Here is a 109,116-nt window from a genome sequence, read left to right as displayed (position 1 = left end):
CAGATCGAGCCACTCTTCGACTGGTCCCTTTGGAAGCGGGACCATGAACCAGCGCTCGAAAATGAAGTAGGTGGCGATGGGCATACCGAACGCGACCGCCAAGACGACGATCCAGTTGTATTTGCCCAGCCATCGCATGAACCATGCGATGAAGACGATCGAGGCGACGTAGAGCCCGACGAACGGCATGGAGCCGACATAGATGGCCGTGGGAATAACGACGCTCAGAACCTGACGAAGCTGTCCCCATTCCGCGAACAGGCTGTCATTGTCTTCGCGCAGCCCGTGCCACAGATTGATTCCGCTCGAAACGAGGATGAAGATTCCGATGTAGAACGGAAAGAACCCGGCCCGGGGTCCTTCGGGACCCCAGTTGATTCCCGCCTTGACGCTGCCGAAGATCACGATCACTCCAAACAGAGCGATCGCTAGCGTGACGCCTGCTTCCACGAGTTTGTGGGTCGGGCCGGTATTGCTCGAACTTCCTGTTGTCATCGAAACTCCATGCGGAATCGAGCCTGCGGTACCAGAGCCCGCCGTCTGCGTTGCTATTCCAAATTCAGTCGGTCAGTGCGTCCCGGTCAGTTGCTCGGGGCGAGGAAGCCGGCGTCCTTCATCAGAGTCTGATGACGCTTCTCTTCGGCCTCGACCCACTTGGCGTAGTCGGCGCCGGTCAGGAACGTCGTGTTGAATGCACCGCTCTTCATGAATTCCTGCCACTCCGGCGTGGCGCGAACCTTCTTGAAGAGATCGATATAATACTCGACCTGGTCCTTGGTGGCCCTGGGCGACATGAAGATGCCGCGCAGCATCAGATATTCCATGTCGAGACCTTCCGACTTGCAGGTCGGAATGTCCTTCCAGGCCTTGCCGTCGGCGATCGGTTCGTCATAGGCCATGCGCTGTGCGTCGAACACGCAGAGCGGGCGCAGCTTGCCGCCACGCCATTGCGCGACCGCCTCGATCGGATTGTTGACGGTCGAATCGACGTGATTGCCGACGAGCTGAACGGCGACTTCTCCGCCGCCTTTGTACGGGATGTAGGTGAAGCGGGCGCCGGTGGCCTTTTCTACGGCAACCGTAATGATCTGGTCTTCCTGTTTCGAACCGGTGCCGCCCATCTTGATGGTGCCGGCGGGAGCGGCCTTCACCGCATCGACGTAATCCTTCACCGTCTTGTACGGTTTGTCGGCGTTCACCCAGAGCACGAATTCGTCGAGCGCCAGCATGGCGACCGGCGTGAGATCCTTCCAACTGAACGGAATTCCGGTGGCGAGCGGAGTCGTGAAGAGGTTGGAGAGCGTGATGATGATCTTGTGCGGATTGCCGCCCGATCCCTTGACGTCGAGGAAGCCTTCGCCGCCGGCGCCGCCCGACTTGTTGATGACGACCAGCGGCTGCTTCATCAGATTGTGCTTGGTGACAATGCCCTGGATGGTGCGCGCCATCTGATCGGCGCCGCCGCCGGTGCCGGCGGGAATGATGAATTCAACGGGGCGCACCGGCTCCCATGCGGCAGTCGCAGGAACTGCGATTCCGCTGGTGCACAATGCAGCAATCGTCCCGAACGCAAGATATGCAGAACGCTTCATTTGGTTCACTCCCGTCGAACTATGGTTACGCCGGTCTTTGCCGGCTTTCAATTTCATCCCGATCAACCTTGTCGGGTCTTCATGCACTCATAATCGCTTCATGCACTCATGATCGTCGTGCTGCAATGGTTTGCCATCGCAGTCAGTTCCAAGCTTGAATTGTACGAGGGTCCCGTTGGAGCGGCATCCGCTTCTTTCGGCCAATGGTAAATTGCGATGCGCAAGAAAAGGGAAGCATGCATGCACTGCCCGTCCTCCGCTACATCGCGTTTCGCTGTCCCTTGCGGACTGCACGGCCTATCCCCCAATGTGCGCCCACACTTCTTGGTGTGAGCGTTTTGAGTATTCTTGTATATGATATGCCACAGTGCAAATGGTTTTTGCTTCCGATTGCCGCACTGGCCAATTTGTCGCAGATACGCAGTTTCTCACAATCGGTTTGCGGCAACGAAAATGGCCCCGGAAACCGGGGCCATTAACCGAAAACATTGGTGGAAGGTCGCTCGCCAGCGTGCGCCGATCCGCGCCTCAGATGCTGCGAAATAAAGCGTCAGAGACCAAAATAGGGGAGGTCGCCGTTGCGGACGGCGATGCGGCTGCTGGCGGTCAGAAAGCGGTCGATCGAGGCCATCAGGCGGCCGAACAGGGTGCTGGAGGGAAGCAGGCCGATGGATGCAGTCTTGGACATGGATGTACCCCTTTTTCTGAAGTGGCGGAGCAGCCCCGCCTCGTGATCAAAGGGGATTTTTGTATACCAGATACCAATCAACAATGGGTTTGTTTGCATAGCAGCAATCGAAGGTTTGCAATGCAGCAAATTGCCGTTGGCATTCCAAATAAAAAGGCCGCCGGAACCCGACGGCCTTGTATTCCAGATTACAACGCGGCTTATTCGGCCGCCTGCTTCCGCGGCGGATCGAGCGCGCCGGAATCGTGGATCTCGGCGACCTGGTGGTCGGAGAAGCCGAGAACCTGGCGCAGGATCTCGTCGGTGTGCTCGCCGAGCAGCGGCGAGCGCGTTACCTCGCTCGGTGAGTCCGACAGCTTGATCGGATTGCCGACGGAGATGTACTTGCCGCGGGTCGGATGATCGACCTCGACCACGGTGCCGGTCGCGCGCAGCGACTGGTCTTCGGCGATCTCCTTCATCGACAGGATCGGGCCGCAGGGGATGTCGTCCTTGTTGAGGATTTCCATCGCCTCGAACTTGGTCTTGGTCATCGTCCACTGTTCGATGCGTGCGAAGATCTCGTTCAGCCGCGACAGGCGGGCAGGCGGCTTGGCGTAGTTCGCATCGGTCTTCCAGGTAGGCTCGCCGATCACGTCGCAGATCTTCTCCCACACCGGCGCCTGGGTGATGAAATAGATGTAGGCGTTGGGATCGGTCTCCCAGCCCTTGCACTTCAGGATGCGGCCGGGCTGACCGCCGCCGGAATCGTTGCCGGCGCGCGGCACGGCGTCGCCGAACGGAATGCCTTCGCCGTATTGGCTGTATTCCTTCAGCGGGCCATGGGCGAGGCGCTGCTGATCGCGAAGTTTGACGCGCGCGAGGTTGAGCACGCCGTCCTGCATCGCCGCCGTAACCTTCTGGCCCTGGCCGGTCATGGTGCGCTGATAGAGCGCGGTCACGATGCCGAGCGCGAGATGCAACCCGGTGCCGCTGTCGCCGATCTGCGCGCCGGTGACAAGCGGCAGCCCGTCGCGGAAGCCGGTGGTCGAAGCGGCGCCGCCGGTGCACTGGGCGACGTTCTCATACACCTTGCAGTCTTCGTAAGGCCCGGGACCAAAGCCCTTGATCGAGGCCACGATCATCTTCGGGTTGATGGCGTGGATCTTCTCCCAGGGGAAGCCCATGCGATCGAGCACGCCGGGGCCGAAATTTTCCACCAGCACGTCGCAGCTCTTGATCAGGGCGGTGAGGACTTCCTTGCCCTTCGGGTTCTTGGTGTCGAGCGTGATCGAGCGCTTGTTGTGGTTGAGCATGGTGAAATACAGGCTGTCCACATTCGGGATGTCCTGCAGCTGGCCGCGGGTGATGTCGCCAACGCCCGGGCGCTCGACCTTGATCACGTCGGCGCCGAACCAGGCCAGCAATTGCGTGCAGGTCGGGCCCGACTGAACGTGGGTGAAATCGAGAATACGAACGCCCTTGAGCGCCTTAGACATATGTTCTCTCCTGTTACTATCTGCTGCCGTCATGCCCGCGAAGGCGGGCATCCAGTAATCACCGTCGGTTCAGTCGGGCACAGCCTTCGTCACACGATAGTTCGGCGGTTACTGGATTTCCCGCGTGCGCGGGGAATGACGCCGATGGGTTTGATCTGTTCACTTCTTCTTCAAAACGCTTTGCGGGTTGAGGTTGCCGATGCGGCCGCTCTCGGAGCCGGCCGCCGGATCGATCACCGCGTTGATGAGCGTCGGCTTGCCGGAATCCATCGCGGCGTTGACGGCGCGCTTGAGTTCGTCGGGGGAGGTGGCATTGATGCCGACGCCGCCGAAGGCTTCCATCATCTTGTCGTAGCGCGAGCCCTTGACGAATACCGTCGTCGCCGGATCCGAACCACCCGCATTGACGTCGGTGCCGCGATAGATGCCGTCATTGTTGAAGATGACGATGCAGACCGGAAGCTGGTAGCGGCAGATGGTCTCGATCTCCATGCCGGAGAAACCGAAGGCCGAGTCGCCTTCGATCGCGAGCACCGGCTTGCCGGTTTCGACGGCGGCGGCGATCGAATAGCCCATGCCGATGCCCATGACGCCCCAGGTGCCGACGTCGAGCCGCTTGCGCGGCTTGTACATGTCGATGACGCCACGGGCGAGGTCTAGCGTATTGGCGCCTTCGTTGACGAGGATGGCGTCGGGCCGCTCCTTGATGATGGTGCGCAGTGCGCCGAGTGCGCCGTGATAATCCATCGGCGAGGCGTTGCTCATCAGCTTCGGCGCCATCTTGGCAACGTTGTCGTCACGCTTCTTGTTGACGGTGTTGACCCAGTCGGCCGGTGCGGCGGACCAGCTGCCGCCCATGCCCTCGAGCAGCGCGGAGACGCAGGAGCCGATATCGCCGACCACGGGGGCCACGATCTCGACGTTGGAATCCATTTCCTTGGGCTCGATGTCGATCTGGATGAATTTCTTCGGCGCATCGCCCCAGGTCTTGCCCTTGCCGTGCGACAGCAGCCAGTTGAGGCGGGCGCCGATCAGCATGACGACGTCGGCGTCCTTCAGCACGGTCGAGCGTGCCGCACCGGCCGACTGCACATGGGTGTCGGGCAGCAGGCCCTTGGCCATGCTCATCTGCAGGAACGGCGCGCCGGTCTTTTCGACGAAGGCGCGGATCTCGTCGTCGGCCTGCGCATAGGCGGCACCCTTGCCGAGAATGATGAGGGGGCGTTTCGCCCCCTTGAGCACGTCGAGCGCACGCTTGACGGCGGATGGGGCAGGGATCTGGGCCGGCGCAGCGTCGATCACTTTCACCAGCGACTTTGCGCCGGCAGCCGCGTCCATCACCTGACCGAAAAGTTTTGCGGGCAGGTCGAGATAGACACCGCCGGGACGGCCCGAGACCGCGGCACGGATCGCGCGCGCCAGGCCGATGCCGATGTCGGCCGCATGCAGCACGCGAAAGGCGGCCTTGCAGAGCGGCTTGGCAACCGCCAGCTGGTCCATCTCTTCATAGTCGCCCTGCTGCAGGTCGACGATCTCGCGCTCGGAGGAGCCCGAGATCAGGATCATCGGGAAGCAGTTGGTGGTGGCGTGGGCGAGCGCGGTGAGGCCGTTGAGGAAGCCGGGCGCCGAGACGGTGAGGCAGACGCCTGGTTTCTTGGTCAGGTAGCCGGCAATGGAAGCGGCGTAGCCGGCATTCTGCTCGTGGCGGAACGAGAGCACGCGAATACCCTCGGCCTGCATCATGCGGCCGAGGTCCGTGATCGGGATGCCCGGCACACCATAGATGGTGTTGATGCCGTTGAGCTTGAGCGCATCGATGACGAGATGAAAGCCATCTGTCAGTTCTTGCGTCAGCTCCTGCTCGGTGCCCGGTGCTTCGGACTTGGTCGCGGTATTCAGCATGGGCTTCATCTCCCTGATCGTTTTGGTTCGGACGATTTTTCGTCGTCTTCTGGTGCGAAGTTGCGTCTAGGTAAATAGTTCCTGGCCGTGCGCCTCGACGTAGGCGGCAAGGCCCAGCGTGTGGTCGCGTGCGCGTTTCTCGGCGAGTTCAGTGTCGCGTGCTTCCAGCGCTTCGATGATGCCGAGATGCTCGGGCAGGGAGGTCGCGGTGCGATCCTTCCGCCCGATGGTCAATTGCCGGTAGCCGCGCACATGCAGCAGGAGGTCGTTGGTCAAATCGACCAGCACCGGCGATTCCGAAAGCGAGATTAGCGCCTGATGGAACGCGATGTTGGCTTTGGAGTATTCCTCGACATGATCCTGCGGCAGGCGATCTTTGCCAAAATCCTTGAAGAAATCGCGCAGCGCCGTGATGTCCTTCTTGCGCGCGGTGGTCGTGATCAGGCGCGCGGCCATGCTCTCGAGCGCGGCCCAGGCGCGGATCATGTCAACGATCTCGGTCTTGGTGCGGCGAACCACGACGATGCCGCGACGTGGCACGGTTTTGACGAAGCCATCTTGTTCGAGCATCGCGATGGCTTCGCGAATAGGGGTGCGGCTGACGCCGAGGCGTTCGGACAGCGCGCGCTCGTCGAGCATCACCTGCTCGGGCGTCGCGTAGATGTCCATCTTGAGAATAGCTTCCTTCAAGGCCTCGTAGGCCTTGTTCTTGAAGCTCGTCTCGGGAGCAATCCGGACGATTGCAATATCTGCCTCAGCCATGACAGGCGGCGCCTTGGTTTGTTTTGGTGCGGGCACGACTCGTCTCCTCCCTGTGTTGGAGACGTCTTCTTAGCAGAAGAAACACTCGAATATTTTTGGCATACCAAATACCAGTATGTCAAGATGCCCGTGTTTTCGCTGTTTCTGCGCGATAGTTTGTCTTGACAATCGGATCTCTGGCATACCAAATGCCATAAAATTAGCCCCAGGAGGAAGCCAATGTCAAATTCTGCAGATGCGGCCCGCAAGATCGCCGAGCCCAGCGCCCACCAGGCTGTCCGCCGGGTGCTCGATGCGGTGAAAGCCGACAAGCGCACCAGCCTCACCGCGCCGGAAGGCAAGCTGGTGTGCGACGCCTACGGCATCCCGGTTCCGAAGGAAGGCGTGGCCAAGTCAGCCGCCGAGGCCGCCAATCTCGCGTCGGGCATGGGTTTCCCGGTGGTGATGAAGATCGTCTCGCCGGACATTCTCCACAAGACCGAAGCCGGCGGCGTCGTGGTCGGCGTCAAGACCGCGGCGGATGCGGAAAAGACCTACGAGACCATCCTCGCCAATGCCAAGAAGTATAAGGCTGACGCCAAGATCGAGGGCATCCAGGTCCAGCAGATGCTGGCCGGCGGCACCGAGGTCATCGTCGGCTCCATCACCGACGGCTCGTTCGGCAAGCTGGTGGCGTTCGGCCTCGGCGGCGTGCTGGTCGAGGTGTTGAAGGACATTACCTTCCGTCTCGCGCCCGCAACCAGGGACGATGCCCTGTCGATGCTCGACGGCATCCAGGCCCATGACATGCTCAAGGGCGTGCGCGGCGGCGATCCGGTCTCTCGCGACGCGCTGGCTGATGTCATTGTCAAAGTGTCGCAGCTAGTCAGCGACTTCCCCGAAATCGTCGAACTCGACCTCAATCCGGTGTTTGCCACCAAGAAGGACGCGATCGCCGCCGACGTGCGCATCGTCGTCGACTTCGACTACAAGCCGCGTCCGGCGCCGCGCCCGACCGAAGAAATCGTTACGGCGATGAACCGCATCATGCAGCCGAAGGGCGTTGCCGTGATCGGCGCGTCCGCCGAAGACGGCAAGATCGGCAACTCCGTGATGAAGAACCTGATCAATGGCGGCTACAAGGGCGAGATCTATCCGATCCATCCCAAGGCCGCCGAGATCCTGGGCTACAAGGCCTACAAGAGCGTCAAGGACGTGCCCGGCGTGATCGACACGGCGGTGTTTGCGATCCCCGCGAAGTTCGTCGCCGGTGCGCTGGCCGAATGCGGCGAGAAGAAAATTCCAGGCGCCGTTCTGATTCCCTCGGGCTTTGCCGAAGCGGGCGCGCCTGAATTGCAGGCCGAGATCGTCGAGGTCGGCAAGAAGTACAACATCCGCCTGATGGGGCCGAACATCTACGGCTTCTATTATACGCCTGCCAATCTCTGCGCCACGTTCTGCACCGCCTACGACGTCAAGGGTTCGGCGGCGCTGTCGTCGCAGTCCGGCGGCATCGGCATGGCGATCATCGGCTTCTCGCGCTCGGCCAAGATGGGCGTCTCCGCGATCGTCGGCCTCGGCAACAAGTCCGACATCGACGAGGACGATCTGCTCGCCTTCTTCGAGCAGGATCCGAACACCGCGATCATCGCGCAGCACTGCGAAGATTTGAAAGACGGCCGGGCCTTTGCGGAAGCCGCCAAGCGCGTCTCCAAGAAGAAGCCGGTGGTGGTGCTGAAGGCGGGCCGTACGTCGGCTGGCGCCAAGGCGGCCTCGTCGCACACCGGCGCGCTCGCCGGCAACGACAAGATCTACGAGGACGTGTTCGCCCAGTCGGGCGTGATCCGCGCCCGGTCTTTAAGGCAATTGCTCGAATTCGCGCGCGGCGTGCCGGTGCTGCCGACGCCGAAGGGCGAGAACATCCTGATCATCACCGGTGCCGGCGGCTCCGGCGTGCTGCTCTCGGACTCGGTGGTCGACAACGGCCTGTCGCTGATGACGATGCCGCCGGACCTCGACGCCGCGTTCCGCAAATTCATCCCGCCGTTCGGCGCGGCCGGAAATCCTGTGGATATCACCGGCGGCGAGCCGCCGATCACCTACGTCAACACCGTCAAGCTCGGCCTGTCGGATGAGCGGATTCATTCGCTCATCCTCGGCTACTGGCATACGATCGTCACGCCGCCGATGGTGTTCGCCCGCAACATGGTCGAGGTGAAGAAGGAGATGGAGGCCAAGGGCTTTGTGAAGCCGATCGTCGCCTCGCTCGCCGGCGACGTCGAGGTCGAGGAGGCCGCCGAATATCTCTACCAGAACGGCATCCCGGCCTATGCCTATTCGACCGAGCTGCCGGTCGAGGTGCTGGGCGCCAAGTACAAGTGGGCGCGCGGCGCGGGCCTGCTCTGAGTCTATCCACAACAAATGCCGCTTCGGAAAACTGTCCGAAGCGGTATTTTCATCTGACGATGCTTGCTTAACTCGCCCCGCAAGCGGGGAGAGTCCGTAGGATGGGTAGAGCGAAGCGAAACCCATCAATGCCGCTAGCGCTGGTCGTGTGATGATGGGTTTCGCTTCGCTCTACCCATCCTACGGCGCAGTACGGATGGATGCAGGTCGCGATGAAAAGAGACGTGATCCGGCGCAAGGCCATCGAGCCGAAGTCCAGCGCGGACAGCGAGCCTGATTCTCGCGATAGCGGCGTCCAGTCGGTCGATCGCGCGCTCTCGATCATTGAAACGCTCGCCGAAGACGACGAAGGCTATCGCCTGAGCGATCTTGCCATTCGCACCGGGCTTTCGACCTCGACGGTGCATCGCCTGCTGGGGACGCTGGAAAACCGCCGCTTCGTGCAGTTCGACCGCACCGAATCGAAATGGCATGTCGGCGCGCGGGCCTTCACAGTGGGCGCGACCTTCGCCCGCCGCCGCAATTTCTCGGCGCAGGCGGTGCCATATCTGCGCAGGCTGCGCGACCTGACGCGGGAGACCGCCAATCTCGCCGTCGTCGACGACGAATTCATTGTCGTGCTCACCCGCATGGAAAGCCGCGAGATCATGCGCTCGCTGACCAAGGTCGGCGGCCGCGTCGCGATGGTGGCGTCGGGCGTCGGCAAGGCGGTGCTCGCGACCTATTCGGATGCGGATGTCAGCGCCATCATCCATCATCACGGCATGCCGAGGCTCACGGAAAAATCGATCGTGCGGCCGGGCGACCTGTTCAAGGAACTCGAAAAGGTTCGCCGCCAGGGTTTTGCCCTCGACGACGAGGAGGCCTGCATGGGCCTGCGCTGCATCGCGGCCGTCGTCTACAATGATTGCGCGGAGCCCTTGGCCGCGATTTCCGTCTCGGGGATGACCAGCCGCCTGACGGACGAGCGCCTACCGATGCTCGGGCAGACGGTGCGCGCAGTGGCGGCGGAACTGACGGTTGCGCTGGGCGGCGTGATGCCGGAGATGAAATCTTCCTGAGGTGAGCCAGGAATTTTCTGTCGTCGCTGCGGGCGGATGTGCTGTCCGAGGGCGCGGACTCATGCTGCGCGTTTGGATGGGTCAGCTGTGGCGGGAGCCAACCGCAACGAAAAGCCGCCCGAAGGCGGCTCTAAAATTCAAACCGATAATCGCAGCTCAGGCGGCGATCAATGCTGACTTTGACTTCCGGCGATAAGCCATGAAGCCCACGCCGGCAAAGCCGAGGATCATCATTGCCCATGTGGAGGGTTCGGGGACGGCAGAAACGGTTGGATCTACGAAAGTCCGAAATGAAAAGTCGGCCAAAGCGGGATTGTTGCACGTCGTGTTGCAAAGGCTAAGGTCGCCCCAGGTGAGATGTTGGGGAACGGTTGAAGTACCCTCAGTATAAGCTCTGCCTCCGCTATAGGTGCCGGAAGGATATGAAAACTTCGGCCAAGAGAAATCTCCTCGCCATGCGTATTCACCCCCGGTCGTTGCTGAAGTCATAACCAATGCCAACTGCTGTCCTGCCGTGACCGCAAAGTCGGTGAAATTGAACGTAACCCAGCTAGGCGCTGTGCCAATGCTTGTGTACGATAGGGACGCCGAAGCGAGTACTGACGAACCTGTGCTCAGTTCGGAAGGAAGTCCAGATGTTAAAGTCCTGATTTGAAGCCTAATATCTGCGGTGGGCGTGCCGAAATAGCCTAGTTCGACGGCTGCGCTTGTCATCGTACCCGTGTTCAAAACCGTGAACGTTTCAGCAGACGAAAGCCTGGATCCCACGATAAGTGTGTTTGTTCCAGTGGGTGAATACGAAGCATCAAGTAAGGGTGCCGCATTCGCGCTCACCGCCGTTAAGAAAGAACCAAGCACTACACCAGCCGAGGTAATCGATCCCTTATGCATGTTACCCCTCATTGTATACATTAAATATAATTAAATGCTGCCGCGATTGGAATTTAGATTAGGAAGCGAGTGCCGCCGTCTGATTGCGACGACGATAGGCCATGAACCCGACGCCCGCGAAGCCGAGGATCATCATGGCCCATGTTGACGGTTCGGGGACCGCGCTCACATCGAACGTGACGTTGTCCAATCCCCAAGCATCACCTCCCGGTCTGTAGATCGTAACCGAAGTAAAGGCGTTCACATTGGTAAAACCGAAGTACACGTCGCCGCCGTTCACATTGATCGGAACGTTCAGCACTTGAGGGGCACCGTCATCGAAGCTGATTGTCAGAGTTGTGCCGAAAACCGTCTGCAATCCTGTGAAGTCTGCGCCGAATGAATGGGAAGGAGTTGTAAAGTTAAACGTGGCGGAGCCGCCTGGAAATCCAAGCCATTTGTGGCTAGCGTCGCCTGCGCCTACGTTGAAGCCAGCTAAACCTGAGCCATCAACGGTGTGATTGCTGATTCCCGAGAATCCATCACCTAAATTCGCTGCGCTGATCGAATAAGTTCCTGTACCGTCGAACCAAGTATAATTTGTTTGGTATCCGAGCGGCTGAGCAGCAAAGTTGTGAGTGCTTACCGTGCCAAAAGTAGCTGCGGCAGCTAAAAATTGCGCCCTTGCAGCGTTCGAATTGGGGAACGGACCCGGAAAGACCCCATCATCCTGTCCGCTATAAATGGTAACCGCTTGCGCGCTCGTCGCAGAAACAAAGGAAACTACCAAGGCAAAGATCAAATACTGAATACGCGACATATAAAGCCCCCTCCGGCTGTCCCAAACAGTTGCAATTAAACGCTGAACCGTTTGACGATGATGCCGTAGGCCAGGCGAGGGGGCATGACCCAAACGGGCTAATTGGCGATATTTAATCAGGCTGGCCGTTGGACGGTTAATCTGTGCGCTTAAGAATTGAGGCGAGCACCGCGACAAGCTCTGATTGCCGCTTCACACCGACCTTCAAGAAGATGCTCTTGAGCTGATTACGCCCGGTATCCTTGGCGATTCCAATTTGCTCCGTCGCGAATTCGAGCGATTCACCTGCCCCCATTCGCCCGGCCAAGCGCGCTTCGGCAGCGGTCATGCCAAATGTGCTTCGCAACACCATTTCGGGTAAACGCGCCTGTTGATCCAGGTCGATTAGAATGATGAGGGCCTGGCAGTCTGCGAACGCGTTCGCTGCCAAATTGGCAAGTTTGATGGGGTAGGCCAAAATTGGACGCTTTCCTCGTCTCGGCAAAGGGACCGGGGCGGAAAGCCCACCGCCAATACGCTGCCACATCAATGCCTGCAGAGATTTGTCCAGCACTGCGGTTGCGTTGAGGTCGTTTGCGACGAGTCTCTTTCTTTCGATCCTGACATCTCCCGTTAACAGCTGCTCCGCTGACGTGTTGACCCGAAACACCTCGCCGTGCCGATTGATAAGTACGACAGCCTTTCCGCTAGCTTCGAACGCTTGCAATGCGCCCTCAGTTGCCGCCGTTCCGAGCGCACGCGCGAGGACGGCGCTTGCTGAAAGGCGATCTGACAATTGTGCAAGCCGACGCTTCTCAGTTTCCGAGAAGGGCCCTTGGCTGATTGTGCGCTGGATCGAGAGGCACCACAGGTCTTCTCTGCACGCGACTCTGACGCCTACGAACCCTCGCAGGTTATGCGGATGTAGAAATTCCTGGTAGTAGGGATGCCGTTTTATTTTATCTACGTTGACTATATCCAAATCGTCGAAGACGCCGTGTCGTACCATCCTGGGGAGGCCCTTGTAGCGCTCGTCTCGAAGATGCCAGTTGTCTCGGAAATAAGCTTCAGTCGATTCACCAAGCCGTTCCGTGAAAGGGACATTCGGGATCGTCTTACCCGTGATGGGTAGCAGGAGCGCACCGTGGCTTTCGGTCAGTGACACGACAACGTCGAGCGCCTTGACCCACAAGCTCGAGTCGAGCGCGGCTTCGGCGAACGCCGCCTCGATCAACTCCGGTTTCCAGGTGCCCATCCGCCCCACAAGGAGGTTGCATACTCGTTGCAGCCCGGTGCCGAGTGTAGGGTAAAGTTCAAGCTGCCGCATAGCCCATTTGGGCTATCGGCCTCGATTTAGTCGGTCGATGACGGCTATTTACCGGGGAAATCTTGTCGCCAGAAGCCCCACCAATTGGGCCTGGCGGCTAGTGCCTGTCTTGGCAAAAACGGACTTGAGTTGATTGCGTATGGTCTCCCGCGAGAGCTGTAATTCAGCAGCTACATCATCGATGGTCTTTCCCGATATAATTCCCTGAGCCACTTTCACTTCGGCCGGACTGAGGTCGAATAGTCCATTCAACACGTCCTCGGTTGGCGCCGTCGGCGCATGCAACGGGGTAATGACGAGGATCGCGAAGGCGCGTGAAAAGATGTCGTGGGCGGCACCTTTGATGGGGATCAAATGTGCAACCAGCGCCGGTTGATCAAGTATTGCCGGAATGGGAATGGACTTTACTTCGGAATTATCCCGCGTCTCCGCAAGTCGGACGAGTGATTGTTTCATCAAAGCGTCGGAAGCGAGATTCTTGATGGATATTTCGTCGAATGCTCCGGTCGCGATTTGCTCGCTGAGCAACTGGAACAAATCGTTTGTTGCGAGCACCTGACCATTTTTCCGAAGCACGGCTGCGGGCAAGCCGATCTGTTTGAGCGTCTCGACCATTGCGCGTGCTCGCTCCATGCGCAATCGAGAGGACATCAGGCCAGCGCGAGCCAGATGGGGACGAAGCGGATCAAGCCGGCCGCAGAGTTCTTTCCCTATCGGGCCTTTAGCGTAGCGACGTTCCAGATTGAAGACCAGGAGATCACCGCTAGGTACCGGAATGATGGTTCCGATCGCCCAGCCTCCGCCATTGGGTCGCAGAAGCTCTGTATAGAAAGGGTGAGCGTCCATTTCTTCGACGGAGATCACATCGCAATCCGTGACAAAGCCCGGATACTTGATTTTTGCGAGCCGTTCCGCCCGGATGTTTTGCCTCGTCCAACCATCCCTTACGAAGATGTGCATCACATCTCTGTATTGCTCGGTCACGATGTGTCTGACTTCCTGCTGCGTATCCATCGAAAACAGGGTGCCGCCATAGCACCCCGCGATCGTTGAAATTCTCTCGAGAATGCTTGGCCAGTTTTCGGGAATGATGGCAGCTTCGTAGATCAGATCTATTAGCTCGTGGTCGTCCGCCATTTTCCCTCATGGAAGTTCGCTCGCCGGAGTGGTGATGTGAAACTCTTCGCTCGGATCGGGTCAAGCAGTTGAAATAGGAGGAGGTCGCTGCCGTTGATTCGAAATTTGAACTGGAGCCACCGGGGGCTCACTTAAATAAATGTCTGAAAGTCGCCGCCGTCGGTCACCGAAAGATTGCCGCTTCCCAAAATGCCGCCGTGACCATCGGTTGTAATTTGCCCTGTGACGATGCGCGTTCCGGAGTTGAGGTCGATATTGCAAGCATCTTCGCCGCCGCCGCCTGACGAGGCAATCGCTAGACCTGTGCAAATCAACTGTTTTTCGCCTATAAAATCATCATATTGATGCCCGCATCTAATTCTGAGTAGGACCGTAGGGCTATGCCATCGATAACGAGGAATCCTGCATGGGCCTGCGCTGCATCGCCGCCGTCGTCTACAACGACTGCGCCGAGCCCTTGGCGGCGATTTCCGTCTCGGGGATGACCAGCCGCCTGACGGACGAACGCCTGCCGATGTTCGGGCAGACGGTGCGGGAGGTGGCGGCGGAATTGACGGTGGCGCTGGGTGGCGTGATGCCTGAAATGAAGGCCGGCTGAGCCTCATCTCCGTCGTATAAAAGCTGTCCATGATTTCCGGCATGGCACGGGCCCGCTTTCAGATTGCGCCTGAACGGAAGCGGGCCGTAGTTTTTGCTCAACCCGTGCCTATTTCCCGAGCGCGGCCTGCGGCGTGTTCCGAAAACTGATTGCCATGCGGTTGTAGGCGTTCATCAAGCCAATCGCGATCGTGAGATCCACGAGCTCTCGCTCGTCGAACACGGCCCGGGCGGCCCGATACGCTTCATCCGGCACGTGCGTCTCTGCAACGCGCGTCACCGTTTCCGCCCATGCAAGGGCGGCGCGCTCGCGCTCGTCGAAGAGATTGCCGGCTTCTCTCCACGCCTGTACCAGCGCGAGCTTTTCGATCTTCTCGCCCTTCTTGAGCAGGTCGCGCGTGTGCATGTCTAGGCAGTAAGCGCAATTGTTGATCTGCGAGATCCGCAGGTAGACCAGCTCGACCAGCGCAGGCGAAAGCCCGCTCTGCATGACGTAGCCGTAGACGCCGCCCAGCGCTTTCACGCCGGCTGGTGCAATCTGGTTGTAGTCGAGACGTTTACTCATTTTTTGCTCCTTGATGACGAATCTTGTTCTGCGGAAGTCGTCAGTTCTTTCTCGCCGGTATCGACGACGAACACGGCGAGCAGCTTGGCGGGCCTGGTCTTGCTTGCATTGCGACTGACGGGGTGACGGGAGCCCGGCGTCTCGTAAAAACTTTCGCCCGCGCGGTGGACCTGCTTCGGTCCGTCATTCACCTGGGACTCGATTTCGCCCGACAGGACGTAGCCGAAGATGAAAGCCGACTTGGCATGGATGTGCGAAGGCGATGCGCCGCCCGGCGCATAGTCGACAATCAGGGCGACCAGCGACTTGCCGGGGATATTGGGTATTGTCTGCGAGAAGTGCGGCGTGACCGTTTCGCCGATGCCATGGGCGGCGGCAGGCGCCGCCGTGGCGATGGCAATGGCAGCAAAGGCCGTGCCGAAGATGGATCGTATTTTCATGATAGTGTTCTCCTTTGCTTGCATGGGGTGCTGATGCTCTAGTCCGGAAAAAGCCTGCTCACCTGCGAACCACAGTTTTCAGCGAGTCGACGAACACCCAGAAGGAGGCGGCGAACAGCCCGACGTCCTTCAGGAGGAACTGGCCCGGCGCGACCGTGATCGCGGGCGGCCCGAGCTCCGGCACGACGACGCCCGGCGTCGAGATCATGAAGCTGACGGTCGTGACGAAGAGTCCGGCCGAGAGAAAACCGCCGGCTGCGGAAAAGATTGGGTTCGCCAATCTGAGGGCGATCAGCAGCCCGATGTTGAGTTCGAGGAAGCCGAGGAAGGTGGAGAAGCCGCGGACGGAAAACAAAGCATAGAACCAGCTCACGAGCGGGCTGTTCTCCACCAGCGGCACCAGCCCGTTGGCCTCGTATTCGGTAAACTTCATCCCGCCGAACCAGGCGTAGATGATCGCGAGCGACACGTAGAGGCCTACTCGGCTAATCGGCTCGGCGTAGGCGAGCAGGCGTTCGGCATGATCGCGCCACCCGGAGACTGTGCGAAGTGCCAGGATCTGTGTCGGGACCTGGGTGGCGATGCGTGACAAGGCAACTTCCGTTTTCATGGTACTTCTCCTTTTCCACCGGACGTGAAGGACTGCCGTCGAGCATCAACTCGACGGTCTCGGCACGTCCGGGTGGATGCCGAGAATGCGCCAGCGGCCTTGGCGGCTGGGCGATAATGCGTTGGCGCCGCCTAGGCGGTCACGCTTTCATGCTTGTGCAAGTTGTAACGGGGCGCCGGGATGGCACTCGAGAGCTTGTCCGTCATGGCGAGGCGCGCTGCCTCATGACGATCCCACTCTGCCTTGTCAGGCAGCGATGGGATGGTCACGGTCTCGCCAAGGTCGAGACCGGCCAGGGCGGCATCGACCATGTCGTCGGCCGTCATCACGATCTGCGCCGGAAGCTGATGAACCGGCGTACCGGCGACGTCCCAGAATTCGGTTGCCGTGGCGCCCGGCAGGACCGCCTGCACGCGGATGCCCTTGCCGGCGAGTTCGTGAACGAGCGAGTGGCTGAACGCGAGCACGAACGCTTTCGTGCCGCCATAGACGCCGTTCAGCACCTCCGGCGCGATGGCGACAATCGACGAGATGTTGATGATCGTGCCGCTACCGCGGGCGACAAATCCGGGGACCGCTGCATAGGTCAGCCGCGTCAACGCGGTGACGTTCAGGCGGATCATGTCCACCATCTTGCCGAGGTCGGAGGCGAGCAGCGGGCCTGCAGCGCCGACGCCTGCATTATTGACCAGCAGGGAGATGCCGCCGTTGGTCCGAAGGATGCCTTCGACGCGTTGCAGGTCGCCTTCGGAAGTGAGATCGGCTTCGACCGTTTCCACTTTCCGGCCCGTCTCGCTGGCGAGCCGGCGCGCCAGTGATGCAAGCCGCTGCCGGTTGCGCGCAACAAGAATGAGATCGTGGCCGCGCTTGGCCAGACGATCGGCGTAGATCGCACCGATGCCGGTGGATGCACCGGTGATAAGGGCGGTGCCTTTGGCTTGGGTCATGTCCATCTCCATTGGTTGGCCGGGTTTGTTGCCTCGCGTTGATGGATAGCCCCTTCCGAAATTGATGGGTATCTGGCAAAATCGAGATGTATCCTTCCAAAAAATGGAAGTATCAAATGGACCGTCTCGAAGGCATGTCGATCGTGTTAGCCGTGGCCGAAGCCGGAAGCCTGTCGGCTGCGGCTCGCCGACAGAAAATGCCGCTAGCGACCGTGAGCCGAAAGGTGTCCGAACTCGAAGCGCACCTGCACACCAAGCTGTTCAACCGGTCGAGCCGCGCACTTGTCCCGACCGACGCGGGGCTCTCCTACATCGCCGCCGCAAAGCGAATCCTTGCCGATATCACCGAAGCCGAGCGCGCCGCTTCCGGCGAGTACACAACGCCACGCGGAGATCTGCGTGTTTCGACCCTTGTCGCGCTCGGCCGCTTGTGTTTGCAGCCGATTCTGGCGGAGTTCCTGGTGACGTTCCCGGAGGTGGACGTTGAGCTCAATTTGCAGGATCGGACCGTCAATCTCTTGGAGGAGCACATCGACGTCGCGCTTCGCGTCGGTGCTCTCGCCGACAGCAGTTCGATCGCGGTGCGTGTCGGGGAAATCCACCGCATGGCTTGCGCCAGCCCGGCCTATCTGAAATCTCGCGGAACGCCCAAATCGCCTGATGACCTCTCTGCGCACGACTGCATCAGCTATCCTCCGATCCAGTCGCCAGGCACGTGGAGGTTCAGGCGAGACCAGACTGAGTATGTGGTGCCCGTTCGGTCCCGCTTCGTTGCGAGCAATCTCGAGTCGGCCTGCGATGCTGCGCGCGCAGGCCTCGGGATTACCGTGGCCTTCTCTTATCTTCTCGCCGAATCGATAAAATCCAGACAGTTGATTGCGCTTCTGCAGGATTTTCAGCCGCCGCAGCAACCTGTCAGCCTTGTGTACTCGCCGAACCGCTTTATGCCGGCCAAATTGCGCGCATTTCTCGACTTCGCGGTGCCACGTCTCAGGGCGCAGCTCGCCGATCTGCCAAAAGGTGTGGCCCGCAATCGTGTTGTCCGTGAATAAAGTTGCACAACGTCCGGGCGGGTTCATAGTGGCGGTCCGTCATTGCGCGCCCGAGGGAAATTAGGTCTGGCGGCGAGAGCCCCGACATCGCTATATCCATCCATCGCTGTCCACGGCGCGGCTTCGAGGGACGATGTCCTCCGATTCAACGATGGGGAAATTCATGCCTTCTGAAACCCGCTCGCCTCGTCTCGCGGTTCTGATTGATGCAGACAATGCGTCCGCAAAGATTGCGGATGGTCTGTTTGAGGAGATCGCCAAGATCGGCGAGGCCAGCGTTCGCCGCATCTACGGCGACTTCTCCAATGCCCGGTCCAAGGGCTGGGCCGATATTCTATCGAAACACGCCATCATACCTCAGCAGCAGTTCGCCTATACGACCGGAAAGAATGCGTCCGACATAACCTTAGTCATCGACGCGATGGACCTGCTTCACAGCGGTCGGTTCGACGGATTCTGTCTGGTGTCATCAGACAGCGATTTTACGCGACTTGCCGCCCGCATCCGGGAGCATGGCGTCGATGTGTTCGGGTTCGGCGCGCAGAAGACGCCGGAAAGCTTCAGGCAGGCCTGCCGAAGATTCTTCTATACCGAGAACCTGCTTGGCAGCACGGTGAACACTCAGGATGCCGCCTCGAAGTCGCAGCCGCTCCAATCCCCTGATGAAGCCACCTCTATCATCAAGAAGGTCATCGCCCAGATGGAAAGCGAAGACGGGTGGGTCGATCTTGGGGAAGTCGGAAAACGGATTACCAACCTGGCCCCCGATTTCGATTCGAGGACCTTCGGCTCCCGCAAGCTGAGCGACCTCGTGCGAAAGACAAACTCTTTCGAGATCGAGCAGCCGAAAGCTGGCGGAACCACGCGAATTCGGATCAAGCCTGCTGCCGGACCGCCTGCGAAGACGCGAGCCGCCCGCAAACCTGCGGGGTGAGGGACGAGCCCAACCATAAGCAGTCCATCATTACCGGCATGGCAGCGGTCTGCTTTTGGTACAAGGCGACCGGTTGGCGGAAAACTCCGATCCGCTAGACTGTCCTGCAACGCATGAGCGGACGCGGTTGCGTCGTCTGCCGCATGAAGATGCAGGGGGAAATCATGGGCCGGAAGATCGCGATCGTCGGAGCGGGCGCCGTCGGCGGATATGCCGGTGCCCATATGGCGCAGGCGGGTGAGGATGTCACGTTCATCGATCCCTGGCCCGAGCATGTCGAGCACATGAGGAAGCACGGGCTGCGCGTCACCCACGCCATGGACGTCGCGGAATTCTCGGTGCCGGTGCGCGCGCTCCACGTCACCGACGCGCAGCAGCTCGCCAAGGAGAAGCCGGTCGAAATCGCCTTCGTCTGCATGAAATCCTACGACACTGCGTGGGCCACCATGCTGATCCGGCAATATCTGGCGCCGGACGGCTATGTCGTGTCGCTGCAGAACTGCATGAACGAGGAGACGATTGCCGGGATCGTCGGCTGGGGCAAGACGCTGGGCTGCATTGCCAGCAGCATCACCGTGAACCTGCCGGAGCCCGGTCATATCCACCGCGGCGCCGGCAAGGGCGGGGCGGCGCATACGGTGTTTCGCGCGGGCGAAGTGCATGGCCGTATCACGCCGCGGGCGCAAGAAATCTGCCGCCTGGTCGGCTACTCCGACAGCGCCAAGGTGACGGACAATCTCTGGGGCGAGCGCTGGTCGAAACTGGTCGCCAACGTCATGGGCAACGGGCTCTCCGCCTGCACCGGCCTGCCGGGCGGCGAAATTTTGCAAAGCGAGCCGCTACGCCGTTTCTCCACGCGGCTCGGCAGCGAAGCGATCCGCGTCGGCCAGGCGCAGGGCTACCAACTGGAAGAGATTTTGCACCTGCCGCCCGAGACGATCGCGCGCGCCGGCGAAGGCGACGAGGCGGCGATGCGCGCCTGCGACGAGCAGCGTTTCAAGGACGGCAAACGGACTTCCTCGCAGCAGCGCCCCTCGATGGGGCAGGACATGCAGAAGGGCCGGCGCACGGAGATCGAATTCCTCAACGGCCTTGTGGTGCGCGAGGGCGAGAAGATCGGCATTTCCTGCGCCGCCAATGCCGCGCTGACCGATATCGTCAAGCGCGTGGAGCGCGGTGAGCTGAGCCCGGATCCGCGGCACATCACGGAACTGCGGATGAACTAAGCGGCTTCGCGCCGTTGCGGGGCAACGATATTCCCAAAGCTTTCTGACCCGGGACCGGTCAGTGACGCTTCAGCGCTTGCCCACGCGCCATCCCATTTCCCAGAAGTCGGCTTCGAGCCTTGTGGCTTCCTTGAAGATCGCGATCAGCTCTGCCTCGCGGGCCGGCGTGGCGTAGAGATCGGCGAGACCTTCGAGGTGCGCCCGGGCTTTTGCCGCGACTTCCTGATAGGGGCCCCCGGCATACTCGGCGATCCAGACGCTATACGGGTTTGTCGCGGCGAGCGCATTGGGCCGCGCGGCAAGCCGCGTCGCGATCTCGGCGTAGCCGATCACGCAAGGAGCGAGCGTCACCTTCAGCGCCAGCAGATCGCCGCGCATTCCAGCGTCGAGCACGTAGCGGGTATAGGCCAGCATCTCGACGGCCGGAGGGGCTTGTTCAAGGTCGGTGGCCGACAGACCCCAGCCGGCGCAGAGTTTTACGTGCAGGTTCATCTCGACGTCGAGAATGGCCGAGAGGCCGGACGCCGCTTCACGCATGTCAGCGAGCGTGGGCGACTTGTAGACGGAGAGCGCGTAGGCGCGGGCAAACTCGATGAGGAACAGGTAATCCTGGACGAGGTAGTGACGAAACGCCGCCTCGGTAAGCGAACCGTCTGCCAGCCCCTCCGTGAAGGGGTGCTCGGTATAGGCCCGCCACTCGGCGGATGCTGCTGTCTTCAGTCGCTCGAAGAAACCCATGATCTTTCGCCGGCCTTTCGTTTCAAGGGAGTGCCTTCGTTTCAAGGATTGCCTTGGCGCACCCCGGAGGAAGGCTATCGCGTTTTCGGGCGAAGTGGATACCGTGCAGTCAGGAAAATGCCGGAAATGAACATTGGATCGGATCTGGAGCTTCGGCCTCGCCAAGCCGCGCGTTCGTTGTTTACGATCCAATGAGTCGTATCCGATGAAATTTGGGCATGGGAAATCGCCATGGGGATAAAAAGCCATACCGCTGCGCCCACGGCAGCGCTTGCTCTCGGACTCTGCACGGTCGTGTCGCTGGTCGCGGCCGTCATCGGCAATCTCGGCTTGACGTCGCCTGCAATGGGCGAGCCGGCCGCACTCACGAAAAAGCAATCGGAGGCGCTCGATAAATACAATAATTCACGAAGCCACTTTGAGGCGATCCTGGGCCAGCGGCGCGCGCAGATCAATTCCAGGCAACCGCTACCGAACCTGCCGGGACAGGCGCTCTACCTTGCACGCAACAACATGATGAGCGCGTACAAAGATCTCACCGACGCGCTTCCGTCCAAAATTGGCGGGCCCAATAAATACGGAATCCCTCCGGCGTACTTTAGCGCCGACAATGAACCGCTGCTCGACGAGTACAGGAGACTTTTCGACCTGATGCAGGCGCCGCCCGTCAACGCGCAAAAATCAGATACCCCATTCAAGGACGTCGTCGATCTGGGCACGGCCATTGCGCGAGCCAGGGGCCTTGATCCGGCCAATGCCGAAGCGGCAGGACGCATCAGCCTGGGGCTGTTCTTTGCCGAGACAAATGGCAATCAAAACATCGGGAATGCGCGCTCGAATAAATACAAGGGAAGTCTGCAAACAGGCGTACCCGAAGATCAAAATGGGCGAAAGAAATGGGCGGCGATAAAAAAGTCGATAGCAGCCCTTGATCCTGCACTCAGCCTTCGCGACGACAAGGAAGAGGCACGGGTCGGCAATCTGGATCACCGGTATAACCACTGGACCGCCGTGCGCGATGGCCTGATGAACGCGCACGCGGATATTTTCCCGCAAGTCCCGTCGATCGTGAAAACACTGCCAGATCCGATCGATCAGATGAAGCTGTTCGAACTGATCCAGATTATTCCGAGTCCAACGAAGTCCGCACTCAAGTCAAGCAACCTGCTCAACTATAGAATTTCTGACCCGACAATCATGGGATACCTGCGAAACAACAGCGTTTTCACCTTTGGACAGGCTGACAGGGCCAAAACATCTGCAACCTTCCGCGAAATCCTCGATGCGATGTGGCTCTTCAACGACAAGTTTGAACGGGCGCTTGCCGAATTCGACAAGATCAAGGCGCGGTCAAAGGGTTGAAGTCGGCAGGCCGGAGCGAATGCGAGGCGGGCCGCCACCCCGCCATCAGAGCGGACCGAGGATGCCCCATCGAGGCTCGCAGAACTCCTTCACCGCCGCTGTGACGCCGCTGCTGATGATGTCCCGGCGTTCAGGTGAACTCATCTTGAGCTCTTCGTCCCGGTTGATGATCGAGCCCGCCTCCAGCAGGGCGGCAGCCATCTGCGTCTTTCTCAGCACGATGAGCTCATCGTAGCGGTAGACGCCGGTTTCCTTGTTCAGCAGCGGACGCTGGTAGCGGCCCATGATGGCTTGCGTGTATTGCTTGGCATACTCAAGGCCCTGGGCCTTCATTTCCTTGCCGATAAGTTCGGCGAAGGCGAAGCTTGTCTTGAAGTCCGGATTCCTGCGGGAGACGAAGACGGAATATCCGCTGAAGCGATCGCTGAAACGGCTTTTCTTTCCCTCGAACTCCCAGTCCTCGAGGAACTTGTTGGGCACGGAGTCATGGTGGATCGACAGGAAGAGATCCGCGTGCAGATTATTGGCGGCGTCGACGCGTTTGACGAGGCTGCGCCTGGCCTTGCCTTCGGTCAGAAGCAATCTGGTCTCGGCAAAACCTTCGGCCTTCAACTTCTCCTCAATCTGCTTCGCAAGGCGCAGATTGAAGGCAAACTCGGAGACGTTGCGGGCGCTGATCGCGCCTTCCGATTCGGCGGTATGTCCCACGTCCAGAACGATCCGGAACTTTGCGGGATCGCAACGGGTCGCGACCGGTTTCAAAGCGGTAGGGGGCAAGCCGACCGGCCCCAGGGCGGCAAGCTTTACGTTGCGGGGCTTTGGCGAGACGGCACGCCTCGCCAAAGCGGCAGGCTTGCGCGAAGTGACGTACTTTGGCGATTTGGCTTGTTTTGTCGACTTGGCCTGCTTTGATTTGAAGAGATCCGACAGCCAGCCGGCATCGCTGACCTCGATCGGCAGAAGCACCATTGCGGCCATCGCGGCGATTATGGTGCGGCGGCGGGGCCAAAATCCCGAAGCGATACTGCCGAGAACACAAATGAACCCGCGGCGCTTCATGTTCGCCCCCCTCCCGAAGGGCCATTATAGCAGCTCAGGTCGCGATAGCGGAAGGGGTCATGTCAAGGTGCTGGCGTGGAGCAAGGTGGGGTTGGCGTGGACGAAAGCCGTCACTTGATGCCGTATTGCGCCATGTAGTCGGCCACGCCCGGGCGGATGGCCAGCGCTGTCGCGATATCGGCCTCGCTTCCCGCAATGTCACCCTTCCGTCGTTTGACGAGCCCGCGCCCATACAGCGAGACGGCTTTTCTCGCGTTGATACGAAGCACGGCATCATAGTCGGCGAGGGAGTCGTCGAGCGATCCTTTCCCGAGATAGGCGAGCGCGCGGCTATCGAGAAGGCTGGGATCGCGAGGTCGTATCAGTAATGCCTCATTGCAATCGGCGAGGGCGCTGTCGAATGCGCCGGCAAGTGCGCGGATGAAACAGCGGTTGTTCAGCGCGCGGGCATTTCTGGGCTCGAGTTTCAACGCTTGTCCAAGGTCCTGGATGGCGCGGTCATAATCACGTTTGGCCTGGAAGGCTGAGGCACGACGCACGAAAGCGAAGGCATTCCCGGGATCCGGATCAAGTTCAATCGCCCGGTCGTAGTCTGCCGTGGCGCGATCACGCTGGCCTTTCAGATCGTAGGCGAAGCCTCTGGCATTGAAGCCGGACGGGCAGAGCGGATCCAATTTGATCGACTGGTCGAAATCCTCGATAGCCCGGTCGTATTCGCGTTTGTCGAGGTAGACAATACCGCGGAGCAGGTAGCCACGGGCGTTGGCGGGAAAGAGCTTGATGGCTTCGTCGTAATCTTCAATGGCATGGCCGAATTCACTCATGCCCGCGTAGAGCACCCCTCGTTCGAGAAAGGCGACAGAGGAGCCGGGATCGAGGCTTATTGCATGATCGAGGTCCTCAACGGCTTCCCTGAACTGGTGGTTGGCCCCGCGGGCGATGCCTCGTTCACCATAGAAGCGCGGGTTTGCTGGATCGGCCTTGATGGCCTGATCAATCTGTTCGATGGCGCGGTCGTAATCGCCCGTGAACTTGAAGCGGGTTGCGGCCAGGATGAAAGGGTAGCCTTTCTTGGTTTCGGGCGATGGCTTCCGGATTTCGCCGTACGCTGCGCGCGGCGGAACGCGGCAGGCCGAAAGGATTTTGCCTGACAGCGGATCCTCCGCCCGGGCGAGCTCCCCCGTTCCAGCCAGGATGGTCAAGCATGCCGACAGTGCGAAGGCCAGTGGCCCGAGGGTGGCCGTTTGGTGGGAACGCCAGCGATGCGAACGCCACAACCTTTTGTCCGCGTATGAACGGACCACTGCACGACTTCCAAACCAAAACATTCGCAATTTCTTCAACCGACCCTGATGCAACGTTAGCATGTATTGTTGCGAAGCAAACCGGTTGGCTTGTCTGTACAGCGAAACTTTCGATGCGCGGCGTTTCCATCTCGTGATGGCAATAACCAATTGATTTATCGTAACTTTCGTCGATCCCTTCCACTCCGCGGGAAATAAAATCACCCGCGTTGAGATCGCGTGTCGCTGTCGCGAAGATCGCTGCCAGAGCCACACCCTTGAGCGAGGCGCAACATGGCGAAGATGCGAGCGATCGATGCGGCCGTACGGATCCTGGAAAAGGAAGGCGTGACCATCGCCTTCGGGGTTCCCGGAGCGGCGATCAATCCGTTGTATTCCGCGCTGAAGAAGCGCGGCTCGATCGGGCACATCCTGGCGCGCCATGTCGAGGGCGCCTCCCACATGGCCGAGGGCTATACCCGCGCCGGGGCGGGCAATATCGGCGTCTGCATCGGCACATCGGGGCCGGCCGGCACCGACATGATCACCGGACTCTATTCGGCGATCGCGGACTCCATTCCGATCCTCTGTATCACCGGGCAGGCGCCGCGCGCACGGCTTTACAAGGAAGACTTTCAGGCCATCGATATCGAATCCATCGCCAAGCCCGTGACGAAATGGGCGGTCACCGTGCGCGAACCGGCGCTGGTGCCGCGCGTGTTCAGCCAGGCGTTTCATATCATGCGCTCCGGGCGCCCGGGGCCGGTCCTGATCGACCTGCCGCTCGACGTGCAGCTTGCGGAAATCGAATTCGACGACGAGACTTATGAGCCGCTGCCGGTCTACAAGCCTGTAGCGACGCGCAAGCAGATCGAAAAGGCGCTCGAGATGCTCAACGCGGCGGAGCGGCCGCTGATCGTCGCGGGCGGTGGCGTCATCAATGCCGACGCATCGGAGTTGCTCGTGGCGTTCGCCGAGACCGTCAACGTTCCGGTGGTGCCGACGCTGATGGGGTGGGGCGCCATTCCCGATGATCACGTGCTGATGGCGGGCATGGTCGGCCTGCAGACCAGCCACCGCTACGGCAACGCGACCATGCTGCAATCCGACTTCGTGCTTGGGATCGGCAACCGTTGGGCCAACCGGCACACCGGTTCGATCGAGACCTACACCAAGGGTCGGACGTTCGTGCATGTCGATATCGAGCCGACGCAGATCGGGCGCGTCTTCAATCCCGATTTCGGCATCGTGTCCGACGCCAAGGCGGCGCTGGAATTGTTCGTCGCGGTGGCCAGGGAGTGGCGTAAGGCCGGCAAGCTGCGGGAGCGGCAGGCGTGGCCGGCGGCGTGCCAGGACCGCAAGCGCACGATGCTGCGCAAGAGTCATTTCGACGACATGCCGATCAAGCCGCAGCGCGTCTATGAAGAGATGAGCAAGGCGTTCGGGCGCGATACCTGCTACGTCAGCGTGATCGGCCTGTCGCAGATCGCCGGCGCGCAGTTTCTCGGCGTCTACGGCCCGCGCAACTGGATCAATGCAGGGCAAGCCGGTCCGCTCGGCTGGACACTGCCGGCGGCGCTTGGCGTGCGCGCGGCCGATCCAAGCCGCAACATCGTCGCGCTGTCGGGGGATTACGATTTCCAGTTCCTGATCGAGGAACTCGCGGTCGGCGCGCAGTTCAAGCTGCCCTACATCCACGTCGTCGTGAACAACTCCTATCTCGGACTGATCCGCCAGGCGCAGCGCGGCTTCGACATGGACTACCACGTCCAGCTTTCCTTCGAGAACATCAACGCCCCCGAGCTCGGGGTCTACGGCGTGGACCACGTCGCGGTGGCCGAGGGGCTGGGCTGCAAGGCGATCCGCGTCACCGACCCGAACCATGCGCAAGCGGCGTTCGCGACAGCTCGGGAATGGATGGCGGAGTTCAAGGTGCCTGTTGTGGTCGAGTTCATTCTCGAACGGGTGACCAACATCTCGATGGGCACCGAGATCGACAACATCGTCGAATTCGAGGAGGTGCTCGATCTACCGCTGGACGACACACCCGCCAAGTCGAGCGCGCCGCAATCCGGCAAGCTGCTGCCGGCATAAATCGAGGAGAGTAGATCGTGCCAAAATTTGCCGCCAATCTCACCATGCTGTTCGGCGAGTTGCCGTTCCTCGATCGCTTCGCCGCCGCCAAGTCGGCCGGCTTCAGCGGGGTGGAATATCTATTCCCGTATGATTTCGACAAGGCCGAGCTGCGCGAGCAATTGCACCAGCACGGGCTGACCCAGGTGCTGCATAATCTTCCCGCGGGCAACTGGGCGGCGGGTGAGCGGGGCATCGCGATCCTGCCCGACAGGGTCGAGGAGTTTCGCGACGGTGTCGCGCGCGCCATCGATTACGCCAAGGCGCTCGATTGCCGTCAGCTCAACTGCCTGGTCGGTATCGCGCCTGACGGTGTGGACAGGATCGATTTGAACGAGGTGCTGGTGGGGAATCTGCGTTTCGCAGCGGATGCGCTCGCGAGGGAAGGGATCAAGCTCCTGATCGAGCCGATCAACACGATCGACATCCCCGGCTTCTTTCTGAACCGGACCGAGCAGGCGCTTCAGCTCATTGCGGACGTACGTTCGAGCAACCTGTTCGTGCAGTACGACATCTACCACATGCAGGTGATGGAGGGCGACATTGCGCGCACCTTGCAAAAGCACTTGGCCCGCATCGCCCATGTCCAGCTCGCTGATAATCCCGGCCGCAATGAGCCGGGCACCGGCGAGATCAACTATCCCTTCCTGTTCCGCCATCTCGACGCTATTGGTTATCGCGGTTGGGTCGGGTGCGAATACAAGCCGAGGACGACGACAGTCGAGGGCCTCGGTTGGCACGCCGCGCTGACGGCCGACACTTGAACAAGAAACAAGAAAAGACAAAGGGGAGTTTGAAATGATCGATATCGGCTTTATCGGCCTCGGCACCATGGGGCGCCCGATGGCGGGCCATCTTCAGGCCGCTGACCACCGCCTGTTTCTGCACGATGTAGGGCCGATTGCGCCGGAGCTGGTCGCTGCCGGTGGTGTGGTCTGCAAGTCCGGCAAGGAAGTCGCCGAGAGGGCCGACGCCGTCATCATCATGGTGCCGGATACGCCGCATGTGGAAGCGGTGTTGTTTGGGCCGGACGGCGTCGCGGCCGGGCTCTCCAAGGGGCAGATCGTCGTCGACATGAGTTCGATCTCGCCGCTGGCGACCAAGGAGTTTGCAAAGAAAGTAGAGGCGCTCGGCGCCGATTATCTCGACGCGCCGGTTTCCGGTGGCGAGGTCGGCGCCAAGGCGGCGAGCCTGACCATCATGGTGGGCGGGCCGGAGCGCGCGTTCAACACCATGAAGCCGGTGTTCGACAAGATGGGCAAGAACGTCACCCTCGTCGGCGGCAATGGCGACGGGCAGACCACCAAGGTTGCCAACCAGATCATCGTGGCGCTGACGATCGAGGCGGTCGGCGAAGCGCTGTTGTTCGCGTCGAAGGCAGGCGCGGATCCGGCGCTGGTGCGGCAGGCGCTGATGGGCGGCTTTGCGTCGTCGCGAATTCTCGAAGTGCATGGCGAGCGCATGGTGAAGCGCAACTTCGAACCGGGCTTTCGCATCGAACTGCACCAGAAGGATCTCAACCTGGCGCTGGAGGGCGCGCGTGCGCTCGGCATTTCCTTACCCAGCACGGCGGTCGCTCAGCAATTGTTCAGTTCGTGTACCGCCCATGGCGGCAAGGCGTGGGACCATTCGGGCATGGTGCGTGCGCTGGAGATGATGGCGAACCATCAGGTCGCAAAAGGCTGAATTATCTGGAACTCCCCTGTGACTGGAACCGCGTCGAAATTTCGGCGCGGCCCTTTTTGCTGCCGCATTGGAACCGGAACATTCTCTCGCTTCCAGTGGTTGAGACGCATCATCAATTCACTGGAGGATGTGATGAATAATCGTTTGGCTGTTTCGTTGATTGCCGCCTCGCTGCTGGTCCCAGGCGCGGCATTTGCCCAGTCGACTACCGCCCAAGGTGCGGCGGAGGGCGCCGCGAGGGGCGGCGAAGTAGGTGGCCCGCTCGGCGCGATCGTCGGCGGCACCGTGGGTGCCGCGGTCGGCGCAGCCGTGGAAATTCCGAACGCCGTAATCACCTCGATCCCGCGTGACCGTTCTGTCGTGGTTCGTGAGCAGGTGGTGGTGGGCGAGCCGTTGCCCCCGACCGTCGCGTTGAGACCGGTACCGCGATACACGGAATACCGCTATGCGGTCGTCAACGATCGCCGTGTGATCGTGGAGCCGCGCACGCGCAGGGTCGTCAGGATCCTCGACTAACGAAGACCGCGTTTCCAGGATTAATCCTCGCGGGGCGTTGTCCCGCGAGGATTTTTTGTGCGAGGATTTTTTGCGACGGGGGCTAGGGCAACGATCGCTGGGTTCGCCTGATCGTCCAGTCGAGAGCCGCAGCAGCCACAAGGCCGAGCGATGCCGCCAGCGCGTCGACCAAAAAATCTTCCAGGCGTGCGTGCCGGCCGGGCGCCAGGAACTGCAGCACTTCGATCAGACCTGTGAAGGCGATGACGAGGGCGGCCGTGCGCGATGGAGCGCGCGTGTAGGCCAGTCCGAAAGCCAGTCCCAGCAGCACGAAGGCAAGCGCGTGCTCTCCGTTTTGTCCGAGGTTTGAATGGGGCCGCTGTTCCGCCGGCCCGAGGGTGGCGAACGCGATGGCTGCGGCAAGGCCCCAGGCGAATAATCGAAGGATGATCGTCATCGGGACCGCATAGCACGAATTATGTGCCGGATATTCCCGTGCATGCGAATTGGCGATGCCTGTGGTTAATTCGCCTCAGAGCGGCTCCCGTACGCCCATACCGTGCATGAAGCGTTCCCGGATCTGCACGGGATCGCGGCGGGTGGTGCCAAGGCCCGGCTTGTCGTCGATACGCACGCCGATCAGCGTCGGGCCTGCGGCCGACATGGATTGTTCGATCAGCCGCTCGAAATCGTCTTCATCCGCCGCCCAGCTGGAGTGGGTGAGCCCGCTCGCGATGGCGATGGCGACGACGTCGGCAACAGTGGCGCCTGGCGTCGGTTGCGCGCCGGTGATCTGATAGATGCCGTTGTCCATCACCACCATGGTGAGGTTTTTCGGCGCCAGCGTCGCAATGGTCGAGAGCGACCCGAGTTGCATCAACAGCGAGCCGTCGCCTTCGAGCGCAAACACCCGGCGGTCCGGTTGCGCCAGCGCTACGCCGAGCGCGATCGGGAAGGCAAGGCCCATGCTGCCGAGCATGTAGAAATTCTGCGGCCGGTGGCCGGCGGCCCACAGGTCGAAATTGGTATTGCCGATGCCGCCGATCACGGCTTCCTCGTGCTTCAATTTCGCGATCAGCCGCGAGGTGAGATCGAAGCGGTTCATGACCTTGGTATTGCGGGCAGAGGTGTCGCTGTTCATGGGATCGCTCACTTGTCGAAGACCTTGCCGCCGGTCAGAAGCGGCGAGAGGATCAGCGCGACCGGCGCCTGCGTGGTGATGGCCTGCTTGATGGAGCGGTCGACGATGAATTCGAACTCGTCGAGACGTGTGGCGGTGTGGTGCTCCATTGCGAGCGAATCCAGCACGGGGCGCATGGTGCGGCACACCAGCGACTGGCCGTAATTGAACTCGCCGAGCGTGCCGCGCTCGGACACGAACATGATCAGCGGGATCTGATAGGGGATCGCCAGCGACGCCAGCACGTTCGCGAGCGTGGCAAACCCGGACGTCTGCATCAGCACCGCGCCGCGCATGCCGCCCATCCAGGCGCCGGAGACGATGCCGACCGCTTCCTCCTCGCGCGCGGTGGGGAAGGTCGTGAAAAAGGGATCGGCGTGCAGATTCCTGATCAGCGTCGTCAGGACGCGGTCGGGCACGTAGGGGACCAGGCGGATATCGTTGCGCTTGAGGGTTTGCAGCACGATGCCGTGCCAGCTCTTCTCAGAGGTTTCGGGCGAGGTTTTTTCCTCCACAACCGCCATTTTGGTCTCCCTCATCCGCGCCGATTATTCGTCGGCTTTCATTCTTGGAGCGGCGAAACTTGACGCCATCGGCGAGATTGTCAACATGTTCCGATCGTATCCTGCTCTGCGCCGCGCGCCTCTACATCGGGTATGCGGCGATATGAGATAAGCAAGAAGAGATGCCGGGAGGGGCAATGGCTGGATATATCCGAAATGCTGCCAACGCGGCTGCCGCGCTGCGGGCGCTTCCACTGAGACTTGTTACTGACCATGGCCGCCAGCGGCCCTCCCGCCAAACCAGTCAAGCCCTACGCTCTTCGAACTGAAAGTTGCCAAGGAAAATGACCGTCAACAACAAGCGCGTGTTCTACGTCAAATATCTCGCTCACGAGATCTACATCGACATCCTGAAAGCGCGCGCCGACGTGCGGCTGGACCGGCTGGAAAACGAAAGCCCCGATACGATTGCAGCGCCAATTTTGGCGGCGGCGCATGCCTATCAGGTCGGAGCGGCGCGCGACGAGATCGCCAGGCATTTCCATGTTGACAAGGATTTGCTGAAGCGGGCGCCGAACCTCCTGATCGTGTCCTCGAACGGCGCGGGTTTTGATCCCGTTGATGTCGATGCCTGCACGGCGGCGGGGGTGCTCGTCGTCAATCAATCCGGCGGCAACGCCAACTCGGTCGCCGAGCATGCGCTCGGCATGCTGCTGACGCTGTCCAAGCGCATTCTCGAGTCCGACCGCGCGCTGCGCCGAGAGGCCAACGTCAATCGCAACGCGCTGATCGGCAACGAGGCGCAGGGCAAGACCATCGGCATCGTCGGCATCGGCAATGTCGGCCGCCGCATCGCGGAGCTGTGCAATGGCCTGCTGCATATGAAGGTGATCGCCTACGATCCCTTTCTGACCGCGGAAGAAATCGCCGCGCGGGGCGGCGAGAAGGTCGAGCTTCACGATCTGATGCGCCGCTCGGACTTCGTCTCGATTTCCTGTCCGCTGACCAAGGACAATCGCCGCATGATCGGCGCCCGCGAATTCGCGCTGATGCAGCCGCACGCCTTTTTCATCACCACGGCGCGCGGCTTCATTCACGATGAGGAAGCGCTGTACGAGGCGTTGCGCGACAAGCGGATTGCGGGCGCAGGTCTCGACGTCTGGGACAAGGAGCCGCCGCCGCCGGAGCATCCGCTGCTGCAGTTCGACAATGTGCTGGCGAGCCCGCACACGGCAGGCGTCACCAAGGAAGCGCGCATGAACATGGGCAAGATCGCTGCCGAGCAGATTCTCGATGCGCTGGATGGCAGGCTGCCGCCGCGCATCGTCAATCCCGAGGTGTGGCCCGATTACGTCAAGCGCTTCGAGCGCACGTTCGGATTTGCGCCGAAATAGGCCATCACGTCAGCGAGAGACGATTCCATGACGGCCGAACCGGCAGACCGCTTTTATGAGTCCCAGGGGCTGCGGCTGCACTATGTCGACTGGGGCAATGAAGCCGCGCCGCCCCTAATCCTGGTCCATGGCGGGCTCGATCATTGCCGCAACTGGGATGCGATCGCGCGCGAATTGCAACCGCATTTCCATATCATCGCCCCGGATCTGCGCGGCCACGGCGATTCCGATTGGGCAAAGGGAAGCAGCTATAGTCTGGTCGATCATGTCTATGACCTCAGCCGCTTGATCCACTTCACGGAGCTGCGGGATCCCGCCATCGTTGGTCATTCGCTGGGCGGAATGATCTCGCTCGCCTATGCCGGAACCTATCCGGATCGGGTATCGCGCCTTGCCGTGCTGGACGGAGCCTTTCTGTCAGGCTCCCGACGCACACCGATTCACGAGCAGATGTCGCGATGGATCGACCAACTCGATCGCATCTCCGAGCGCGAACCCAGCGCGTTCCGGACGATCGAGGAAGCGGCGACGCGGTTGTCGGCGCGCAACAAGCGGCTGACACCAACGCTGGCGCTTCATCTTGCCCGCCACGGCGTTCGGCAGGATGCCGACGGTCTCTATCGCTGGAGGTTCGACCATTATCAGCGGGCGAGGGCGCCGTATCGGCTGTCATCGGACGAATATGCCGCCTTGTGGTCGCGCATCACCTGTCCGACCCTGTTGATGTGGGGTGACGAAAGCTTTCTTCCCGACCCCGAGGCCGCCGGCCTGCTCGCGCATTTCAGGCAGGCCGAACTGCAGAAGCTCGCAGGCGCCGGACATTGGCTTCATCATGACCGGCTCGATGAAGTCCTCGCGTCGTTGCGGCGGTTTCTTGATGCGCCGCAGCCTGCTCAAGCACGGTGACCACCGGGCTATGAGCCAAAATCCGGGGGGAAGAATTTTGCCGCCGGCAGGTCGACCGGGGCAATAAATCCACTGCCGATCAGCCTCAGGACGAAGCGCGCATTGCTATTTTCCCCGACATCTCGACTAGTTGGCGGCTTAGGACCATTTTCGTGGTGCGCCTTGTTCCACCGGCGCCCATGGAAGATGTCAGATGCGACAGGTTCGTTCATTTCTCCGCAACGCCCCGTCCCGGATCGGACGCCGGCTGGCCCATATCGTCGCCATCGCCGCCGCCAGCCTGCCGGCCGCGGGCGCCTAGGCGTCTACCAACTGAAGATTGGATTCTCTTGAGCGAAGTGACGGTTCGCGGCTGCTCTGCGAACGCGCTCGCGCCCTTGGAAAAATCAACTAAGCGCCCGGTTGATTGTGAACTAGATTACTCGCCTTGAGTGACGTGATGACGTAATCTGCCCTCGTGCGGGAGTGAGGGGGCGCATGTTCGTCTGCGACATTCTGGCAGAGGTGCCCGGATCCGGTGCGCCAAGACCTGCAGTCCCGGAGAACGGGTGATGCTGCTGCGCGCCGCAATGACGGAATTCCTGACCGACTGGCGAGCCGACCTATCAGCGGCGTGGCGGTCGGTGTTGCAGGATATTGATCCGGCCTTCGCCGACATCCGCGCCGATCTCACGTTCACTGTAGAGCAACCGATCTACCCGTCGCGGCGTGTCTCCCCGCTGGCGGGAGCGCGGCCCGACGCCCATGTATTTCGCGCGTTCGACGCCACGATGCCGGAAGATATTCGCTGCGTCCTAGTGGGGCAGGATCCTTATCCGCTGATCTCGCGTGCAACCGGGCGGTCTTTCGAGCAGGGAGACCTGGCCGGCTGGGATCAGGCCGGTGTTGCAACCAGCCTGAAGCGGTTGCTGCAGATGATTGCGAATGAGAGGACCGCCAGCACGAGGTTTACCTTGGCAAACGGCTGGCACACGCTTCGTTCGGCGATCGCGAACGGCGAACTCTATTTCGGATCGCCGCGAGAACTGTTTGATCGCTTGCATGAACAGGAAGGGCTGTTGTTCCTGAATGCGAGCCTGACCATTACCCGCTACCTGCCCGGTGGGGCGCCTGAGCAATTATTCGGTCACATCCCGCTCTGGTCGCCGATCATCGGCAAGGTGTTGAGCACGCTCGCGCAGCGCACGACCGGGCACGTCGTATTCTTGCTGCTCGGCACGCCGGCGCAGCGCGTTGCCGACAAGGTGCGAATTCGGGAGATCGCCGAGCAGACGGGCGTCTGGCGCACGCGCGTGGACGAGGTGCGGCTTTCGCATCCCGCATCGAACGATTTCCTGAGCGGCCCGAATCCATTTCACGAGGTCAACGCGCGTCTTGCCAATATGGGAGCTGCGCCGATCCGGTGGTGATTGATGCTCGCGGTGCCATTCCGCACCAGGGCGGTGGAGGTTTGAACATGACCGACTTCACGGGAAAGACGACAGGAGAAGCGGCCAGCGTTGCCGCAGGACCGGACCCCGCCGCACGTTCCGACATTGTTCCGTTCGATGCTGCAGCTCCTTCTGCGTCTGCGATGGTCATGTTCGGCAAGATCGTGCCCATGCACGGCGAAGCAATCGACGATGGTGTGCTCTATCTAAACAAGGGCCTGATTGTCGCCGTGCGCAAGCGGGGTGATCCGTCGCCGGCAGGCTTCGAGGGCGCGCCGCGCATCGAAACCGGCGGGGTGATCTATCCCGGCTTGCTCGACCTCCACAATCATCTCGCCTACAACATCCTGCCGCTCTGGATTCCGCCGAGGGCATTCGGCAACCGCAACGACTGGCTGAAGCTTCCCGACTACCGGCGCTTCGTTAACACGCCGATGGGGACATTGACTCGGCGGCGGCCCGACCTGATTAAGTCGATCGTGCGATACGTCGAGACCAAGCTTCTTGTCGGTGGCGTTACGTCGGGCCAGGGAATGCATAGCACCTTTGGCGGCGTGCCGTATTTTCAGGGCATCGTGCGCAATTTCGAGGTTCCGGCCGATCGCGAGTTGCCGTCGGCCAAGCACAAGATCACCGACCTTGAAGACGAGCCTGCTGAAATCGACAAGTTCCGCCGAACGGTCCAGTCCGGAAAACCGTTCTTCTTCCACCTTGCGGAAGGAAGGGATTTGGTCGCTCGCGCGCAATTCGAACTGTTGAAGCGCGAGCAGCTCTTCGCCAACAATCTGGTCACCATCCATTGTGCTGGCCTGGAGCCTCCTGATTTTGCCAGGCTGGCGGAGGCGAACACCCGGGTCGTCTGGTCGCCGCTCAGCAATCTTCTGCTGTACGGAAAGACGCTTGAAGTAAAGAGTCTGCTGCAATCGGGAGCGCCGTTCTCGCTCGGAAGCGACTGGACGCCTTCGGGCAGCCGCAACCTGTTGTTGGAGATGAAAGTTGCAACGCTGGTCGGCCGCAACACGCCGAATGGCAACGTCAGTGCGCGGAAACTCGCGGAGGCCGTAACCATCGTCGCCGCCCGCTCGGCGGGCTGGGGCGACAAGCTCGGCAGTATCGAGGACGGCAAATATGCCGATCTTCTCGTTCTCGACGCCGACAAGCCCGACCCTTACGACAATCTCGTTGCTGCCACCGAGAGGGACATTCGCCTCGTTGTGATCGCTGGCCATGTCCGGTACGGCGACGAGGCCTTGGTCGGGACGGCCGGGCTGGCACAGGCCGAAACGGAACCGCTACGGGTCGACGGGCGGGCGAAGAGACTAAATCTCAATCACCCGACCTCGCCATTGAATGGCGTCACCCTGGCAAAGGCAACTGAGGCTCTTCGTGACGAGATGTCTGATTTGGAGCGGGCAGTGTCTCGCAGCCTGGCCCCTCCGTTAGGCGCTGTGCAAGATACGATTGAACTCGAACTTGACATTGAGCCAGAAAACGACGTGATCGCGCCTTTAGCCGCGCTGCCGCCGATCAAGTCGCTCGAACTTGACGCCCTCACGATCGTCGGAGACGCGCGCTATTTCGATACGCTCGACTCAATTCCGCATTTGCCGGCGTTCCTGAAGGGGGCAGCGGGGCTGAGATCATTCTACTAGCCACGCGATCCGCACCCTTACGTCATTTGCTCCGCTGACGTCCGCCTCAGTCTGACCAACGCCTGATCGAGGCTGTCGACGAGCAGGTCGGCATGATCCGTACCGAACACCAGTGGTGGCCGGATCTTGAGCACGTTGCCGTGCGGTCCGGCCGAACTGACCAGCACGCGTAGTTCACGCAGCAGGTTCACGACGCGGGTGGCTTCAGTTGTGGCGGGCGCTCTGGTAGCGCCGCCGCGCCGCAGTTCAACGCCCACGAACAGCCCCGCGCCCCGGATTTCGGTGATCAGGTCGTGTCTCGCCTGTAGCTGGCCCAGCGATTCGATCAGATACGCACCGGTGCGTTGCGCGTTCTGCATCAACCCTTCGGATTCGATCACGTCGAGCACCGCAATGCCGGCGGCGGCGGACACCGGGTTGCCACCGAAGGTGTTGAAGTAGCGCGACCGCCGGCCAAACTCTGCCAGCAGCTCAGGGCGTGCTGCCATCCCGGCAACCGGATGGCCGTTGCCCATGGGCTTGCCCATGGTGACGAGATCGGGGACGAGGCCGTGGCGGGCAAAGCCCCACATCTGCCCGCCGCAGCGGCCGAAGCCGGGCTGCACCTCGTCGGCGATGAACAGTGCGCCTTCCTTCCGCACGGCTTCGACCGCCGGTCGCAGAAAGCCGGGCGGGTCGGCGAACACGCCGTCACTGGAAAAAATGGTATCGACCAGAAGCGCGGCCGGACGGATGCCGCTCTTCTTCATGTCGTCCAATGCCGCTCGAACGTGATGCGCAAAGACATCACCGGCATCGGCGGCCGAGGAGGGCGCCGGCACGAGGCGCACGTGGCTTCCTTCCGGAAGCGGAAGTCCGAGCGAGGGAGATAGCTCAGCCAGCGCGCTGGTGACGCCGTGATAGGCGTTTGCGGTGACGATGAAGCCGGTGCCGCCGGTGCAGGTTCGTGCGACGCGCAAGGCGAGGTCGTTGGCCTCGCTGCCGGTGCAGGTGAACATGACGTGACCGATCTCGGCCGGAAAGGTGCTGAGCAGTTTTTCCGCGAAGTCGAGCACGGTCTCATGCAGGTAGCGCGTATGGGTGTTGAGCAGAGCAGCCTGCCGTGCGATCGCCTGCACGACATGCGGGTGACAGTGCCCGACGGATGCGACGTTGTTGTAGGCGTCCAGATAGCGATGTCCGGCAGCGTCATGGAGCCAGACGCCTTCGCCGCGGACGAACTGCACCGGCTGGTCGTAGAACAGCCGGTAAGCCGGACCGAGCAGCCGGTTTCGCCGCGCGATCAGGTCTTGTGCCGAAACGGCCTCATCGGCGGCGGACATCTCTCTACCCCACATGGCATGCGCGTTGGATCTGAAGTGTGGCCTGGTCTCGCGACAGTGTCGCCACGCGCCGCAGCCGCGCCCAGGCCGCGGCATTGTTGCGCAGAATGTAGTTCCGGTTAGCAGGATAACGGGCGGCTCGCCAACTGCTGATCACGATCGTCATGGCCATGCGCGTGGCGATCAGGTCGAACAGCACGCTGAACTCGGCCGGTTCGAGCGGCAGCACGGCATGGTAGGCCGCGATCATCTCGCAAGCCGGTGCAAGGGGATCGTCGTCATCGGCAACCTGATATGCCGCCGTGATCGCAAGGTCGTTGACCCGCGCCGTGCAGGTGAGGTCGCCGAAATCGATGATCCCGGCAACGACGGCATGGGTTTCGGGGTCGACGACGACGTTGTGCGGGTTGAGGTCGTTATGGACGGGCTGGTTCGGCAATTGCGGAAGCATCGGCAGCGCGCAGGTCTCGAAGCCGGCGAGAACGTCCTCGATCAGGCCGCGTCGCTCGCCCGGGACGGCGTCGATCAGCGGACGGAGTTCGGCGGCATGCTGAAGGTCCCAGAGCAGTTTGTGATTGGCGGCGCTGTGGCTGAAATCGGAAAGACCCCGTGCGAGCCTTGCGGCGCAGCGACCGAGATCGCGCCGCAGCACCGTCGACCCCGCGGCCGCATGCATCGGGGTTCCCGCCAGATACGACAACAGGCGCACGACCCGGCTCGAGCCGTCTTCGAAGGCAATATCAAGCTCCGTCATGCCGTTCCGCGCCGGAAAGATGCACGGGACCGGGAGGCCGGGGTCGGCGGCAGCGAGGTGGAGCAGCGCCTCCGTCTGCAGGTTGGTCACCGCGCGGTCTTCCGCAGGGTTCGCAATCTTCAGGACATACTCGCGGCCGCTCAGCGAGCGCAGCCGAAAGTTCTGGTCGCGCTCACTGTCGAGCCGGTGCACGGCGGCGATCAGGCCGTAGTGCTCGGCCGCCAGCCTTTGGGCCAGCGCTTCCGGGACGGCGGATGCGGCGCGGAGGGTATCGATCGGGTGAGCGGCAACAGTCGCAGGCGACGGGTCCGGTACGAAAATATCCATGGCTGTCGCTCAGTAGCCGCGTTCGCGGTCGATGGAGTGCGGTGGTCGCCGGCCGGCGCGTATCGCTTCCGCCGTTGCGCGAAACGTCGCCCCGATCGCTTCCATGCTGACTTCGCAGGCATCATGCGGCGTGACGACGATGTTGGGATGTCGCCAGAACGGATGCCGCGGGGCCAGCGGCTCTGTCGAGAACACATCGAGCGCGGCGCCGGCAAGCTGGCCGCTCTCCAGCGCAGCGACCAGATCGGCTTCGACCAGATGCTCGCCGCGGCCGACCTGGATCAGGTAGCCGCCGCGATACATTCGGGCAAATGTCCCCCGATTGAGGATGCCCTTTGTCTCCGGCGTCAGCGGCAGCAGGTTCACGAGAACCTCGGTCTGGCCGAGCATGGCATCAAGACCTGCGGCGCCGTCGAAGCCGGTGATGCCTTGCGGCGTCGGCTTTGCGGTCCGGCTCCACGTCATCACCGGGAAACCAAGTAACGCCAGATCGGCGGCGACCTTGCGGCCAATCTCGCCAAAGCCGAGAATCCCGACCGGCACATCCTGCGCCCGGCGCAGGGCGAGACGCTGCCAGCGTTCCTCGCGCTGCTGGGCCTGATAGGTCGCAAAGCGCCGCTGATGCCCGATGACGTGCCAGGCAACGAAGCCCGACATCATCTGCGCCTGCGCGGGGTCGACGACACGGATCACGTCGACATCGGGGCGCAGGCTGGGGCACGCCAAAATGTTGTCGACACCGGCGCCGATCGAGCAGACCGCCTGCAGATTGGGATAGTGCTCAAATGCGTCATCCGGCGGGTGCCAGGCCACCGCCAGCCGGACGTCCGTTGCCGGCCCCTCGTGCGGATGGCTGATGATTTCGATGCGGTCGGCGGCGCGCATGAATTGCGGGCCGAGATAGCCGCGAAGATCGAGGCTCTTGCTAACCAGGACGCAGCGCATCGTTCGTGGTCCCGTTATGCCGCCTTGGACGATGACGTCTGACCAGGCACCGCCGAGAGCAATTCGCGGGTGTAGGCGTGCTCGGGAGCGGCGAACAGCAGGGCCGCCGATTTGAGTTCAACGATCGCGCCGTGCTGCATCACGGCGATGCGGTCGCAAATCTGTGCGGCCACGCGCAAATCGTGGGTGATGAACAGCATAGACAGGCCGAGCCGGGCCTTCAAATCCTCCAGGAGATCCAGCACCTGTGCCTGCACCGACACGTCGAGCGCGGAGACCGCTTCGTCGGCGACCAGGATTTCCGGGTCGAGCGCCAGCGCGCGGGCTATCCCGATGCGCTGCCGCTGTCCGCCGGAGAATTCATGCGGAAAGCGTTCCATCGCGCCGGCATTGAGGCCGACGAGGCTAAGCAGCTCGCCGGCCCGCTTTCGCGCCGCCGCCGGATCGACGCCATGCGCAATCGGGCCATCCGTGATGATGTTGCCGACCTTCCGGCGCGGATTGAGCGAGGCGAACGGGTCCTGGAACACCATCTGAATGCGGCGGCGCTGTTCGCGCAGCGCCTTTCCCCTGATCCGGGTGAGATCGACGTCGCCGATACGGACGGTGCCGGCGTCAGGCTCGATCAGCCGCATGACGAGGCGTGCGACAGACGATTTCCCCGAACCGGATTCGCCGACCAGACCGAGCGTCTCGCCGCGAAAGATGTCGAAGCTGACTTCCCTGGCCGCCTGCACGCGCCGTTCGGCGCGAAACCATCCGCCGCCGCTGATGTAGGTCTTGCCGAGGCCGATCACTTCCACCGCCTTGCTGCGGTCGAGCAGCGGCGTCCGCTGCGGCGGCTGCAGGGTGGGGACGGCGGCAAGCAAGGCGCGGGTATAGGGATGCTGGGCGCGTAACAGCACGTCGTCGGCGGTACCCTGTTCGACCACCTTGCCGTGCTGAAGCACAACCACGCGATCGGCGATCTCGGCGACGACGCCGAAATCATGGGTGATGAACATGACGGCCATGTTGCGGCGGCGCTGCAGGTCGCGGATCAGCTTGAGGATCTGCGCCTGCGTCGTGACATCGAGCGCCGTCGTCGGTTCGTCGGCCACCAGCACGGCGGGTTCGAGCGCCAGCGCCATGGCGATCATGGCGCGCTGGCGCTGGCCGCCGGATAATTGATGGGGATAGGCGCGAACGATCCGCTCGGGGTCGGGCAGGCCGACTTCGCCGATCAAGGCGAGGGCCCTTTGACGACGCTCCTTCGACGTCAAAAGATCATGTGCCTCGAACATTTCGGCGATCTGGTCGCCGATCCGCATCAGCGGATTAAGCGCCGTCATCGGCTCCTGGAACACCATGGCGATGCGACGGCCGCGCAGCGCGAACCATTCCGTCGGGCTGAGCGTCAGCAGGTTCTTCCCGTCGAAGAGAATCTCGCCGGACTCTGACTTCACCGTTTCCGGCAGCAGGCCCATCAGTGCGTGGGCGCACATCGACTTGCCGGAGCCGGATTCGCCGACCACGCAGAGGATCTTGCCGGCGGCCAGATCGAACGAAACATCGTCCACCGCATGCGCGCGGTCGCCACCCGGGGGCAGTGCCAGCTTCAGGTTCCTGATGACGACGGTCATGTTCAGCGTCCCCCCTTGGCGAGGCGGGGGTTGAGCGCGTCGTTGAGGCCTTCACCGATCAGGTTCAGCGCCAGCACCGAAACAAGGATGGCGATGCCGGGGAATACCGTGATCCACCAGGCCTGTCGGATCACGGTGCGGCCCGCGCCGACCATGTAGCCCCACGACATCAGGTTGGGATCGCCGAGACCCAGGAAGGAGAGCGAGGATTCCAGCAGGATCGCGGTTGCGACCATCAGCGAGGCCAGCACGATGACCGGCGACAGCGCATTGGGCAGGATCTCGCGCCAGATGATCCACCAGTTGGTCTGGCCGGTCACGACGGCCGCCTGGACATATTCGCGCGTACGCAGCGACAGCACTTCGCCGCGCACCAGCCGCGCCACCGGCGGCCAGCTCACGATCGCAATGGCGGCCACGATCGAACCGATGGAGGGCTGCATGATGGCGACGAGCACGATCGCCAACGCAAAACTCGGGACGGTCTGGAAGAATTCAGTGAACCGCATCAGCGCATCGTCGATCTTGCCGCCGAAATATCCGGCCGCGGCGCCGAGCGGGATGCCGACCGCCAGCGAGGCCAGCGTCGAGATCAGGCCGACCAACAGAGAAACCCGCGCGCCGTAGATGATGCCCGCCATCACGTCGCGGCCGAGCGCATCGGTGCCGAGCGGCAGGTTGGCCATCGTGAACGGCGGCAGGAACGGCCGCTGCACCATGCGCCAGGGCGAGGTCGGAAACAGCAGCGGACCAAACAGCGCAACCGCGATCGCAATCGTCAGGATCGCGACGCCGATCATGCCGCCGGGATTGCGCAACAGCATTCGCCAGACCTGTCTCATGAGGCGAACTCGATGCGGGGATCGACGGAGCGGTAGACGAGGTCCGTGATCAGGTTGAAGGCCAGCACCATCGCCGAGCAGACGACGAAGACGCCGAGCAGCAGATTGTAGTCGCGCTGCAGCAGGGCCTCGTACATCAGGCGGCCGATGCCGGGCCATGCGAACACGGTCTCGGTGAGAACAGCGCCGCCGACCAGCGTGCCGGCCTGCAGTCCGGCGAGCGTCACTACCGGCAACAGGGCGTTGCGCAGCACGTGGCGGCGCTGGATCACAGAGTCGGACAAGCCCTTGGCGCGCGCGGTCTTGACGAAATCAAGTCTGCTGACCTCAAGCATCGAGGCGCGGGTCATGCGGGCATAGGTCGCCATGAAGAACAGGCCGATGGTCGTCGCCGGCAGGACCAGATGGGCGGCGACATCGAGCACGTGTGCGAGCCCGGTATAGTTTGCGCCGACCGTCTCGTAGCCGAAGCTCGGCAACCAATCCATCGTGACGGAAAACAAGAGGATCGCCATCAGCGCGACCCAGAACAGGGGCGTGGCATAGAAGATCAGCGCCAGCACCGTGATGGCGGTGTCGGCCCAGGTGCCGGCAAAGCGCGCCGCCAGCGCGCCGAACAGGATGCCGAACGCTAGCGAGATCGCAAACGCGGTCCCCGTCAGCAACAGCGTCGCCGGCAGGCGCTGCAGGATCAGGGTCGCGACCGGCATCTGCTGGCGAAACGAGAATCCGAGATCGAGGCTGAGAATGCCTTTGACGTACAGGAACAGCTGTACCGGCAGCGGCTGGTCGAGGCCGAACTTCTCGCGCAGTTGAGCTAGGAAAATCTGATCGCCCGCGCCCGCTTCACCCGCCATCACCAGCGCCGGGTCGCCCGGCGCCATCCGGATCAGGAAAAAGTTGAGAACGACGAGCGCAAGAAGGACGACGATGGCCTTCGCGATCCGCTGGGCGATGAAGGAAATCATGTTCTGTCGATTGCGTTGGAGGCGCGGTATCCGGACGTCAGACCTGAGGCCTGACGCCCGACGGGTCGGCGATTACTTCTCGATCCATGCGTCACGGAAACCGTCGTTCACGCCGATGCCGGTCGTGATCAGGTTCTTGACGCTGCAGCGGGTGATGGTCGGGAATTGCAACTCGAGCATCCACGCGACCGGCACGTCCTCGACGAGGATCTTCTGGGCCTTGGCGTAGATCTCCGCGCGCGCCGCATCGGGGAAGGCGACCGCGCCTTCGGCGAACAGCTTGTCGATCTCGGGATTCGAATAGCCTTCGGCATTGTTGAACGGCGAGCCCTTGGCGATCTGGCTGGAGATATAGTTGCGACCGACGCCGAGTGCGGGATCGCCGTACTGATAGAGATAGGTAAAGGCGATGTCGTAGTCCCACTCGCTGACTTTTTGATTCCAGCCGGGGACGTCGGTAGCGACCATCTCGACGTTGATCCCGACGTCCTGCAGGTTCTGGCGAACCATTTCGGCCCAGCGCTGCCACGTCTCGCCATAGGGCAAGGGCAGCAAGCGAAGCTTCTCGCCGGTGTAGCCGGCTTCCTTGAGCAGCGCCTTCGCCTTGGCCGGATCGTAATCGTATTTCGGCACCGCGCTTGTGTAGTACTTGATCGCGGAGCCCGACGGCCCGGTCGCGACCTTGCCGAGGCCGTTCCAGACCACGTCCTTGGCCATGTTGCGATCGATTGCAAACATCAGCGCCTGGCGGAACTTCTTGTTCGCGGTCGGCCCTGAGCGGTTGTTGAGCCAGAGCCAGGAATGCGGGCTGAAGAACTCCCAGCCCGCACCGGTGACGCAGGTGTTCTTGAGCTTGCTCAGGCGCGGCACGTCGAAATTTTCCACCGAGCCGCCGGGCAGCACGTCGACCTTGCCGGTTTCGTAGGCCACCGAACGCGCGGCCGCGTCGGGAATCACGTGCCAATAGATCTCGTCGATATTGGGCTTGCCCTTGATGTGGTAGTTCGGATTCTTGACCAGGCGGATGAACGAGCCTTTCTGCCATTCCTTGAACATGAAGGGGCCGGTGCCGACAGGCGTGTTGTTGGCCGGGTTGGTTTTGAAATCGGTGCCTTCATAGATGTGCTTCGGAATCATCGGCAGCGAGCCGACCTCGAAGATTCCGATGAAGGGGCCGAACGGCTGCTTCAGCGTGAAGACGACCGTCGATTCATCTGATGCCTCGACCTTGTCGAGCTGCACCAGATTGCCGCGGGCGCGCGCGTGGGTCTGCTTGAGGAATTCGATCGAGAACAGGACGTCTGCTGCCGTGAACGGCTTGCCGTCGTGCCAGGTCACGCCCTTTACGAGTTTGAACGTGTAGGTCTTGCCGTCCTCGCTGACGGTCCAGCTCTCGGCGAGGCCGGGCAGGGGATCCAGTTTGGAACTGTAGCGCAACAGGCCTTCATAGATGTTGCCGGCCACCATCTGCGTCGGGCCGTTCTGGACCAGGCCGACCATGAGGCTCGGCGGCTCCGGTTGAATCACGGCATTGACCACGCCGCCTGCCTTCGGTCCCTCGGCCACTGCTGCGGTGCTCAGCATGCAAAGGGCGGCAAAGCTCATCAATAATTTTCGCTTGGACATTACCTTACCTCGTTCAAAAAAAGGCTGGCCGGTGCGCTACCGGGTTGAGCGTTGCGTTTGTTGCGTTTGTCAGTTCGCAAAATCCGGATCGGTACGTTCAAGCATCCGCTTGAAGGCGGCCCATTCGCTGTCGGGCACGCCATTGGTTTCGATTGCGTCGTAGAAGCTGGCGTATTGGCCGGCCGTCTTGCGGGCCACTGCAGCTGATAGCTCGATGATCTCGGCGCCGGACGACTGCACGGCGAGCTGGGCGCGGCAGGAGCGTTCCAGATTGTGCATCAGCTTGAAGGCCTCGGCGACGGAGCGCCCGCAGGTCAGCATGCCGTGGTTGCGCAGCACCATCACGAACTTGTCGCCGAGATCCGCGACAAGGCGCGAACGCTCATCGAGATCGAGCGCGATGCCTTCGTAGTCGTGATAGGCGAGGCAGTCGGTAAACTGCAGCGACCATTGATTGAGCGGCAGCAGGCCCCGCTTCTGGCTGGCAACAGCGATGCCGGCCACTGTGTGCGTGTGCAGGACGCAGATCGCGTCATGCCGCGCGGCATGGATCGCACTGTGAATCGTGAAGCCAGCCGGGTTGATGCCGAGGCCCATGGGGTCATCGATGACGTTGCCGTCGAGGTCGACCGTCACCAGGTTGGACGCCGTGACTTCTTCGAAGCGCAGGCCGTAGGGGTTGATGAGGAAGCGGTCTTGCCGGCCCGGAAGCCGGGCGGAGATGTGGGTGTAGATGCTGTCGTCGAGACCAAGCCGGTGAATCAGCCGGTAGGCCGCCGCGAGGTCGATCCGGATTTGGAGGGTCTGGTCTTCCACCGCCGCCGGCCATGCCTTTGCGGTGTTTTGCGCTGCACTTGTCATTTCTGCCTTCTGCCCACGTTCAACGTTTTCAGCTTGCGTGGGGCGTGACATTAGGGCAAGACTAAACTGTCGACAATCGACGATTAAAAAATATACACAGACTGACGCGGGTTTAGCCAATGCGACCTATGTCTCTTCCTGTTGGATTACCGGCAGTTGCGGACAGCGATCTGGTCGGCCAGGTCGCTCGCATCCTGACCCAGGCTGTCGTTCAGGGCCGCCTGCCGCCCGGTTCAAAAGTGGTGGAAGCGGGCATTGCCCGCGAATTGGGCATCAGCCGCGCGCCGGTACGGGAAGCGGCGCGGCTATTGGAGAAGCAGGGGCTGCTGGTGGCGAAGCCGCGGCACGGCTTTTTCGTGCGCAAGCTCGAAATCAAAAACATCGACGAGATCTATGATCTGCGGCTTTGCATTGAGCGCCACGCCGGCGTGCTGGCGGCGCGGAATCTGACGAGCGACGCGCGCGACGCCTTACGGCGGCAACTCGATATTCTGCACAAGACCGCCGATCTCGACGATCCGGCACGCCAGGTGGAAGAGGATTATCGCTTTCACCGGCTGATCTTCGAAATCGCGGACAACAGTCGCCTGCTGCGGCTGTTCGATGATCTCGCGGCGGAGCTGCGCATGGTGATCGGGCTGATCGGCCGCCTGTACGACGATCCGCATGAGATCGCGCGGACGCACGAGCCGCTGCTTGCGGCCATCGAGGCCGGGCACCCCGAACGCATCACCGCGCATGTCGATCACCATATCGGTCACGCCTGGCGCGAGGTCGGCAAACTGGTGCGGGAGCTTACGCCGCCCGCCGGCAATGCTGCATCACCGAGCGGGATTCTAATTCCAACCAACGGAGTAACCGTGTGAAGGCCGTCTATACCGAACTGCACCGCAGCCACGATCCGCAATTCTTCCTGGTGCGCGGCGTGGTCCAGCGCACCACCGAGCAGCCGGAACGCGCCGATCGTTTGCTGGCGGGATTGAAAGCCGGCAAGCACGATTTGATCGCGCCGACTGTTTTCGGTCAGGGACCCCGAGCGCGAGTACATAGTCCCGAATATCTTCGTTTCCTCGAGGAAGCATGGGATGCCTGGAGCGCGCTTGGCGATTCAGGCCCTGAGATGATTGCCAATGTGCATCCGGTCCGCAATGCCGCCACTTACCCGACGCATATTGTCGGCCGCCTTGGCTGGCACGCGGCCGACACGGCGTGCCCGATCGGTCCCGGCACCTGGGCTGCGGCCTGTGCGGCGACCGATGTTGCGACCACGGCTGCCCAGCTCGTGATGGACGGTGAAGGCGCGGCCTACGCGCTCTGCCGGCCGCCCGGTCATCATGCCTACAGCGATCTCGCGGGCGGATTCTGCTTTCTTAACAACAGTGCAGTCGCGGCGGCTCAACTTAAACTGAAGCACGAGCGAGTCGCGATTCTCGATGTCGACGTGCATCATGGCAACGGCACGCAGGGCATCTTCTACGAGCGGCCCGACGTGCTCACGGTTTCGATCCATGCCGATCCCGTCTTCTTCTATCCCTATGTGTGGGGATATGCGCATGAGCGCGGCGCCGGCCCCGGCCTCGGCGCCAATCTGAACATTCCGCTGCCGAGGGGCACCGGGGACGACGACTATATAAAGGCGATGGGCGAGGCAGAAAAAACCATCCGCGCATTTGCACCCGGCGCCCTCGTGGTGGCGCTCGGTCTCGATGCCTCCGAGCACGATCCGCTCGCCGGCCTTGCGGTGACGACGGCCGGCTTCCGGCGCATCGGCGCCGCGATCGCCCGATTGGGCCTACCGACCGTTTTCGTGCAGGAAGGTGGCTATCTCTCGGATATCCTCGGCGCCAATCTTACCGCGGCACTCGGCGGCTTCGAAGAGGCCCGTTAGCTCGACATTGGTCAAGGGCCAGACTACGCTGCCTGAGCACGACGCAAGAAAAGAGGTCGCAATGCTCTATGCCTTGCTGGCGCTCATGGCACCGCTCTGGGATCGGACAGCCGCGCAAGGCGAGGCAACTGATACATCGGCCGCGCGATTTCTTGTGGTCGTCGCCACGGCTCTTTTCGCGATCCTGGCGATTCTCGTTGTCGATCTGCACCGCGATGAACTGCACGCGCTTGGGCTTGTCGGCGGCGCCGAGCAGATCAGTGCGATCTTTATGAGCCCATGAGTCGCCGGGTCGCCTCTATTCGATGACGATGCGCGGCGGGGGCCGGTGTGCCGCGCCGGTGACGATCGTGGTCCAGATCTCGCGTGCCATGCCGATATAGTGCTTCGCATGGACGCCGTCGGGCTCGACGGCGACGATCGGGCGGCCGTCGTCGGAGGTCTGGCGGATCTGGATATCGAGCGGGATCTCGCCGAGATAGGGAATGCCGCGGCTTTCGGCTTCCGTCCGCGCGCCGCCGTGGCCGAATATCGGTGTGACGTGGTTGCAGGTCGGGCAGCAGAAGCTCGACATGTTTTCGATCAGGCCCAGGATCGGAATGCTGACCTTCTGAAACATCGCGATGCCGCGCCGCGCGTCGATCAGGGCGATGTCCTGCGGCGTCGAGACGATGATCGCGCCGGCCAGCGGCGCCTGCTGCGCCATGGTGAGCTGCGCGTCGCCGGTGCCGGGTGGCAGGTCGACGACGAGAATATCGAGGTCGTCCCATGCCACCTCGCGGAGCATCTGTGTGATCGCCGAGATCACCATCGGTCCGCGCCAGATCATGGCGTTGTCTTCCTCGACCAGAAAGCCGATCGACATCACCTTGACGCCAAAACGCTCCATCGGTTCCAGCATGCGCGGGCCGAGCTGCCGCGGTTTGCCGCGCAGTCCGAACAGTTTTTGTTGCGACGGACCATATATATCGGCGTCGAGAATGCCGGTCTTCAGTCCGAGCGTGGCGAAGCCGAGCGCGAGGTTGCAGGAGGTGGTGGATTTGCCGACGCCGCCCTTGCCGGAGGCGACCGCGATGACGTGCTTGACGCCGGGAATGCCGGCGGCTTTCGAGGTCGCGTGGGCCTTGAGATCTGGAGAAGTGGCGGACACGGGCTGCTCACGATCCAAGAGGATCGTCCTTTTTCACATTGCGCGCGCGCAGATAATCTTCCGTCGACATCACCGGCGGGCGTTGCGGTGCCGCATGCGGGTCAAAACTTTCGTTCACCACGGCTTCGACGCGGCAATCTGCGCACATCTTGATGACGTCGAGCCGCCTGGCGTTGGCGCCCTGGAACATCCAGTGCTTTTCGCCGAGTTTTGCGAGCACGCGGTCGATCGAGCTCTTGGTGCCGAAGGGTTTGCCGCAGGCGATGCAGTTGAACGGCTCTTCTTCCTTCAGTACGCGCAGCGGCGCATTCCAGGCCTGGAAGTCGAGGCGCGGTTCAATGCTGATGACCTTCTCGGGGCAGGTGGATTCGCAGAGCCCGCATTGCACGCAGAGGCTTTCGGTGAACCGAAGCATCGCGCGGTCAGGGTTATCGGATAGCGCGCCCGTCGGGCAGGCGGTGACGCAGGCATGGCACAGCGTGCAGCCGTCGACATCCAGCTTCACGGTGCCGAAGGGCGCGCCCGGCGCCAGCGGTACGACATCGACCGGCGTGGGCGCGGCGAGATGAAGCTCGCGAAACGTTGTTTCGAGCACGCCGCGTTTCGCGCCCCGCGGCATGAAGCCGGCGGGCCTTTGCGTGGCGACCCCGCGAGGCGCGGCATCCAGCATGGCGCGCAGTTGGTCCGGATCGTCGGTTTCGATGGTCTGAATGATGCCGGTGCCGAAACCCAGCGCGCCAAGGACGCGATCCGAGGTTTCGACCGCGCGGCGGAGTGCCGTGATGTCGTGGCGGGGCCTGGCGCGCGTGAGCAGCGCGACGCCGCTGCCGCCATAGGCAAAGACGGACGCGAGGAGTTCCGGACCGACCTGGGTTACTTCGTTGACGCGCAGCGGCAGTACATTGGCCGGCAAGCCTTCGCCGAACCGCGCCAGGGCATCGATGATGTCCTCGCCGTGCTCGCCGTCGTGGAACAATACTACGGCGTCGCTTCCGCCAGCCTTGCGGTAAGTCTGCAGCAGCGTCCGCAGCCGGCGCATCAGCGCGTCCGCGCTTGGTAGCGCGTAGGAGGCCGCGCCGGTCGGGCATACGGATGCGCAAGAGCCGCAGCCTGCGCACACATTGGCGTCGATCGCGACTGCATTCCCGTTCGGCGTGATCGCGCCGGTCGGACACAGATCGAGACAGCGCGTGCATCCGGTGATGGACGAGCGCGAATGCGCGCACAGCGACGGCTCGAAATTGACAAAGCGCGGCTTGTCGAAGGTTCCGACCAGGCCGCCGGCATCCGCGATCGCGCGCTCGACGGCGGCGCGGTCGCGCGGATCGGCGCGCAGATAGCCGGGGCGCAGTTCATGCGCGGGAAACAGCGGTGTGCCGCCCGAGAGATCGAGGATCAGATCGCAGGTGGAAGTGGCGCCGTTGCGCGAAGGCCCGAACACGAGCTTTGCGCGCGAAGAGGGAGAGGGCAGCGCGTAATCGTCGATCGCAAGCTCGAAATGCCCGAGATGTCCGCTTGCATTGCGGATCGTGCCCTTGAGCACGGGAAATTCGTTCGTGCGGCGCGGGGCGACGTCGCCGGGCCTGGTCAGAAGCACGGTGATGTCCAAGCGGTCGGCGAGACGCTGCGCCGCCTCGATGGCAATCTCGTCGCGGCCATAGATCAGCGCGACGCCGCTGCTCTCGAGCGTGACCAGCGAGATCGGCGGCATGTCTTCGCCCGCAGCGGCAATCAGTGCGGCCGCTTTCGGACCGGCTGCCGCGGCATCCTTCGACCAGCCGCCGGTCTCGCGGATGTTGACGAAGGTGAGCTCGGCTTGCGGGGAGCTTTCGGCGACTTCCCGAAACAGCGGAGCCTCCTGGGTACAGGCAACCGTGATCGGCGCGCCGTCGGCGAGCGCCTCCTTGAAGCGGTCGAGTTCGAGACCGCAAAGCTGGTTTGCCTGCGTGATTCTGGCCGTGCAGCCACGACCGATCGCTGCCGCATCGAGCGGCATGGTCTTCTCGCAACTGCAAATCAGGAGGCGAGACGCCGCCGCACTCATTTTGAAATACCTTGAACCCGGAGCATCAACGGGTTGTTGCTTCGTCCTACGGTTCTGCGGTAACCGCTCGGACGGATATCTGCAAGATACAAAGGCCGCTCGCGTGGCCAGCCTGCGCATAATAGCATACACCCGCGGCTCGTGGAGCAACTAGGGATTAGCCGCTTGTGATCGTTCGTCCAACAGATATGGAACAGACGCTCGATTTGCCACCCGGTTATACTTTGGTCGCGTTGCGCGAGCTCGGCGACGCCTTCGCCCATGCTCGCGAGATCGCGGCCGAGGCGGGGGCTGGAACGCTGGTATGGGTGCGCCGCTACGATCTGGTCGAGTTCGCGGTGGTGCTCGAACCCGACGAACCGCTCCGCTCGGCGCGGCGGGCGTTCTTTGCCGGCATGAACGCGCTGGGGGACGCGATTGCCGCCCATTGTCCGCCGGAGCGGGAGGTTACGTTCGACTGGCCTGACGCCATCAGGTTCGACGCGGGATTGCTCGGCGGCGCAAGGCTGGGCTGGCCGGCCGAATGCACCGAAGAGGACATACCCGCATGGCTCGTTTTCGGCGTGATCCTGCGTGCGGCCGACATGGCGCATGTCCCGGAGGTGCAGGCGGCCTCGGGCGTGTCCTTGCTCAGCGAAGGTTTCGAGATGGTCGATACCGATGCGATCATCGAGAGCTTCAGCCGCCACCTGATGACCGCCTTCGACCGCTGGAAAGAGCACGGCTTCGAGGCGATCGCGCGGGACTATCTGGAGCGGCTTCCCAAGCGCAAGGCCGGCGAGCGCCGCGGCATCGACGTCAACGGCGATCTTCTGGTCAGCGCGCCTGCCGGTAACGGAGCGCCGGAGCGGAGCAGTCTTGTGGATGCGCTTGGACGCGCCACTTGGTATGATCCGCAGGCGCGCGGTCCGAAATTCGGATGAGGCGGACATGTTGAAGTTTCCGCGAACCATCAGGCTGGACCCATCGGATACGTTCGTCTTCGAGCGGGCAGCCGAACCCGGGGAATGGGCGGTTTCCGGCGCGTTCGTGTTCTGGAACCGGGATCCGACGACGCTCGGCCAGAAGCAGCGCGTGGCGCTGCGTTCGGGCTTTCTCGGGATCGACAGTCTCGGATGGTCGACGCTTGCCATCGTCACCGAAGCCACCGAAGCAGAGCGGGAGGCGATGATCGAGCGGCTCGCAGGGCAGTTGATGGAGAAATTCGGGGCGCCTGACATAGATGCCGCGCGCCTTGCCGCCGAGGAGGAGATCGCGTTCGCAGGCTCGCTGTGCGAACACCCGCCGCAGACGCTGCTCGCCGTGCAGCGCAGCGTCGAAAACGGCGAAATCCGCGAACGCTTTCGAACCCTCAAGCCGCGCCCGGTTGCCGCAGATGCCGACCGGTTGCACGCGCATGCCAGCGCCTTTACCTTTCATGAGGTCGAAGGCGATGTCGAACCTGCCGAAGAAGTCGATCTTCTCGGGCTGATCAGGACCGATCGCAACACGACGGATCGCACATGAGAGAATTCTGGGTCGCCTCGGGCCATCACCTCACGCGCCGCGCCGATCACGGCGGGCTGGTGGCGACGCCTGAACTCATCATGGCCTATCTGGCGCGGCCTGAATTGATGCCGCCGGCGGATGCCTGCGAGGCCGAGCGCGATCTGCATGCGAGCCTGATGGTCGATCCGCTGCGCCCGGTGTCGGGCACGGACATCGCCCGGCTTGCCGATGCCGACGCGCGCGAAAACTGGTCCTTCATGATGAATTTCCGCGACCAGCTGATGGCGGCGCCATCGCTGGAGGCGGTTTATGTCGCGCTGGCCCGAAAAGGGGCCGGCGACCTCCCGCCGATCTTTCTGTCGCAACTGTGCCACCTGATCCTGCGCAACGCACTCGAAGGCTGCGAGGACCCTTATATATTGCGCGCAGCGGAGCTGTTCTATCGCAGCCAACTGGCCGCCGTTCACGACGGCACGCTGCTGCTGGCCGATGCGGAGGTGATCGAGGCGGAGCAGCATGCCCAGCACGACCTGCATTCATCGCCGCTCACGGTCATGCTGCAACAGCCGAAGTCCTTTGGCGAGATGGACGTGATGGACGACGAAAACGCCTGGACCTACTGGTCGCGATCGGACGCGCACGCGATGGCCATGAATCTCGGCGGCAATGCCAAGGCGCGCGCCGGGCTGTGCCGGGTCATCGAGCGATGGATCGGCCACCTGCTCGGCATTACAGTCAGCGTCGAAACCATCGCCTCGATCGAGGATCGCGACTGGCGCTGGTTCGTCGGCCTCGACAGCGATGCGACGCGGATCGGCAATGCGCTGTGGCGCGGCGAGCGGCTGGAGGGAGGTGTTGCCGAGCGCATCGTGGCCTTGATGCGCCTGGGCTTCGAAGATGCGCGGCTGGTGGATGAGCGCGTTGGCGACAAGCCGGTCTACCTTATCCTCGCCATGGGCGCGGACAAGGTGGTGCGATTAAAGCCGCAAAATCTGGTCGCCGGGTTGCCGCTTGCGGCGGCCGCGAATGTCACATGATCCACCGAAGGGAGGATCGGGAATGGCAATGACTGAAGCATCCCGCGAGGTCGGCGTGGTGGTGCGACGCCGTTCGATCGACAATCCCTGGATCGACCAGTTGTGGTCGCCGGTGATGATCTTGGACGAGGTGCCGTCAACGGCGCCGTGGACTGCGCTGTCCACCGAGGCCGATGCGACGACCTATTACGCGGGCTCGGCGAGCATCGATCTGTTCAGCGCGGAAACGGCGAATTATCGTGATAACCTTGCCGATGGCGCGCCGCGCATCTGGGTGGCATTGCGCCGTCAGGACGGCGGCGCCGAGCTAGAGCTGACCAAAGTAACGGCTGACCCGACCGAAGGGGAGGCGATGTTCGAAAGCGGCTGCGACGTGATTGGTACGGTGCCGATGCCGCCCGAGATCGCGTCATGGATTGCCGCCTTTGTCGATCGATTCCATGTCGAGCGCGTGTTCCACAAGCGCAAGCGGGATCGCGCGAGCGGCGATCGGCCGCGCGTGCCGGGCGGCCGGCCGGATGAGGGAACGGGACGCACATGAGTGGTCCGGACGAAGCCGATCGTGACAAGGGCTTTCTGGCGCGATGGTCGCAGCGCAAGCAGGAGGCAAAACAGCCGGAGCCGCAGCCGGACGCGCCGGCTGCCGAAAGCGTCGAATCGTCAGGCTCGCCCGCACCGCAAGGCGAAGACGTCACGCCGGAATTCGATCTGTCGTCCTTGCCAAAGCTCGAGGAGCTGACGGGAAACACCGACATCACGGCATTTCTTCGCAAAGGCGTTCCCGAACATTTGCGGAATGCGGCCTTGCAAAAATCCTGGGCGCTGGATCCCGCGATTCGCAATTACGTCAATCCGGCGCTCGAATACGCCTATGACTGGAATACGCCGGGCGGGGTTCCCGGCGGCGGCGAACTCGGCGCAGGTGTCGACGTGGCGCGGCTGGTGTCGCAGATCATGGGCGAACCCGCAGCCGAACCGATAAATTTTGACGCAAATTCCGGCGATGAGACGGCACGTTCACCGGTAGAGCCGCCCGCACGCGACCTATCGGCAAAAGAACAGGAAGATCTTGCGGTGCAGCCTCTCGAACGGTCCGGTGAGCCGGCGGCGGAAACGGAAGCCATTTCAAAGGCCGAAAGCGGTGCCGGGGAACCCGCGCAGACCGTCGGGTTCCAACAGGCAAAGCCTGCTGCACCGCAGCAGTCCGTGCGACGTCATGGCACCGCGAAACCGATTGTTTAGACAAAAGTATTTGCGGAAATAGGCAAAGCTTATGATACAGATTCCCAGCTTGGAATAATTCCAGTTCTAAGTTTGTACGCCCGAGGGACACGGGTGGGGCGCGAGTGGGCGGGGAGAAATCGGTAGCACCATGCGTGACACCGGTCTGGAACTAGCAATCAGGGCAGCGGGTGGCGTTGCATCGCTGGCGCGAGGGATTGGCATTGCGCAGCCCTCCGTCTCGGCGTGGTCGCGCATTCCCGCCGAGCGGGTTCTCGCCGTCGAAGCGCTGACGCGGGTCAATCGATTCGTTCTTCGTCCCGATCTCTATGGACAGTCCGAGGACCAGGTGACGTCGAAGCCCGAAATCGACGAGATCGATCAACTGCGCGCCGCGGAATACGGCCTGCTGTCGCTGCTGCTCGGCAAGGCGCCCGATGCCGAGACGCTCAAGCGCGTTGCAACGCTGAAGGGCGATGGTTCCGAACTCGGCATGGCGCATGTGGAACTCGCCGCCGCTGCTGCCGCGACGGACGACCGCGCCGTCAGCAAGGAGTTCTTCGATCTCTTCATCGGGCTCGGCCGCGGCGAACTGCTTCCCTATGCCTCCTACTATCTGACCGGCTTTCTTCACGAGCGTCCACTGGCGCGGGTGCGCGAGGATCTGCGCGGGCTCGGGATCGAGCGCGCGGGCACCTCGCGCGAGCCGGAAGATCACATCGCTATTTTGCTCGAAGTCATGGCCGGCCTCGCACGCGGCGACTTCGAGGCTGAGTTCGCCGAACAGGCGCGCTTCTTCGAACGGCATCTCAAGCCGTGGGCGGCGCGGATGTTCGCCGATCTGGAAATGTCGCAATCGGCGCGCTTCTACCGCGCCGTCGGCCGCGTCGGCCGTGTCTTCATGGAATTGGAATCGGAGGCCTTCACGCTGTCCGAGTGACGGCGATAGGCAACGCGAAAACGGGAGATCGCAATGAGCAAACCATCTGACAGCAAAGGCAAGTCTCGGGCCACCGGGGTGGATCGGCGCAGCCTGTTTCTGATGGGCGGTTCGGCGGTCGCGGCAGCAGCCGTTGTGCCGTTGACTGGCGGCGAGGCTGTGGCGGACGAGTCGCAGGCCGAGCGCATCAAGGCGCGCTACAAGGAAACCGATCACGTCAAGAATTTCTATCGCGTCAACCGCTATTGATGGGACCACGCACATGTTGATGAAGCGAAAAGACGGATCCGCGGGCAGGGCGCGTTTGCAGGGTATCGCCGCCGGCCTCGCGTCAGGCGTTCTCGACCGCCGTACGTTCCTGCGGCGGTCCGGCCTGGCGGCGGGTGCAGGTGCTGTGATCGGCCTGATGCCGCTCGGTTCGGTGCGCAAGGCGCAGGCCGGGCCTGAGAAGGTCGGCGCACCGACGGAAATCAGGAAGAATATCTGCACGCATTGTTCGGTCGGCTGCACCGTGATTGCCGAAGTGCAAAACGGCGTCTGGGTCGGCCAGGAGCCTGCCTGGGACAGCCCGATCAATCGCGGCTCGCATTGCGCCAAGGGCGCAGCCGTGCGCGAACTCGTTCACGGCGACCGCCGGCTGAAATATCCGATGAAGCTGGTCAACGGCGAGTGGCAGAAGATCTCGTGGGATCAGGCCATCAACGAGATCGGCGACAAGATGCTCGAAATCCGCGCCAAGTCAGGCGCCGATTCCGTCTATCTGCTCGGCTCCGCGAAATTCTCCAACGAGGGCGGATATCTGTTCCGCAAGTTCGCGGCGTTCTGGGGCACCAATTCGATCGATCACCAGGCCCGCATCTGTCATTCGACCACCGTCGCCGGCGTCGCCAATACCTGGGGCTACGGCGCGATGACGAACTCCTACAACGACATGCGCAACTCGAAGACCATCGTCTTCATGGGATCGAACGCCGCCGAGGCGCACCCGGTTTCGTTGCAGCACATCCTCTCCGGCAAGGAGATCAACCGCGCCAACGTGTTCGTGCTCGACCCGCGCTTCACCCGCACCGCGGCGCATGCCACCGAATATGTGAGGTTCCGTGGCGGCACCGATATCGCCGTCATCTGGGGCATGCTGCACCACATCTTTAACAATGGCTGGGAAGACAAGGAATTCATCAAGCAACGCGTCTACGGCATGGACCAGATCCGCGCCGAAGTCGCCAAGTGGACGCCGGAAGAGGTCGAGCGTGTTACCGGCATTCCCGGCGAGCAGTTGAAGAAGGTCGCCGAGACTTTCGCCAAGCAGAAGCCAGCGGCCTTTGTCTGGTGCATGGGCGGCACCCAGCACACGGTAGGCACGGCCAACGTCCGCGCCTATTGCAACTTGTTGCTGGCGACCGGCAACGTTGGCTCCTTCGGCAATGGCGCCAACATCTTCCGCGGCCATTGCAATGTGCAGGGCGCGACCGATATCGGCCTCGATATCGTGACGCTGCCGCTCTATTACGGCCTGGTCGAAGGCGCCTGGAAGCATTGGGCGCGCGTCTGGGAAGTCGAATACGATTATCTGCAGTCGCGTTTCGACGAAGTCCCGGCGAAGGCGGGCCGTCCGGCGCGCACCCGCAAGCAGAACATGGAGCTGCCGGGCATCCCGTGGACCCGCTGGTTCGATGCGACGCTGGCCAACCCTGATGACGTCGATCAGCGCGACGCCGTGAAGGGCGTGGTCATCATGGGTCACGGCGGCAATACCGTGCCGCGCATGACGGAAATGGTGAAGGGCCTCGAGAAGCTGGAGTTGCTCGTGGTTGCCGATCCGCATCCCACCACGTTTGCCGCGATCTCCGACCGCAAGAACGGCACCTATCTGCTGCCGGCCTGCACCCAGTTTGAGACCTCGGGCTCGCGAACGGCCTCCAACCGCTCGCTGCAGTGGGGCGAGCAGATCGTCAAGCCGATCTTCGAATCGAAGGACGATTACGAGATCATCTACCGGCTTTCGACGAAGCTCGGTTTCGCCGACAGGATGTTCAAGAACATCAAGGTCGAAGACAATCATCCGTCGCCGGAAGACTTGCTGCGGGAAATCAACCGCGGCGGCTTCTCGACCGGCTATTCCGGCCAGTCGCCGGAGCGGCTGAAGGCGCACATGAAGAACCAGGGCAAGTTCGATCTGGTGACCTTGCGCGCCAAGGCGGACGAGCCCGAGATCGGCGGCGACTATTACGGCCTGCCTTGGCCGTGCTGGGGCACGCCTGCGATCAAGCATCCGGGAACGCACACGCTCTACAACACCAACCTTCACGCCAAGGACGGCGGCGGCACGTTCCGCGCCCGTTTCGGCGTGGTCTACGAAGAGAAGCAGCCGGACGGCTCGGTGAAGAATGTCAACATGCTGGCCGAAGGCTCCTACAGCAAGGGTTCGGAGCTGACCGACGGTTATCCCGAGTTCACCTATGGCGTGCTGAAGAAGCTCGGCTGGGACAAGGACCTCACCGCAGATGAGTTGGCGACCATCAACAAGATCGGCGGCAACAACCCTGATGGCGTCGGCTGGGCGGTCGATCTGTCAGGCGGCATCATCCGCGTCACGCTGGAGCATGGCGTGATGGCGTATGGCAACGGCAAGGCCCGCGCGGTGGCGTGGAATCTGCCCGATCCGGTGCCGGTCCATCGCGAGCCGATCTACACGGCGCGGCCCGACCTGGTCGCGAAGTATCCGACGCGTCCGGACGGGCGTCAGTTCCGCATGGCCAACCTCGGCTTCTCCGTTCAGAAGGCCGCGGTGGACAAGGGGCTGGCCAAGCAATTCCCGATCATCCTGACCTCGGGACGCCTCGTGGAATACGAAGGCGGCGGCGAGGAAACCCGGTCGAACAAATGGCTGGCCGAATTGCAGCAGGACATGTTCGTCGAGGTCAACACGTCGGATGCCGCCGAGCGCGGCATCAAGGACGGCGGCTGGGTCTGGGTGTTCGGTCCGGAAAACAGCTCGAAGGCCCGCGTCAAGGCGCTCGTCACCGACCGTGTCGGCAAGGGGGTGGCATTCATGCCGTTCCACTTCTCCGGCTGGTTCCAGGGCGTCGACCAGCGCGGCAAGTATCCGAAGGGATCAGACCCGATCGTGCTGGGCGAAAGCGTCAACACGATCACGTCCTACGGCTACGACCCGGTCACCGGCATGCACGAGGGCAAGGTGACCCTGTGCCAGATCCAATCGGCGTGAGAGGAGAATAGATCATGGCTCGCGTCAAATTTCTTTGTGATGCCGACCGTTGCATCGAGTGCAACGCCTGCGTGACCGCCTGCAAGAACGAACATGAAGTGCCGTGGGGCATCAATCGCCGCCGCGTCGTCACCATCAATGACGGCAAGCCCGGCGAACGCTCAGTCTCGATGGCCTGCATGCACTGCACCGATGCGCCGTGCGCCGCGGTCTGCCCGGTGTCGTGCTTCTACACCACCGCCGACGGCGTGGTGCTTCATTCCAAGGACCTGTGCATCGGCTGCGGCTACTGCTTCTACGCCTGTCCGTTCGGCGCGCCGCAATATCCGAAGGTCGGCAACTTCGGATCGCGCGGCAAGATGGACAAGTGCACCTATTGCGCGGGCGGGCCGGAAGCCGACTCCACGCCGGCCGAATACGCCAAATACGGCGCCAATCGTCTGGCCGAAGGCAAGCTGCCGATCTGCGCCGAGATGTGCTCGACCAAGTCGCTGCTCGCCGGCGACGGCGCGATCATCGCCGAGATCTACAAGGAGCGGGTGATGAAGCGCGGGTACGGTTCCGGCATGTGGGGCTGGAAGACCGCCTACAGCGATTCACCGACCGGCTGATGCAACGGCCGTCGCGCTTCGGCGCGGCGGCATCAGGGTAATTCGATAACCGAAAGGCGTTGTGCAAATGCCAGGCTCACTTTCAATTCTCAAGCTCGCCGTGTTCAAGCCATTGCTTGCCGCGCTCGCGCTGCTGTTCGTTCTGGCGCATCCCGCGGCGGCACAGCTTTCCTTCAAGCCGACCGCCGAGGCCGTTCAGGAAGACAAGCTCCTGAACGCGCTGAAGGAGGGCGACAAGATCACCGGGCGCGTATCGATCCCCGACGGCATGGCCGCCAGCCTGATCCAGCCCGCCGGCCGTGACTGGCGCGACTTCCAGCGCAGCAAGCTGCCCTGGATCGGCGGCATTGCCATTCTCGGAATGCTGGCCGTGCTGGCGATCTTCCTGATGGTGCGCGGCCGGATTCGCGTTCACCAGGGATTCTCGGGCAAGACGATCCTGCGCTTCGCGAGCTTCGAACGCTTCACCCACTGGCTCACGGCCAGCTGCTTCATCGTGCTGGCGCTCTCGGGCCTCAACGTCAGCTTCGGCCGCACCCTGATCCTGCCGTTGTTCGGCCCGGACGCTTTTGCGGCCATGTCGGCCTGGGCCAAGCTGGCACATAACTACCTGGCATTCCCGTTCATGCTGGGTCTTGCGATCATGTTCCTGATCTGGATCAGGGATAACATCCCCGGCAAGCTCGATCTCGAGTGGATCAAGCAGGGCGGCGGCCTTCTGTCCAATGACAAGCATCCGCCGGCCAAGCGTTTCAACGCCGGGCAAAAGGGAATTTTCTGGATCGTGATCATCGGCGGCGTGCTGATGTCGGTGTCCGGCTGGTTCCTGCTGTTCCCGTATCTGCCGGCCAACGTAACGGCGTTGCAGTTCTGGACCGTGATCCACGCCGTGATCGCCATGCTCTTCATCGCCGCCATGCTCGCCCACATCTATATCGGCTCGATCGGCATGGAGGGGGCATTCGACGCGATGGGCACCGGCGAGGTGGATTTGAACTGGGCCAAGGAACACCATTCTCTCTGGGTCGAGGAAGAGCAGGCGAAGGCCAGCGCTCCCCCGGATAGCCCGCGAGCCGTGCCGGCCGAATGAGCCGGCTCTGCTCAAGTCAAATGTGAGGAAGTGACATGAAATCCTTTGTTGCGGCTCTGGCATTCGCGGTGGTTGCTGCCGTCGGCGTCGCGATGGTGCTCAACACCATTCAGCAGTCCAGCTCCGTCGCCTTTTCGACCAGCGGCGCCAGGGTCGGCGATCCCGGCCATAATCTGATCGGCCCGGGCTGACGCCGGCGGTGGGCGTGCCTGACGTCACGCTGGCTTGGCCGGTCGAAATTCGCCTGCCGAAGGACCGCCGCACGCTGCGCGTCGCCTTTGACGACGGCCGTACCTTCGATCTTCCCGCCGAGTTGCTCCGGGTGACCAGCCCGTCCGCCGAAGTGCAGGGGCATTCCGAAGCCGAGCGCAAGACGGTCGGCGGCAAACGTAATGTGACCATTCTTTCCGTCGATCCTGTCGGCAATTATGCCATCAGAATCGGGTTCGACGACATGCACTCGACCGGTATCTACTCCTGGGCGTTCCTGCGCGACCTCGGCGTGAATGCCGAACGGCGCTTTCAGGACTACCTCGACGACCTCCAGGCCAAGGGGCTCGACCGCGACAGGCCAGGCGTGCGCTAAGGGCCGACGGGAATGGTACGCAGGGTCCTGGCGCAAACTCCACGTCGCAACAGAGGCAGATCGGCGCTTCTGGCCGTGTTGATCGTTCTGCCGATCGGAGCCACCTCAGCCTTTGCGCAACTGCGCGGGCATGGCGGGCCGGTGCGGGCGCTGGCGATATCGGCCGACGGGCAAGTCGCGATCTCCGGCAGCTTCGATGCGACGGCCATCCGCTGGTCGCTGACGCGCAATGCCGCAGAGCAGGTGCTTCGGTTCCATTCCGACGCCGTCAATGCGGTCGCGCTGCTCGGCGAGGGGCGCGCGGCGACCGCCGGCGCCGATGGCCGCATCGCCATCTGGACTTTGGGCAAGACCGAGCCCGACATCGTGCTGGAAGGCCACACGGCGCCGATCGTCGCGCTGGCGGCATCGCCTGATGGCGCAACGCTCGCATCGGCCTCGTGGGATCACACGGTGCGCCTCTGGCCGCTCGCGGGCGGCGCACCGCGCATCCTTGATGAGCATACGCAGAACGTCAACGGCGTGGCGTTTACGGCCGATGGCCGCGCCCTGGTCAGCGTCAGCTACGACCTCAGCGTTCGCATCTGGCCGCTGTCGGGAGCGCAAACGCCGACGGTCGTTCCGATGCCGACCCCGCTCAATGCCGTGGCCACCGGCACCGATGGTGAAATCGCGGTCGGCGGCGCGGACGGCAAGGTCTACTTCCTGACCGCCGGCGGCGCGCGCGCCGGCGAGGTTGCGGCAGGGCCAAGGCCGGTGATCTCGATTGCGATTTCGCCTGACGGTGCGCTGGTTGCCGCGGCGGGCATCGGTGGATCGGTGGGCGTAATCGATCGCAAGACGCGCACGCTGGCGCGCACCCTGGTCGGTCCGGGCCTGCCGGTCTGGTCAGTGGCATTCCTGCCCGACAGCCGCACGTTGCTCACGGGCGGCGCGGACAATATCATCCGGCGCTGGAACGCGGCGACGGGCGAGCCGGTCGATCCGATTCTGCTGGAGACGGCGGGAGATCCGCTCGCCGCCTATGCCGGCGATCGCGGCGCGGAAATCTTTCGCGCCTGTGTCGCCTGCCATACGCTTGGCGCCGAGCAGGCCAACCGCGCCGGACCGACGCTCGCCGGCATCTTCGGCCGCCGGATCGCCACCGCGCAGGGTTACAATTTTTCCGAAGCACTCAAGCGGCTCGATATCGTCTGGACACCGGAGACGGTTTCCAAACTGTTCGAGATCGGGCCGCAAGCCTACACGCCCGGCACCAAGATGCCGGAGCAGCGCATCGGCTCGGAACAGGACCGCGCCGCGCTCGTGCAATTTCTCGAGCGGGCTACCAAGCGATAGGGCCGTTCGGCGACTATCCCGGCTTCGTCAATGTTTCGCGGGCGTCGAAAAGACCAGCGACATATCCTCGAAGTCCTCGATCGGAAGTCTGGTTACGCCTGCGGCAGCCGGAGATTTCTTCGACAACGCCACGCCTGTGGTCACGGTGGGGCGCTCGGCGGAAATGATTGAATGCGAACGAAATGTGGTGGCGACAGCGAGCAGGGCGACTGCCACGAATCCGGAAATCAACAGACGCTTCATGGAAAACTCCGTTGGTTCGAAATGCAGTGTGGCTTGCACCCCCGCATTACGGCCAACGGTCACGCGTGAATGTGGGCTGCATCACCTATCACGATCTTGTTTTTGGCAATGTGAGCCGGTTCTACACGAACGCATAAGGAGCAGTGCGACCACTATAGGTTGAATTGAATCTCTGCGCATTCATTGCGTGCCGCTATTTGATACGGCTGCGTTGCCTCGCGAATTGCGCGTAAGATCGATTACGCGGCGGGACGACGGCCGGTCCGCGGGTTGAGCGGACCCGTCGGCCGGCGCCTCAGCGCTTCCGGCAGAAACTCCTCGTCCGATGCGGGAATGGCGCTGGAGCGGACGTCTGCCGCGGACTGGGCGCGTTCGTGGGGCGTCTGGTTGTCGTTGAATCTTCGCTTCACGTCGACGCCATCAACGGGGTCGTTGACGCCGTGCTGAATGTCCCTGAAATCGCCCATGAAGATTTTCTCCGACGTTCATTGTCTCCGACGTTCATTGATCGGCACGCTCGAAAAACGCGAGCTGGCGACCAGGGGTTCCCTCTCGGTTCGGCCAGCAGAGCAGCTAAATTGAAGCATCGAGTGGAACCGCAGGTGCCATGCCCGATTGATTCCAGACAAAAATAGCTACCGCATCCTTGAGCCATTTGCGGATGTGGAGGCAATCGCCGACTGTGCAAGCGAATGGCCACGACGAAATGAAAGCGTAGTCAGGCATACCAGATGAGTATGGGAGAATGCGATGGGACTCGAAGCCATGTATTTCCTCGGAGCGCTGGTACTTCTTATCGCGCTCATCTATGGCACCCTGAGCTATCATTATCGCAACAGGGCTGCGACGCGGGCCGGAGGTGAAATCGTTCGTGAACGGTATAGACAGGACCAAGGTTGAGGCGCCGAAAACCCAATACCCTGTTCGACGATTAGTGCATCCCGGTAGCTCCATAAAGCGGGTGCAAGAACAAATTCAATCCTGAAAGGCAATCCTGAAACCGCAACGGCGATGCAAGCCGCGTTCGACGAAATCTGCGAGCGCATCGCGCCGAGTCGATTTCAGCACGCAGGTTTGTAGCCTCGCGGCGCGCGTATTTGCGTATCACGGCACGCTTTGGGAATCCTTGGCGCCAAGCGCGGTCTTGTTGCCGGCGTCGCGACCGGGGACGCTGACATGAACCTCGTGGCCCTGGCGGATCGCCAGCGACGCAGCCGCGACGGCCGCTTCGAACGCCGCTTCCTTTGTGTCGTAGTCGTGCTGCGCGGTCCCGTCGTGGAGAACCGTCCAGCCTTCCGGCTTGGAAACGATCATGTATTCGGCCAATCCCATCGTTGCCTCCTTGCTATCGGGGGAGAGCAACGTTGAAACACGTTTCCCGGTTCCGATGGTTCACCCGGGTGAGGCGGCGGGCCCGCGTGCGGCCCGCAACAATCCTGTTCGAAGGATTGGATCAGGCTTTCGGTGGACGTCCACGTTTGGCGAAGAGCAATCCCTGCATGTCAGCGGCGTTCTGAAGAATACCCGCGCGCTTCAGCGCTTCGCTTCGCGCACGACCGTGAGGCATGGCCCGCGCTTGCTCCAGCGCCGCCAGCGCCTCGATTTGCAAATCCTGCTTGGACCGAACCTCGGATTTCTTCTTGTCCATTCGAAAACACTAGGAGCGGGAACATCAGCCGTCTGTTCGGTGCCGGACGTTGGAACCAAAGTGAAGTGGGATATCCAATCCTGGATGGCAGCCTGGTCCAGTCGAGGGGTCGATTCGGCAGGAACCAAATCGCGGGTTCATCGCTTCCAATTCTGGAGGTGCCCCATGAGCAAGGAAAAGCCCACCGATGATCCGCGTGACCGGACGGACTGGGGATCGCACAAGCAGACCGACAAGCCGTGGAAAGGCAATCCGGAGAAGGAGCAACGGCCAGGACCGTCAAAGCCCGATCTGGAAAAATGGCATGAGACCAACACGCATTAGCCGCGGCGCGATGGATGGAGATATCGCGGATGCTTGAAGAGAAGCTGAAGGAGGCGATCGTCGCAGAGCTGAAAAGGCAGGCGGCGAATGATCCGCAGTCGCTTAGTATCGACGACTCCGAAGGCCTCATCGTCAAGGGCAAGATCGATTTGGACGATCTGACGATGGTGATCGCAGGCGCCGTTGCAGGAGGGCCGTGAAGTTTTCCACGGGGTGTGCCTTCGGCCAGCAGGCCGAATCAGGAACAGAGATTGCCGCCGGACGTTCTCCCAAAAATGGTTGGACGTAGACATGACGGAACCGCTACCGCTGCTGATAGAGAGTTCGATTGAAATCGCCTGGGACTATCTCGCGCGTACGGGGGAGTTGGGCGATGCGATGGTGGCCAGCCGTTTCCTAAGCGACACGATAGAGTTGATGGTGCGCCGCGGCGAGCGGCGGCGGTTGATGCTGGCCAACAAGGCAATCTCGGCCTATCAGCAATTCAGGCGGCAGCAGTCCCATCACCCGGTGCTCGCCTCGGCGTGATGGCCGTTCAGCTGTCTGCGTCGGAACCCTTTGTACGGATGCCGGTTGAAGAGTCGCTTCAACCAAAGGAGTTCCGCATGAAGAAAACTATCCTGGCTTGCGCATGCGCTCTGTTGCTGTCGACTGGGAGCGTGTTCGCACAAGCTCAGCCGGCCCCCGGTGCGTCAAGCGAGCAAAAGGTCGGTCAAGGCGCGACCAAAAGCACCACCAAGCACACGAACGTGAAAAAAGGCACGACGACGGGAACCTCTACCGGCAAAATGAAGGCTGGTAGCTCGTCCAGCAGCAGTTCTTCCGGCATGGATACTGCCGCACCCAGCACCAAAAAATAATTCCGGCCTCGTTGGACGCTTGCGCGAATGCCGTTGTCTGAGCACCGGCATTCGCCTTAGTTTGTGCGTGATGAGGTACCAGCGCTCCTGCATGAAGCGGGCGCGCGATGCTCACGACTAGAGTTGTGTATGCTGCCCGCCAGGCCGTGAAATTCCACTCAATGCCGCGCCCGTGCCATTGCCGCCCTGCACCAACGCGATGTCGCCCAGCGCAATGATGCCGACGAGCCGCTTGTTGCGATTGAGCACCGGCAGGCGGCGGACCTGGATGTCGCCCATGATCGCGCTCACCTGGTCGAGATCCTGATCTTCGTAGCAATATTTGACGTCGGCCGTCATCACGTCGCCGACCCGTCCCTCCGGGCCTCGGCCCATGCCGATACCGCGGATCGCGATGTCGCGGTCGGAGATCATGCCGACCAGGCGGTCATTGTCGGTCACCGGCAGCAACCCGACGCCGAGCGCCGCCATGGCCTGCGCGGCGTCCTTTAACGTGTCATCGGGCGTGCAGAGCTGAACCTCCGGCGTCATCGCATCGGAAACTTTCATGTGAGGTTCTCCGTTTGACTGTTGCTTCACCGGCTAACAGGCCGCGCCGGCCGCCGTTCCTGCAGGCATATGAAATATTCCCGGCTCCGGCGGGAGACTTCAGACTGAGCCGAAGCAGGCTGAGTCGAAGTCTCTCGCCGATGTTTCTCTCCGATGTTGCTTGCCGACGTTCTCCTGCGGCTTGTCTACCAGCGGTCGCTATCGACGCCGACGCCCACGCTCACGCCGGGCGCGCGGATGCCGACGCCGGCTCGCGGCTCATCCCAGTCGCGGTAGCGCCGACGCTCGATATATCGCTCGCGCGGCGCATAGGCGTATGAATCGCGGACGATCACGCGGCTGCCGCCGCGGGTACGATAGCAGCGCCCGTTGTCGTCACAGACCATGCGAACCTGCTGTATCAGGTCGGAGTTTGTATATTCGTTCTCGCTGTAGACATCAGTCGCATTTGCGCTGCCGGTCAGGAGCGCACCCGCGCCGGCCAGCAGGCCGATTGCGATCTTCCTCATGAGTTCCTCCTTGCTCGAATGCTGCCCTCGGCCCCTCAAAGCATCGCACCCGCTTTGGTTCCGTCGCGGGGAAGCAATGAGACCGGAGTTCCATTCGTGCGCGCGGAGCAGGCGGTGTTGAGGTGCCGATCATGGTCGGTGACCTGGGCGCCGTCGTCGCACAGGCAACCACGCGGCTACTCATGCGTTGGCTCACATGGAGGCATCACGTAATGACAAATGAGTCTACCCCGGTCATCTCCCACAATGCACTCGTTCTGATCGGCGACGGCCAGAAGGCGCTCTTTCTGCGCAACAAAGGCACCGCGCGGCAGGTCAAGCTCGAAGTCGAGCATATCCTGGAGCAGGATAATCCGGCAACGCGCGAGCAGGGCACCGATCGTCCGGGGCGCTCCGTTTCGAGCATCGGTACGGCGCGAAGCGCGGTCGAGGAGGTCGACTGGCACCACATCGCAAAGGAGCGGTTCGCCGGAGAGATCGCGGAAGCGCTCTACCGTCATGCCCACGACAATCGTTTCGACAAGCTCATCGTCATCGCGCCGGCGAAGATTCTCGGCAATTTGCGCAAGGCATTTCGTGCCGAGGTGACGGACAAGATCGTGGGCGAGATTCCGAAGGAATTGACGTCGCATCCGATCCCGCAGATCGAAAGGTTGGTCGCGGCCTAGCCACGTATCGGCTGGGCCGTGGCGCTTGCAGCCCATTCCGACGGTGGGGCGCCGAGCCTTCGTTATGTCACCGGGCCCGGATTGAACAGCGCAAGCGAGTTGGTGAGCTTCCAGTGTTCGGCCCAGGTCTCGCGGCCGCTTGCCACGTCAAGCATGAGACGGAAGAGTTCCCAGCCGACATCCTCGATCGTTGCGTCACCGGTCGCGATGCTGCCGGCGTCAACGTCGATCAAATCGTGCCAGCGTTGCTTCAACTCACTGCGCGTCGAGACCTTGATGACCGGCACGGCGGCAAGCCCGTAGGGCGTGCCGCGGCCGGTGGTGAAGACGTGCAGCGTCATGCCCGAGGCCAGTTGCAGTGTACCGCAGACAAAATCGCTGGCTGGAGTGGCCGCAAAAATCAGCCCTTTTTGGCTTACTCGCTCACCCGGCGCGAGCACGCCTGCGATCGGGCTGGTGCCGGACTTGATCACAGAGCCCATCGCCTTCTCGACGATGTTGGATAGGCCGCCCTTCTTGTTGCCCGGCGTGGTGTTGGCGCTGCGGTCGGCTTCGCCGCCGGCGAGATAGCGGTCGTACCAGGCCATCTCGCGCACCAGCGCATCCGCAACGTCCTGGTTCGCCGCGCGCGGCGTCAGCAAATGGATGGCGTCGCGCACCTCGGTGACTTCGGAAAACATCACGGTGGCGCCGGCGCGCACCAGAAGATCCGCGGCAAAACCCAACGCCGGATTGGCGGTCACGCCCGAGAACGCATCGCTGCCCCCGCATTGCATGCCGACCACCAGCGCCGACGCCGGGCAGGTTTCGCGGCGGCGCCGGTTCAATATCTGCAGGCGCGCGTCGGCCATCTGCACGATGTCCTCGACGATTTCGCCGAAGCCGGTGAGGCCTTCGTCCTGCATGCGCATGATTTCGTCGTCGGCGCTCATGCCCTCAGGCAGCAACAGCTCGGGCTGCAGCTTCTCGCAACCCAGCCCAACGATCATCACCTCGCCGCCGAAATTGGGATTGCGGGCGAGGTTCTGCAGCGTGCGGATCGGGACCGCGGCACCCGGCGCGTTGATCGCGACTCCGCAGCCATAGGCATGCGTGACCGCCACCACGTCGTCGACGTTGGGATATTTCGGCAACAGCTCCTTGCGAATCCGGTCCAGCGCGAACTCGACCGTGCCGGCGACGCATTGCACGCTGGTCGAGATCGCGAGGATGTTGCGGGTGCCGACCGAACCGTCGGCATTGCGATAGCCTTCGAACGTGTAGCCTTCCAGCGGCGGCAGCTTGATCGCGCCGCCGTTCGGCTGCGGCAGATTGTCGAACGACGGCGCGTCGGGCATCTGCACCAGCGATTCCTTGACCCAGCTGCCGCGGGCGATCGGCGCTGCGGCACGGCCGATGACCTCGCCGTAGCGACGAATGGCGTCGCCTTCTCCGATGTCGGCGAGGGCAACCTTGTGGCCCTGCGGAATCTGCTCGACCAGCCGCAAACCGCACGCGAACTCAGCGCCCGGGTGCAGGCCTCCGCGGTTCGCGACGATCGCGACGTTATCGTCCGCGTGCATGCGGATGTAGAGCGGTTTCGCGGTGACGGGCTGCATGTCGAATCCTCAGTTCACGGGCGGCAGGCAACGCGTACCTGCGCGGCATGACCGAGGCAATCAAGGTCAAACCGCGGGTGCGATCAAGCGGCTCTTCGGACAAAAGGCCGGCTGGTATGAACTCGGCGTCGGTCGAACAGGGAAGTAATCTTGATCCGAGGATGAGGCGTCCAGGGAACTAAATAGTCAAATAATATTACTAGTCAGGGCCGATCTTCCGTGAAATATTGCCCGCGCTGCCGTCAACGGACAGCTTAAAAGGTGCCTTGATACCGATTTCGGGCATGCAGGCACCCTGAACAACATTTTGGGAGAATGCGCCTCATGACCTCGAAAGCCCTCCTTGCGGCCACCGCCCTGGTGGCCATCACCCTTTCGCTTCCGGCAACCGCCGCTGAACTGACCGTCGGCTTTTCCCAGATCGGATCCGAATCCGGCTGGCGGGCGGCGGAGACCTCTGTCTCAAAAACCGAGGCCACCAAGCGCAAGGTCACGCTCAAGATCGCCGACGCCCAGCAGAAGCAGGAAAACCAGATCAAGGCGATCCGTTCCTTCATCGCCCAGGGCGTTGACGCCATCTTCCTCGCGCCTGTCGTGTCGAGCGGCTGGGACGCTGTGTTGAAGGAGGCCAAGGAAGCCAAGATTCCGGTCGTGCTGCTCGATCGCGACATCGATCCGTCGGGCAAGGAGCTTTATCTCACCGCCGTCACCTCGGACAGCGTGCACGAAGGTGCCGTCGCCGGCGAATGGCTGGCAAAGACCGTGGGCGGGAAGGCATGCAACGTCGTCGAGCTGCAGGGCACGGTCGGCGCGAGCGTCGCGACCAATCGCAAGAAGGGCTTTGACAGCGTCGTCGCCAAGAACGCCAATCTCAAGGTGGTGCGCAGCCAGACCGGCGACTTCACCCGCGCCAAGGGCAAGGAAGTGATGGAAAGCTTCATCAAGGCCGAAGGCGGCGGCAAGACGATTTGCGCCGTCTATGCCCACAACGACGACATGATGGTCGGTGCGATCCAGGCGATGAAGGAGGCCGGCCTCAAGCCGGGCAAGGACGTCCTGACGGTGTCGATCGATGCGGTGCCTGATATCTTCAAGGCAATCGCGGCCGGCGAGGCCAATGCCACCGTGGAGCTGACGCCGAACATGGCAGGCCCGGCGCTGGACGCCATCATGGCCTTCAAGGCCAAGGGAACGGTGCCGCCGAAGTGGATCCAGACGGAATCGAAGCTCTACACGGCCGCTGACGATCCGCAGAAGATCTACGACAGCAAGAAAGGCCTCGGCTACTGATCGGCCGACGCTACGCCGCCGGGCTCAAGCCAGCCCCGGCCCGGCGGCAAAAGCCTTCTCGACGAATCCGCCGCATGAGGCGAACATGCCGGGCGTTCGCGTTGACGCGAGCGTCGGTGGGAGTGATGCCGGCATGACTGCAAGTTCCGATCATGGCTCGGCCCTGCTGGAAGTGCGGGCCTTAAGCAAAAGCTTTGGCACGCTGCGCGCCCTGCAGGAGGTGGATTTCACCTTGCGGGCCGGCGAAATTCACGCGCTGCTCGGCGAGAACGGCGCGGGCAAGTCCACTTTGATCAAGGCGGTGACCGGCGTGTTCCCGCGCGATACCGGCATCGTCAGGCTCGGCGGCGCCGAGGTCGCGCCGCGCTCGGCCAAGGCCGCGGTCGATGCGGGGATCGCGACCGTCTATCAGGAGGTCAATCTGCTGCTGAACCTGTCGGTGGCGCAAAACCTCTATCTCGGCAGGCAGCCGACGCGGTTCGGCCTGGTGCGCGAGGGCGAGATGCGGCGCTGCGCCACCGAACTGCTTGCGGAGTTCGACCTGCATATCGATGTCGCCGAGCCGCTCGGAAATTATTCGGTCGCGGTGCAGCACATCGCCGCCATCGCGCGCGCCGTCGACCAGTCGGCGCGCGTGCTGATCCTCGACGAGCCGACCGCGAGCCTCGATCGCCATGAGGTCGAGATCCTTTTCGCTGTCATGCGCAAGCTCGCGCGGCGCGGCATCGGGGTCGTCTTCGTCACGCACTTTCTCGATCAGGTCTATGAGATCTGCGACCGCATCACGGTCCTGCGCAATGGCCGGCTGATCGGCGAGCGGACGACTACCGAACTGCCGCGGATCGAATTGATCCGCATGATGCTCGGCCGCGAGCTCGCCGAGACGACCAGTGAGCGCGCGGCGACGCAGGCGCGGCAAATGGGGGAGGTCTGCGCGCGCTTCGAGGGTTATGGCAAGGCCAGCTATCTCGCGCCGTTCGATCTCGCGCTTCGCCGCGGCGAGGTGGTTGGCCTCGCCGGCTTGCTCGGATCGGGGCGCACCGAAACCGCGCGGCTGGTGTTCGGCGCCGAGCGGGCCGATAGCGGCAGCGCCACCGTCGAAGGCAAGCCGGTCCGGCTGCAATCGCCCCGCGATGCGGTTGCCCATGGCTTCGGCTATTGCCCCGAAGAGCGCAAGACCGAAGGCATCATTGCTGACCTGACCGTGCGCGAAAACATCGTGCTGGCGCTGCAGGCCAAGCGCGGTCTCGCAAAACCGCTGTCGCGCGCCGAGCAGGACGAGATTGCGATGCGCTTCATCAGGCTGCTCGACATCCGCCCGCCGGAACCGGAGCGCCCGATCGGGTTGTTGTCCGGCGGTAACCAGCAGAAGGTGCTGCTCGCCCGCTGGCTCGCCACCGCGCCGCGCGTTCTGGTACTCGACGAACCGACCCGCGGCATCGATGTCGGCGCCCACGCGGAGATCATTCGCCTGATCCGCGAATTGTGCGATGACGGCCTGGCGCTGCTGGTGATTTCGTCCGAGCTCGATGAGATCGTGACCTATTCGGACCGGGTGATCGTGCTGCGCGACCGCGCCCATGTCGATGAGCTGGAAGGGGAAGCCATCGACGTCTCCAACATTCTGGCAGCGATCGCTGTCGCCGGCACGGCCGGTGCGGAAGCCGGGCAGCCATGATGCCAAAACTTCTACAAAGTCTGCTGCAAAGACTACTGCAAAGCCGCGGGCTTGCCCAGATCATCGCCTTGCTGGTGATCCTTGCGGTCGACCGCGCCGTCTCGCCGCAATTCTTCGATCTGCGGATGCAGGACGGCCGGCTGTTCGGCAGCCTGATCGACGTCCTGAACCGCGGCGCGCCGGTCGCGCTGCTTGCTTTGGGCATGGTGCTGGTTATCGCGACGCGGGGCATTGATCTATCGGTGGGCGCGGTGATGGCGATATCAGGTGCCATTGCCGCGAGCCTTGCCGATGCCCACGGCCTGCCGCTGGCGCTTGCCGCTGCCCTTGGCGCCGGGCTGCTGTGCGGGCTGTGGAACGGCTTTCTCGTTGCCGTGCTCGGCATCCAGCCGATCGTCGCCACCTTGATCCTGATGGTGGCCGGCCGGGGCGTTGCGCAGCTCATTACCGAGGGCCGCATCGTCACCTTCACCGCGCCCGATCTGGTCTGGCTCGGCAACGGTGCCGTGCTCGGCGTTCCGGCGCCGGTGGTGGTCGTGCTCGGCATGCTGATCGTCACCGGCGTGGTGGTCCGTGGCTCGGCGCTCGGCCTGTTGATCGAGGCGACCGGCGGCAATGCAAAGGCGAGCGAACTGGCCGGGATCGGCACGCGCGGCATGATCCTCGCGGTCTATGTCTGGTGCGGCCTGTGCGCGGCGCTCGCCGGCGTCATCGCCGCCGCCGACATCATGGGCGCGGACGCCAACAATGCCGGGCTCTGGCTCGAACTCGACGCTATCCTTGCGGTGGTGATCGGCGGCACCTCGCTGTTCGGCGGGCGCTTCAGTTTGGTGCTGGCGATGGTCGGCGCGCTAATCATTCAGGCCATGAACACCGGCATCCTGCTGTCGGGCTATCCGCCGGAGTTCAATCTCGTGGTGAAAGCGGCCGTGGTGCTGATCGTCCTGCTGCTGCAGTCGCCGCGCTTCGCCAATGCCGGGGCCGTGCTGGGGAGGGCCCGCCAATGAGGGGCCTGCCGCCGGTCGCGATCACGGCCATGGTTTTCGTCGTCGGATTTGCGCTCTGCACGGTGCAATTTCCCAATTTCGCGTCCACCCGCGTGGCCGCCAATCTGCTGACCGACAACGCCTTCCTCGGCATCGTCGCTGCCGGTATGACCTTCGTGATCATTTCCGGCGGGATCGACCTGTCGGTCGGGTCGGTGATCGGCTTCACCACCGTGTTCGTCGCGCTGGCGATCGAGTGGCTCGGCGTGCCGCCGCTCGTCGCCTTCGCCGCGATCCTGCTATTGTGCGCCGCCTTTGGCGCGGGCATGGGCGCCATCATCCATTTCTTCGATATGCCGCCGTTCATCGTCACGCTGGCGGGCATGTTCCTCGCCCGCGGCGCCAGTTTCCTGATGTCGACGGAATCGACGCCGATATCAGCGCCACTCTATTCGACGGTGTCGGATTTCGCGCTGCGGCTGCCCGGGGGCGGCCGGCTCACGGCCATTGCCCTCATCATGCTCGCGGTGGTCGCAGCGGGCGCCGTGCTGCTGCATTTCACCCGCTTCGGGGCCAACGTCTATGCGCTCGGCGGCAGCCGCGCGACCACGGCCCTGATGGGCATACCGGTCGGGTCCATGACGGTGCGCATCTACATGCTGTCGAGCGTCCTTGCCGGGCTCGCCGGCATTGTGTTCTCCTTCTACACTGCGGCGGGCTACTCGCTGTCGGCCGTCGGCGTCGAACTGGATTCCATCGCGGCTGTGGTGATCGGCGGTACCTTGCTGACCGGCGGCCAGGGGTCGGTGGTAGGCACATTGCTCGGCGTGCTGATCCAGGGCTTGATCCAGACCTACATCAATTTCGAAGGAACCCTGTCGAGCTGGTGGACCAAGATCGTGACCGGTGTTCTTCTTTTCGCGTTCATCGCCCTGCAGCAGGCCATGCTGGGCATCGCCCGCCGCGCCGGCCCTCGTAAGGCAGGAGTCCTCAAATCATGACGTCCCGGCTTGTCGTCATCCCGACGCGGCGCGCGCACTCCAACCACGCCGAGGTTGCCCGCAGCATCGGCATCGACATCATCGCCGGCCGCTACGCCGAGGGTGGCCGCCTGCCGGGCGACGTCGAACTCACGGCGATGTTCGGCGTATCGCGGCCGGTGCTGCGCGAGAGCGTGAAAACGTTGGTCGCCAAGGGTCTGCTCACCACCAAGGCGCGGGTCGGCACCGTCGTGCGCGAGCGCGGCGCCTGGAACATGTTCGACGCCGACGTGCTGGCCTGGCATCTCGATGCCGGCATCGACCGGCGCTTTCTCAACGATCTCGCCGAGATTCGCCTCGCCGTCGAGCCGCGCGCCGCCGCGCTCGCGGCTGGCCGCCGCTCGGAGGCCGACATCGCCGAACTGCGCCGGAGCATGGCGCGAATGCGGGCGGAGGCCTCCGACTCCGTTGGTTTTGCCGACGGCGATCTTGCCCTCCACCTGGCCGTCGCCAACGCTTCCGGCAATTTGTTCATGCGCTCGATCGGCAACGTCATCGAGGCGGCATTGCGGGCCTCGTTCCTGCTTAGCGCGCCGGTTGAAACGCAGGACCGCGAGACGGTGCTGTCGTGGCACCAGCGCATTGTCGATGCGATCGAGAGCGGTGATGCCGAGGCAGCCACCGCCGCGATGATCGAGGTGATCCATAATGGATTGCGCCGGCATGAGGGTGGTCCGGCCTCGTTCGGAGCCGCACCTGCGACATCAGCGGCAGTCGAGTCCGGAGAGCAATCATGAACCCGCTTCGCGTCGCCATCGTCGGCTTCGGCAAGATCGCACGCGACCAGCATGTGCCGGCGATTGCCGCGACTGAAGGCGTGGAACTCGTTGCAGTCGCGAGCCGCAACGCCTCGCTTCCCGGTGTGCCGCATGCGGCGACGCTCGATGAGCTGTTGCGCGACGGTCCGGAAATCGATGCGGTGGCGCTGTGCACCCCGCCGCAAGTTCGTCACGCGCAGGCGGCGATGGCACTTGCCGCCGGCAAGCATGTGATGCTGGAGAAGCCGCCGGGGGCTACGGTGGCTGAAATCATCCCGCTCGTGACCGCCGCAAGGGCAGCACAACGCACGCTGTTTGCCACGTGGCACTCGCGCTTCGCGCCGGCGGTCGAGCCGGCGCGGCAGTTGCTGGCCGGCCGGAAGGTCACATCAGTCAAAATTACCTGGAAGGAAGACGTGCGGGTCTGGCATCCGGGGCAGGCCTGGATTTTTGAACCGGGCGGGCTCGGCGTGTTCGACCCCGGCATCAACGCGCTTTCGATCCTGACGCGCATCTTGCCGCAGCCATTATTCGTGACGGCGGCCGATCTCGCATTCCCCGCCAATCGCGATGCGCCGATCGCCGCCACGCTTGCGCTCGGCGATGCGCAGGGGCTGAAGATCACGGCCGAATTCGACTTCCTCCAGACCGGCCCGCAGAGCTGGGACATTGATCTCGACACCGATGGCGGCCCGGTCACCCTGTCCATGGGCGGGGCGAGGTTGAGGGCAGGGGGCAAGCAACTCGTCGATGCCGCCGACGCCGAATATGCCGGGCTCTATCGTCGCTTCCGCGAACTCTCCGCCACCGGCGAGTCCGATGTCGATCTCGCGCCGCTCCAGCTCGTTGCTGACGCGTTCCTGCTGGGGCGACGCCGCACGGTCGAGCCCTTCGAGGAGGCGACATGAACGCGTCTTCCAATCGTCGCATCGCGCGTTCCACCTTCGGGCTGCTGCCCGACGGCACCGAAGTCGAACGCGTTACGCTGCAAGCGGCTGATGGACTGGAAGCGCGCATCATGACCTATGGCGCATCGCTGCAGGCATTGCTGGTGCCGGATACTGCCGGTCGTCGCGACGACATCGTGCTCGGTCATGACGCGTTCGAGGGATATCTCGCCCGGCGGCAGTTCTTCGGCGCAACCGTCGGACGCTATGCCAATCGCATTGCCGGCGCGCGCTTCAGGCTCGACGGCGCCAAGGTGCAACTCGCGGCAAATAACGGTGCCAATGCGTTACATGGCGGGCTGGAGGGCTTCGATCGCCGCAACTGGCGGATTGTCGCGATCGAAGATGGAGATCATCCGGCCGTGACGCTTGCCTACACCAGCGCTCATGGCGAGGAAGGATATCCCGGCGCGCTGGAAGTGGAGGTGACCTGGCGTCTTGCCGGGCCGATGGAGCTTATGCTCGACATGACGGCGCGGACCGATCGCCCCACCGTGGTCAATCTCACCAATCACAGCTTTTTCAATCTGGCCGGTGCGCGGTCGGGCCGGAATATTCTCGATCATCGCCTCACCGTGGCGGCAGATCATTTCCTCGCCATTGATGCCGGCGCGATCCCGCTGCCGCAGCCGCCCAGTGCGGTAACGGATACGCCGTTCGACTTCCGGGCAGGCGTCGAGGTTGGCGCGCGGATCCGCAACGACCATCCGCAACTGCGAGTGGGCCGCGGCTATGACCATAATTTCTGCCTCGCGCCGGCCAACGGCGAGCCTCGCTTCGCCGCGCGCCTCGCTGAGCCAACATCCGGCCGCGTGCTCGAACTGTTCACCAACCAGCCCGGGCTGCAGGTCTATTCCGGAAACTTTCTCGACGGCTCCACCGCCGGAAAGGGCGGCCGCCTCTATCGGCAGTCGGACGCCATGTGCCTTGAGCCGCACGCCTGGCCCGATACGCCCAATCGGCCCGACTTTCCGGCCGCACGGCTTTCGCCGGGCGAGGTTTATCGCCACACCACGCTGTATCGCTTCACACATGCAATCGGGGGCGCAATCGGGACACAATCCGAGGTAGAGTTGCCTGGGGGCGGGCAATGATCGGCGATCGTACAATGGAAGAGGTGCCGACGACCGTTCTCTGTAGCGAGCGCTGCCATCTTGGCGAGGGGCCGACCTACGAGGCCGCCACCGATACGGCTTGGTGGTTCGACATCGTCGAACGCCGGCTGTTTGAAGCGCGGCTTGATACCGGCCGGATCACGATCCATTCGCTCGACGTGATGGGCAGTGCGCTTGGGCGGATCGACGCCCATCGCCAGCTCCTCGTTGCCGATGACGGTCTTTATATACGTGAGCCGGCGGATGGACGGATGACGCTGTACTGTCCGCTGGAAGCCGACAATGCGGCGACGCGTTCGAACGATGCGCGGGTTCATCCGTCCGGCACCTTCTGGATCGGCACCATGGGGCGCCAGGCCGAGCGGGAACTGGGCGCCATCTATGCGCTGCATCGCGGCGAGCTTTCGTGTCTCTATGAGAGCATCACGATCCCGAACGCGATCTGCTTCTCGCCGGACGGGACTATCGGATATTTCGCCGACACCGGGAGGAACATGCTGTTCCGCGTCGACCTCGATGCGGCGACCGGCCTGCCGCGTGGCGCGCCGGTCGCGCTGGTCACCCGGCGAGGTGGCGACGGTATTGACGGCGCGGTGGTCGATGCCGACGGACTGATCTGGAATGCGCGCTGGGGCGGCGGCTGCATCGATGTCTACAGCCCGCAAGGCGAACATCTGCGCACGCTCCGCGTTCCGGCACGGCAGTCGAGTTGTCCTGCCTTTGTCGGGCCAGATTTCTCACGCCTGCTCGTTACCTCGGCCTGGCAGGGGATGGCGGAGGACGCGAAACGCGCCGATCCCGATCATGGCCGCACCTTCGTGCTCGATGTCGCAGCGCGTGGCCGCCCTGAACCAGACGTAAAACTTGCAACGGGTTGATGGAGGAAGACGAGGCGCACACAAATGCGCGAGAAACGACTGAGTTTCAAGAACCGCATTCAGCGGTCCGACAATCCAGGAACCATAGATCCTCGATAATCAAGGGAGTGAAATATGACTAGTCTGAAGACCACATTGTCGGCTCTGGCGCTGGCAGCAACCATGGCCGCAACGGCGGTGACCGGCGCTTTCGCCCAGAGCAAGGGAACCGTCGGCATCGCCATGCCGACCAAGTCCTCGGCACGCTGGATCGACGATGGCAACAACATCGTAAAAATCCTGAAGGAGCGCGGCTACGGCACCGACCTGCAGTATGCCGAGGACGACATTCCGAACCAGCTCTCTCAGGTCGAGAACATGGTGACCAAGGGCGCCAAGGTGCTGGTGATCGCGGCGATCGACGGCACCACGCTGTCGGACGTGCTGAAGCAGGCCAAGGCCAAGGGGATCACGGTCATCGCCTATGACCGGTTGATCCGCGACACGCCCAATGTCGATTACTACGCCACGTTCGACAATTTCCAGGTCGGCGTGCTGCAGGCGCAGTCGATCGAGCAGGGGCTCGGGCTGAAGGATGGCAAGGGGCCCTTCAACATCGAATTGTTCGGCGGCTCGCCGGACGATAACAACGCCTACTTCTTCTACAACGGCTCGATGTCGGTGCTGCAACCCTATATCGACAGCGGCAAGCTGGTGATCGGCAGTGGCCAGAAGGGCATGGACAAGGTTTCGACCCTGCGCTGGGACGGCGCCACCGCCCAGGCGCGGATGGACAACCTCCTGAGCGCGTTCTATGGCCGCAAGCGGGTCGATGCCGTGCTCTCTCCCTATGACGGCCTCTCCATCGGCATTCTCTCGTCGTTGAAGGGCGTCGGCTATGGCAGCGGCAACATGCCGATGCCTGTCGTCAGCGGCCAGGATGCCGAGGTGCCGTCGATCAAGTCGATGCAGCGCGGCGAGCAGTATTCGACCATCTTCAAGGACACCCGCGATCTCGCCCGCGTCACCGCCGACATGGTGGATGCCTCGCTCAGCGGCAAGGAAGTGACCGTCAACGACACCAAGACCTACAACAACGGCGTCAAGGTGGTACCGTCCTATCTCTTGAAGCCTGTCGTCGTCGACAAGAGCAACTGGGAGAAGGTGCTGATCGACGGCGGCTACTACAAGCGTGCGCAGTTCGACTGAGCGGGACGGCGGCGCCGGCGATCACCGGCGCCGCCACCCGCCGCAGCGAGATAGACAGATAATGGACGTGATGACGCGATGACCGCAATTCTCGAAATGCGCGGCGTGAGCAAGAGCTTTTCCGGCGTTCAGGCCCTGCGCGACGTCAACTTCACGGTGGAGGCGGGGCAGATCCATGCGCTGGTCGGCGAGAACGGCGCCGGCAAGTCGACCCTGATGAAGGTTCTCAGCGGCGTCTATCCGCACGGCGATTATGAAGGCAGCATCATCTTCGACGGCGAGGAGCGGCGCTTTCGCGACGTCAATGATTCCGAGGCGCTCGGCATCATCATCATCCACCAGGAGCTGGCGCTGATTCCGCTGATGTCGATCGCGGAGAACATCTTCCTGTCTCATCCGCCCTCGCGTCTTGGCGTGATCGACCGCGACACGGTCTATCGCCGGACCCAGGAACTGCTCGCCCAGGTCGGCCTCACGGAGATGCCCGATACGCTGGTGACGGACCTTGGCGTCGGCAAGCAGCAACTGGTCGAAATCGCCAAGGCCTTGTCCAAGCGGGTGCGACTATTGATCCTCGACGAGCCGACCGCCAGCCTGAACGAGAACGACAGCGCGGCATTGCTGGATCGTCTGCTGGCATTCCGCGCCCAGGGCATCGCCTCGATCCTGATCTCGCACAAATTGTCGGAGGTCGCCCGCGTCGCCGACCGGATCACGGTGCTGCGCGATGGCCGCACCGTCGACAGCATCGATTGCCGGGCTGAGCCGGTGGAAGAGGACCGGATCATCCGCAGCATGGTCGATCGCGACCTTGCTCATCGTTTTCCGCAACGCACCGCCGCGATCGGCGCACCGGTCTTCGCCGTGCAGGACTGGACGGTGCACCATCCGCTGCACAGGGATCGCCGCGTTATCAAGGGCGTGGATTTCGAGGTCCGGCGCGGCGAGGTGGTCGGGATCGCCGGGTTGATGGGCGCCGGCCGCACCGAATTCGCCATGAGCCTGTTCGGCCGCGCCTGGGGGGATCGAATCAGCGGCCGCGTCTGGCTCGATGGAAGGGAAGTAAACCTGTCGAGCGTGGCGGCGGCGATCGATGCCGGCCTTGCTTACGTCACCGAGGACCGCAAGCAACTCGGCCTGATCCTGGATGCCGACGTCCGCAAGAACATCACGCTGGCGAGCCTCGGCCGCGTGGCGCGGCAAGGCATGATCGATGACATGTCCGAATTGCGCGTTGCAAGCGATTACCGCAACCGGATGCGGATCCGCTGTTCCGATGTCTATCAGGAGACCGGCCAGCTCTCCGGCGGCAATCAGCAGAAAGTCGTGCTGTCGAAATGGCTGATGACCGATCCGAAAGTATTAATCCTCGACGAGCCTACGCGCGGCATCGATGTCGGGGCAAAGTACGAAATCTATTGTATCATCAACGAGCTTGCCGAGGCCGGCAAGGGGGTGGTGATGATCTCGTCGGAAATGCCGGAACTGCTCGGCGTCTGCGACCGTATTTGCGTGATGAATGACGGCGCCTTCGTCGGAGAATTCGCAGCCGCCGAGGCCACGCAGGAAAGGATCATGCGCGCCATCATGCGCAACAAGGAAATCGACAAGAAGGTACTTCAGGGAGATTTGCGGCCATGACCGACAAGGCGGTTGCGCTGCCCGGGCACACCGGCTTCATCAAGAACAATCTGCGCAACTACGGCATGCTGCTGTCGCTGTTTGCGATCATGCTGTTCTTCCAGGTCATGACCGACGGCACGCTGCTGCAGCCGCTGAACCTGACCAATCTGGTGCTGCAGAACAGCTACATCGTGATCATGGCGCTCGGCATGCTGCTGATCATTGTCACCGGGCATATCGACCTGTCGGTCGGCTCGGTCGCGGGCTTCGTCGGCGCCGTCGCCGCGGTGCTGATGGTGCGCTATCACGTCGCCTATCCGCTGGCCTTCCTTGCCTGCCTGCTCGTCGGCGCGGCGATCGGCGCCGCACAGGGCTATTGGGTTGCCTATTTCAAGATCCCGTCATTTATCGTGACGCTGGCGGGCATGCTGGTGTTCAAGGGGCTGGCGCTCGCGATCCTGGCGGGCCAGTCGGTCGGGCCGTTTCCGCCGACCTTCCAGAAATTGTCCTCGGGCTTCATCCCCGAACTGTTTCCCGGCGCCGGCACGCTTTATCCGACCTCGCTGTTGATCGGTGCCGTATTGGCGGTGGCCCTGGTCTACACCAGCGCCAAGAGCCGGGCGCGGCAGGCGTCGCACGGTATCGACGTGGAACCCTTTGGCTTCTTCGTCGCCAAGAGCGCGGTGCTGTTCGCCGTGATCGTGTTCTTCGCCGGCCTGATCGCCTCGCATCGCGGCCTGCCCAACGTGCTGGTGATCATGACGGCGCTGATCGGGCTCTATGCTTTCGTCACCACGCGCACTGTGATTGGCCGCCATATCTACGCCATTGGCGGCAACGCCAGGGCCGCGAGCCTGTCCGGCATCAAGACCGAGCGGCTGACGTTTCTGACCTTCGTCAATATGGGCGTGCTGGCCGCATTGGCCGGCCTCGTTTTCGCCGCGCGGCTCAATACAGCGACCCCGAAGGCGGGCGCCGGCTTTGAACTCGACGTCATCGCGGCCTGTTTCATCGGCGGCGCGTCCGCCTATGGCGGCGTCGGCCGGGTCGGCGGCGCGGTGATCGGGGCCATGATCATGGGGGTCATGAACAACGGCATGTCCATCCTCGGCATCGGCATCGACTACCAGCAGGTGATCAAGGGGCTGGTGCTGCTCGGCGCCGTGTGCCTCGATGTCTACAACCAAAGGCGATAGGGCAGGATGAGCTCAGGTTGGGCCGTGAAGACGGGCAGTTGGTGCCAAGTTCTACTTTGCATGGGGTTGTTTTCGATATTTTGAGTCTGGCACGCCGGCCCGTCATTCCTGCAATGGCCAGCGGCCAATGACCCGAAACCGCGCGTTCGGGCTTTCCTGACGGCACAGGGCAATCGCGTCGATCGCGAGTGGCCCGATGCCCGTTGCCGCAAACCTCTCGCGCAGCATTGCCACAACATGCTCGCGCCGTCCTGCGGGAAGCCGTCCCGTCAGCGTCATGTGGAATCGAAATTCTTCGAAGACGTAGGGGTAGCCCCAGCGGTCGAGATAATCGCGCTGGCGCGGCGTCAGCTTGTCGGGATTTCGCCGTGCACGGTCTTCCGGGCTGAGCGGGGCACGGAACGGATCGAACGCCTTGGTGGCCTCGGCGGCAAGCAGCTCGAGCTCTGCCGACGGTTCAGCCGGAATCATCGCGATGAAACCGCTGATCGAATCGACGATCGGCTGGATCACCGGCACAGGGCGGGCCAGATCGGCGAACAATTCGCATGCCGCGGCAAGCTTCGCTTCGGCCTTGCCGTCGGCCAGCGCCATCGGCGCTTTCAGCGTGGCGTGAAAGCCGTATTTGCGGGGATCCTGCGTCAGGTCTCGCCAGTCCAATGGGAGCCCATCCGGAAAGGGCAGTTCGTCGCCGCCATGGGCGTCGTAGCCGAGCAGCGACGCACCGAACCGGTCGAGCACGCTGCCTTGCGCCGAGGTGTAATAGATCGCGTAACGGGGATAATTTGTCATCGCGCCAGAATAGGGCCGTCTTACGCGGCTGCAACTGCCTTGCGGGAAGCGACGGACGAGCGGACGAGACGGTTTGCCTCCGTCAAATGCACCAGGCGCCCCGCGGCAACGACCGCGACGATTCGTGGCCGCAGCGGCGCCGTGTCGTCGACCAGAACGATGTCGGCGCGCTGTCCCGCGGCGAGCATGCCGCGATCGGCGAGGCCGGCGGCGCGCGCCGGCGCCGACGAGATCAGTTGCCATGCCGCGGCCAGCGGCAGCACACTGTCGGCCGCAAGCCGGAATGCCGCCAGCAGCGGCGCCGGATAGTAATAGTCGGACGCCAGCACCGAACACAGACCCTTGGCGACCATGTCGGAGGCCTTGGTCCAGCCGGTGTGGCTGCCGCCGCGCACGACATTGGGCGCGCCGAACACGATGAAGTCAGAGGCTGCGGCAGCGTCGCGGGCGGTTTCCTCGTTGACCGGAAATTCGGCGATGGCAACGCCCTGCGCACGATAGGCTTGCCGCATCGCCGGGCTTTCATCGTCATGCGAGAGCATCCGGACATCAGCCGCGCGGGCGGCCTGCGCCAGCCGGGCGATCGAAGCCGGCACGTCGTGGCCGCGGGTGACCACGCTTTGCACCAGGCGGTCGAACGCCTCATTGGTGAGCCCCGTGCGCTCGACCATTCGGCTGCGCTTCAGCGGCTTGGCGAGGCTGGCGACGGTCGAGTCCATGTGGTCGTTGAATGCGAACAGGTCGACACGGCCTTCCGACAGCCAGTCGATGATTTCGCTTTCCGCGTCGAGGTTGTAGGTCTCGTGGCGCAAATGGAAGCGGGTGTCGGCGGCGAGCTGCGGCCGCATCTGCTCGATCGCCTCCAATAACTTCCGCGCATTGTCCGCGCTGCGCAGGCCAGGCTCCCACGACCGGGTCGTGGCATGATAGACGGTCGTGATGCCGTTGCCGACCGCCTGCCGGTCGCTGTCGATCAGTGCGACGTCGATCGGAAAATCGACTCCTGGCCGCGGCATCATCTGCCGCTCGAAGGCATCGCCATGCAGGTCGACGATGCCCGGCAGCACCAGCAAGCCGCCGGCATCGATGCCGGGCGAGCCATGGCTGTTGTCCGTGCCTACGGCGACGATCTCGCGGCCGGCAATCCGCAACGTGGTTTGGTGGATCTCCTGGCCGAGCAGGGCCCGGCCACCTTCAATGAACAGTTCGGTCACGATGCGGCACTCTGGTTGAAACGGGGGCGGTCCGATGCGGCAGCGGCTTCGTACTTCTCACCGAGGCGGTCGGATCGATCGTCGGTTCAACGGAAAGCATCTTGCCGGCCATTTACGCATCCATCAGCCATCGGAAGCGGGCGTAGGCGCTCGTCTTCGATGTGGCTCGTCTTCGATGTGCTTGATGACAATGTCATGACGGACACATGACGGTCGTCACGGGTGTGGACGAGCGCCGCACTGCAGCACCGGTGTCACACAACTGTTAAACCCAGCCGTTAGCGATGGTCCACGTCTGCGCAGTTGGAGCATTGCATGCTGGTGGTAGAAGGTTTGACGTGCCGGTTCGGCACCAAAGCCGCGGTGGATAATGCGTCATTTTCGATCGCGCCCGGCAGCTTCGTCGGTGTGATCGGCCGCTCCGGCGCCGGCAAGTCGACGCTGCTCCGGATGATCAACCGCCTCGCGGAACCTTCCGAAGGGCGCATCCTCTTCGAAGGCGTCGACGTGACCGCGCTGCGCGGCAACGATCTGCGGCAGTGGCGTGCGCGCTCCGCGATGATCTTTCAACAGTTCAATCTGGTCGGTCGGCTCGACGTTCTGACCAACGTGCTGATGGGCCGGCTGGCCGAAATTCCGTCCTGGCGCTCGCTGACGCAGCTTTGGCCCGAAGAGGACAGGGCGCTGGCGATGTCGGCGCTGGAGCAGTTTGATATGGCTGGTATCGCCGCCCAGCGCGCCGACCAGCTTTCCGGCGGCCAGCAGCAGCGCGTCGCGATCGCACGCGCGCTGGTGCAGGAGCCCGACATTATCCTTGCCGACGAGCCGATTGCTTCGCTCGACCCGCGCAACACGCGGATCGTGATGGACGCACTGCTGCGCATCAACAAGCATTTCGGCATCACCGTGATCTGCAACCTGCATTCGCTCGACCTGGCGCGAAGCTATTGCGACCGCCTGATCGGCATGTCGGCCGGGCGCGTGGTGTTCGACGGCGCGCCTGAGACGTTGACCGATCGTATCGCGCGCGAACTCTACGATCTCGAAGCCGATGACGTCATGGGTGCCGCGCCCGCGCAGGCACCCGACGGTGCGGCGATGCCTGAACTCGGCACGGCCGCCGCAGCCTGAGTTTCACTTCGGTACAGGGTAGCCGGTCGCAAACCCGCAGCCGGCGAAGAGGCGTAACCACAACAAGAGGGCTCACCATGATCACTCGTCGTATTGTTCTTGCAGGCGCGGCCGCGCTGGCGTTTACCGCTTCCGCCTCGGCACAGGACTGGAAGAGCAAATATCCGGAACTGACCTTTGCGGTGGTGCCGGCCGAAAACGCTTCGGGCGTGACCGAGCGTTGGACGCCTTTCGTGGCCTATTTGTCGAAGGAGCTCGGCATCAAGGTCACACTGCGCATCGCCAATGACTACGCCGCCGTGATCGAAGGCCAGCGTGCCGGCAACATCCATATCGCAAGCTACGGCTCGGCGTCGTTCGCCCGCGCGCGGCTGACCGGCGTCAAGACCGATGCCTTCGCCAACGACATCAATGCCGACGGTTCGACCGGCTACTATTCCGTGTTCTTCGTCAAGGCGTCGAGCTCTTACAAGAATATCGATCAGTTGAAGGGCAAGAACCTCGGCCTGGTCGATCCGAATTCGACGTCGGGCAACAACGTGCCGCGCTTCGAGCTCGACAAGCTCGGCATTTCCGACGCCGATGGCTATTTCGGCAAGGTCGTCTTCACCGGCAGCCACGAGAACGCCATGCTGGCGCTGTCGCAGGGCACCGTCGAGGTCGCCGCCAACCAATGGACCAATGACGATGATTCCACGCTCGCCCAGATGCTGCACAAGGGCATGCTGAAGAACGCCGACGGCTCGCCGATGAAGAAGGACGACTTCCGGATCGTCCATAAGTCCGCCCCGATTATCAACGGACCCTACGCCTATAATTCGGACCTTCCGGCCGATCTGAAGGCCGCCATTGCCAAGGCGTTCACCGAAGCGCCGACCAAGGACAAGGCGGCGTTCGACCGCCTGTCCGACGGCCAGAAGAAAGGTTTCAATCCGGCCACCACCAAGGATTGGGATGGCGCTGTCGAATTGATCAAGTTCGTCGATGCGTTGCGTAAAAAGAAGGCGTCCTGATCAATAAACCTAGACGAGCCTGGCCGGGTCCAAGCGACCCGGCCTTTTTCTGTCTAGCACTCGTTCTACTTAACACCCGTTCTGTTTAACACTTGGGCACAGTGATCCCGATGGCGAATGCCATATCCATCCTTCCAGATCAGCAACTTGCGGTGCTCAACGATACCTATCGCAAGGCGGTCGCGCGCAAGCGTTTGAAGGTGACTTTGGCGGCGGTGGTATTCTTCGTCGCGTTGATTATCGCAGCGATCGGCGCGGAAGTGAATCTGCGCACGCTCTTCAGCTATTTCGGCAACTTCGTCAGCTATTTCGACCGCATTCTTACCCTGGAAGACGGCACGCGGGTATGGACCAATTTCGGTGAATGGTTCTGGGGCTGGCAGAAGTGGCTCAAGATGCTCGGCGAGACCATTCTCATCAGCTATGTCGGCACCCTGACCGGCGCGGTCATTGCCTTTGTGCTGAATTTCTTCGCCGCGCAAAACACTTCGCCCGCGCCATGGCTGCGGTTCGTCGTCCGGCGTCTCCTCGAATTCGCGCGCACCGTTCCCGGCATCGTATTCGCGCTGATTTTCGTCATCGCCTTCGGCCTCGGGCCGATGGCGGGCGTACTTGCAATCGCCGTACATTCCGCCGGTGCGCTCGGAAAGTTGTTCTCCGAGATCGTCGAGAACGCCGACATGAAACCGGTCGAGGGTGTGCGTTCGACAGGCGCAAGCTGGCTCTCTTGCATGCGCTTTGCGGTGTTGCCGCAGGTCACGGCCGGCTATGCCAGCTACGCGCTGTTGCGCTTTGAGATCAATGTCCGCGAAGCCTCGGTGATGGGTTTTGTCGGCGCCGGCGGCATCGGGCAGGAGCTCGTCGTCGCGATCCGCAAGTTCTATTACTCGGATGTCAGCGCGATCCTCGTCACCATCATCGTCACCGTCTTCGTCATCGATATCACGACCGGCTGGTTGCGAGGAAAACTGTTCGGCAAGGAGGCGCGCGCATGAGCCAGTTGCCGAAACCGGATACAGATGCGCTCCGGACCAAATACCCTGACGTCTTCGACCGGCCCGCATCGGCGCGCCTTGCCATGCCGGCGATGATTTTGGCTGTGTTCGCGATCTTCGTATTCGGGTTGGTCGATCTCGGCTTCTCGCCGGCCAAACTGGTGTCGGGCCTGAGCCAGCTCGGCTGGATCACGGTGATGATGATTCCGCCCGATCCCGGCTCCTCGCTGCCCGCCTATCTCGCAGCCCTCGGTGAGACGCTGTCGATCGCGCTGCTCGGCACGACCTTGGCTGCCGTGGCGGCGCTGCCGGTCAGCCTGCTGGCGGCGCGGAACATCATTCCGTCGAACCTGCTTCGCTTCCCGGTACGCCGGTTCCTCGATTCCATCCGCGGTGTCGATACGCTGATCTGGGCGCTGGTGTGGATCAACGTCGTTGGCCTCGGCCCGTTTGCCGGTGTGCTGGCGATCGCGCTGTCCGACTTCGGCGCGTTCGGCAAATTGTTTTCCGAAGCCATCGAGGCGGCCGACAGGAAGCAGGTCGAGGGCATCAGGGCTTCCGGCGGCAACGCACTGCATGAAATACGCTTCGGCCTGATGCCGCAGGTGCTGCCTGTTATCGCGGGGCAGGTGCTCTACTTCATCGAATCGAATACCCGCTCGGCCACCATCATCGGTATCGTCGGCGCGGGTGGCATCGGCTTGCAGCTGGCCGAGCAGATCCGGGTGCTGGAGTGGCAGAAGGTCTCGTTCCTGATCCTGATGATTTTGGTCGCGGTCGCCGCGATCGACTGGATCTCGGGTAAATTGCGCTTTGCCATCATCGGACAGCGGGCAATCGCGTGATGAATCCGTAACTCCGTGGGGTGGGCAAAGCGAATTGTGCCCACCATCTCTCCGAAATCTTTGGCATAAATGGTGGACACGCTTCGCTTCGCCCACCCTACGAGCTGTCAACTATTCTCCACCAAAAACTCGACGCGTTCCGCAGCAAAGCGCGAACGCTTGGTCGTCAGCGGCTCGCCGCCGGTATCGACGTCGGTGCTGTCGACCACGAGCACGGGACGTCCGAGCGCCAGGTCCAACCGCGCGGCGTCGGTCGCGTCAACGATACCGGCGGTGATCCGGGTCGACGCACGGCGAAAATCCCGGATACCGTAATGCGCCACTAGCTTGGTCATCGAACGCACATTGGCAAACACCTTCCCGGCGTTGGGAAAGCGTTCGGCCGAAAGCCAGGTGGTGCTGACGCAGATCGGCGCGCGGTCGGCTAGCCGCACCGATTCGATCCGGATCAGGGGTGCCCCGGTCTTCAGTCCGAGTTCCCGCGCCAGCTCGCGCGTAGCGGCTTCCTCGGTCGCGTCGATGAATTGGCCGCGCGGCTCGCGGCCGCCGGCACCGACGATTTCGGAAAACCGCGTTCGCGAGTGCAGGGGGTAGGCGAGGCGCCGGGTCTCGACATAGGTGCCGCTGCCGCGCTCGGCGCGCACCAGGCCGCGTTCGGCGAGCGTGGCGAGCGCCCGGCGAACGGTGTGGCGGTTGACCCGATAGGTTTCGGCGATCTCCATCTCGCCCGGCAGCTTTTCACCGGCAACAAAGCGGCCGTCGGCGATGCCGCGTTCGATGCCGTCGGCGACCTGCCGCCACAGCGCGACGCCGGAGGGCGTGTCCTGGATGCTCATGGCGTAAAGCGGGCCATCTGGAAAAATCACCTCATTGTCACGAAATCGTCATGGCGCTTCGTTATCAAGTTGTCTAGTATCATAGACAACTTGATTCCGGCAAGGCCGATATGATGGTGAGCGACGAAAGTATGGAAAGCAAGGGTGGCGGGCAGGAGCGGCGCAGGGCCGTGATGGCGGTACTGGCTCATTCTGCAACGGCCGACATAGAAGGGCGTCTCGGAATGGTCGCGTTGCCCGCGCACGAAGACCTGCGCGAGCCCGAGAATGGGCTCGTCATGGTGCGCGGCCGCATCGGCGGCGACGGCGCGCCGTTCAATCTCGGCGAGGCGACGGTATCGCGTGCCGCGGTGCGGCTGTCGACCGGCGAGGTCGGTTTTGGCTACACGCTCGGCCGCGACCGGGAGAAGGCCCGGCTGATCGCGCTGTGCGACGCCATGGTGCAGTCGGCTGAGCTTGCTGGCGCGATCGAAACCCAGGTCGTTGCACCGCTGCGTGCGGCGATGATCGAAAAGCGAAACCGCAAGGTCGCAGAGGCCGCGGCAACACGGGTCGATTTCTACACACTGGTGCGGGGTGAGGGCTGACATGACGAGCGTTGCCGAACTGCCCGCAGGATTTGCCGACAAGGTGTTGTCGGCGCAATCGGTCTTCCGTTCCGTGATGGATGCGATGGCGCGTCCCGGCAGCGTCCAGCGCGTCGAGCCTGCAGCTGGCGGGCCTGATACGATGATGCGCGGCGCCGCCGCCATCGCGCTGACCTTGTTCGACCACGATACGCCGGTCTGGCTCGACGGCCGGATGTCGGCCACAGCTGATGTCGCCAAGTGGCTCAAGTTCCACACCAGCGCGCCAGTCGTTGTGGATTCGTCGATCGCCAGTTTTGCATTGATAGGCGATCCGCAGAACCTGCCGGCGCTCGATCGCTTCGCGTTCGGCAGCAATGAATATCCGGACCGTTCGACGACGCTGATCCTGCAGGTCGAGAGCCTGACGGATGGCCCCGTGGTCGAGTTGCAGGGCCCCGGCATCGACGGCTCGGCAGCGCTTCGCGCTTCAATCCAGCCGCGTGATCTGTTCGAGCGGTTGGCCATCAACGCCGCGCTGTTTCCGCGCGGCATCGATGTCGTGCTGGTTCATGACGTTTCCATCGTCGCCGTACCGCGCACGACGCGGCTCGTGAGGGGAGGCTGATCATGTACGTTGCCGTCAAGGGAGGCGAACGCGCCATCGAGAATGCCCACCGCCTGCTGGCGCATGAGCGGCGCGGCGACCGTGATGTTCCCGAACTGTCGCTGGCTCAGATATCCGAGCAGCTTTCGCTTGGCGTCGACCGCGTCATGACGGAGGGCTCGCTCTACGACCGCGAATTGGCGGCGCTCGCCATTAAGCAGGCGCGCGGCGACCTGATCGAGGCAATTTTCCTGGTGCGCGCGTTCCGCGCCACGTTACCTCGCTTTGGCGCGACCGAGCCGGTCGACACCGGCGCGATGCAGGTGCGACGACGGATTTCGTCGACGTTCAAGGACATTCCGGGTGGACAGATTCTTGGTCCCACCTTCGATTACACCCATCGCCTGCTCGACCCCCAGCTTGCCGATGGCTTCGCGCCCGAGGTGCCCGCGATCGGAGAGGCGTCCACTGCTGCGACCCCGCGCGTCACCGATATTCTCGGCCGCGACGGATTGATCGAGCCGTCGCCGGCGGCGGATGCCGATGCACCGGTTGGTGATCTCACGCGCGAACCGCTCAATTTCCCGGCGGATCGCGATCTGCGCCTGCAAAACCTGGCGCGTGCCGACGAGGGCTTTCTGCTGGCGCTCGGATATTCCTCGCAGCGCGGCTATGGCCGCAACCATCCCTTTGCCGGCGAGATTCGTTTCGGCGAGGTTGAGGTCGAATTCATGGCCGAGGATGCCGGCTTTGCCGTTCCGCTCGGCTCGGTCACGCTGACCGAATGCCAGATGGTCAATCAGTTCAAGGGATCGGTGACCGAAGCGCCATGTTTTACACGCGGCTATGGCCTGGCGTTCGGGCAGAGCGAGCGCAAGACCATGTCGATGGCGCTGGTCGATCGCAGCCTGCGCGCCCGCGAGCTCGGCGAGGAAGTGATCGCACCCGGCCAGGACGAGGAATTCGTGATGTCGCACTCGGACAATGTGCAGGCGACCGGTTTTGTGGAGCATCTCAAATTGCCGCACTACGTCGACTTTCAGTCCGAACTCGGCTTGCTGCGCAAATTGCGCAAGGAATTTGCCGAGGCGAATGAGGCTTCGCAAATGCAGGAGGCCGCCGAATGAATGCGCCAGCTTACAATTTTGCCTATCTCGATGAGCAGACGAAGCGGATGATCCGCCGCGCGATCCTCAAAGCGATCGCGATTCCCGGCTATCAGGTGCCGTTCGCCAGCCGCGAGATGCCGATGCCCTATGGCTGGGGCACCGGCGGCGTGCAGGTGACGGCGGCGATCCTCGGGCCAAAGGACGTGTTGAAGGTGATCGACCAGGGTTCGGACGACACCACCAACGCGATCTCGATTCGAAAATTCTTCGGCAAGACGGCCGGCGTCGCGACCACCACGTCGACGGCGGATGCCACCGTGATCCAGACCCGGCACCGGATTCCCGAAGCGGCGCTGCATGCGGGGCAGGTGCTGGTCTATCAGGTGCCGATCCCCGAGCCGCTGCGGTTCCTGGAGCCGCGCGAGACCGAGACGCGGCGCATGCATGCGCTCGGCGAATATGGCCTGATGCACGTCAAGCTGTACGAGGACATTGCACGCTTTGGTCATATCGCGACCTCCTACGCTTATCCGGTGAAAGTGAATGCGCGCTATGTGATGGACCCGTCGCCGACGCCGAAATTCGATAATCCGAAGATGGACAATTGTCCGGCGCTGCAACTGTTCGGCGCAGGGCGCGAAAAGCGCATCTATGCGATCCCGCCGCACACGGATGTGGTGTCGCTCGATTTCGAGGATCACCCGTTCACGCGCTACCGGTTCGATGCGCCCTGCGCGCTGTGCGGCGCCGGCGATTCCTATCTCGATGAAATCGTCACTGACGACAAGGGCGGCCGGATGTTCGTCTGTTCCGACACTGATTATTGCGAGTCTCGCCAGTTGGCGGGTCATCGCGGCAGCGAGAGTGCGGCTCCGCACAAGGAGAGGGCGCATGGCTGAGCTGCCAGACGTTGTGCAGGACGATGAGCCGCTGCTGGTCGCCGAACACCTCGGCAAGAACTACGGCCGGCTGACTGCCTGCCGCGATGTATCCTTTGCGCTCTACCCCGGTGAAGTGCTGGCGATCGTCGGTGAGTCCGGGTCGGGGAAGTCGACGCTGTTGCAGCTGTTATCGGCGCAACTCGCGCCGAGCGCCGGGCGGGTGTCCTATCGGATGCGCGATGGCGTGTTGCGCGATCTGGCCGCGTTAGGTGAAGCAGAGCGCCGTTTTCTGTTCCGCACCGACTGGGGCTATGTGCATCAGGACCCCGCGCTGGGCCTGCGGATGGCGGTTTCGGCCGGCGCCAATGTCGGCGAGCGGCTGATGGCGGTAGGCTGGAATCACTACGGCCGCATCCGCGATACCGCCTCGTCCTGGCTGGAGCGCGTCGAGATCGATACCGCGCGCATCGATGACGCGCCGCGGACCTATTCGGGCGGCATGCGGCAGCGGCTGCAGATCGCGCGCAATCTGGTGACAGAACCGCGCCTGGTGTTCATGGACGAGCCGACCGGCGGGCTCGACGTATCGGTGCAGTCGCGGCTGCTCGATCTGATGCGCAATCTCGTCAGTGAGCTCGGCCTTGCCGCCATCGTCGTCACCCATGACCTCGCCGTGGCGCGGCTGCTGTCGCATCGCGTGATGGTGATGAAGGGCGGTCGCGTCATCGAAGCCGGCTTGACCGACCAGGTGCTCGACGACCCCCGCGAGCCCTACACCCAATTGCTCGTTTCCTCGATTTTGCCGGCATGAGCGCACCAATGACAGCGATGATCGACATCACCAACGCCGAAAAGACCTTTACGATGCACCTGCAAAGCGGCGTCGAGCTGCCCGTGGTGCGCGGCGTCTCGTTCCATGTCGAGCCGGGGGAATGCGTGGTGCTGTCGGGTCCTTCCGGCGCCGGCAAATCCTCGATCCTGAAAATGACCTTCGGCAATTACCGCTGCGATGGCGGCCGGATCGGCATCCGGCATCAAGGCAAGGTGATCGATTTGGCCACGGCCGAGCCGCGGCAGGTGCTCAGCGTGCGTCGTTCGACCATCGGCTATGTCAGCCAGTTCCTGCGCGCGGTGCCGCGGGTCGCCACCATCGACGTGGTGGCGGAGCCTCTGATTGCGAACGGGTCCGCACGCGCGGAAGCCCGCGAGAAGGCGGGCTCGCTGCTGCGCCGCCTCAACATTCCCGAGCGGCTGTGGGCGTTGCCGCCGTCGACGTTCTCCGGCGGCGAACAGCAGCGAGTCAACATCGCGCATGGCTTCATCTCCGACTTGCCGATTTTGTTGCTGGATGAACCCACGGCCTCGCTCGACGCGGCCAATCGCGCGGTCGTGGTCGAGTTGATTGGAGAGAAGAAGCGTCAGGGTGTCGCAATGGTGGCGATCGTCCATGACGATGAAATACGCCATCTGATCGCCGACCGGATCGTCGACGTGACATCATTTGCCGCCGCCGCTTGAAGGAAGAATGTGAGATGACAAGGCACGAAACCATTCTCGGTAACGCCCGCATCGTGCTGGCCGATCGCGTGATCGAGCACGGCTGGGTTGCTTTCGCCGATGGTCGCATCGCCGAGTTTGGCGAGGGAAGCGCGCCGTCAGGCAGCGAGAACGCCGGCGGCGACCTGATCATGCCCGGCCTGATCGAGCTGCACACCGACCATCTGGAAATGCATTATGTGCCGCGTCCAAAAGTATTTTGGGATCCGATCGCGGCGGTGGTCTCCTATGACGGACAGTTGGCCACTTCGGGCATCACCACCGTGCTGGATTCGCTGCGGGTCTGGCGCGAGGATGGCGCCGAGGAGGTTGACGGCAGGGCGGGCGTGCTGGCGGAGGCGATCACATCCGCCCGCGATGCGAACCTTCTCCGTGCCGATCACTTCCTGCACCTGCGCTGCGAAATTCCGATGCCGAGCGTGGTCGAGGAAGCCAGGGAGCTGATCGATCGGCCGGACGTGCGGCTGATGTCGCTGATGGATCACACGCCGGGACAGCGCCAGTTTCGTGACGAGGTCAAGCTTCGCGACTATTATCGCGGCAAGGGGGGCGGCAAAACCGACGCCGAACTCGATGCGCTGTTCGAGAAGCGCTTCCACTATCAGAAGACGTATGCCGCGACAAACATGCGTGAGATCGTCGCGCTCGCCCATCAATATCAAATTCCGCTCGCCAGCCACGATGATACGACCGAGGAAAATGTCGCCGACGCTATACAGGATCGCGTTGCGGTGGCGGAATTCCCGACCACGATGGAAGCCGCGCGCGGGCTGCATCAGGCCGGCATCGGCATTCTGATGGGAGCGCCGAACGTGGTCCGTGGCGGCTCGCATTCCGGCAACATCGCCGCCATCGATCTCGCCCGCGAGGGGTTTTTGGATATCCTGTCGTCCGACTACATCCCCTCGAGCCTGCTGATGGCTGCACTGCAACTGCCGCGACACGTGCCCGCGATCGATCTGGCATCGGCCGTTCGCACGGTGACAAAAACGCCGGCCGACGCCGTGGGCCTTGCGGACCGTGGCGAGATCGCAGCCGGCAAGCGCGCCGATCTGATCCGGGTGCATGTCGCCCGCGACATTCCGGTGGTGCGTAGCGTCTGGCGGGAAGGGACGCGGGTCGCATGACGGAGACGCTGACACCCACAACCGAAGACAAGACCGCTGCAATCGGGCCGGGCCGCTTGGTGCTCGTGGTCGGCCCAAGCGGCGCGGGCAAGGATACTCTACTCGGGCTTGCCAGGGCAGCCTGTGCCGATGCTCGCAACATCGTGTTTCCGCGCCGCGTGATTACACGTGAAGCCTCGGCATCGGAGGAAAACGAAGAGGTCAGCATCGGCACATTTCAGGAGGCGCTGACGCGTGGCGAATATGCCATGCACTGGGAGGCGCACGGCCACCGCTATGCGCTGCCGCGCGCGATCGACGACGAAATCCGCATCGGACGTACCATCGTCGCCAACGTATCGCGCACGGTGATCGGTGCGATGCGCCGCGCCTATGCCGACGTGGTGGTGATTTCGATCACCGCGCCGCCAGAGGTTCTGGCCGAACGGATTGCGATGCGGGCACGAAGCAGCGACGGCAGGGTCGAAAACCGTCTGCGCCGCGCGGTGGAGGATGCCTCGGCAGCGCCCGACGCGACCATCGTCAACACCGGCAGCGCCGAATATCATTCCCGCCAGCTCGTCCGCGTCATCAAGGGCGAGAAATGGGACGATTGAAAGGAAACCGGAAATGACCGTTGTCGCGACCATCGAGCAGCTCGAGGCCATCTACGGCTTTCCCAACGATGCCTCGACGGTCAAGGTCGCGGACAGGGTCACGCCGGCCTATCGGGTGTTGATGGACAAGTCGCCGTTCGCGGCGCTGGCGACCTGCGGGCCGGAGGGGCTGGACTGCTCGCCGCGCGGCGACCTGCCGGGCTTCGTTCGCGTCCACGACGAGAAGACGCTGATGATGCCGGACCGCCGCGGCAACAATCGCTGCGATTCGCTGCGCAATATCGTGCGCGATCCGAGGGTCGCGCTCCTGTTTCTCATCCCCGGCTCCGGCAGCACGCTGCGCATCAACGGCCGCGCGCATGTCTCGGCCAATCCGGAACTGCTCGCGTCATTCAAGATGGAGGGCAAGGCGCCGCGCACCGTCATCGTCATGACGGTGGAGGAGGTTTACTTCCAGTGCGCGCGCGCCATCGTGCGCTCAGATCTCTGGAATCCCGACAAGCGCGTCGATCCCCGGAGCCTGCCGACGCCCGGCCAGATCCTTGCCGAGATGAGCGACAACACCGTCGGTGGCGAGAAATACGATCGGGAATGGCCGGAGCGCGCGCGGCAGACCATGTGGTGATGCGCTGTCAGGCGTAGCGGATCACCTTTTCCGCGCATTTGAGAAAATTCCTCACCAGCGGATTGAGAGAATCCCTCCGCCAGCAGACCGCGACGTCGATGGCATCGTCGGCGTCGAGGAAGGGCCTGAACACGACGCCGGTCGGGCATCCGAGCTGGGCGCAGGCGGGAAGGATCGCCATGCCCTCGCCGGCAAGGACGAGGCTGAGCGCCGAGTGGACCGTCTCGACCCGGTTTGCGACCGGCATGCTGACCTGATGCCGCCGCAGCAGCGACGTGACAACGGAGGTCGACGGATCCTCGGCAGCCCCGGGCAAGCTTATCAGCGGGCGGCCCTGCAGCTTTCTCACCGGCACGGCCGCTGAGCGCGCCAGCTGCGAGCCGGCCGGCATGGCCAGCATTAATCGTTGCTTTCCGATCGTGGAAATCTCGATCTCGCTGTGGCGAATGGCGGGCATGCACAGCGCGACAGTCACGCTGTGATCCAGCACCCGTGCCTCACGCGTCGATGCGCTCAGTTCGATGAACTCCAGATCGACCTTTGGAAGGGACCGTCGAAGTTCCGGAACGAGCCTCGGCAACACGGCGTGGGCCAACGCGAACATGTAACCGACCGACAATCTTCCCCGGCGCCCCGCCGCCACCGCGCGGGCTGCCTCGAAGCCTTCAGCCGTTAGCGCCAGCGCTTCACGCGCGCGGGACAGCAAAGCGCGACCGGCCGCCGTCAGCTCCATCCCCCGCGTGCCGCGGCGAAACAGCGGCGTTCCTACTTCCGATTCCAGTTTGCGGATCTGGACCGACAGTGGCGGCTGCGCCATGCGCAGACGGACGGCCGCCCGGCCAACGCTGCGTTCTTCTGCGACGGCAACGAAATACCGGAGACGCCGGAGATCCATTTTTGCCATACCAAAATCGTATGGGTTAGTTGTGCGATGGTATTGGACCTGAAGTCAATGTGAATGTCATCCTTGCGTCATTCGACCCCAAAGGACTTTAGCGCGATGAGCGATGAACTGTGCTTCCTGCCTGCGACCGAACTCCGCGCGCGGATCGTCCGCAGGGATGTTTCACCGGTCGAAATTACGCGGGCCGTTCTTGCGCGCGCCGAGCGGATGCAGCCCGAGTTGAACTGCTTCATCACGCTGTGTGGGGATGAAGCCATGGCCGAGGCGAGGAACGCAGAGCGCGAGGTCGCGGCCGGGGGGCGGCTCGGCCTTCTTCATGGCATTCCGTTCACCGTGAAAGATCTGGTCAACACCAAGGGAGTGCGAACGACCTTCGGTGCGGTCCCCTACAAGGACAACGTGCCTGACCATGACGCGGTCGCCGTGGCGCGAATGCGGGCAGAGGGTGCCATTCTCGTGGGCAAGACCACGACGCCGGAGTTCGGCACCAAGTGCCTGACGGATTCGCCGTTGTTCGGCCGCACGCGCAATGCCTGGAGCGGCGCGCGCTCGAGCGGTGGTTCAAGCGGGGGAGCGGCGGTCGCGGTTGCCAGCGGCATCGCGCCGCTTGCCATCGCGACGGATGGCGGCGGCTCGACGCGGATTCCGGCGGCCTGCAACGGCGTCGTCGGGCTGAAGCAAAGCAACGGCGTTATTCCGCACAGCCAGGTGCAGGACGCGTTCGGCAACCAGACCTATGTGACGCCTACGACGCGCACCGTCGCAGACACCGCCCTGATGATGCAGGCGATGTCGGGAGAAGACGCTTCCGATCCGTGGTCGATCGGATTGCCGCCGTGGAATTTTGTCGAGGGATCGGCGCCAAACGGCGATCTGCGCGGGCGCAAGATTGCATTCTGCCTCGCGCCGCTCGGCCGGCCGGTTGCGGCCGATGTCGTCGCTGCATTCAAGGTCGCGCTTGCCAGGCTGGAGGCCCTCGGGGCCGAGGTCGAGGAAATGTCCGCCGACGGATTTGAGGTGGAGCCGATCTGGCGCGCCATCAATCACACCGCGTGGCGCGCGCGGTTCGAGAAGCTTGCGGCCGACCATGGCGACGTGCTGAGCGAGACTTTCATGAAGCAACTGGCGCTGGCCACGAAGGTCAGCGGTGTTGACTATCAGCGGGCGATGTTTGACCGTACGGCTCTGTTTCGGCGGGTTCAGACATTGTTGCAAAGGGTCGACATTCTCGCGATGCCAACCATCACCCGAACCGCGCTTCCGATCGACCAGGACCTGTTCGGCACGATCGAAATCGACGGCCGGGTCTTCAGCGACGTGCGGCCGAGCTGGTTTCCCTGGACGATGCCGTTCAACATGACCGGTCATCCCGCCGTCAGTCTGCCCTGCGGCTTTGATGCGGACGGCCTGCCGATCGGCATCCAGTTGGTCGGGCAATTCCGTGGAGACGTCGAATTGCTGCGCGTCAGCGCGCTGTTTGAGGCCTCGCAAGATATTCTCGGCCGGTGGCCGAATCTAGCCGGCTAAACGAAAATGCGGCTGCCACCACACTTGATCGCTAACAAGGGATTGGCCGCTAACAAGGGAATCGGGACTTGAGCGTCTTCATTTTCCGCCGCTTTCTGACGCTGATAGCGACGCTGGTCGGCGCGTCGCTGATTATCTTTCTGGTTCTGGATGCCTTGCCCGGCAACGCCGCGCAGATGCTGATGGGCGCAGATGCTTCGCCCGATGCCGTCCGGGCGCTGACGGTCAAGCTCGGGCTGGATCAACCGTTGCACTATCGGTATGTCCATTGGATCGCGGGGATGCTGACGGGCGATCTCGGCAACAGCTATGCCTATGGCACGCCTGTTGCAGGATTGATCGCCGAGCGTCTCACGCTGACAATTCCATTGGCGATCATGTCCATGTCCATGACGGTTGTGCTGGCCCTGTCCGCCGGCATCTATACGGCGGCAAATCACAACAAGCTCGGCGATGTGGGCGTGATGTCACTGACGCAGTTCGGCATAGCGCTTCCCAACTTCTGGTTCGCCATCCTGCTTATCCTGTTGTTCGCGGTGAAGCTGCAATGGCTTTCGGCCGGCGGATTTGCGGGCTGGGACGAAAGCATCATTGCCGGGATCAAGTCGCTGCTGTTGCCTGCGATCTCGTTATCGGTGGTGCAGGCGGCGATCCTCGCTCGCGTCACGCGCTCCGCGGTGCTCGAGGTGCTGCGCGAGGATTTTGTGCGCACCGCGCGCGCCAAGGGCTTGAGCAGGCGCGACGTATTGTGGCGGCACGTGCTGCGCAATGCGATGATCCCTGTCATGACGGTGATGGGCCTGCAATTCGCCAACCTGCTGGCGGGCACGATCGTGATCGAGAACGTGTTCTATCTGCCGGGTCTCGGCCGGCTGATCTTCCAGTCGATCGCCAATCGCGACCTGATCGTGGTGCGCAACTGCGTGATGCTGCTGGCGGCCGTGGTCGTCATCGTGAACTTCGTGGTCGATGTGCTCTATGCCTTCATCGATCCGCGCATCAAGGTACATAACCTATGAGCACCCCGCTGGGCGCCTCAGTCGAGGTTGCGGCCACCACCGCGCGTCCGCGGCTCGCGAACGGGTTCTGGCGCCGCGCGCTGCGCCATCGCAGCTTCGTTGCGGGCGGCACGCTCAGCCTGATGGTGCTCTGCGCCGCCTTGCTGTCGCTGGTCTGGACGCCGTGGTCGGCCTATGAAATCGACGTGGCCGCCAAGCTGCGGCCACCGTCGGCGGCGCACTGGCTCGGCACCGATGTGCTTGGCCGCGATATCGTCTCGCTGCTGCTGGTCGGCGCCCGCTCCACCATCATGGTCGGCATAATCGCCGTCGGGATCGGCCTCACCTTCGGGGTGTGCCTCGGGCTGATCGCCGCCGCGCGCAAGGGCTGGACCGAAGAGCTCATCATGCGGATGAGCGATTTCACCTTCGCGTTTCCGGCGGTGCTCTCGGCCATCATGCTGGCAGCCGTCGCCGGCCCGGGCATGGTGACCTCGATCATCGCCATCGGCATCTTCCAGATTCCAACCCTGGTCCGGCTGACCCGTGGATCGGCCAATGCGATCTGGGCGCGGGAGTTCGTGCTGGCGGCGCGCGCCTCCGGCAAGGGTGGCTTCCGCATCACTATCGAGCACGTGCTGCCGAACGTCCTGCCGATCCTGATCGTGCAGGGGACGATCCAGTTCGCACTCGCGATCCTGGCCGAAGCGGCGCTGTCCTATCTCGGGCTCGGCACGCAGCCGCCGCAGCCGTCCTGGGGCCGCATGCTGAACGACGCGCAGACACTGCTGTTCCAGTCACCGATGCTCGCGGTCTATCCGGGCGCTGCGATCGCCGTCGCCGTGCTTGGTCTCAATCTGCTCGGCGACGGATTGCGCGATCTGCTCGATCCCCGGCTGGCGCGGGAGCGTTGAACATGAGCGGGTCCGCCAACGCACCTCTGATCGAAGTCCGGGATCTCGGCGTCCGGCTCAACACCAGCCGCGGGCCCGCGCAGGCCGTTCGTGGCGTCAGCTTCGCGCTGAAGCGTGGCGAGACCCTGGGCCTCGTCGGCGAATCCGGCTGCGGCAAGTCCGTCACCGCGCTCGCGCTAATGGGCCTGCTGCCCGACAGCGCCGTCGTCAGCGGCAGCATCCGGCTCGATGGCAGCGAGCTGGTGGGCCTGTCGGATACGAATTACTGCAAGCTGCGCGGCAATCGCATCAGCATGATCTTCCAGGAGCCGATGACCGCGCTCAATCCGATGCACACGATCGGCCGTCAGGTGGCCGAGCCGTTGCGGCGCCACACCAATTGCTCGGCGGCAGAGGCCCGCAAGGAAGCCATCGCCTTGCTCGATCGTGTCGGGCTTCCCGATGCGGCGAAACGCGTCGATGCCTATCCGCACCAGTTCTCCGGCGGCCAGCGGCAGCGCGTCACTATTGCCATGGCGCTGGCCTGCCAGCCCGACGTGCTGATCGCCGATGAGCCGACCACCGCGCTCGACGTCACCATCCAGGGACAGATCCTCGACCTGATCGCAGACCTCGTTGCCGAGCGCGGCATGTCGATGGTTCTGATCTCGCACGATCTTGGCGTCATCGCCGAGAATGTGCAGCGTATGATGGTGATGTATGGCGGCACTGTCGTTGAGAGCGGCGCGACGAATGCCGTGTTCACGCGCATGGGGCATCCCTATACGCAGGGCCTGTTTCGCGCTCGCCCGCGCCTCGGTGCGCGGAAGGGGACCCGGCTGCAGACCATCGCCGGCACCGTGCCCGAACTTGCCGATCTGCCCTCGGGATGCACCTTTGCGGACCGTTGCGCGATCGTCGAAGACCGTTGCCGCGTGGCGTTGCCGGCCGCGGTGGACGTCGGCGCCGGCCACGGCGTGCGCTGCCTCAGGACGGATGTTTCGATGGCTGAGGCGGCCGGAGTTTTGAGTGCATGACCATGCTGGACCAGGCGTCACCATCCGCCGAACTGCCGCTGCTCGAGGTCAAGGATCTGGCCCAGCGCTACACACTGCCGCGCGAAAGCGTGTTCAAGCCGGCCGGGCAGGTGCATGCGCTCAACGGCGTCACCGCGCAGGTGATGGCGGGCCGAAGCCTCGGCGTGGTTGGCGAGTCCGGATCGGGCAAGTCGACCTTCGCGAGGCTGGTGATGGCGCTGGAACAGCCGTCGTCGGGATCGGTGTCGCTGATGGGCCGTGACCTGCACCGGATGCCGGCTGCCGAGTTGCGCCGCGCCCGGCGTGATTTCCAGATGGTATTTCAGGATCCCTATGGCTCGCTGGACCCACGACAGACCATTGCGCGTATCGTCGCGGAGCCTTTGACCGCGCTCGGGCGCATGGATCGCGCCGCGCTGCGTCAGCGCGTTGCCGGCGTGCTGCGCCAGGTCGGCCTGCGCGACGCCGACATGGACAAGTTCCCGCATGAATTTTCCGGCGGCCAGCGCCAGCGCATCGCGATCGCGCGTGCGCTGATCACCCAGCCAAAACTGATTGTCGCCGACGAGCCGGTCAGCGCACTCGATGTCTCCGTGCAGGCGCAGGTGCTCAATCTCCTGCAAGACCTGCAGGATGAGTTTGGATTGAGCTACATCCTGATCAGCCACGATCTGGCGGTGGTGGATTATCTCTGCGACGAGATCGCGGTGATGTATCTCGGCCGGATCGTCGAGCAGGGCCGGCCGGAAGATCTGTTCGCGCACTGCGCCCACCCCTATACGCGCGCGCTGCTTGAGGCCGTGCCGCGGGCCCGCGCCGGTGGGGTACGCCGCCGCCGCGGCGCCCAGTCGATTGCCTCCCAGTCGACCGGCGCGACAGGATGCGCCTACGCATCGCGCTGTCCACTGGCCGACCAGCATTGCCGCGACACCGCACCGGCGCTGCGCAATTTCGGCATGGCGCACCTTGCAGCGTGCCATCACGCTGAGGCCGTGATGGCATTGCCTCCGGTGTCGTCGGAGGAGAGTTAGTCTTTTGTGCGGGACTGGCTTAGGCTGGTCACGCGATATCTCAGGGGAGCAAGCGAATGTTTAGGAAGCTAGCCGTTTTTGCACTTATCGCCGCGTTCGCCGCAACGCCGCTGCCGAGCCTGGCGCAGGGCAAGAAGGACAGCGTCGTCATGGGCATGGGGCTGGAGCCGCCGGGGCTCGATCCCACCAACGCGGCGGCGGCGGCGATTGCCGAGGTCACGCTCTATAACCTCTATGAGACGTTGACCAAGGTCAACGAGGACGGTTCGGTATCGCCGTTGCTCGCCGAGAGCTGGCAGGCGTCGGCCGACCTGAAGACCTATACGTTCAAGCTCCGCAAGGGCGTCAAATTCCATAACGGCGAGCCGTTCGATTCCGCGGCGGTAAAGTTCTCCTATGATCGCAACGCGGTGCCGACCAGCACCAACAAGGACAAGAGCCTGTACCAGGCGTTTGAGCAGGTCACCGCGCCCGATGCGGAGACGATCGTGGTCGTGCTCAAATATTCCGAACCGAACCTGCCGTTCCTGCTCGGTCAGGCGGGCGGCTCGATCGTCGAGCCGAAGAGCGCGCCGACCAACGCGACGCAGCCGGTCGGCACCGGACCCTATACGCTCGGCGCCTGGGCCAAGGGATCGTCGATCACCCTGAACAAATGGCCGGATTATCGCAACGCCGCCGCGATCAAGCTTTCCAAGGTGACCATCCGCTTCATCAGCGATCCCTCCGCGCAGGTCGCGGCGCTGCTGTCGGGCGACATCGACGCATTTCCGCGCGCCGCAGTGGCGCGCAGCGTGGCGCAGTTCAAGGCCGATCCGCGCTTCAACGTGTTGATCGGCGGCTCCAGGGCCAAGACCATCGTCGGCATCAACGAACGGAAGAAGCCGCTCGACGATGTGCGGGTTCGCCGCGCCATTCTCGCTGCCATCGATCGCAAGGCGATGATCGACGGCGCCGTCGATGGCTTTGGCGCGCCGATCGGCAGCTTCTACACGCCGGGATCGCTGGGCTATGTCGACACGACAGGCATCAATCCCTACGATCCCGAAAAGGCCAAGAAGCTGCTGGCGGAAGCGGGCGTGAAGACGCCGCTGGAGCTCAGCCTCAAGCTGCCGCCGCCGCCTTACGCGCGGCAGGGCGGCGAAGTCCTCGCAGCCCAGCTCGCCAAGGTCGGCATCATTGCCAAGATCGAGAACGTCGAATGGGCGCAGTGGCTGTCGCAGGTGTTTGCCGGCAACGGTCCGCACAATTTCGATCTCACCATCGTCTCGCATGTCGAGCCGTTCGATCTCGTGAAGATAACCGAGTCCGACTATTATCTCGGTTATAACAACGAGGCTTTCAACGCGCTCTACCAGCAGATCAGGGCAACACCGGCCGAGGCCGAGCGCGCCAAACTGCTCGGCGACGCACAGCGCATGCTGGCGACCGACGCGGTCGCCGGCTTCCTGTTCCAGCCGCAATGGATCACTATCGCGAACAAGAAGCTGAAGGGCGTGTGGAAGGAAGTCCCGCAATTCGAGAACGACTTATCCGCCTGGTCCTGGGATTAGCCGCCTGGGATTAACCGCGGCGGGCACGAGCCCGCCGCTGCTTTGGCTTCCATCGCACGGCTGAACCGTGGCACTGCTTGAGTTCAGTCGGTCGGTGTCGTCGTGTCGCGGACAGCGCGACGGCGCTGGATCACATTGCGCAGCCGTGGCGTTGCACCGTCGTCGCCGATCATCCCGACGGAACATGCGGGCAGGTGCTCGATCGTGGTCTGCTCCCGCGCTTGTCGATCGGCACGTTGCAATTGTCGATCCGTTGCTCGTCCATCCACTTCTTGCCCATGCGCTCTTTTCCGGTCAGTGACGGCCCGTTGGCGGGATCAGCGGTCTCGGCCTTTGGTGCGGTTTGGTCAGGCTGCCTGTCCTGCGCAAAGGCCCCCGACGCAAAGCACACCGCGAAAAGAAAACTGATCAACCCTCTGTGAATCGGTTCCATCGGCTGTCCTCACCAAAAACCCGGACGTCAGATTAAACATGCCGAGATTCGCGTAGCCACCCGGAACCTGCAGGCAGCGGGTCGGTTGCCTCTCATCATGTCGTGCGTACTTCACGAGAGCAGGAGTGAGACAGATGAAAATGAAACAGCTCATGATTGCTGGTTGCTCCGTCCTGGTTTTGAGCACCGGCGCAGCATTGGCTGGTCCCTGTGATACGAGCCGTGCCGCCAACTTGAAGGATGCAGGCTCCGGACCGGCCAAGATGGGTGACAGCCAGACGACGGGTATGGCCAGCAGCACCGATCGACATCCACCGACCGAAACGATGAATCAAAAGACCGGAGACGTTGCGGCGTCTTCGCAGGATACGCAGCGGCAGATGCAGGGCGAACCAACGGCGGCACAGCAGGCCGAAGGCGCCAAAGCGGACAGCAAGACGGCAGACGCAGACAAGGATTGCTGAGGGCGTGTAGCCGAGGCGGTGTCGGATTGTCGGCGCTTCGGCCGGCTCTCCGACACCCCCCGAAGTGTCCGACTGCAACAGACAGTTTTTGTCAGGCGAACCGAATTCGCCAATCGTGACCGGCGCGACGTATACGTCGATTCGTCGCTTTCGCTTGTTTGCCTTGTCCAAGAGCGAAGTGGCTTTGCCCAAGAGGGAAGTTTCCGGCGTCAGATGCGCCGGTATGCCGTCAATGTCTGATGTTCCGAGCTTGCGCTACGTTCGAGGTCAACCTAGTTTTGGTGCCGGCACGAATGTCGTGCCAGCACTGCTTGGGAGAAACCCTGATGAGTTGGAAAACTCCGAAGATTGTGGAAGTGCCGGTGGGCATGGAAATTAACATGTACGCCTGCGCGGCGCGTCAATAGGCGCGTCGAAACGGTCTGCCCGGCTCCGGCAACAGCTTGTTGCTGCGGGCCGGGCAAGCTGTACGATTCCAAGCTGTATGATCCCTGGAAGTTCTCCACTGCTTGCAGCAAGAGCAGGGCGCGGATCCTGCCAAAGTGGACAGGACCCCCTGTAGACGGCCACCGGAAGGCGATCCGGTCCTGATTCCTCTCTCCCACATGTTCGCATGGCTCGCCCATGGTCCCCGCACCATGCTAGGGTATGTTCTCGGCTGACGCCGCCGGAGTTACCCGTTTCAACCCCATGACCCGCTGAATGCGAATATCTACGCGTGCAAAGGCCTTCCAGGCGGCGGTCGTATCTCTTGCAGCGCTGCTGTCGGCCTGCGCCCACGCCGAGGGCATCGATACCGAGCATCTGTTCGGCTTCATGATCGGTACCGATGTCGGCAATGTCGGCGAACGGGAGTTTCAAAGCGAGACGACTGGCCGCTTCGGCAGGAACGGCGGGCGTTATCGGGCCGTCGGCCAAGAGTTCGAGCTTGAGTTTGTGCCGGTCCAGAATTTTCGAATCGAGATCGGGAGCGCGTTCGCGTCACATCTGATCAATGGCGTACCAGGTCTTGACGACCAGCGCCGGATGTCGTGGCAGGGCGGGTCCGTCGATTTGCGCTACCGCTTTCTCGATCGGGAAACGGCCCCATTCGGGCTCACTTTCGCGACGGAAGCGCATGCTCATCGGATTGATGAGACAACGGCAGAAAGGGTCCGGAGCTTCGGAACGGAATTCAGGCTGGCGTTCGACCGGGAGCTCGTGCCGAACCGCGTCGTCGCGGCGTTCAACCTGATCTACGAACCGGAGTGGACGCGGCTTGTCGGCAGTGGCGTGATGGAGCGGGAATCCACCGCAGGTGCGGCGCTTGGGCTAATGGCGCAGTTGCATCCCGGTTTCCTGTTGGGCGGTGAAGCGCGTTACCTGCGGAAATATGAGGGGATCGGCCTGGAGGAACTGGCAGGACAGGCGTTGTTTGTCGGTCCAACCGCCTATTTCCAATTGTCGAAACGCTCGCGGCTGACCGCAAGCTGGAGCGTTCAGGCGTGGGGGCGTCCGGCCGGGTCAATTGCCAGCCTTGATCTCGTCAATTTCGAACGCCATCAGGCGCGGCTGGTATTTGGCGTTAACTTTTAGGGTTGACGCGCGGCCGGGTTCCGACTTTTCACGGGGTAGTGAAACTTTACGCCGCCCCTTACCGTAGCTTTTGCGTTATCTATTCGGGAGCAATTCAAGGGATATCGAGCATGACCCCTATAGATTTGATCGTGACCGTCTGTGCGGTGCTCTCGCCGGCCACCTGCGAGGAAACCCATCTGGTGTTTTCTTCAGATGTTTCGTTGCGGCAATGTGCCATGGCCGCGCAGCCCTATATCGCCCAGTGGGTGGGCGAACATCCGAAATGGACCGCGGTCAAATGGCGTTGCGAATACCCCCGCAACAACCAAAAGGCTTCTGGAGAGGCCGTGTGGTCTCTCGGCTGAATATTCGCCCGGTCGTAGGCGGCTACTTGTTGCAGTCTTTCAAATCCTTGTCTGCGACCGAAAACACGGCGTCAGCCTTGATTTCAATGTCGCGAACGAAGCAGTGCTTTGCGCCGCGATAGCCGACCTTGGCGTCATAGCGTCCCGGCTGTACCCCCGTGATACGCAGGCGCTCGTCGTGATCAACTTCCTTGTCCTTGTCGTTCAGGGTCTGGTTGGGGCCCCAGTCGCTCTTTCCGGCCGGGGAAAGCTGAAACTCCGAAATAGTCGCGGTGGTCAGATTCCACAATCGGATGCCTTTTCCTTGCGCGGCCAGTTCATTGACGCTCGCTGACAACAGCGCCACCAAAGCCAGGATCCATCGCATCGGGCAGTCCTTCATCGCGGAATGTCTAGAGCAGTCATTGCTTTATCAGCCGGTCTCGATTTTTTGCTTTATCGAAGTTTTTCGCCCGGTCGAGGCCGATTGGGGCGATCAACCTGGCTGAATCGAGATCGGCACCATCGAAATCGGTATCGATGACGGTGATACCGGTCAAGTCGGCTCCCCCGAGCTGGGCTCCTTTGAGAGAAGCGCCCGTGAGGTCGCTACCCTCCAGCGCGGCAAATTCGAGATCGACGCGGGACAGGTCGGCGCCGCGCGCATTCAGCCGTTCCAGATTGGCGGATTTCAGTATTGCGCGCATCAGGCCCATCGACTGGTTACGCATGTCGGCGCCCAAATTCGCGCCCGCGATCGAGGCTCCGACGAGGCTGGCGCCGGTGAGATCGGCGGCGATGCGCGCGCCTGAGAGATCGGCGCCGTCGAGGCGGGCGCGAGGCATCTGCGAGGCGAACAGGTTTGCGCCCTTCAGGCTGGCACCGGTCAGGTCCGCCTCCAGCAGCCATGCCTGGTCGAGGATGGCACGGTCGAGCCTGGCGCCGGCGAGCTTTGTCTTGTTGAGCCGTGCCGCGCGGAAAATTGCGCCGGACAAATTGAGCCCGGAGAGGTCGAGGCCGGATAATCTCTTTCCCGTGAAATCGGCGGGCGCGGCGATGGTCGCCGCAGCGAGCGCTGCCTCGACCTCGGCGCGGGTCATTTCGGCAGAGACCATGTCGGGCGACGACAGGTCCACATGACGCATCATGTCCTGCGCCGTTGCCGTTATGGTCAGAAGCGCGAGACCGAGCGTTGCGGTTCCGATCGAGCGTTTCATCTCCAACCCCGTCGATGCTGCATGTTAGCACCGGTCTCTGGCAATGCCTATGAGGCATCCCGCTCGGCGGGAGCGCCGTTGATCCGCCGCATGACGTCCAACTTGATCGCGGCGATCTCGGCGTCGCCGCGCTTGCTGCGCGGTGTGCGGATAGGCAGCTCGGCGAGAATCCGAGCCGGTCGCGGCGAGAGCAGGAACAGGCGGTCGCCCAGACGAACCGCGTCGTCCACGTCATGGGTGACCAGCAGCGTTATCATGGAACGGCCGTCCATCAAGATGGCAATCTCATCGCGCAGACGGGCGGCGAGGGCGGCATCGAGCGAGGCCAGCGGTTCATCGAGAATGAGGAATTCCGGGTCGACGGCGAACGCACGGGCGAGCGCAACGCGCCGGGCCAGACCTAGCGATAGTTCGCCGGGAAAGTGATTACGATGCGCTTTCAGTTCGAGAGTTCCGAAGAGGGCTGAAAGCTTCGCTTCATCGGCCAGGGGCGCAGCAAGCCGCACATTTTCTTCGACCGACCGCCAGGGCAGCAGCCGTGGCTCCTGAAAGACGAAGCCTACTCGCGCGCCAGCGGGGCGCGAGACGCGCCCTTGAAAGTCGTGGTCGAGGCCGGCGAGAATCCTGAGCATCGTACTCTTGCCGCAGCCGGATGGACCGACAAGGACGCCTACCTCTCCGGCATCAAGCGCAAAGGCCACGCCGGCGATCACGTCGTGCTGCTCGCCCGCCGCGTTCTTGAACGTCTTGCTGGCGATATCGACCTCAAGCCGCACGGGGACGCCACCGGGATAACCGGGCCTCAAACGGCTGCACCAACACGGTTTCAATGAGGAGCACGACCACAGCGAAGCTCAGTGAATAGGCCAGCAATAGCGGAATGTCGAACAGCTGGAACGCCACGCCAATCTCGAAACCAACCCCGTTCGGACGTCCGAGTAACTCCGCAACAAGGACGATCTTCCAGACCAGGGAAAGCCCTGATCGTGCGGCGGCTGCAATGTAGGGCGACAGTTGCGGCAAAATAACGTGCCGGAATTTCTTCCAGCGCGACAACGCAAATACAGTCGCCATTTCGTCGAGCGCCGCATCGAGGGCGCGCGCCCCCTCGCGCAGTGTAACGACGGCGGTCGGGAGCTTGTTGATGGCGATTGCCGCAATTGCGGCGACTTCAGTCAATCCAGCCCAGATGTAGGCGAGCACGATGACCACGAGCGCTGGCAGATTGAGCAGCAGGATCAGCCAGGGGTCGCCCAGCCGGTCGGCAAGCCGTACCCGACCCATCAAATATCCAATCGCGGCGCCCAACGACATCGCCAGCGTGAAGGCGAGCGCAACGCGCGCCAATGTCACGCCGAGATGGAAGAACAAATTACCCGATCTTGCTTCCGCAATCATGACCGCGAGCACGGTGGGGGGAGGTGGCAGTTTCGCGTCACCGGCAAGCAGCGAGCCTATCCACCAGGTTGCGAGGAGCACGGCGAATGACAGCAGGCGCGGCACCTCAGCCTCCCGGAATCGCGTGATAGAATGTTCCGGAATCGAGTTCGGGCGCCGGTCCGACAAGTTCGCGGCCGCCGATCTCAGCCAGCACGCGGTAGAGAATGCGTGCGTCGGCTTCTTCGTCCGCGACCGGGCGGCGCGGAATTCCCTCCCGATAGCGATCGCGATAGGCGCGCAGCGTTGCGGCATCGGGAGCACCGGTCAGGGGCGCAATTTTCTCCCATTCCGCATCCGAGGTCGACAGGATCTCCTTTGCCGCGCGGGTCATGGCGATGAAGCGGGCAATCTTGTCCTGGTTTGCGTTCGCCCATTTTTCGTCGAAGACGTAGCCGATCATCGCGGTGCGGCCTTTGGCGCCGAGTTTCGGCAGCAGATCTTCAATGCCGGCGACCCGGCGGAAGCCCTTCGCTTCCAGCACGGCGCAGAAATTCCAGTAGTTTAAGGTCGCATCCATTTCTCCGCTGAGCGTCTTCGCAGCCAGCAGCGGTGGTGCGCCGTAGGCGATTGTCGCCTCCGACTTCAGGTCGATTCCCCCTTGCTTCAACCACGCCAGCAGCAGCAGCCAGCTCTTGTCGATCGGG

General features: G+C 62.8%; 117 protein-coding genes and 2 pseudogenes (2 of these 119 only partly in view). 71 read left to right on the top strand and 48 right to left on the bottom strand.

Annotated features, from left to right (window positions below):
* The 6 genes from C7G61_RS05000 to C7G61_RS04980 all read right to left on the bottom strand — a co-directional run.
* Positions 1 to 495 carry the 5' portion of a tripartite tricarboxylate transporter TctB family protein gene (locus C7G61_RS05000; RefSeq protein WP_108512991.1) on the bottom strand. Its footprint begins 3 nt before the window's first position, so 495 of the gene's 498 nt are visible here — the first part of the coding sequence; its start codon is at positions 493 to 495; its stop codon lies off the left edge, out of view.
* An 86-nt stretch (positions 496 to 581) separates the two neighbouring features.
* On the bottom strand, positions 582 to 1,592 hold the full coding sequence (locus tag C7G61_RS04995) for a Bug family tripartite tricarboxylate transporter substrate binding protein (protein ID WP_108512990.1): 1,011 nt from the start codon (positions 1,590 to 1,592) through the stop codon (positions 582 to 584).
* A 550-nt stretch (positions 1,593 to 2,142) separates the two neighbouring features.
* Positions 2,143 to 2,280 (bottom strand): hypothetical protein, encoded by a 138-nt coding sequence (locus tag C7G61_RS44480; RefSeq protein ID WP_190241671.1) that lies wholly within the window; start codon positions 2,278 to 2,280, stop codon positions 2,143 to 2,145.
* 200 nt (positions 2,281 to 2,480) lie between these two features.
* Positions 2,481 to 3,758 carry a formyl-CoA transferase gene (frc, locus tag C7G61_RS04990; protein WP_108512989.1) on the bottom strand — a complete coding sequence of 426 codons (1,278 nt, stop codon included), beginning with the start codon at positions 3,756 to 3,758 and terminating at the stop codon, positions 2,481 to 2,483.
* Positions 3,759 to 3,917: 159 nt separating this feature from the next.
* Positions 3,918 to 5,660, bottom strand: a complete 1,743-nt coding sequence (oxc, locus tag C7G61_RS04985) for an oxalyl-CoA decarboxylase (protein WP_108512988.1) — start codon at positions 5,658 to 5,660, stop codon at positions 3,918 to 3,920.
* 66 nt (positions 5,661 to 5,726) lie between these two features.
* The gene (locus C7G61_RS04980; RefSeq protein ID WP_108513445.1) at positions 5,727 to 6,422 is read right to left on the bottom strand and encodes a GntR family transcriptional regulator; all 696 of its coding nucleotides are present in this window, start codon (positions 6,420 to 6,422) and stop codon (positions 5,727 to 5,729) included.
* A 219-nt stretch (positions 6,423 to 6,641) separates the two neighbouring features.
* Between C7G61_RS04980 and C7G61_RS04975 the strand changes: the two genes are divergently transcribed.
* Both C7G61_RS04975 and C7G61_RS04970 read left to right on the top strand, forming a co-directional pair.
* Positions 6,642 to 8,807 carry an acetate--CoA ligase family protein gene (locus C7G61_RS04975; protein ID WP_108512987.1) on the top strand — a complete coding sequence of 722 codons (2,166 nt, stop codon included), beginning with the start codon at positions 6,642 to 6,644 and terminating at the stop codon, positions 8,805 to 8,807.
* Between the two features lie 212 nt (positions 8,808 to 9,019).
* Positions 9,020 to 9,868, top strand: coding sequence for an IclR family transcriptional regulator (locus tag C7G61_RS04970; protein WP_190241670.1), 849 nt, complete (start codon positions 9,020 to 9,022; stop codon positions 9,866 to 9,868).
* Positions 9,869 to 10,024: 156 nt separating this feature from the next.
* Here the strand turns inward: C7G61_RS04970 and C7G61_RS47345 are convergent.
* The 5 genes and pseudogenes from C7G61_RS47345 to C7G61_RS04945 all read right to left on the bottom strand — a co-directional run.
* A pseudogene (locus tag C7G61_RS47345) lies at positions 10,025 to 10,144 on the bottom strand (PEPxxWA-CTERM sorting domain-containing protein); the annotation flags it as partial.
* Positions 10,145 to 10,817: 673 nt separating this feature from the next.
* Positions 10,818 to 11,558 carry a PEPxxWA-CTERM sorting domain-containing protein gene (locus C7G61_RS04960; RefSeq protein WP_108512984.1) on the bottom strand — a complete coding sequence of 247 codons (741 nt, stop codon included), beginning with the start codon at positions 11,556 to 11,558 and terminating at the stop codon, positions 10,818 to 10,820.
* 136 nt (positions 11,559 to 11,694) lie between these two features.
* Entirely contained in the window at positions 11,695 to 12,771 is a 1,077-nt protein-coding gene (locus C7G61_RS04955; RefSeq protein WP_145963555.1) for a helix-turn-helix transcriptional regulator, read from the bottom strand.
* 141 nt (positions 12,772 to 12,912) lie between these two features.
* Positions 12,913 to 14,001, bottom strand: coding sequence for a helix-turn-helix transcriptional regulator (locus C7G61_RS04950; RefSeq protein WP_108512982.1), 1,089 nt, complete (start codon positions 13,999 to 14,001; stop codon positions 12,913 to 12,915).
* Between the two features lie 131 nt (positions 14,002 to 14,132).
* Positions 14,133 to 14,315 (bottom strand): hypothetical protein, encoded by a 183-nt coding sequence (locus tag C7G61_RS04945; RefSeq protein ID WP_108512981.1) that lies wholly within the window; start codon positions 14,313 to 14,315, stop codon positions 14,133 to 14,135.
* Positions 14,316 to 14,377: 62 nt separating this feature from the next.
* Between C7G61_RS04945 and C7G61_RS04940 the strand changes: the two are divergent.
* A pseudogene (locus C7G61_RS04940) lies at positions 14,378 to 14,599 on the top strand (IclR family transcriptional regulator domain-containing protein); the annotation flags it as partial.
* A gap of 108 nt (positions 14,600 to 14,707) precedes the next feature.
* On the opposite strand, the gene C7G61_RS04935 reads toward C7G61_RS04940, so the two are convergent.
* The 4 genes from C7G61_RS04935 to C7G61_RS04920 form a co-directional block, all read right to left on the bottom strand.
* Positions 14,708 to 15,163: a carboxymuconolactone decarboxylase family protein gene (locus tag C7G61_RS04935; protein ID WP_108512980.1), complete on the bottom strand. Its 456-nt coding sequence runs from the start codon at positions 15,161 to 15,163 to the stop codon at positions 14,708 to 14,710.
* Positions 15,160 to 15,603, bottom strand: coding sequence for a cupin domain-containing protein (locus C7G61_RS04930; protein ID WP_190241706.1), 444 nt, complete (start codon positions 15,601 to 15,603; stop codon positions 15,160 to 15,162). The genes C7G61_RS04935 and C7G61_RS04930 overlap by 4 nt, the downstream gene beginning before the upstream one ends.
* A gap of 58 nt (positions 15,604 to 15,661) precedes the next feature.
* Positions 15,662 to 16,213 (bottom strand): YkgB family protein, encoded by a 552-nt coding sequence (locus tag C7G61_RS04925; RefSeq protein ID WP_108512978.1) that lies wholly within the window; start codon positions 16,211 to 16,213, stop codon positions 15,662 to 15,664.
* 131 nt (positions 16,214 to 16,344) lie between these two features.
* The gene (locus tag C7G61_RS04920; RefSeq protein WP_108512977.1) at positions 16,345 to 17,160 is read right to left on the bottom strand and encodes an SDR family NAD(P)-dependent oxidoreductase; all 816 of its coding nucleotides are present in this window, start codon (positions 17,158 to 17,160) and stop codon (positions 16,345 to 16,347) included.
* 86 nt (positions 17,161 to 17,246) lie between these two features.
* On the opposite strand from C7G61_RS04920, the gene C7G61_RS04915 reads away from it, so the two are divergent.
* The 3 genes from C7G61_RS04915 (at position 17,247) to C7G61_RS04905 (ending at position 20,372) form a co-directional block, all read left to right on the top strand.
* On the top strand, positions 17,247 to 18,212 hold the full coding sequence (locus tag C7G61_RS04915; protein ID WP_338026047.1) for a LysR family transcriptional regulator: 966 nt from the start codon (positions 17,247 to 17,249) through the stop codon (positions 18,210 to 18,212).
* Between the two features lie 163 nt (positions 18,213 to 18,375).
* Positions 18,376 to 19,146 (top strand): NYN domain-containing protein, encoded by a 771-nt coding sequence (locus C7G61_RS04910; protein ID WP_108512975.1) that lies wholly within the window; start codon positions 18,376 to 18,378, stop codon positions 19,144 to 19,146.
* 164 nt (positions 19,147 to 19,310) lie between these two features.
* A complete protein-coding gene (locus tag C7G61_RS04905; protein WP_190241669.1) occupies positions 19,311 to 20,372 on the top strand; it encodes a ketopantoate reductase family protein in 1,062 nt (353 codons plus the stop codon).
* A 69-nt stretch (positions 20,373 to 20,441) separates the two neighbouring features.
* On the opposite strand, the gene tenA is transcribed toward C7G61_RS04905, so the two are convergent.
* Positions 20,442 to 21,110, bottom strand: a complete 669-nt coding sequence (gene tenA, locus C7G61_RS04900) for a thiaminase II (protein WP_108512973.1) — start codon at positions 21,108 to 21,110, stop codon at positions 20,442 to 20,444.
* 345 nt (positions 21,111 to 21,455) lie between these two features.
* Between tenA and C7G61_RS04895 the strand changes: the two genes are divergently transcribed.
* Positions 21,456 to 22,472, top strand: a complete 1,017-nt coding sequence (locus C7G61_RS04895; RefSeq protein ID WP_420836740.1) for a hypothetical protein — start codon at positions 21,456 to 21,458, stop codon at positions 22,470 to 22,472.
* Positions 22,473 to 22,517: 45 nt separating this feature from the next.
* On the opposite strand, the gene C7G61_RS04890 is transcribed toward C7G61_RS04895, so the two are convergent.
* Complete coding sequence (locus tag C7G61_RS04890; protein WP_244608129.1) at positions 22,518 to 23,531, bottom strand: N-acetylmuramoyl-L-alanine amidase family protein; 1,014 nt, start codon at positions 23,529 to 23,531, stop codon at positions 22,518 to 22,520.
* A 110-nt stretch (positions 23,532 to 23,641) separates the two neighbouring features.
* Positions 23,642 to 24,733, bottom strand: a complete 1,092-nt coding sequence (locus tag C7G61_RS04885; protein ID WP_190241668.1) for a tetratricopeptide repeat protein — start codon at positions 24,731 to 24,733, stop codon at positions 23,642 to 23,644.
* Between the two features lie 375 nt (positions 24,734 to 25,108).
* Here C7G61_RS04885 and gcl point away from each other — a divergent pair, with 375 nt between their 5' ends.
* From gcl to C7G61_RS04865, 4 genes are all read left to right on the top strand, one after another.
* Complete coding sequence (gene gcl, locus C7G61_RS04880; protein ID WP_108512970.1) at positions 25,109 to 26,908, top strand: glyoxylate carboligase; 1,800 nt, start codon at positions 25,109 to 25,111, stop codon at positions 26,906 to 26,908.
* 17 nt (positions 26,909 to 26,925) lie between these two features.
* Entirely contained in the window at positions 26,926 to 27,711 is a 786-nt protein-coding gene (hyi, locus tag C7G61_RS04875; RefSeq protein ID WP_108512969.1) for a hydroxypyruvate isomerase, read from the top strand.
* Between the two features lie 34 nt (positions 27,712 to 27,745).
* The gene (locus tag C7G61_RS04870; protein ID WP_108512968.1) at positions 27,746 to 28,633 is read left to right on the top strand and encodes a 2-hydroxy-3-oxopropionate reductase; all 888 of its coding nucleotides are present in this window, start codon (positions 27,746 to 27,748) and stop codon (positions 28,631 to 28,633) included.
* 132 nt (positions 28,634 to 28,765) lie between these two features.
* Positions 28,766 to 29,149, top strand: a complete 384-nt coding sequence (locus C7G61_RS04865) for a DUF1236 domain-containing protein (protein WP_108512967.1) — start codon at positions 28,766 to 28,768, stop codon at positions 29,147 to 29,149.
* 82 nt (positions 29,150 to 29,231) lie between these two features.
* Here the strand turns inward: C7G61_RS04865 and C7G61_RS04860 are convergent, their stop codons facing one another.
* The 3 genes from C7G61_RS04860 to C7G61_RS04850 all read right to left on the bottom strand — a co-directional run bounded on the left by C7G61_RS04860 (position 29,232) and on the right by C7G61_RS04850 (position 30,832).
* On the bottom strand, positions 29,232 to 29,585 hold the full coding sequence (locus C7G61_RS04860; RefSeq protein ID WP_108512966.1) for a VanZ family protein: 354 nt from the start codon (positions 29,583 to 29,585) through the stop codon (positions 29,232 to 29,234).
* 75 nt (positions 29,586 to 29,660) lie between these two features.
* Entirely contained in the window at positions 29,661 to 30,269 is a 609-nt protein-coding gene (locus tag C7G61_RS04855; RefSeq protein WP_108512965.1) for a thiamine pyrophosphate-dependent enzyme, read from the bottom strand.
* A gap of 8 nt (positions 30,270 to 30,277) precedes the next feature.
* Entirely contained in the window at positions 30,278 to 30,832 is a 555-nt protein-coding gene (locus C7G61_RS04850) for a thiamine pyrophosphate-binding protein (RefSeq protein WP_108512964.1), read from the bottom strand.
* Positions 30,833 to 31,155: 323 nt separating this feature from the next.
* Between C7G61_RS04850 and C7G61_RS04845 the strand changes: the two genes are divergently transcribed.
* The 4 genes from C7G61_RS04845 (at position 31,156) to C7G61_RS04830 (ending at position 36,193) form a co-directional block, all read left to right on the top strand.
* Positions 31,156 to 32,205 (top strand): hydroxyacid dehydrogenase, encoded by a 1,050-nt coding sequence (locus tag C7G61_RS04845; RefSeq protein WP_108512963.1) that lies wholly within the window; start codon positions 31,156 to 31,158, stop codon positions 32,203 to 32,205.
* 27 nt (positions 32,206 to 32,232) lie between these two features.
* Positions 32,233 to 33,111 carry an alpha/beta fold hydrolase gene (locus tag C7G61_RS04840; RefSeq protein ID WP_108512962.1) on the top strand — a complete coding sequence of 293 codons (879 nt, stop codon included), beginning with the start codon at positions 32,233 to 32,235 and terminating at the stop codon, positions 33,109 to 33,111.
* Between the two features lie 551 nt (positions 33,112 to 33,662).
* The gene (locus tag C7G61_RS04835) at positions 33,663 to 34,520 is read left to right on the top strand and encodes a uracil-DNA glycosylase family protein (RefSeq protein ID WP_108512961.1); all 858 of its coding nucleotides are present in this window, start codon (positions 33,663 to 33,665) and stop codon (positions 34,518 to 34,520) included.
* 47 nt (positions 34,521 to 34,567) lie between these two features.
* Positions 34,568 to 36,193, top strand: coding sequence for an amidohydrolase family protein (locus C7G61_RS04830; RefSeq protein WP_108512960.1), 1,626 nt, complete (start codon positions 34,568 to 34,570; stop codon positions 36,191 to 36,193).
* A 17-nt stretch (positions 36,194 to 36,210) separates the two neighbouring features.
* Here the strand turns inward: C7G61_RS04830 and C7G61_RS04825 are convergent, their stop codons facing one another.
* The 8 genes from C7G61_RS04825 to C7G61_RS04790 all read right to left on the bottom strand — a co-directional run bounded on the left by C7G61_RS04825 (position 36,211) and on the right by C7G61_RS04790 (position 45,460).
* Entirely contained in the window at positions 36,211 to 37,515 is a 1,305-nt protein-coding gene (locus C7G61_RS04825) for an aspartate aminotransferase family protein (RefSeq protein WP_202975751.1), read from the bottom strand.
* Positions 37,516 to 37,519: 4 nt separating this feature from the next.
* Positions 37,520 to 38,596, bottom strand: coding sequence for a phosphotransferase (locus C7G61_RS04820; RefSeq protein WP_108512958.1), 1,077 nt, complete (start codon positions 38,594 to 38,596; stop codon positions 37,520 to 37,522).
* A 9-nt stretch (positions 38,597 to 38,605) separates the two neighbouring features.
* The gene (locus C7G61_RS04815; RefSeq protein WP_108512957.1) at positions 38,606 to 39,541 is read right to left on the bottom strand and encodes a 2-hydroxyacid dehydrogenase; all 936 of its coding nucleotides are present in this window, start codon (positions 39,539 to 39,541) and stop codon (positions 38,606 to 38,608) included.
* 14 nt (positions 39,542 to 39,555) lie between these two features.
* The gene (locus C7G61_RS04810; protein ID WP_108512956.1) at positions 39,556 to 41,163 is read right to left on the bottom strand and encodes an ABC transporter ATP-binding protein; all 1,608 of its coding nucleotides are present in this window, start codon (positions 41,161 to 41,163) and stop codon (positions 39,556 to 39,558) included.
* Between the two features lie 2 nt (positions 41,164 to 41,165).
* On the bottom strand, positions 41,166 to 42,005 hold the full coding sequence (locus C7G61_RS04805; protein WP_108512955.1) for an ABC transporter permease: 840 nt from the start codon (positions 42,003 to 42,005) through the stop codon (positions 41,166 to 41,168).
* On the bottom strand, positions 42,002 to 42,973 hold the full coding sequence (locus C7G61_RS04800; protein WP_108512954.1) for an ABC transporter permease: 972 nt from the start codon (positions 42,971 to 42,973) through the stop codon (positions 42,002 to 42,004). Before C7G61_RS04800 ends, C7G61_RS04805 begins: the two co-directional genes overlap by 4 nt.
* Before the next feature lie 72 nt (positions 42,974 to 43,045).
* The gene (locus C7G61_RS04795; protein WP_108512953.1) at positions 43,046 to 44,599 is read right to left on the bottom strand and encodes an ABC transporter substrate-binding protein; all 1,554 of its coding nucleotides are present in this window, start codon (positions 44,597 to 44,599) and stop codon (positions 43,046 to 43,048) included.
* Between the two features lie 69 nt (positions 44,600 to 44,668).
* Positions 44,669 to 45,460, bottom strand: a complete 792-nt coding sequence (locus tag C7G61_RS04790) for a class II aldolase/adducin family protein (protein WP_108512952.1) — start codon at positions 45,458 to 45,460, stop codon at positions 44,669 to 44,671.
* A 128-nt stretch (positions 45,461 to 45,588) separates the two neighbouring features.
* Here C7G61_RS04790 and C7G61_RS04785 point away from each other — a divergent pair, with 128 nt between their 5' ends.
* The 3 genes from C7G61_RS04785 (at position 45,589) to C7G61_RS04775 (ending at position 47,631) form a co-directional block, all read left to right on the top strand.
* The gene (locus C7G61_RS04785) at positions 45,589 to 46,326 is read left to right on the top strand and encodes a GntR family transcriptional regulator (RefSeq protein WP_244608128.1); all 738 of its coding nucleotides are present in this window, start codon (positions 45,589 to 45,591) and stop codon (positions 46,324 to 46,326) included.
* Complete coding sequence (locus C7G61_RS04780; RefSeq protein WP_108512950.1) at positions 46,323 to 47,348, top strand: histone deacetylase family protein; 1,026 nt, start codon at positions 46,323 to 46,325, stop codon at positions 47,346 to 47,348. Before C7G61_RS04785 ends, C7G61_RS04780 begins: the two co-directional genes overlap by 4 nt.
* Positions 47,349 to 47,409: 61 nt before the next feature.
* Positions 47,410 to 47,631, top strand: coding sequence for a hypothetical protein (locus tag C7G61_RS04775; RefSeq protein WP_108512949.1), 222 nt, complete (start codon positions 47,410 to 47,412; stop codon positions 47,629 to 47,631).
* Positions 47,632 to 47,646: 15 nt separating this feature from the next.
* On the opposite strand, the gene C7G61_RS04770 is transcribed toward C7G61_RS04775, so the two are convergent.
* Complete coding sequence (locus C7G61_RS04770; protein WP_108513443.1) at positions 47,647 to 48,498, bottom strand: Mrp/NBP35 family ATP-binding protein; 852 nt, start codon at positions 48,496 to 48,498, stop codon at positions 47,647 to 47,649.
* A gap of 7 nt (positions 48,499 to 48,505) precedes the next feature.
* Positions 48,506 to 50,494: a 4Fe-4S binding protein gene (locus tag C7G61_RS04765; RefSeq protein ID WP_244608127.1), complete on the bottom strand. Its 1,989-nt coding sequence runs from the start codon at positions 50,492 to 50,494 to the stop codon at positions 48,506 to 48,508.
* 236 nt (positions 50,495 to 50,730) lie between these two features.
* Here C7G61_RS04765 and C7G61_RS04760 point away from each other — a divergent pair, with 236 nt between their 5' ends.
* From C7G61_RS04760 to C7G61_RS04705, 13 genes are all read left to right on the top strand, one after another.
* Entirely contained in the window at positions 50,731 to 51,465 is a 735-nt protein-coding gene (locus C7G61_RS04760; RefSeq protein ID WP_108512947.1) for a biotin/lipoate--protein ligase family protein, read from the top strand.
* Positions 51,466 to 51,472: 7 nt separating this feature from the next.
* Positions 51,473 to 52,048 carry a DUF6505 family protein gene (locus C7G61_RS04755; RefSeq protein ID WP_108513442.1) on the top strand — a complete coding sequence of 192 codons (576 nt, stop codon included), beginning with the start codon at positions 51,473 to 51,475 and terminating at the stop codon, positions 52,046 to 52,048.
* Positions 52,045 to 53,067 (top strand): DUF6352 family protein, encoded by a 1,023-nt coding sequence (locus tag C7G61_RS04750; protein WP_108512946.1) that lies wholly within the window; start codon positions 52,045 to 52,047, stop codon positions 53,065 to 53,067. Before C7G61_RS04755 ends, C7G61_RS04750 begins: the two co-directional genes overlap by 4 nt.
* Positions 53,068 to 53,095: 28 nt before the next feature.
* Positions 53,096 to 53,608 (top strand): DUF3305 domain-containing protein, encoded by a 513-nt coding sequence (locus C7G61_RS04745; protein ID WP_108513441.1) that lies wholly within the window; start codon positions 53,096 to 53,098, stop codon positions 53,606 to 53,608.
* Complete coding sequence (locus C7G61_RS04740; RefSeq protein WP_108512945.1) at positions 53,605 to 54,309, top strand: DUF3306 domain-containing protein; 705 nt, start codon at positions 53,605 to 53,607, stop codon at positions 54,307 to 54,309. Before C7G61_RS04745 ends, C7G61_RS04740 begins: the two co-directional genes overlap by 4 nt.
* A gap of 130 nt (positions 54,310 to 54,439) precedes the next feature.
* A complete protein-coding gene (locus C7G61_RS04735) occupies positions 54,440 to 55,228 on the top strand; it encodes a molecular chaperone TorD family protein (protein ID WP_108512944.1) in 789 nt (262 codons plus the stop codon).
* Positions 55,229 to 55,261: 33 nt separating this feature from the next.
* Positions 55,262 to 55,477 (top strand): hypothetical protein, encoded by a 216-nt coding sequence (locus C7G61_RS04730; protein ID WP_108512943.1) that lies wholly within the window; start codon positions 55,262 to 55,264, stop codon positions 55,475 to 55,477.
* Positions 55,478 to 55,490: 13 nt separating this feature from the next.
* Positions 55,491 to 58,457: a formate dehydrogenase subunit alpha gene (locus tag C7G61_RS04725; protein ID WP_108512942.1), complete on the top strand. Its 2,967-nt coding sequence runs from the start codon at positions 55,491 to 55,493 to the stop codon at positions 58,455 to 58,457.
* Positions 58,458 to 58,471: 14 nt separating this feature from the next.
* The gene (fdh3B, locus tag C7G61_RS04720) at positions 58,472 to 59,068 is read left to right on the top strand and encodes a formate dehydrogenase FDH3 subunit beta (RefSeq protein ID WP_028348819.1); all 597 of its coding nucleotides are present in this window, start codon (positions 58,472 to 58,474) and stop codon (positions 59,066 to 59,068) included.
* Between the two features lie 67 nt (positions 59,069 to 59,135).
* Positions 59,136 to 60,158 carry a formate dehydrogenase subunit gamma gene (locus C7G61_RS04715; RefSeq protein ID WP_108512941.1) on the top strand — a complete coding sequence of 341 codons (1,023 nt, stop codon included), beginning with the start codon at positions 59,136 to 59,138 and terminating at the stop codon, positions 60,156 to 60,158.
* Between the two features lie 35 nt (positions 60,159 to 60,193).
* Positions 60,194 to 60,349: a hypothetical protein gene (locus tag C7G61_RS44475; RefSeq protein ID WP_190241667.1), complete on the top strand. Its 156-nt coding sequence runs from the start codon at positions 60,194 to 60,196 to the stop codon at positions 60,347 to 60,349.
* A gap of 14 nt (positions 60,350 to 60,363) precedes the next feature.
* Positions 60,364 to 60,744, top strand: a complete 381-nt coding sequence (locus tag C7G61_RS04710; protein WP_108513440.1) for a gamma-butyrobetaine hydroxylase family protein — start codon at positions 60,364 to 60,366, stop codon at positions 60,742 to 60,744.
* Between the two features lie 12 nt (positions 60,745 to 60,756).
* Positions 60,757 to 62,082 (top strand): c-type cytochrome, encoded by a 1,326-nt coding sequence (locus tag C7G61_RS04705; protein ID WP_108512940.1) that lies wholly within the window; start codon positions 60,757 to 60,759, stop codon positions 62,080 to 62,082.
* Positions 62,083 to 62,109: 27 nt separating this feature from the next.
* On the opposite strand, the gene C7G61_RS04700 is transcribed toward C7G61_RS04705, so the two are convergent.
* Together C7G61_RS04700 and C7G61_RS04695 are read right to left on the bottom strand one after the other, a co-directional pair.
* Entirely contained in the window at positions 62,110 to 62,325 is a 216-nt protein-coding gene (locus C7G61_RS04700; RefSeq protein WP_108512939.1) for a hypothetical protein, read from the bottom strand.
* Positions 62,326 to 62,564: 239 nt separating this feature from the next.
* Positions 62,565 to 62,792 carry a hypothetical protein gene (locus C7G61_RS04695; RefSeq protein ID WP_108512938.1) on the bottom strand — a complete coding sequence of 76 codons (228 nt, stop codon included), beginning with the start codon at positions 62,790 to 62,792 and terminating at the stop codon, positions 62,565 to 62,567.
* 283 nt (positions 62,793 to 63,075) lie between these two features.
* Between C7G61_RS04695 and C7G61_RS44470 the strand changes: the two genes are divergently transcribed.
* Positions 63,076 to 63,225: a hypothetical protein gene (locus C7G61_RS44470; protein WP_190241666.1), complete on the top strand. Its 150-nt coding sequence runs from the start codon at positions 63,076 to 63,078 to the stop codon at positions 63,223 to 63,225.
* A 204-nt stretch (positions 63,226 to 63,429) separates the two neighbouring features.
* Here C7G61_RS44470 and C7G61_RS04690 read toward each other — a convergent pair whose 3' ends face one another.
* Positions 63,430 to 63,657 carry a hypothetical protein gene (locus C7G61_RS04690; RefSeq protein WP_108512937.1) on the bottom strand — a complete coding sequence of 76 codons (228 nt, stop codon included), beginning with the start codon at positions 63,655 to 63,657 and terminating at the stop codon, positions 63,430 to 63,432.
* Between the two features lie 121 nt (positions 63,658 to 63,778).
* Complete coding sequence (locus tag C7G61_RS04685; RefSeq protein ID WP_145963553.1) at positions 63,779 to 63,973, bottom strand: hypothetical protein; 195 nt, start codon at positions 63,971 to 63,973, stop codon at positions 63,779 to 63,781.
* A 165-nt stretch (positions 63,974 to 64,138) separates the two neighbouring features.
* Here C7G61_RS04685 and C7G61_RS44465 point away from each other — a divergent pair, with 165 nt between their 5' ends.
* The 4 genes from C7G61_RS44465 to C7G61_RS04675 all read left to right on the top strand — a co-directional run bounded on the left by C7G61_RS44465 (position 64,139) and on the right by C7G61_RS04675 (position 65,157).
* Positions 64,139 to 64,297: a hypothetical protein gene (locus tag C7G61_RS44465; protein WP_190241665.1), complete on the top strand. Its 159-nt coding sequence runs from the start codon at positions 64,139 to 64,141 to the stop codon at positions 64,295 to 64,297.
* A 29-nt stretch (positions 64,298 to 64,326) separates the two neighbouring features.
* Positions 64,327 to 64,497 carry a hypothetical protein gene (locus tag C7G61_RS44460; protein ID WP_190241664.1) on the top strand — a complete coding sequence of 57 codons (171 nt, stop codon included), beginning with the start codon at positions 64,327 to 64,329 and terminating at the stop codon, positions 64,495 to 64,497.
* Between the two features lie 91 nt (positions 64,498 to 64,588).
* Positions 64,589 to 64,825 carry a hypothetical protein gene (locus tag C7G61_RS04680; protein WP_108513439.1) on the top strand — a complete coding sequence of 79 codons (237 nt, stop codon included), beginning with the start codon at positions 64,589 to 64,591 and terminating at the stop codon, positions 64,823 to 64,825.
* 77 nt (positions 64,826 to 64,902) lie between these two features.
* Positions 64,903 to 65,157, top strand: a complete 255-nt coding sequence (locus tag C7G61_RS04675) for a hypothetical protein (protein WP_145963552.1) — start codon at positions 64,903 to 64,905, stop codon at positions 65,155 to 65,157.
* A 117-nt stretch (positions 65,158 to 65,274) separates the two neighbouring features.
* Here C7G61_RS04675 and C7G61_RS04670 read toward each other — a convergent pair whose 3' ends face one another.
* Both C7G61_RS04670 and C7G61_RS04665 read right to left on the bottom strand, forming a co-directional pair.
* The gene (locus tag C7G61_RS04670) at positions 65,275 to 65,706 is read right to left on the bottom strand and encodes a CBS domain-containing protein (protein ID WP_108512935.1); all 432 of its coding nucleotides are present in this window, start codon (positions 65,704 to 65,706) and stop codon (positions 65,275 to 65,277) included.
* A gap of 185 nt (positions 65,707 to 65,891) precedes the next feature.
* The gene (locus C7G61_RS04665) at positions 65,892 to 66,215 is read right to left on the bottom strand and encodes a hypothetical protein (RefSeq protein WP_108512934.1); all 324 of its coding nucleotides are present in this window, start codon (positions 66,213 to 66,215) and stop codon (positions 65,892 to 65,894) included.
* A 212-nt stretch (positions 66,216 to 66,427) separates the two neighbouring features.
* On the opposite strand from C7G61_RS04665, the gene C7G61_RS04660 reads away from it, so the two are divergent.
* On the top strand, positions 66,428 to 66,883 hold the full coding sequence (locus C7G61_RS04660) for a host attachment family protein (RefSeq protein ID WP_108513438.1): 456 nt from the start codon (positions 66,428 to 66,430) through the stop codon (positions 66,881 to 66,883).
* A gap of 62 nt (positions 66,884 to 66,945) precedes the next feature.
* On the opposite strand, the gene garD is transcribed toward C7G61_RS04660, so the two are convergent.
* Complete coding sequence (gene garD, locus C7G61_RS04655; RefSeq protein WP_108512933.1) at positions 66,946 to 68,481, bottom strand: galactarate dehydratase; 1,536 nt, start codon at positions 68,479 to 68,481, stop codon at positions 66,946 to 66,948.
* A 324-nt stretch (positions 68,482 to 68,805) separates the two neighbouring features.
* On the opposite strand from garD, the gene ytfQ reads away from it, so the two are divergent.
* From ytfQ to mmsB, 11 genes are all read left to right on the top strand, one after another.
* A complete protein-coding gene (gene ytfQ / locus C7G61_RS04650; RefSeq protein ID WP_108512932.1) occupies positions 68,806 to 69,771 on the top strand; it encodes a galactofuranose ABC transporter, galactofuranose-binding protein YtfQ in 966 nt (321 codons plus the stop codon).
* Between the two features lie 133 nt (positions 69,772 to 69,904).
* Positions 69,905 to 71,449, top strand: coding sequence for a sugar ABC transporter ATP-binding protein (locus C7G61_RS04645; protein WP_108512931.1), 1,545 nt, complete (start codon positions 69,905 to 69,907; stop codon positions 71,447 to 71,449).
* Positions 71,449 to 72,456, top strand: a complete 1,008-nt coding sequence (locus C7G61_RS04640; RefSeq protein WP_108513437.1) for an ABC transporter permease — start codon at positions 71,449 to 71,451, stop codon at positions 72,454 to 72,456. Before C7G61_RS04645 ends, C7G61_RS04640 begins: the two co-directional genes overlap by 1 nt.
* The gene (gene yjfF / locus C7G61_RS04635; protein ID WP_108512930.1) at positions 72,453 to 73,436 is read left to right on the top strand and encodes a galactofuranose ABC transporter, permease protein YjfF; all 984 of its coding nucleotides are present in this window, start codon (positions 72,453 to 72,455) and stop codon (positions 73,434 to 73,436) included. Before C7G61_RS04640 ends, yjfF begins: the two co-directional genes overlap by 4 nt.
* Positions 73,433 to 74,212: a FadR/GntR family transcriptional regulator gene (locus tag C7G61_RS04630; protein ID WP_108512929.1), complete on the top strand. Its 780-nt coding sequence runs from the start codon at positions 73,433 to 73,435 to the stop codon at positions 74,210 to 74,212. Before yjfF ends, C7G61_RS04630 begins: the two co-directional genes overlap by 4 nt.
* Positions 74,209 to 75,141, top strand: coding sequence for a Gfo/Idh/MocA family protein (locus C7G61_RS04625; RefSeq protein ID WP_108512928.1), 933 nt, complete (start codon positions 74,209 to 74,211; stop codon positions 75,139 to 75,141). The genes C7G61_RS04630 and C7G61_RS04625 overlap by 4 nt, the downstream gene beginning before the upstream one ends.
* Positions 75,138 to 76,274 carry an aldose epimerase family protein gene (locus C7G61_RS04620; protein WP_108512927.1) on the top strand — a complete coding sequence of 379 codons (1,137 nt, stop codon included), beginning with the start codon at positions 75,138 to 75,140 and terminating at the stop codon, positions 76,272 to 76,274. The genes C7G61_RS04625 and C7G61_RS04620 overlap by 4 nt, the downstream gene beginning before the upstream one ends.
* A gap of 14 nt (positions 76,275 to 76,288) precedes the next feature.
* A complete protein-coding gene (locus tag C7G61_RS04615) occupies positions 76,289 to 77,173 on the top strand; it encodes an SMP-30/gluconolactonase/LRE family protein (RefSeq protein WP_108512926.1) in 885 nt (294 codons plus the stop codon).
* A gap of 114 nt (positions 77,174 to 77,287) precedes the next feature.
* Positions 77,288 to 78,361 (top strand): multiple monosaccharide ABC transporter substrate-binding protein, encoded by a 1,074-nt coding sequence (chvE, locus tag C7G61_RS04610; RefSeq protein WP_108512925.1) that lies wholly within the window; start codon positions 77,288 to 77,290, stop codon positions 78,359 to 78,361.
* 78 nt (positions 78,362 to 78,439) lie between these two features.
* Positions 78,440 to 80,002, top strand: a complete 1,563-nt coding sequence (gene mmsA, locus C7G61_RS04605) for a multiple monosaccharide ABC transporter ATP-binding protein (RefSeq protein WP_108512924.1) — start codon at positions 78,440 to 78,442, stop codon at positions 80,000 to 80,002.
* A complete protein-coding gene (gene mmsB, locus C7G61_RS04600; protein WP_108512923.1) occupies positions 79,999 to 81,180 on the top strand; it encodes a multiple monosaccharide ABC transporter permease in 1,182 nt (393 codons plus the stop codon). Before mmsA ends, mmsB begins: the two co-directional genes overlap by 4 nt.
* Positions 81,181 to 81,282: 102 nt before the next feature.
* Here the strand turns inward: mmsB and C7G61_RS04595 are convergent, their stop codons facing one another.
* Positions 81,283 to 81,972, bottom strand: coding sequence for a DUF1045 domain-containing protein (locus tag C7G61_RS04595; protein ID WP_108512922.1), 690 nt, complete (start codon positions 81,970 to 81,972; stop codon positions 81,283 to 81,285).
* Positions 81,973 to 81,992: 20 nt separating this feature from the next.
* A complete protein-coding gene (locus C7G61_RS04590; RefSeq protein WP_108512921.1) occupies positions 81,993 to 83,186 on the bottom strand; it encodes an alpha-D-ribose 1-methylphosphonate 5-triphosphate diphosphatase in 1,194 nt (397 codons plus the stop codon).
* 315 nt (positions 83,187 to 83,501) lie between these two features.
* Between C7G61_RS04590 and phnC the strand changes: the two genes are divergently transcribed.
* The 4 genes from phnC (at position 83,502) to phnE (C7G61_RS04570) (ending at position 87,170) form a co-directional block, all read left to right on the top strand.
* On the top strand, positions 83,502 to 84,317 hold the full coding sequence (phnC, locus tag C7G61_RS04585) for a phosphonate ABC transporter ATP-binding protein (protein ID WP_108512920.1): 816 nt from the start codon (positions 83,502 to 83,504) through the stop codon (positions 84,315 to 84,317).
* A 77-nt stretch (positions 84,318 to 84,394) separates the two neighbouring features.
* On the top strand, positions 84,395 to 85,330 hold the full coding sequence (gene phnD, locus C7G61_RS04580; RefSeq protein ID WP_108512919.1) for a phosphonate ABC transporter substrate-binding protein: 936 nt from the start codon (positions 84,395 to 84,397) through the stop codon (positions 85,328 to 85,330).
* Positions 85,331 to 85,440: 110 nt separating this feature from the next.
* Positions 85,441 to 86,325, top strand: a complete 885-nt coding sequence (gene phnE, locus C7G61_RS04575; RefSeq protein ID WP_108512918.1) for a phosphonate ABC transporter, permease protein PhnE — start codon at positions 85,441 to 85,443, stop codon at positions 86,323 to 86,325.
* Positions 86,322 to 87,170 (top strand): phosphonate ABC transporter, permease protein PhnE, encoded by an 849-nt coding sequence (gene phnE / locus C7G61_RS04570; protein ID WP_108512917.1) that lies wholly within the window; start codon positions 86,322 to 86,324, stop codon positions 87,168 to 87,170. Before phnE (C7G61_RS04575) ends, phnE (C7G61_RS04570) begins: the two co-directional genes overlap by 4 nt.
* 107 nt (positions 87,171 to 87,277) lie before the next feature.
* Here phnE (C7G61_RS04570) and phnF read toward each other — a convergent pair whose 3' ends face one another.
* Entirely contained in the window at positions 87,278 to 88,006 is a 729-nt protein-coding gene (gene phnF, locus C7G61_RS04565; protein ID WP_108512916.1) for a phosphonate metabolism transcriptional regulator PhnF, read from the bottom strand.
* Positions 88,007 to 88,119: 113 nt separating this feature from the next.
* On the opposite strand from phnF, the gene phnG reads away from it, so the two are divergent.
* The 9 genes from phnG to C7G61_RS04520 are packed head-to-tail and all read left to right on the top strand — an operon-like array spanning position 88,120 to position 95,074.
* A complete protein-coding gene (gene phnG / locus C7G61_RS04560) occupies positions 88,120 to 88,593 on the top strand; it encodes a phosphonate C-P lyase system protein PhnG (RefSeq protein ID WP_244608174.1) in 474 nt (157 codons plus the stop codon).
* Between the two features lies 1 nt (position 88,594).
* Positions 88,595 to 89,200, top strand: a complete 606-nt coding sequence (phnH, locus tag C7G61_RS04555; RefSeq protein ID WP_190241663.1) for a phosphonate C-P lyase system protein PhnH — start codon at positions 88,595 to 88,597, stop codon at positions 89,198 to 89,200.
* 2 nt (positions 89,201 to 89,202) lie between these two features.
* Positions 89,203 to 90,306 carry a carbon-phosphorus lyase complex subunit gene (locus tag C7G61_RS04550; RefSeq protein WP_108512914.1) on the top strand — a complete coding sequence of 368 codons (1,104 nt, stop codon included), beginning with the start codon at positions 89,203 to 89,205 and terminating at the stop codon, positions 90,304 to 90,306.
* On the top strand, positions 90,303 to 91,187 hold the full coding sequence (locus C7G61_RS04545; RefSeq protein ID WP_108512913.1) for an alpha-D-ribose 1-methylphosphonate 5-phosphate C-P-lyase PhnJ: 885 nt from the start codon (positions 90,303 to 90,305) through the stop codon (positions 91,185 to 91,187). The genes C7G61_RS04550 and C7G61_RS04545 overlap by 4 nt, the downstream gene beginning before the upstream one ends.
* Positions 91,180 to 91,980: a phosphonate C-P lyase system protein PhnK gene (gene phnK, locus C7G61_RS04540; RefSeq protein WP_108512912.1), complete on the top strand. Its 801-nt coding sequence runs from the start codon at positions 91,180 to 91,182 to the stop codon at positions 91,978 to 91,980. Before C7G61_RS04545 ends, phnK begins: the two co-directional genes overlap by 8 nt.
* A gap of 8 nt (positions 91,981 to 91,988) precedes the next feature.
* Positions 91,989 to 92,687: a phosphonate C-P lyase system protein PhnL gene (gene phnL, locus C7G61_RS04535; RefSeq protein ID WP_190241662.1), complete on the top strand. Its 699-nt coding sequence runs from the start codon at positions 91,989 to 91,991 to the stop codon at positions 92,685 to 92,687.
* Between the two features lie 14 nt (positions 92,688 to 92,701).
* Positions 92,702 to 93,853: an alpha-D-ribose 1-methylphosphonate 5-triphosphate diphosphatase gene (locus C7G61_RS04530; RefSeq protein ID WP_108512910.1), complete on the top strand. Its 1,152-nt coding sequence runs from the start codon at positions 92,702 to 92,704 to the stop codon at positions 93,851 to 93,853.
* The gene (phnN, locus tag C7G61_RS04525; RefSeq protein WP_108512909.1) at positions 93,850 to 94,449 is read left to right on the top strand and encodes a phosphonate metabolism protein/1,5-bisphosphokinase (PRPP-forming) PhnN; all 600 of its coding nucleotides are present in this window, start codon (positions 93,850 to 93,852) and stop codon (positions 94,447 to 94,449) included. The genes C7G61_RS04530 and phnN overlap by 4 nt, the downstream gene beginning before the upstream one ends.
* A 13-nt stretch (positions 94,450 to 94,462) precedes the next feature.
* Positions 94,463 to 95,074, top strand: coding sequence for a pyridoxamine 5'-phosphate oxidase family protein (locus C7G61_RS04520; protein WP_108512908.1), 612 nt, complete (start codon positions 94,463 to 94,465; stop codon positions 95,072 to 95,074).
* A gap of 7 nt (positions 95,075 to 95,081) precedes the next feature.
* On the opposite strand, the gene C7G61_RS04515 is transcribed toward C7G61_RS04520, so the two are convergent.
* On the bottom strand, positions 95,082 to 95,969 hold the full coding sequence (locus C7G61_RS04515) for a LysR family transcriptional regulator (protein WP_108513435.1): 888 nt from the start codon (positions 95,967 to 95,969) through the stop codon (positions 95,082 to 95,084).
* Between the two features lie 105 nt (positions 95,970 to 96,074).
* Here C7G61_RS04515 and C7G61_RS04510 point away from each other — a divergent pair, with 105 nt between their 5' ends.
* The 6 genes from C7G61_RS04510 (at position 96,075) to C7G61_RS04485 (ending at position 103,017) form a co-directional block, all read left to right on the top strand.
* The gene (locus tag C7G61_RS04510) at positions 96,075 to 97,505 is read left to right on the top strand and encodes an amidase (RefSeq protein WP_108512907.1); all 1,431 of its coding nucleotides are present in this window, start codon (positions 96,075 to 96,077) and stop codon (positions 97,503 to 97,505) included.
* Between the two features lie 68 nt (positions 97,506 to 97,573).
* Complete coding sequence (locus C7G61_RS04505; protein WP_108512906.1) at positions 97,574 to 98,524, top strand: ABC transporter permease; 951 nt, start codon at positions 97,574 to 97,576, stop codon at positions 98,522 to 98,524.
* Positions 98,521 to 99,417, top strand: a complete 897-nt coding sequence (locus C7G61_RS04500) for an ABC transporter permease (RefSeq protein WP_108512905.1) — start codon at positions 98,521 to 98,523, stop codon at positions 99,415 to 99,417. Before C7G61_RS04505 ends, C7G61_RS04500 begins: the two co-directional genes overlap by 4 nt.
* A 2-nt stretch (positions 99,418 to 99,419) precedes the next feature.
* Positions 99,420 to 100,433, top strand: coding sequence for an ABC transporter ATP-binding protein (locus C7G61_RS04495; protein ID WP_108512904.1), 1,014 nt, complete (start codon positions 99,420 to 99,422; stop codon positions 100,431 to 100,433).
* Between the two features lie 2 nt (positions 100,434 to 100,435).
* The gene (locus C7G61_RS04490) at positions 100,436 to 101,464 is read left to right on the top strand and encodes an ABC transporter ATP-binding protein (protein ID WP_108513434.1); all 1,029 of its coding nucleotides are present in this window, start codon (positions 100,436 to 100,438) and stop codon (positions 101,462 to 101,464) included.
* Positions 101,465 to 101,520: 56 nt separating this feature from the next.
* A complete protein-coding gene (locus tag C7G61_RS04485) occupies positions 101,521 to 103,017 on the top strand; it encodes an ABC transporter substrate-binding protein (protein ID WP_108512903.1) in 1,497 nt (498 codons plus the stop codon).
* 83 nt (positions 103,018 to 103,100) lie between these two features.
* Here the strand turns inward: C7G61_RS04485 and C7G61_RS44455 are convergent, their stop codons facing one another.
* Positions 103,101 to 103,259, bottom strand: a complete 159-nt coding sequence (locus C7G61_RS44455) for a hypothetical protein (RefSeq protein ID WP_190241660.1) — start codon at positions 103,257 to 103,259, stop codon at positions 103,101 to 103,103.
* 325 nt (positions 103,260 to 103,584) lie between these two features.
* Here C7G61_RS44455 and C7G61_RS04475 point away from each other — a divergent pair, with 325 nt between their 5' ends.
* The 4 genes from C7G61_RS04475 to C7G61_RS04460 all read left to right on the top strand — a co-directional run bounded on the left by C7G61_RS04475 (position 103,585) and on the right by C7G61_RS04460 (position 105,836).
* Entirely contained in the window at positions 103,585 to 103,914 is a 330-nt protein-coding gene (locus C7G61_RS04475) for a hypothetical protein (protein WP_108512901.1), read from the top strand.
* Positions 103,915 to 104,240: 326 nt separating this feature from the next.
* Complete coding sequence (gene pqqA, locus C7G61_RS04470) at positions 104,241 to 104,321, top strand: pyrroloquinoline quinone precursor peptide PqqA (RefSeq protein WP_108512900.1); 81 nt, start codon at positions 104,241 to 104,243, stop codon at positions 104,319 to 104,321.
* Positions 104,322 to 104,616: 295 nt separating this feature from the next.
* A complete protein-coding gene (locus tag C7G61_RS04465) occupies positions 104,617 to 105,489 on the top strand; it encodes a hypothetical protein (protein WP_108512899.1) in 873 nt (290 codons plus the stop codon).
* A gap of 110 nt (positions 105,490 to 105,599) precedes the next feature.
* Complete coding sequence (locus C7G61_RS04460; RefSeq protein WP_108512898.1) at positions 105,600 to 105,836, top strand: hypothetical protein; 237 nt, start codon at positions 105,600 to 105,602, stop codon at positions 105,834 to 105,836.
* A 22-nt stretch (positions 105,837 to 105,858) separates the two neighbouring features.
* On the opposite strand, the gene C7G61_RS04455 is transcribed toward C7G61_RS04460, so the two are convergent.
* The 5 genes in view from C7G61_RS04455 to C7G61_RS04435 are tightly spaced (at most 47 nt apart) and all read right to left on the bottom strand, a layout consistent with a single transcriptional unit that may run on beyond the window.
* Positions 105,859 to 106,203, bottom strand: coding sequence for a hypothetical protein (locus C7G61_RS04455; RefSeq protein ID WP_108513433.1), 345 nt, complete (start codon positions 106,201 to 106,203; stop codon positions 105,859 to 105,861).
* 34 nt (positions 106,204 to 106,237) lie between these two features.
* Entirely contained in the window at positions 106,238 to 107,032 is a 795-nt protein-coding gene (locus C7G61_RS04450) for a pentapeptide repeat-containing protein (RefSeq protein ID WP_108512897.1), read from the bottom strand.
* A 47-nt stretch (positions 107,033 to 107,079) separates the two neighbouring features.
* A complete protein-coding gene (locus C7G61_RS04445; RefSeq protein ID WP_108512896.1) occupies positions 107,080 to 107,808 on the bottom strand; it encodes an ABC transporter ATP-binding protein in 729 nt (242 codons plus the stop codon).
* On the bottom strand, positions 107,798 to 108,535 hold the full coding sequence (locus C7G61_RS04440) for an ABC transporter permease (RefSeq protein WP_108512895.1): 738 nt from the start codon (positions 108,533 to 108,535) through the stop codon (positions 107,798 to 107,800). The genes C7G61_RS04445 and C7G61_RS04440 overlap by 11 nt, the downstream gene beginning before the upstream one ends.
* A gap of 1 nt (position 108,536) precedes the next feature.
* A protein-coding gene (locus C7G61_RS04435) for an ABC transporter substrate-binding protein (RefSeq protein WP_244608173.1) crosses the window boundary here: on the bottom strand, positions 108,537 to 109,116 show its 3' portion. It continues 377 nt past the right edge of the window; 580 of the gene's 957 nt are visible here — the last part of the coding sequence; its start codon lies off the right edge, out of view; it ends in the stop codon at positions 108,537 to 108,539.

This window comes from Bradyrhizobium algeriense (assembly GCF_003062295.1).
Lineage (GTDB): Bacteria > Pseudomonadota > Alphaproteobacteria > Rhizobiales > Xanthobacteraceae > Bradyrhizobium > Bradyrhizobium algeriense.
Note: the sequence above shows the minus strand (reverse complement) of the source record. Positions and strands in the feature narration are given on the sequence as shown.

What these genes read in the sequence shown, in the direction of transcription:
- C7G61_RS04925 (WP_108512978.1), bottom strand. Translation starts at nt 16,213, where the DNA reads ATGAAAACGGAAGTTGCCTTGTCACGCATCGCCACCCAGGTCCCGACA.
- C7G61_RS04870 (WP_108512968.1), top strand. Translation starts at nt 27,746, where the DNA reads ATGATCGATATCGGCTTTATCGGCCTCGGCACCATGGGGCGCCCGATG.
- C7G61_RS04700 (WP_108512939.1), bottom strand. Translation starts at nt 62,325, where the DNA reads ATGAAGCGTCTGTTGATTTCCGGATTCGTGGCAGTCGCCCTGCTCGCT.
- mmsA (WP_108512924.1), top strand. Translation starts at nt 78,440, where the DNA reads ATGACCGCAATTCTCGAAATGCGCGGCGTGAGCAAGAGCTTTTCCGGC.
- C7G61_RS04490 (WP_108513434.1), top strand. Translation starts at nt 100,436, where the DNA reads ATGCTGGACCAGGCGTCACCATCCGCCGAACTGCCGCTGCTCGAGGTC.
- C7G61_RS04845 (WP_108512963.1), top strand. Translation starts at nt 31,156, where the DNA reads ATGACCGTCAACAACAAGCGCGTGTTCTACGTCAAATATCTCGCTCAC.
- C7G61_RS04620 (WP_108512927.1), top strand. Translation starts at nt 75,138, where the DNA reads ATGAACGCGTCTTCCAATCGTCGCATCGCGCGTTCCACCTTCGGGCTG.
- tenA (WP_108512973.1), bottom strand. Translation starts at nt 21,110, where the DNA reads ATGGGTTTCTTCGAGCGACTGAAGACAGCAGCATCCGCCGAGTGGCGG.
- C7G61_RS04515 (WP_108513435.1), bottom strand. Translation starts at nt 95,969, where the DNA reads ATGGATCTCCGGCGTCTCCGGTATTTCGTTGCCGTCGCAGAAGAACGC.
- C7G61_RS04475 (WP_108512901.1), top strand. Translation starts at nt 103,585, where the DNA reads ATGAAAATGAAACAGCTCATGATTGCTGGTTGCTCCGTCCTGGTTTTG.
- C7G61_RS04935 (WP_108512980.1), bottom strand. Translation starts at nt 15,163, where the DNA reads ATGAGTAAACGTCTCGACTACAACCAGATTGCACCAGCCGGCGTGAAA.
- C7G61_RS04670 (WP_108512935.1), bottom strand. Translation starts at nt 65,706, where the DNA reads ATGAAAGTTTCCGATGCGATGACGCCGGAGGTTCAGCTCTGCACGCCC.
- C7G61_RS04695 (WP_108512938.1), bottom strand. Translation starts at nt 62,792, where the DNA reads ATGGGCGATTTCAGGGACATTCAGCACGGCGTCAACGACCCCGTTGAT.
- C7G61_RS04520 (WP_108512908.1), top strand. Translation starts at nt 94,463, where the DNA reads ATGACCGTTGTCGCGACCATCGAGCAGCTCGAGGCCATCTACGGCTTT.
- phnL (WP_190241662.1), top strand. Translation starts at nt 91,989, where the DNA reads ATGACAGCGATGATCGACATCACCAACGCCGAAAAGACCTTTACGATG.
- C7G61_RS04675 (WP_145963552.1), top strand. Translation starts at nt 64,903, where the DNA reads ATGAAGAAAACTATCCTGGCTTGCGCATGCGCTCTGTTGCTGTCGACT.
- C7G61_RS04660 (WP_108513438.1), top strand. Translation starts at nt 66,428, where the DNA reads ATGACAAATGAGTCTACCCCGGTCATCTCCCACAATGCACTCGTTCTG.
- C7G61_RS04905 (WP_190241669.1), top strand. Translation starts at nt 19,311, where the DNA reads ATGGGCCGGAAGATCGCGATCGTCGGAGCGGGCGCCGTCGGCGGATAT.
- C7G61_RS04995 (WP_108512990.1), bottom strand. Translation starts at nt 1,592, where the DNA reads ATGAAGCGTTCTGCATATCTTGCGTTCGGGACGATTGCTGCATTGTGC.
- C7G61_RS04465 (WP_108512899.1), top strand. Translation starts at nt 104,617, where the DNA reads ATGCGAATATCTACGCGTGCAAAGGCCTTCCAGGCGGCGGTCGTATCT.
- C7G61_RS04750 (WP_108512946.1), top strand. Translation starts at nt 52,045, where the DNA reads ATGAGAGAATTCTGGGTCGCCTCGGGCCATCACCTCACGCGCCGCGCC.
- C7G61_RS04800 (WP_108512954.1), bottom strand. Translation starts at nt 42,973, where the DNA reads ATGATTTCCTTCATCGCCCAGCGGATCGCGAAGGCCATCGTCGTCCTT.
- C7G61_RS04915 (WP_338026047.1), top strand. Translation starts at nt 17,247, where the DNA reads ATGTATCCTTCCAAAAAATGGAAGTATCAAATGGACCGTCTCGAAGGC.
- C7G61_RS04690 (WP_108512937.1), bottom strand. Translation starts at nt 63,657, where the DNA reads ATGGGATTGGCCGAATACATGATCGTTTCCAAGCCGGAAGGCTGGACG.
- C7G61_RS04730 (WP_108512943.1), top strand. Translation starts at nt 55,262, where the DNA reads ATGAGCAAACCATCTGACAGCAAAGGCAAGTCTCGGGCCACCGGGGTG.
- pqqA (WP_108512900.1), top strand. Translation starts at nt 104,241, where the DNA reads ATGAGTTGGAAAACTCCGAAGATTGTGGAAGTGCCGGTGGGCATGGAA.
- C7G61_RS04510 (WP_108512907.1), top strand. Translation starts at nt 96,075, where the DNA reads ATGAGCGATGAACTGTGCTTCCTGCCTGCGACCGAACTCCGCGCGCGG.
- C7G61_RS04455 (WP_108513433.1), bottom strand. Translation starts at nt 106,203, where the DNA reads ATGCGATGGATCCTGGCTTTGGTGGCGCTGTTGTCAGCGAGCGTCAAT.
- C7G61_RS44475 (WP_190241667.1), top strand. Translation starts at nt 60,194, where the DNA reads ATGAAATCCTTTGTTGCGGCTCTGGCATTCGCGGTGGTTGCTGCCGTC.
- C7G61_RS04450 (WP_108512897.1), bottom strand. Translation starts at nt 107,032, where the DNA reads ATGAAACGCTCGATCGGAACCGCAACGCTCGGTCTCGCGCTTCTGACC.
- C7G61_RS04740 (WP_108512945.1), top strand. Translation starts at nt 53,605, where the DNA reads ATGAGTGGTCCGGACGAAGCCGATCGTGACAAGGGCTTTCTGGCGCGA.
- C7G61_RS44480 (WP_190241671.1), bottom strand. Translation starts at nt 2,280, where the DNA reads ATGTCCAAGACTGCATCCATCGGCCTGCTTCCCTCCAGCACCCTGTTC.
- C7G61_RS04685 (WP_145963553.1), bottom strand. Translation starts at nt 63,973, where the DNA reads ATGGACAAGAAGAAATCCGAGGTTCGGTCCAAGCAGGATTTGCAAATC.
- fdh3B (WP_028348819.1), top strand. Translation starts at nt 58,472, where the DNA reads ATGGCTCGCGTCAAATTTCTTTGTGATGCCGACCGTTGCATCGAGTGC.
- C7G61_RS04460 (WP_108512898.1), top strand. Translation starts at nt 105,600, where the DNA reads ATGACCCCTATAGATTTGATCGTGACCGTCTGTGCGGTGCTCTCGCCG.
- C7G61_RS04765 (WP_244608127.1), bottom strand. Translation starts at nt 50,494, where the DNA reads ATGCCGCTCGATGCGGCAGCGATCGGTCGTGGCTGCACGGCCAGAATC.
- C7G61_RS04830 (WP_108512960.1), top strand. Translation starts at nt 34,568, where the DNA reads ATGACCGACTTCACGGGAAAGACGACAGGAGAAGCGGCCAGCGTTGCC.
- C7G61_RS04810 (WP_108512956.1), bottom strand. Translation starts at nt 41,163, where the DNA reads ATGACCGTCGTCATCAGGAACCTGAAGCTGGCACTGCCCCCGGGTGGC.
- C7G61_RS04645 (WP_108512931.1), top strand. Translation starts at nt 69,905, where the DNA reads ATGACTGCAAGTTCCGATCATGGCTCGGCCCTGCTGGAAGTGCGGGCC.
- C7G61_RS04860 (WP_108512966.1), bottom strand. Translation starts at nt 29,585, where the DNA reads ATGACGATCATCCTTCGATTATTCGCCTGGGGCCTTGCCGCAGCCATC.
- C7G61_RS04665 (WP_108512934.1), bottom strand. Translation starts at nt 66,215, where the DNA reads ATGAGGAAGATCGCAATCGGCCTGCTGGCCGGCGCGGGTGCGCTCCTG.
- C7G61_RS44465 (WP_190241665.1), top strand. Translation starts at nt 64,139, where the DNA reads ATGAGCAAGGAAAAGCCCACCGATGATCCGCGTGACCGGACGGACTGG.
- C7G61_RS04910 (WP_108512975.1), top strand. Translation starts at nt 18,376, where the DNA reads ATGCCTTCTGAAACCCGCTCGCCTCGTCTCGCGGTTCTGATTGATGCA.
- C7G61_RS04865 (WP_108512967.1), top strand. Translation starts at nt 28,766, where the DNA reads ATGAATAATCGTTTGGCTGTTTCGTTGATTGCCGCCTCGCTGCTGGTC.
- C7G61_RS04550 (WP_108512914.1), top strand. Translation starts at nt 89,203, where the DNA reads ATGTACGTTGCCGTCAAGGGAGGCGAACGCGCCATCGAGAATGCCCAC.
- C7G61_RS04930 (WP_190241706.1), bottom strand. Translation starts at nt 15,603, where the DNA reads ATGAAAATACGATCCATCTTCGGCACGGCCTTTGCTGCCATTGCCATC.
- C7G61_RS04850 (WP_108512964.1), bottom strand. Translation starts at nt 30,832, where the DNA reads ATGGCGGTTGTGGAGGAAAAAACCTCGCCCGAAACCTCTGAGAAGAGC.
- C7G61_RS04745 (WP_108513441.1), top strand. Translation starts at nt 53,096, where the DNA reads ATGACTGAAGCATCCCGCGAGGTCGGCGTGGTGGTGCGACGCCGTTCG.
- yjfF (WP_108512930.1), top strand. Translation starts at nt 72,453, where the DNA reads ATGAGGGGCCTGCCGCCGGTCGCGATCACGGCCATGGTTTTCGTCGTC.
- C7G61_RS04970 (WP_190241670.1), top strand. Translation starts at nt 9,020, where the DNA reads ATGAAAAGAGACGTGATCCGGCGCAAGGCCATCGAGCCGAAGTCCAGC.
- C7G61_RS04950 (WP_108512982.1), bottom strand. Translation starts at nt 14,001, where the DNA reads ATGGCGGACGACCACGAGCTAATAGATCTGATCTACGAAGCTGCCATC.
- C7G61_RS04775 (WP_108512949.1), top strand. Translation starts at nt 47,410, where the DNA reads ATGCTCTATGCCTTGCTGGCGCTCATGGCACCGCTCTGGGATCGGACA.
- C7G61_RS04825 (WP_202975751.1), bottom strand. Translation starts at nt 37,515, where the DNA reads ATGTCCGCCGCCGATGAGGCCGTTTCGGCACAAGACCTGATCGCGCGG.
- C7G61_RS04755 (WP_108513442.1), top strand. Translation starts at nt 51,473, where the DNA reads ATGTTGAAGTTTCCGCGAACCATCAGGCTGGACCCATCGGATACGTTC.
- C7G61_RS04760 (WP_108512947.1), top strand. Translation starts at nt 50,731, where the DNA reads ATGGAACAGACGCTCGATTTGCCACCCGGTTATACTTTGGTCGCGTTG.
- C7G61_RS04545 (WP_108512913.1), top strand. Translation starts at nt 90,303, where the DNA reads ATGAATGCGCCAGCTTACAATTTTGCCTATCTCGATGAGCAGACGAAG.
- C7G61_RS04485 (WP_108512903.1), top strand. Translation starts at nt 101,521, where the DNA reads ATGTTTAGGAAGCTAGCCGTTTTTGCACTTATCGCCGCGTTCGCCGCA.
- C7G61_RS04815 (WP_108512957.1), bottom strand. Translation starts at nt 39,541, where the DNA reads ATGCGCTGCGTCCTGGTTAGCAAGAGCCTCGATCTTCGCGGCTATCTC.
- chvE (WP_108512925.1), top strand. Translation starts at nt 77,288, where the DNA reads ATGACTAGTCTGAAGACCACATTGTCGGCTCTGGCGCTGGCAGCAACC.
- phnN (WP_108512909.1), top strand. Translation starts at nt 93,850, where the DNA reads ATGACGGAGACGCTGACACCCACAACCGAAGACAAGACCGCTGCAATC.
- phnH (WP_190241663.1), top strand. Translation starts at nt 88,595, where the DNA reads ATGACGAGCGTTGCCGAACTGCCCGCAGGATTTGCCGACAAGGTGTTG.
- C7G61_RS04805 (WP_108512955.1), bottom strand. Translation starts at nt 42,005, where the DNA reads ATGAGACAGGTCTGGCGAATGCTGTTGCGCAATCCCGGCGGCATGATC.
- C7G61_RS04640 (WP_108513437.1), top strand. Translation starts at nt 71,449, where the DNA reads ATGCCAAAACTTCTACAAAGTCTGCTGCAAAGACTACTGCAAAGCCGC.
- phnD (WP_108512919.1), top strand. Translation starts at nt 84,395, where the DNA reads ATGATCACTCGTCGTATTGTTCTTGCAGGCGCGGCCGCGCTGGCGTTT.
- C7G61_RS04795 (WP_108512953.1), bottom strand. Translation starts at nt 44,599, where the DNA reads ATGTCCAAGCGAAAATTATTGATGAGCTTTGCCGCCCTTTGCATGCTG.
- frc (WP_108512989.1), bottom strand. Translation starts at nt 3,758, where the DNA reads ATGTCTAAGGCGCTCAAGGGCGTTCGTATTCTCGATTTCACCCACGTT.
- C7G61_RS04890 (WP_244608129.1), bottom strand. Translation starts at nt 23,531, where the DNA reads ATGAAGCGCCGCGGGTTCATTTGTGTTCTCGGCAGTATCGCTTCGGGA.
- C7G61_RS04785 (WP_244608128.1), top strand. Translation starts at nt 45,589, where the DNA reads ATGTCTCTTCCTGTTGGATTACCGGCAGTTGCGGACAGCGATCTGGTC.
- C7G61_RS44470 (WP_190241666.1), top strand. Translation starts at nt 63,076, where the DNA reads ATGGGACTCGAAGCCATGTATTTCCTCGGAGCGCTGGTACTTCTTATC.
- C7G61_RS04725 (WP_108512942.1), top strand. Translation starts at nt 55,491, where the DNA reads ATGTTGATGAAGCGAAAAGACGGATCCGCGGGCAGGGCGCGTTTGCAG.
- C7G61_RS04680 (WP_108513439.1), top strand. Translation starts at nt 64,589, where the DNA reads ATGACGGAACCGCTACCGCTGCTGATAGAGAGTTCGATTGAAATCGCC.
- C7G61_RS04495 (WP_108512904.1), top strand. Translation starts at nt 99,420, where the DNA reads ATGAGCGGGTCCGCCAACGCACCTCTGATCGAAGTCCGGGATCTCGGC.
- C7G61_RS04625 (WP_108512928.1), top strand. Translation starts at nt 74,209, where the DNA reads ATGAACCCGCTTCGCGTCGCCATCGTCGGCTTCGGCAAGATCGCACGC.
- phnC (WP_108512920.1), top strand. Translation starts at nt 83,502, where the DNA reads ATGCTGGTGGTAGAAGGTTTGACGTGCCGGTTCGGCACCAAAGCCGCG.
- phnK (WP_108512912.1), top strand. Translation starts at nt 91,180, where the DNA reads ATGGCTGAGCTGCCAGACGTTGTGCAGGACGATGAGCCGCTGCTGGTC.
- C7G61_RS04630 (WP_108512929.1), top strand. Translation starts at nt 73,433, where the DNA reads ATGACGTCCCGGCTTGTCGTCATCCCGACGCGGCGCGCGCACTCCAAC.
- C7G61_RS04980 (WP_108513445.1), bottom strand. Translation starts at nt 6,422, where the DNA reads ATGGCTGAGGCAGATATTGCAATCGTCCGGATTGCTCCCGAGACGAGC.
- C7G61_RS04530 (WP_108512910.1), top strand. Translation starts at nt 92,702, where the DNA reads ATGACAAGGCACGAAACCATTCTCGGTAACGCCCGCATCGTGCTGGCC.
- phnE (WP_108512918.1), top strand. Translation starts at nt 85,441, where the DNA reads ATGGCGAATGCCATATCCATCCTTCCAGATCAGCAACTTGCGGTGCTC.
- C7G61_RS04895 (WP_420836740.1), top strand. Translation starts at nt 21,456, where the DNA reads ATGGGCGAGCCGGCCGCACTCACGAAAAAGCAATCGGAGGCGCTCGAT.
- C7G61_RS04735 (WP_108512944.1), top strand. Translation starts at nt 54,440, where the DNA reads ATGCGTGACACCGGTCTGGAACTAGCAATCAGGGCAGCGGGTGGCGTT.
- oxc (WP_108512988.1), bottom strand. Translation starts at nt 5,660, where the DNA reads ATGCTGAATACCGCGACCAAGTCCGAAGCACCGGGCACCGAGCAGGAG.
- C7G61_RS04790 (WP_108512952.1), bottom strand. Translation starts at nt 45,460, where the DNA reads ATGACAAGTGCAGCGCAAAACACCGCAAAGGCATGGCCGGCGGCGGTG.
- phnE (WP_108512917.1), top strand. Translation starts at nt 86,322, where the DNA reads ATGAGCCAGTTGCCGAAACCGGATACAGATGCGCTCCGGACCAAATAC.
- C7G61_RS04975 (WP_108512987.1), top strand. Translation starts at nt 6,642, where the DNA reads ATGTCAAATTCTGCAGATGCGGCCCGCAAGATCGCCGAGCCCAGCGCC.
- C7G61_RS04615 (WP_108512926.1), top strand. Translation starts at nt 76,289, where the DNA reads ATGGAAGAGGTGCCGACGACCGTTCTCTGTAGCGAGCGCTGCCATCTT.
- C7G61_RS44460 (WP_190241664.1), top strand. Translation starts at nt 64,327, where the DNA reads ATGCTTGAAGAGAAGCTGAAGGAGGCGATCGTCGCAGAGCTGAAAAGG.
- gcl (WP_108512970.1), top strand. Translation starts at nt 25,109, where the DNA reads ATGGCGAAGATGCGAGCGATCGATGCGGCCGTACGGATCCTGGAAAAG.
- phnG (WP_244608174.1), top strand. Translation starts at nt 88,120, where the DNA reads ATGGTGAGCGACGAAAGTATGGAAAGCAAGGGTGGCGGGCAGGAGCGG.
- ytfQ (WP_108512932.1), top strand. Translation starts at nt 68,806, where the DNA reads ATGACCTCGAAAGCCCTCCTTGCGGCCACCGCCCTGGTGGCCATCACC.
- C7G61_RS04855 (WP_108512965.1), bottom strand. Translation starts at nt 30,269, where the DNA reads ATGAACAGCGACACCTCTGCCCGCAATACCAAGGTCATGAACCGCTTC.
- phnF (WP_108512916.1), bottom strand. Translation starts at nt 88,006, where the DNA reads ATGAGCATCCAGGACACGCCCTCCGGCGTCGCGCTGTGGCGGCAGGTC.
- C7G61_RS04960 (WP_108512984.1), bottom strand. Translation starts at nt 11,558, where the DNA reads ATGTCGCGTATTCAGTATTTGATCTTTGCCTTGGTAGTTTCCTTTGTT.
- C7G61_RS04500 (WP_108512905.1), top strand. Translation starts at nt 98,521, where the DNA reads ATGAGCACCCCGCTGGGCGCCTCAGTCGAGGTTGCGGCCACCACCGCG.
- C7G61_RS04920 (WP_108512977.1), bottom strand. Translation starts at nt 17,160, where the DNA reads ATGACCCAAGCCAAAGGCACCGCCCTTATCACCGGTGCATCCACCGGC.
- C7G61_RS04595 (WP_108512922.1), bottom strand. Translation starts at nt 81,972, where the DNA reads ATGACAAATTATCCCCGTTACGCGATCTATTACACCTCGGCGCAAGGC.
- C7G61_RS04840 (WP_108512962.1), top strand. Translation starts at nt 32,233, where the DNA reads ATGACGGCCGAACCGGCAGACCGCTTTTATGAGTCCCAGGGGCTGCGG.
- C7G61_RS04705 (WP_108512940.1), top strand. Translation starts at nt 60,757, where the DNA reads ATGGTACGCAGGGTCCTGGCGCAAACTCCACGTCGCAACAGAGGCAGA.
- C7G61_RS04715 (WP_108512941.1), top strand. Translation starts at nt 59,136, where the DNA reads ATGCCAGGCTCACTTTCAATTCTCAAGCTCGCCGTGTTCAAGCCATTG.
- C7G61_RS04835 (WP_108512961.1), top strand. Translation starts at nt 33,663, where the DNA reads ATGCTGCTGCGCGCCGCAATGACGGAATTCCTGACCGACTGGCGAGCC.
- garD (WP_108512933.1), bottom strand. Translation starts at nt 68,481, where the DNA reads ATGCAGCCCGTCACCGCGAAACCGCTCTACATCCGCATGCACGCGGAC.
- mmsB (WP_108512923.1), top strand. Translation starts at nt 79,999, where the DNA reads ATGACCGACAAGGCGGTTGCGCTGCCCGGGCACACCGGCTTCATCAAG.
- C7G61_RS04820 (WP_108512958.1), bottom strand. Translation starts at nt 38,596, where the DNA reads ATGGATATTTTCGTACCGGACCCGTCGCCTGCGACTGTTGCCGCTCAC.